Here is a 105274-nt window from a genome sequence, read left to right on the forward strand (position 1 = left end):
GGCGGTGAAAAACAAACTAGCCGTAGGGCTGTCCGGAACAAATACAATCAGCCAATGCGGCTGAGTCGCCCAAGTCTCCCGCAGCTGATGATCATACCAAATGTAGCCGTAAATCGTACCAAGCAGATTCACCATGAAAAGACACCATAATATGTATTTATTCCCGAGCAAGGATTTGCTCCATAAAGTCGACAGCCTCAAGCGTGAATCTCCTCCTCATTTAAGCGGGACTGGCCCGATAGATATGTAAAAACCTGATCGTATTTACGATCAGGTTCATAGTTATTACTATTCTACTGCCTCGGCCTTCTGCTTCGCAAGCCATTCCGCCAAATGATCGATATCATCATCGCTAAGGCCATTTCCTTTCGCAGTATCATACATAGGTTGCATTCTGCCGTTATAGCCTTCTTTAATAATCGTCAGAATTTCTTCTTTATTATGCTTGTCGCCAATACCGCGGAGCGACGGGCCGCCGCCACCCTTCAAGTCAGCCCCGTGACAGCTGATACAAGTAGCCTTCTTAAAGGATTCCATTGCTGGATCATCCTTATCAACGATGGCAATTTCCTTGTCTTGGGTAACGTTCGTTGTTGGCAATCCCTTCTCCCGATTCTCGCGCGCCTGCTCTTCACGCTGAATATGCTCTGGCTGAAGCCCAGTAGCCTTCAGCTCGTTCTGATAATGAGTCCAGGCGAAGTTAGTCAAATAGACCAGCGATGCGATCGATAGAAGCATCAAAGATGAAGCAATCGGGCGCTTATAGAATCTGCGCTCCTTGCCACGGTCGAGAAATGGTGCCAATAGAAGAGAACCAAAGGCAACGCCTGGAATCCCCAGCGTTCCAAGAACGACAAAATCTCCAGAAGCATATGGATATTTCAAGTACTGATACAGGAACAGAAAGTACCAGTCTGGCATCGGAATGACCTGAGCACTAGGGTTAGCCGGAAAACCGAGCGGCGCCGGTTCGGAAATCGTCAACACGAGGAACCCTACGAGTACCACAACGCCAACCATCCATTCCTTAAGCAGAAAGTTCGGAATGAACGCTTCAGATTTCCCGGGATAAGCCGTGTAATCGGGAGGTGTAACGAAGCCGTCGCCTTGACGAACACGTGAATCACCGACATATACGACTTTTTCTTTCGATTTATCTCCGTGAGCCATGTAAATGCCTCCCTTCACTTTATTATTACTCACAATTTTATAGAGGTCCGGAGATCCCTTGTCTGCGGATCATGATAAAATGCCCTACCAATAGTAGCAGCAGTACAGCCGGAAGGAAGAAGACATGGATCGCGAAGAAGCGGGTCAGCGTCTCGGCGCCGACAATGGTTCCGCCCTGCAGCAATTCCTTAATGACCGGCCCCAGCACCGGAACTGAATTGGCGATTTCCAGCGTAACCTTGGTTGCGAAATAAGACTTGTTATCCCATGGCAGCAAATAACCAGTCAAACCGAGGCCGATCATTACGAAGAAGATCAGCATCCCGACAACCCAGTTCATTTCCCGTGGCGCTTTGTAAGAGCCGGTGAAGAATACCCGCAGCGTATGCAGGAACATCATCACGATAACAAGGCTTGCTCCCCAGTGGTGCATCCCGCGAACGATTTGTCCAAAGGCAACCTGGGTCTGCAAATATTCAACGCTGGCATAAGCGTTTTTAATATCTGGTACATAATACATTGTCAGGAACATCCCTGATAAAATCTGGATTACAGTAATAAAAAACGTCAGTCCGCCGAAGCAATACACAAAGGCAGAGAAATGATGCGCCGGGTTAACATGCTCTGGTACCTCGTGGTCAGCAACATCTCTCCAAATCGGCGTGATATCGAGACGTTCGTCAATCCAGTTATATACATTCTTAAACATCCGAATCTACGCCTCCTTACTTCACTCTTGTATTGGCGACAATGTCGCCGAGATAAACCCAATCATCCTTCAACATAACCTTGTACTCATCCAGCGGTTTCGGCGCAACAGCAAGCTGTTTGCCATCCTTCGTATAATGCGCCCCATGACAAGGACAGTGATATTCGTCAGGAAAGCTTTTGTCACTGTTCCATCCGACCGTACATCCCAGATGCTTACAAATCGGTGAAAGCGCATAAATTTTGCCGCTCTCGTCTTTACGAATCCATGCCGTGAGCGAGGCAATGCTGGAATACCAACCATCCTGCTGTGGAAGTTCAAAATTGAACTCCTGCGGCTCATTCGTTATTTTGCTGGCTTCGACCACTTTAATGAAAGCGCCCTCGCCCTTTTTATGCAAAATCGGATCTACGGCAAAACGAACCATCGGAAGCGTCACTCCGCCCACCATAAATGCGGTAGCGCCTCCCAATGTGTATGTAAGAAACTGCCGCCTGGACATTTCCTTACGGATGGGCGGTTTATGTGACGATTCATGCTCGTCATGCTGATTGCTCATAATGTCTTCAACCCCCTTTTTTCGCCAATTGATCTTTAACGATCTTCCCTTTTCAATGACAATAATCACATGAATATGTAAGTCAGTTTAATAATATATTAGCGTTTTGAGAGCGTCAAGAATTTGACACATATTTTCCAAGGATAAACAGTAGGTTTGTCATTAAAGTGTCGATAATTTGTCACAATTAATTCAGTCCTGAATTTTGCCAAATCGCTTGAACAGCTAGTCTGATTTGCTCTGCTCCCTCGGGCGTCTTATAGTCTGGAAAAGCCTGTGACGTCACGATCAGATCCGCATCAGCCAAAGCTTCTGACGTCCACGCCGCATCGGCCGATATCACAATGGCATATTTAAATCCCGATAATTTGGTATTGCGACATACATTGTTGATAAGCTCCGTAATCTGTGCATCCCCATATTGAAAAGCTGGATATGTAACGACCCTGCCTTTGAACGGAATCTCGATGCAATCCATAATATCCCGCAGCCGTTCCAATTTGCCGGTCACTTCGTATGGCTGCTCCGTTCCTGAAAGAGCGGTAACCGGAATTAAGCAGGTATCGAGGTAAGGACGCAATTCCTCCCAGGCTGATAACTCAATTTCACTAAATTTCATGCTCTATTCCTCCCCTAGTATCACTCCTATTATAGTCACAGAGATGTCACATTTAAAAGGTGGATTTTCCTAATCATCAAGATCGGACGAGCATTCCCTCCTCCTTATCCAAGCGGATAGGAGGCTACCCATTAGTTGAGTATTCACATTATTAATTTTCTTTTACGCAATTCCCTGAATATAGGCAATTATTGGTCTTATCGATTCTCTATTTATATAATCCACCTGTTTACCATAGGTATCCTTAATCACCTTTTCAACTTCATTCATTTCTGACTCAGCTTTCTTTTCTACTGCCTTATTTAGCATTTTCATTAAGTTGCGGTGCAGAAAGCCTAGCTTGCCATAGTCAATTGCACCTCGCAAGTGAAATACCTTTTGTGGCTGAATATTTTGATTAGGAAAGGCTCTATGCATAATATCCGTGTAGTCCATCGTTTCTGGATTCGTCAGACCAACAGTAAATACAATTAGGTGCTTACATGCATTCTTAGATACCAAATCAGACCCACTGATACTGCTGGCATATATTCCACCACTGTACATGATGATGTCATAATCTATTAGCATATTAGCTTTAGCGGAATCCCTCTCAATCAAGTCTGCACCTAATTCTTCAGAAATCCACTCAGCATATTTCTTAGTTGCCCCATAAGTAGATTTGTAGATCACAGCTATTTTACTCATACGTTACCTCATTTCTTCAGATTCTTTTGAATCAAATAAAAATTAAATCCTACCACTAACGTATATAACGGAAATATAACCATTTCTACGATAGACACCTCAACACCATTCAGACACATAAATAAAATCATTGCATCAAGTGCTATTAGCAAGGTCAAAATCTTCATAGTCATGATGGGCATAAGAAGATAGCCCCATGGCTGTTTCTTCATAAGCATTACCGCACTGAATACGATTACTGGCAAGACAATTCCTAAATCCATCGCTTGGATCGGCAAAGTCGTATAGTGTTCTAAGTAAATGCTTAGGCTCTTCGGAGTAAGACGAGAGAGCCAATTAAATGCAATTAAACAAGCAAATACTACATTTGAAATACCTAGATACTTAATTGGTAATTTTTCGCTAAATTTATCTTTCAATTTTGGTAGCTCAAAAGAAGTCATACAAGCGATAAAAGCAAAAAATGATAAACCCGTTATAACAACGTACAAGATGAAAAATGGGTTATAAGAACCAGCAAAACTGTAAATCACATAAGTATATAGAAAATATGCCAAAGTTCCTGTTAGATAGAATCTGCCTAGAAAACTATTCTTTCTGCTTAAATACAAAGAATAAACAAGAAACGGCACACCTAGGAAAAGAGTAACCAAATCCTGACCTTTTGCTTGAACTGCCATGGATAGCGAATCGTTGTGATAAATGCCACGTCCATACAGCTTAACAATCTGCCCCCCGACAGTTTCTACTTGCTCACCTATATTTATAGGGTGATTATAAAACAGGCTGATTGCAGAAATTATTGCTGCCAATATTGCTATTGCGATGGATAGATAGTCGACTTTTTTGTTATAGGTTTTCATACTATTCTCACCTTAAATTTCCCATAAAATAATCTATGTGCTTTTCCACCATTTCTTTGGCAGCCGCTTTATTTTCCATACTGTCCGATATTCCCATCATCATGTAAATTGGTGCAAAATACTCCAGTGCAAGAATTTCAGGATCCTTATCACTATTTTTTGTATTTAATACAGATTCACCTATTAAATCTTTGGCATAACCGATAACTCCACCAGTTAGGTATTGATTTAGCAAACTTGCCATTTTAGGATTACGGTACTGCTCTAATGTCAGCATTTTGCGAAAGTTTGAGGCGAACTCATCTTCAGTCCAGTATTTAAACATTTTAATGCTAAATGCTTTGATATCTCCGAATGCCACATTACGATAATCGTATTCTGCATCTTCAAAAGTACCAACTGGAACATCAAATTCTTTTGCTTTCTGGGCATCCATTTTTTCCATACGTTGAATGATACTATCAAAAATATTATGCTTATTTTCATAATGCTTATATAATGCACCTTTTGTAATTCCGAGTTCTTCAGCAATATTTCTTACAGATACACCCTCGTAACCGTCACGAGCAAATAGCTTTAACGAAACTTGTAATATCTTTTCTTTTGTATCCATATATGTGGACGCCTCCAAGTAAACGATAGTTTACTAAATATTATAGTGAACTATCGTTTACTCGTCAAATAGTTTTACAAACAAAGCAACAAACCTACGAACCACCTATTGTTATCGAATTACTTTTTTCTCAAAAAAAGAAATGCCGGTGGCATTTCTTTTAATGTTTCAATGTCTTCAGTTCATCCGTAAGAAGTCGGAAGGCCACCTCATCGCCTTTGGCCAGGGCAGAATCAATTTCGCTATATATTTGCTCCGACCGGCGCTTGCGCAGCGCTTCATCCCAGACCATCTCTGCCGCTAAACTGAGCATCGCTTCATAAGTAACCTTCATTTGATCCATAGGATGCACCTCCAATACATTGTCATGAGATCCTATATTCTTTGCCTTTCACTACATAACTTTCCATCGTCCGTTTCATCCTAAGCAAATCATCTTCTGTTAATTCACGTACGACTCTTGCAGGAGTGCCTAGAGAAAGAGTATAGGGTGGAATTTTGGTATTCTCTGTTACTAAAGATCCTGCTCCTACTAAAGCATATTCACCGATGTCAGCACCGTTTAAGACGATTGCCCCCATCCCGATTAATGTACCTTGGCCTATCGTTGCGCCATGAATAATCGCACCATGGCCTACAGATACCTCGCTCCGAACAATAAGCGGCTGATCGGTATTCACATGCCCGATCACACCATCCTGAATATTACAGCGATCACCGATCATAATTGGCGCCAGATCTCCGCGAAGCACCGCGTTGTACCATATTGTTGAATCCTTGCCTAACGTTACATCACCGACGACCTTCGCTCCCTCGGCCACAAATACCGATGAATCCAGATTTGGCCTTCTTCCCAGGTATTCAATCAGCACTACGAATCACTCTCCCGCCGTTTAGTTGGGAGTGATTGTAGCAATTAGGTACATTATTGTCAACGACTTAAGTATTATCTTGCTAGTCCTTATGCAGCTGCTTAGTTGCCATCTTGCCAAATCCAGTGGTTTGAACATACCGTTCTCCAACTTCGCTCTCTCCAATACGGATCATGCCCAGATGAAGCATCATGCGCAAAATCCGCTCTTCGAATATCGATTCAGGAGTGTCATAGAAGAAAGGAGCGATTAGAGACCCCAGGTTCTGGTACAATGACTTCACACTGACCCAGTCTGCAGAAGATCGTTCGATCCAATAGATCATCGAGAGCAGGTTCGGGATCGGTATTTTGTACAGCCTTAGCCAGAAGGCAACAAACTGCAACATCGCTTCACGATGTTCTTCCTTAAGATAGGCTAGGCCGGTCGAGGTGAGCCTGAGGCTGTCCCCTTCTTCCTTGATCAGACGGACATGATAGGCATAGTCGTAGAGCAGCGAAAAACGGCTCGGATAATCCTTGAATCGACGGCCATAACCAAATCTCCAGCCTTTGCCCACAAGCGGTTCGCTTACATGAAGCATCTCCATGATTTGCATTTGGCTGCGCCGATACATCACACCTTCTGCATTAAGAGCAACACTATGATTCATGACATATTCAAGGAACAACAGCAGGTCAGTTGCCATGAGATCGGGCTCTTCCCGATAGAGGACTGGCTCTTGCTCTGCCAGAATAACCTCTGACTTAATACGCCTCTCAAGCACCTCGCGAAACCTGCAACGCAAGTCGTCGGGCACCTCGAACAGGTAACGTGTTGCCGGAGTCGCTCCCTGGAAGAGCCAGGCGCGCTGTCTAAACCGAGATATAACTTCGCGCGGATTCTCCCGCTCCTGCTCCTGATCACGCTCAGCTTTGACTGCTCGCGACTGCTTGACGCAAGCCAGCAGATCCTCAAGACTGAATTGTTTGCGGCCATCGAACAGAAGAGCGTTCAAGAAGCGTAAATCCTCCATGCTCATTCCGTCCACATGATGCTCGACGAAGTCTCGCCGCCCTACCGTCTGCAGGATGGACTGAATCAGTTCAAGCTTGGAGTTTCCGTTGCAATCACACCGATAATGGTTCGCTATTCTGCTGAGCTGCGTAATATCAGCATAAGTTAGCATATCCGCCAGATTCATATGTTACCGCCTCGCCGTTTTAATACCATTATGGGAAATTTGACGGTAATTATTCCTTCATACCAAAAAAAACCAGCCCATTTGGGCCGGTCTCATAGGTTACAGGTCATTCCAAAACTTACTTATCTTCCAGATGGCGTGTGCAATTATAGAGGCGCATATCCCAATTGTGATCATTCTTCTCCAGTATAGTTAAGGAGAGATTGCCGATGCGCTCCGTACACTTATTCTGATATAGAACTGTAAACAACTGGGCTAGCAATCCACCGTGAGAGACTACAAGCACATTATTATCGCTATACTTCTCACCAATTTCCTTCAAAAATGACAAAGCTCTCTCCTGAATAGCTTCATCGCTCTCCTGACCAAGATCCCGCTGCTTCCAATCTACTCCCCAAAGCGTCTCACGCTCTTCGGCTGTTAGTCCTTCTACTTGACCAAAGGCCTTCTCAACCAATCTCGAATCCGGATCATATAACGGAATATTCAGCGTTTTGGCAATAATCTCCCCCGTCTCCTGAGCCCGAGACAAGCCACTGGTAATGACAAAATCCCATTTATACTTCTGGTCCGCAAGCAGACGCTCCGCTAACTTCTTCGCCTGACCACGTCCTTCTTCATTAAGGGGAATATCGCTCTGTCCCTGAATTCTCCCGATCTTATTCCAATCTGTCAATCCATGACGTATCAAGCCAACTAGCATAATCAACCTCCCCAAAAATTATCTCTAGTATCCTCTAATTCGAAGTACTCCTATATAAAAAAAGATAAACACTTCTTCCGGGGAAGAAGCGCCTATCCAATCTCACGCTATCTCTTGGAGCGGCGGATGCCCTTCCAGGACACGATGGCAAGAACCATGCCCCCCATCGACAAGTACATCCAATATTGCGGATAAGTCGGGCCCATTTGCACTACGAACGGATCGACAATGCCGCGGACTTCGTTCGGCAAGCTGAAGGAGACATTGCTTGTCTTCTCACTGTCGGTTGTAGCCACCGCAGTCGGCAGCACACCGGTCAAAGATTCATATTCCGAGTCCTTTTCGAATTTCCCGCCCATCACGAACAGTAATGTGCTGCATAGGAAGACCACGAGGAAGCATGCTGCCCATAATGAGACACGCCTGCTGATCCGTTTATGAAATCCGGGGTCTCGAACATCCGGAGCAAGCCAGGGAGATTCCGAGTAGATTCTATCCATTACCTTGCGGTTCACGGACTCGGCTTGTTCTTCAGTAATCTCAAACGGCAGATCATGGACCGCTTCCAGACTTTCCTGCCAGAAACGATATTCAACCGCACAGGTTTCACAGCCTATAACATGCCACTCCAACATTTGTCTAAGAGGATCATCCTTCGGAAGATCCGGAAGTAGTGGAAATAACTGCTCCGCCTCTCTACAATTCATCTGCTTTTCATCCCTTCATAATGCTCGTAGCTCGGCTCATAGAAATAGGGTTCAAGCTGACTTTTTACACTGCTGCGTGCTCGGAACAACAAGGATTTCACAGCACTTACGCTTTGACCTAGAATGCAGGCGATTTCCTGATAGTCCAGTTGGTCGTACTCGCGTAATATCAGAGCCGATCGCTGCTTTTCCGGAAGATTGTTAATTGCTTCGCGAACCAGGCCAACACGTTCATTGCGCAAAATCGCCTGTTCAGGCACAAGCTCATGCGGAGCAACAGGTATGTATCCACTCTCCTCTAACGGCACATTGCCGCTTCGCTGCTTACGTAATTCACTCAAAACGGTGTTTCTTGCAATCGTATAAAGCCAGGTAGAGAAGGAAGCATCTACTTCACGGAAAGAGTGCAAACTTCGAAATGCTTTATAAAAAGTCTCAGAACAAATATCCTCTGCCATCAATTCCAATTGAGCGCTCTTCAGCATGTGATATACAAATGCCAAAATTTTGCGTTGATACCTTCGCATCAACTCCGAGTATAACTCGGTATTGCCTTCTTTTATCTCACGAATCATTTGGGAATCCGTCATTTAAGTGCGAACCTCCTCGCCCATCCATGCGCTTATTCCCCGTTCGATTCTTATACATTATTACCGAACAGGATTAAAAAAGTTGCGGTTTGCTTATGTAATTATTAAAAAAACATCCATATGATGGCGTCATTATCAATTCATATTGCAATCCTTCAATATTATACCATAGAAGAGGGGCGGATAAAAATATGTCCGGGCTAAGACAACGCCATGTAGTCGAATAGGATAACACTAACCCTCATCGCGGCATAAATTACTCTTATAGTGCGTTTTCTAATTTCACAAACGGAAGAAGGTAATCCTATGTCTTCTCCCGGCAAAAGCAATAAAGCCAGAAATAGCAGCTCTAAAAATGGAAATTCAAACAATAATTCGAACAGCAAATCTTCCAAATCGAAACAGCAAAAGCCCGGGAGCATTGAAGCCGCTGTTGCCGCCCTGCTGTTAACCGGTAAATTAAAGGTCGACTCCGTCGAATTGTTCAGGGAAGCGTCTGTCGTTATCAGCTTGATTGGCCAATACAAAACACTCAGCTCCGGCAACGGATCGAACATAGATACGCTGGTCTCATTTTTTCAGAGCAATGGTGATCTTACATTAAATGACGTATTTGCCGCGATGAAGAAAATGACAGATTAAATGTGCACGGTTAGACAGTATGACGTAAAGGGGGCCTCAGAGTTGGGAGAGTTTGATGGCGAAAGATTTGCTGAGCTTCTTATTTTAATCATCGTTATTGGCTTGCTGTTCTTCGGATCGACGGAAATCGCCGATTACACTACCGGACCCACTCCGCTATAAAGCTGTTTGTATTACATTTCCTAGAGCTTTATTCCTTCATTGTTCAACACCTTTACTTTTGGAGAAGAGGTATTGCCTGCACGAGTCGTATCCTCAACCACTTGTATTATATTTTTATAGGTTTGCTGGGCACCCAGCACCAGAAGGGCCCGGCCAAGACTCGTGAGCCTGAGTTGTCTTGAACAGAAGCCCCCGATCGTCATCATCAAAGGGACTGTCGGTGAAGTGTTGGACAATATAACCTTCTCCGACAGTTCTTCTTTATCGGCCAACAGTTGAAATGAACTGGTGATCGCTGGAATTACCGCTTTGGAATTGCCTCTCCCCACACTGAAAATGTCATTTCCCTGATCGTCCTTGCCATGATGAATCAATTTGCCATGTTCCTGCGGAAGCAGCTTATCGAACATGTACGTATTCAGAATTTCCTCCTTGGAAGGTTTACGGTCGCGTGGTAACCGATTCAAATGATAAGCCGCAGCTAAGACGGAGGTATGTGTTCCCCCATAACAGTTGTAAATGTAGATCATGCTGATTTCCCCTTTGTGGATATTATTAAAGATCAATGTGTCCCGTTTGTCATCAAGATATACTTTAACATTGGACTGGCTGTTAACAGCCACCGTATTTTCCCATATATATATAAATCATTTTGGGGGACGATAATTCCCGGGGAATAAAATATCTATTCGGAGGAAAAAGCCCATGAAAAAACTATCTGCTGTCCTGCTATCCGCAACTCTTCTCCTTTCCTTCGCATCGGCTGTTAGTGCGGCTCCTGCTCATCATACCAAGGCCCATGAGCATAAGATGCATACCAAATCGATGCATAAGGAAAGAGCGGGCAAACACAAAATGCATACGAAGAGCATTAAGGCTAAGAGCATCAAGACTAAGGCCACTGAAATGCCTCGTTCTGGCTTTGGCGGCGCTAGCGAACAAACAGAATAGAGGAGCTGAGAGAGGGGGATTCCCCTCTTTCTATATTTATCAAGATGAAAATACTGAACATGCTGCAATGGAAGCTCACAATCGTTACATGCCTTATAGCCTTAGCCTGCTCGAGCTGTTCGGCCCCAGAGACGAGGAACACTGCGGAGAAACAAACCGATCTTCCACAGACCTCAGCCCAATCGCAATCCAACAACGAAATTATAGAGCCTAATCCACCAGCAAAAACATCCGAAAATGCTGTACATAATGCTCCGGTTGAGCCATTCCTGCCCCATCATCTGTATATTCCAAGCATTAATGCCTTTGCTCAGATCATGCCGGTGGGGGTTGCGGAGGATGGGCGAATGGATGTGCCAGAGGATACTGAAGTCGTCGGCATTTTGCAGCCAGGCGTTCTTGCCGGAGGCCAAGGGAACGTCATTATGGACGGACATGTAGACAGCTATACCGGTCCGGCGATCTTTTTTAATTTGAAGAAACTGCGTCCAGGCGATACCATTATCGTATCTAATAAGACAGGGCAACGACTTATCTATGCAGTTGAAAGCGTCGAGACCTTCATTACAGCTGAAGCCCCGCTTGAAAGAATTTTTGGCGATACGGATGAATACAGGCTTAATCTGATTACTTGCACGGGGAAATACAGCCGCAAGAAAAAAGAACATGAGATGCGGCTTGTCGTGTTTGCCAAACTACAGAATGAGCCCTGATGGCGCCTCTCTGTAAAAGGGAAAATTTGTAGTTAATCTCCAATGAAAGCGCTAAAAAAATGTGTTGACAGAATGAAAACGGATACATTATAATAAAAGCACAGTATGGTTTCTCTCCACTCCTATCCAATATCTGTTGCTCGTTAGTGAGCATGCGCCACTTCAACACGAAGTGGCGTTTTTTTTATTCATTTTAGATCGTTCGAGCTTATATGTATTATCAAAATGAAAAAAGCAGGGTCCTAAAGACCCCGCTTTCCGTCAAGTTCATATAAGTATAGTAATTAGACGTATACAGCATAACCCATCGATTGCAGATGTTCTTTGGCTCGTTCCATTGCGCTTTCCTGGCGGAAGGACAAATGCAGCAGGCCAGGCACATCCTCGCGGCTCTCGATAATCTGAATATTGCTCAAGTTGATGTTCTGATCCCCAAGCTCGGTCGTAATCTGTCCGATAATCCCCGGATGGTCTGGGACATCGATATACAAATCAAAGAGCGAGGAAATCATGCCTTTGCGTCGTTCAGGAAGCTCGCTGCGGAATCGGTTTGCTTTGACGAAGGAATCGACGATCCCCTCCCCATTCCTGTCCTCCAGCATGGAGATAAAACCACCGATCTCTTCATTCCAATCCTTAAGCAGCGATAACACCACGTCACGATTGCTCAGCAGAATATCACGCCAGATAATCGGATCGCTGGAAGCAATCCGCGTAATGTCGCGGAAACCACCGGCCGCAAGGGTTCGGTACAAGCCGTTGGAGGCATTGTAATCACACACCTGATTGACGAGCGCTACCGCAATAATATGCGGCAGATGACTAATCGCACCAACGATCTCGTCATGCTGTACAGGGTTAACGCGTACGACCTGGGCCCTTGTATATTGCAGAAGTTCCTCCAATTTGGCGTAAGCCTCGTCTGGAACGCCTGTTGCCGGCGTTAGAACATAGTATGCATTCTCGAACAGCAGCGTCGAAGCCGCCTCCACCCCGGACCGCTCAGAGCCGGCCATTGGATGGCCGCCAATAAAATACACGTCCGGCCGCGACAGCTTCTCTGCCGCAGCAGCGATCGAAGCCTTCGTGCTGCCTACATCCGTTATAATACACCCCTGCTTAAGCGGCAGCGCATACAGCTTCTCCAGATACTCTTCCAGATTGCCTACTGGCACACATAGAAATATAAAGTCGGCGTCACGCACCGCTTCTTCCATCGAGAGGGTCGCGGAATCCACCACACCCCGATCCAGCATCACCTCAAGCGAGCGGGAGCGGGGGCTGTGGCCAACCACCTCAATCCCCGGCTTGCCGCGAAAACATAGGGCCAGAGACCCGCCGATCAATCCAACACCAAATATTGCAATTTTTGTAGTCATAAATTTTCACTCAACTTCTACTAAGATTATTTACTTCATCATAAACAGGATACTTGTCAAAGCTCATTGAGGTCATTTATGGCTAGTTATATACACTCGCTAGACTCGTACCTTACGCTGCTGAAGCACCTGCTCCAGAGCAGCGATAAACTTCTGATTCTGGCTCTCTGAGCCAACCGTTACCCGAATGGAATTCGGATATTTAGAGAAGCCGCTGCGGACAATGACTCCCAGCTTAAGCAACTCCTGGAACATCTCCTGGGACGGAGTCTCCACATCAACCATAATAAAATTACCGTGAGCCGGAAAATAAGACAGCTTCAGACGGTCGAACTCATCATTTAAGTATTTAATGCCCTTGGCATTCTTCTCGCGGCATTCCGCTACGAACTGGCGGTCTGCAATCGATGCTCTCGCTGCGGCCTGACCGATTCGCGAGGTGTTGAAGGGCTCACGCACCTGATTAATCAGTTTGATCACCGCAGGCTGGCCTACACCATATCCGATACGCAGGGATGCCAGACCGTAAATTTTGGAGAACGTGCGAAGCACGACCAGGTTCGGATATTTATCCAGCAAACGGATGCCATCTGCATAGGACGGATCAGTAACGTACTCGGCATAGGCTTCGTCCAGCACGACCAGCACTTGGCCAGGAACTCGATCCAGAAAAGCGACCAAATCCGCCTCAGGCACAATAGTCCCGGTCGGGTTGTTAGGATTGCAGATCCATATCACCTTGGTCCGATCATTAACCGCCTGAAGCATCACCTCCAGGTCATGCGTTCCTGCTTGCAGAGGAACCTCGATACTGACTGCGCCCTCGATATCGGCATTGCTCTTATAGACGGAGAAGGTCTGATCCGCCATAATAGTCTCGTCTCCCGGAAGGAAGAACGCTCTGGTAATCAAGGCGATAATCTCATCCGATCCACAGCCGAAAATAATTTGATTGGAATGGACCCCGAGATGACTCGCTAATTCTTCGGTTAATTCTACCGCACTTCCATCAGGATAAATGCTGATATTAGCAAGCTCCGCTTCGATCGCTACACGAACGCGTGGAGAGCAGCCATATGGATTCTCATTGGATGCGAGCTTGATTACTTCTGTAAGGCCAAGCTCCCGCTTGACTGCCTCAATCGGCTTACCAGGTTGATAGACCGGGAGGTTCACGATTTGCGGTTTTGGCAGCATGTATTTCTCCTCCTTCGTTCCAAATGAAATTTACACTCTTAATTTTGCCACAAAGTCACGAATTTGCAACAAGCCCTGCTCCTTCGTCGCTTCGTTCTGTAATAATGGCAATGCTTCCTCGATCTTGCGCACAATGGCACTCCCAACGACGACCCCATCACAGAACCCGGCAAAATGCTGGGCCTGCTCTCGGTTGGAAATACCAAAGCCTACGGCGACAGGAAGATCAGTGCCTTTCTTCACAGTCTTGATGAAATCATCCACCCCCTGGGCAAAGGAAGCTCTTTCCCCCGTAACGCCAAGCGAGGACACGCAATAAATGAACCCACGAGCCCGGGATACGATGCGTTGAATTCTTTCATTTGAGGTAGGAGCCACTAGCGGCACAAGATGAACATTCGCTTCATCCGCCAGATGCAAAATTTCCTCGGATTCTTCATACGGTAAATCAGGGATAATAAGTCCGCTAATACCTGCTGCCTGCACGAGCTGGAAGAAGCGCCCGAACCCAGTCTGCAGAACCGGATTGAAATAAGTAAATAAGACGATCGGCATTTGAATACCGCTCTCTCTGGCTCGGCGGGCTGCCTCGATACAGGTCTCGATCGTCACTTGATGGGCAAGCGCACGTTCTGATGCCCGCTGAATAACAGGGCCATCAGCTAATGGATCGGAATAAGGGACGCCCAGTTCAACGATGTTTGCACCGGCCAGCTGGACCTCTCTTAATATATCCAAAGTTGTCTCCACATCAGGATCACCAACCGTTATGAAAGGAATCAGTGCCGCCTTGCCTTCCTTGCGAAGCTGGGCAAAGGTCTGATCCATCAGATTCATGTCCGTGGATTTCATAGCGCAGCGCCCCCTTCCGTGTAAGCCATAATCGACTCCACATCCTTATCTCCACGCCCTGACAGACAGATTACGATGATCTCTTCACTACTCATCTCCGGCGCCATCTTCATGACTTGAGCTACAGCATGTGCCGATTCCAGCGCCGGAATGATTCCTTCGGTTCTGCTCAGCAGCTGAAGTGCATCTAACGCCTCCTGATCGGTAATCGGGTAGTACCGCGCCCGCTCTATATCCTTCAAATAGGAATGCTCCGGACCGATACCCGGATAGTCGAGACCCGCGGAGATGGAATGCGCCGGCTTAACCTGTCCGTATTCATCCTGCAGCAAATAACTAAGCGAGCCTTGGAATACCCCTTTGCTTCCCTTCGTCATCGTTGCCGCATGAAATTCCGTATCAACGCCTCTTCCCGCTGCCTCGGCACCAACCAATTGTACAGCTGTATCTTCAATAAAAGGATAGAACATGCCGATCGCATTGCTGCCACCACCAACCGCAGCGACGAGCATATCCGGCAGTCTTCCTTCCGCGTCCAATATCTGGCGACGCGTCTCATCGCCGATAATTCGCTGGAAATTGCGGACCATCATCGGATAAGGATGCGGTCCGGTCGCCGAACCAAGAATATAGAAGGTGTCCTCGACATGGCTGACCCAGTAGCGCAGCGCCTCATTACAAGCGTCCTTCAAAGTGCGTGTTCCGGACATCACCGGCACGACCTCTGCGCCAAGCAGCTTCATGCGAAACACATTAAGCTGTTGACGCTTCGTATCTTCTTCTCCCATGAATACCTTGCACTCCAGACCGAGCAGTGCTGCAACCGTAGCTGTAGCCACCCCGTGCTGGCCTGCGCCTGTCTCGGCAATGACTTTTTTCTTGCCCATCCGTTTTGCCAGAATCGCCTGGCCGATCGCGTTATTGATTTTATGGGCTCCAGTATGGTTCAAATCCTCGCGCTTCAAGTAGATCTTCGCACCACCCAGGCTTTCGGTCAGTCGCTCCGCATAATACAGCGGGGTCTCCCTACCTGAATACTGCTTCAGCAAATAGGCGATTTCCGCCTGAAAACCGGTGTCATCCTTATATCGATTATAGGACTCCTCCAGCTCAATTAACGCGTTCATTAATGTCTCCGGGACATAACGGCCGCCAAACGGACCGAACCGCCCGTGCTCATCAGGAACTTGTGCCATCTTCCCCTTCACCCTCTCCACAAATGCTGTTATTTTATCTATATCCTTGCTTCCATTGATCTCCACACCGCTCGATACATCTACACCACCCGGGTGCAGCTTGCTTACTAGTTCATTTACGTTATCGGGATTCAACCCGCCGGCGATCCAGCAAGGAACACCTTGCGCCTTGGCCCAAGCCTGATAAGGGAGAGCTTTCTCCCAGGCAAAGGATATTCCCGAACCACCGCCATAAACCGGGTCATAGGTGTCCAGCAGAACAGCGTCTACGACGCCTGCATAATCTTCAATCACTAATTCCCCACTCAGGGTTCCGTTCTCCTGCACGGAGAAGGCCTTGATCACCTGAACGCCCAGTCGTTCCCGCACCTCCCGGCAGAACTCCGGACTTTCACTTCCATGCAATTGCACCGCATCCAGCCCCGCTGTCTTCACCGTATAGGATAACTCCGCCAGCTCAGGATTTACAAAGACGCCAACGCTCTTTGGGAGTATTGAAGTCTTCCATCCCTTCAGCTGCGACGCCAGCTCGGCCGCCTGGGCTGTACTTACTTGCCGCTTGCTCTTGGCAAAGACAAATCCAATATAATCTACGGGTAAATGTATCATCGATTTTAGCACTTCAACGGATTGAAGTCCACATATTTTTACGGTAGTTTCATTCATTTTCAGGAACGCTCCTTCCGCAAGACAGCCCCAACCCCATCTTGCTCCAGCACACCCATCAATTCATTCACCGCTTGATCGACGCGCGGCTGTCTCATAAACGTCTCGCCGATGAGCAGCCCCTTCGCACCAGTCTGGGCCAAATACTTCACATCTTCAGAAGTACGAATTCCGCTCTCGCTGATCAGCGTCACTCCCGCGGGTACTATAGAGGATAATTCAGCCGTTACCTCAAGGCGCGTCTCAAACGTATGAAGGTTTCGATTATTGATTCCGATAAGCAGGGCATTTTCTAACGATAGAGCTCGCTCCATTTCATTCCGATCATGGACTTCAAGCAGAACGTCCAGATCCAGTGCAGCAGCCGTCTGCATAAACCTGTGAAGCTGTTCGTCATCCAGAATGGCAGCAATCAGCAGAATCGCATCTGCCCCGAGGAGCCTGGCCTCATAGATCTGCATTTCATCGATGATGAAATCCTTGCGCAGCAGCGGGAGCTTGACATGGTCGCGGATTTGCTGCAAATAAGAGCCGCTTCCCTGAAAATAGACCTCATCGGTCAAGACCGAAATACAATCCGCTGCTGCCGACTCATAGCTGCGCGCGATCTCCAATGGATTGAAGTCAGGACGGATCAGCCCTTTGGATGGCGATGCCTTCTTCACCTCGGCGATCAGCCCTAATTGCCGCTTCTTCCTCACGGAGAGCGCCTGATGAAATCCCCGTGTTGACGGAAGCAAAGCGATTTGCCGCTCTGCTTCCGTTCGTGTTAATCGGTCTTTCAGCTTCAGAACTTCCTGTCTCTTCGTCTCGACGATTTTATCAAGATACATAACTTAAGTCCTCCGTTGTATGAATAAGCTGTTGCAGCTTGCTATATGCTTTCCCGGAATCGATCGACTCGGCGGCAATGACGACTCCCTCACGGATACTGTCAGCCAGGCCAGACACATAAATGCATGCGCCGGCATTCGCCAGCACCACATCGCGGTAAGCCCCTTTCTCGCCTTGAAGCACCCTCGAGATAATCTCGGCGTTCGTAGCCGGGTCTCCTCCCATCATTTCACTAAGCGGATAAGCTTTCAAGCCGATATCTTGCGGCTGAATTTCATAGGTGTTCACTTCTCCGTCCTTCAGCTCCGAGATCAGGGTTGGTGAGGAGATGCTGATCTCGTCGAGCCCTTCCCTGCTTGTTACAACAAGAGCTCGTTTGGAGCCTAACTCACGAAGTACGCTAGCAATCGTCTCGGTCTTGTCGGCATCATAGATTCCCAGCACCTGTCGGTCAGCACCGGCCGGATTCGTCAACGGACCAAGCATGTTGAATACCGTCCGCACTCCCAATTCTTTACGCGGCCCTGCCGCATACTTCATTGATGGATGATAAATCTGCGCGAACAGGAAGCAGATTCCGATCTGGTCGAGACAGCGCTTCGCCTGCTCTGCATCCAGATGGATATTCACGCCAAGCGCCTCTAATACATCTGCGCTGCCGGCGCGGCCAGAAGCAGAGCGGTTGCCGTGCTTGGCTACACGAACAGATACCGAGGCGGCAACGATAGCCGAGGTCGTTGAAATATTGAATTTGTGAATGCCAGAGCCGCCAGTGCCGCAAGTATCCAACAACCGGGATGATTCCGTATACATCCGGTTGCCCTGCAGGCGCATCGCCTCGGCAAACCCAGTGATTTCTTCGATCGTCTCACCCTTAATTCTCAAAGCCGTCAGAAGGCCGCCAATTTGTGCCGGAGTTGATTCTCCGCTCATAATGACTTCCATAACTTCCTTCGCTTCTTGCCTTGCCAAATGCTGGCCGGCAATGACCCGCTGCAACCCGCTTTGCACAATTTGTTGTCCGTTCATCCTCTCTACTCCCTTCTTAGCCCCGCAGGCGTGTATTCATATAAATAATCCTGATTAATCACCGCTTCATCCTTCTCTTGCACTGGGAACATCTGCTCAGCCATCCGAATGGCCGTTAACAGCGCCTTCGCCTTATTCACTGACTCTTGATATTCATTCTCCGGCACCGAGTCCCATACGATCCCGCCCCCGGCCTGCACATAAGCCTTGCCGTTCTTGAATACAATCGTCCGGATTGTAATACAAGAGTCCATATTCCCTGAAAACCCCAGATATCCGATCGCTCCGGCATAAGTTCCTCTGGCCTGCTGCTCCAGCTCGGCGATGATCTCCATCGCTCTCAGCTTCGGCGCGCCTGATACGGTTCCCGCCGGCATACAGGACAGAAAGGCATCGAAGAAATCCTTGTCGTTTCGCATTTTGCCGGATACCTTGGAGACCATATGCATAATGTGCGAGTAGCGCTCAATATTCATATAGGACTCGCATTTTACACTGCCGAACTCCGATACTCTGCCAAGATCATTACGTCCTAAATCAACCAGCATCAGATGTTCCGCCCGTTCCTTCTCATCCTGCAGCAGCTCGGCCTCAAGCGCCAGATCCTCCGCAGTCGTCGCACCTCGTGGTCTCGAACCGGCTATTGGCCGGGTCTCGACCCGCTCTCCCTCCACCTTCACTAGCACCTCAGGCGATGTACCGACGATAATCTCGTCGTCCATTTTGAGATAATACATATATGGCGAGGGATTCAGCGTTCTCAGTACTCTATATACATGCAGCGGATCAACCTCTGTCTCGATATGGAACCGCTGCGATAATACCACTTGAAATATATCTCCGGCCCGGATATACTCCCGGCCCTTCTCTACGTTCGCTATAAACTGTTCCTTCGTTAGATTGGACCGAACGTCCCCAAGCTCCACTTGCGCGGGAATCGGCTGCCGGTTGAACTTCTCGGCCGGGTCCTCCTCCTGCAGAAATGCGGCTGCTTCATCAAGCTTAAGCTCCGCCTCCTGGTAAGCCCTGCGTATATCCTCCTCGAGAGCTCCATCCTTGACATGCACATTGGCAATCAGCAGAATGCGCTGCTTCACATGATCAAAGACAATAATCTGGTCGCAGAACATGAACTGCAGGTCATTCATCTGAAGATCATCAATTTGGTGCTCCGGCAGCTTCTCATAATACTGGAGCAGATCATATCCAAAGAAACCAATAGCTCCTCCGGTGAAAGGAGGCAGTTCCGGAAGCATCGGGCTTCGGAAACCCCGCAGGATGGAGCGAAGCTCCTCCACAGGCTTTTGCGATTGCTTCTGCTCCTTGACGCCGCCGCGCTCTACAACTAGCTGGCCTTTCTTAGCGGTAATCATCATAAACGGATCTTTGCCGATGAAGGAATAGCGCGCCCAATTCACACCACCCTCTACACTCTCCAGCAAAAATGCCCGTTCCCGCTCGGCGATACGCCGAAAAATACGGATAGGCGACTCCATATCCGCCAGCAATGTGCGTACGATCGGAATCAAATTATAGTCTTTGGCCAGTGCAATTACCTGCTCAACCTGTGGGGTTGTCATGCTCGATCACTTCCTTCTTCTCATCTTTGTAATACGAGTAGTTCAAGCTGAAAACAAAAAAACCTCTACCGAAGTAGAGGTTGCTTAGATTCACAGTATAAAGTGATGTCTGTCCTGTACGATGCCAACAGGCATAAGGAATGAAAAATCACAGAAATAACGGATTCCAAAATAAACTGGAGTCTCATAATTTCTACGGAACAATAAATACACCCGTCCCGTGGTATAGGTTCCCCTATAGATTCATCCACTGTATGTCCTGACGATTTCAGGCATAATATCTGAACTAGACTACTCTCTCAGCTAAACTCAGCTCTGCTCATCTCAACTCTACTTAGCTCAATAAACATTCTTAACCAAAATCTTAAAGTTAATATACATGATTCTTTACAAGTTGGCAACTTTCTTTTTTTGCCTAAACCAGACATCATTATCCGGGCACTAAGCTTGCGTGCTGATATCGGGGCGAAGGCTTCTCGCCTCATTCATATAGATATGCTTCATTTCCCGCTGCGTTTTATTCGTATTTACATGAATCAACAGTCGGATGCATCTCGGAAGCGCGTTCTTGACCGGAATTTCGGTCGAACACATCAGCGGAACCATATCCCAGCCCTGCAGCACACGAATTGCCTTGGCGGGAAATGCGGCATCAAGATCCGGCGTAACGGTGATCCAGACACTGCAAATATCCTCAGGCAATATCTCGTTGGCAGCGACGACCTTCTTCAATAGCTCTGCTGTAGCGTCCAAAATTTCCTGTTCCTCGTTATGAGCTACCGTCGTTGCTCCGCGGATGCCGCGATTATACATTCTGTCTTTCCCCTTTCAATTCCGCGATAACCCGGCGCACCTCGTCTAGCGTTACATCGGAGACGATCTCTACCTTTCCGAGTTGAACCGGGAGTACGAATACAATTTTGTTCTCTGTAAACTTCTTATCATGCATCATGGCCGAGATCAGCTGCTCTTCCTCCAAATGCTCTGGCATGGCTGTGGGAAGTCCGAATCCTCGCAGAAGCTCTACAGTCCTCTCATATAACGCTGCCTCTCTGCCGCGATGAACGGCAATCAGAGCCGCTGCAGCCATCCCTATGGAGATGGCCTCGCCGTGCAAATACTCGCCATAACCTCCGGTGGCCTCAATCGCATGACCAAGCGTATGGCCGAGATTGAGGATCGCGCGCAGTCCCTGCTCCCGCTCGTCAGCCGCTACAACCTTCGCTTTAATCTCACAGCCCTGGATCAGACCATATTCCAGTGCTTCCGTGTCCAATGACAGCAATTTTCCCGCATTGTCCCCGCACCAGTCGGCGAACTGCTGATCCCAGATCAAGCCATGCTTCACCATCTCGGACAAGCCTGCGCGAACCTCACGATCCGGCAGGGTCTGCAATGAACTGACATCATAGAGAACCATCTCAGGCTGATAGAAGGCACCGATCATGTTTTTAGCCAGACGGTGATTGACCGCTACCTTCCCGCCAACGCTGCTGTCATGAGCCAGAATGGTCGTTGGCATCTGTATAAAGTTTACCCCGCGCATGTAAGAAGCAGCCACGAATCCCGCCAAATCGCCAACCACACCGCCTCCGAGAGCTACAACGGAAGATTTCCGATCCAGACCGCTCTCAATCGCCGTCGTCATGACTTCCTCAAATACGGCTAGTGATTTGGAAGGCTCTCCGGCCTCGACAATGTGATGAATGGTCCGGTAACCGCTCGACTGCAATGAGGCTTCAACCTTCTGCAAATGCAGCGGCGCCACATGCGTATCTGTAACGATCAGCACCGGGCTCTTCTTCGTTAATCCATGACGCTCAAAATAAGCGCCTGCTTGCTCCAGCAAACCTCCGCCAATATAGATCGGGTAAGATCGATCGCCCAAATCTACTTCCAGCGTTCTCATTAGTAGGCCTCCAATTGAGCCAGGTAGCCCTTGTAGTTGCGCTCAATCTCTTCGATGGAGTCGCCGCCGAATTTCTCAAGGAAAGCCTTCGCCACTTCCCAAGCTACAACATGCTCCAGCACTACGCTCGCCGCGGGTACAGCACATGCATCCGAGCGTTCCACCTGAGCGGTAAATGGCTCCTTCGTATCAATATCAATGCTCTGCAGCGGCTTATAAAGCGTCGGGATCGGCTTCATGACCCCACGTACAACAATCGGCATGCCGTTCGTCATCCCGCCTTCGAAGCCGCCAAGGCGATTGCTTGCCCGATAGTATCCGCGCTCCTCGCTGTACAGAATCTCATCATGCACCTGGGAACCAGGTATTGTGCCCGCTTCAAAGCCGATGCCGATCTCCACGCCTTTGAAGGCATTAATCGACATCACCGCTTGAGCGATACGCCCATCAAGCTTGCGGTCATATTGCACATGACTGCCAAGTCCAACTGGCACGCCTTCAACGATACATTCAACGATCCCGCCGATCGAATCGCCTTCGGCCTTAATTTTATCGATGTATTCCTCCATCTTCTTCTCTGTAGCCTTATCCGCTACCCGGACAGAGGATTGTTCAGTGATCTCTATCAGCTCATCCAGAGACAAATGATGGGGCGGAGCTTCGATCTCGCCGATCCTCTTCACCTGACCGCCGATTTTAATGCCAAAGCGGCCCAGGAATTGCTTGGCGATCGCCCCAACAGCAACACGTACTGCGGTCTCACGTGCACTGGAGCGTTCCAGCACATTGCGCAGATCCTTCAGATCATATTTGAGCCCGCCATTCAAGTCAGCGTGACCCGGACGAGGACGATGAACACGACGTTTCTCTTCGTCAGTGCCTTCAACAGGCTTAATATTCATAATGTTTCGCCAATGCGTCCAATCATTATTCTCTACTACGACAGCGACAGGCGCTCCGGTCGTATATCCATGGCGAACGCCACCAACAATAGCCGCGGTATCTTTCTCGATTTGCATCCGTCTGCCACGGCCATAGCCCTTCTGACGACGGGCAAGCTCATTATTAAGCGCCTCAAAATCCAGATGCAGATTGCTGGGCAATCCCTCGATAATAGCAGTCAACTGAGGACCATGTGTCTCCCCAGCCGTTAAATAACGCAAACTCATGCTGCGTTCCCCCTTTAAACTGTTAAACTGTAAAGAACTAAAATCCGATAATTACTCTGCTCATTATAGTATATGATCTTTCCTTTTGACAAGAAAACCGTAAGCCGCGAAGGCTCAACCGGATCAAAGTTAGATTCTATTCTAGCATCTCAATCGAAATGTGACTATATAGGAGATAAATTCTTACAGCTAAAGCAAAAACGCACCCCCTCCTGAATCACAGAAGGATGATGCGCTTTCGTATTATTTCGTTGCCGACTGTCTATGCCCTGCGGTCGCAGAAGAATGCCGATACAGCTCTTCTGTACTGTCTGTAAGCAGATCTTCGAGCTGCCGACGCTCAATCCCGAGCACCTGAGCACATTCCTGTGCGGTAAGAAACCCGCGGCGATATGCGTTAATTACCTTCCTCTTGTCCATAAGCTGACCTCCACGAGATACCTGATCGTTCGTGTTCAAAAGCGGACTTTTTGAACTGCATCTGTTACTTCTCATTATCGGACAAGAGCATCAGGAATATACTGCGTGGGATCAAGCTTTTTTGCGGTAGAAGAAAGTCTCTGAAGTCTCCAGATCATATTGCCCCGGCGAGAAGATCTGCTCGGTGCTGCCAACGAAGAGGACCCCTCCCGGTCGTAACGCCTGGGCAAATTTATGGTACAGATCATGCTTCGCCTCTTCGGTGAAGTAGATCATTACATTGCGGCATACGATCAGATCAAAGCCTTCCTCAAAAGAATCGGCCAGCAGATTTTGCTTCTTGAAGGTGACCTGCTTCTTCAGACCTTCGTCGAACCGATACATCATGCCGTCCTGGGTAAAGTACCGCTTGCTCACCTCGGCCGGAACATCCTTCAGCGAGCGTTCCAGGTATAGGCCTTGCGCCGCTTTGGATAACGCCCCTTCATCAATATCCGTGGCCAATAGATATGTACTTTGCAGCAGCCCTTGATCAGCAAGGATCATTGCCAAGGTATAAGGCTCTTCCCCCGTTGAACAAGCAGCGCTCCATATTCTCATTCGTGATCTCCCGTTGCTGAGCACGGGCAGCACCTTATCGCGGAGCACCTCCCAGCGGTTCGGGTTGCGCCAGAATTCAGATACATTGATCGTCATCTTATCCAGAAACTCATAAAACAGAGTTTTGTTATCCATCATCGCCTTGAAAAAGGAAGTGAAGCTGGAGTATCCGTTTTTGTTGCGCAGCGTTGTCAGACGGCGTTTCATTTGCGCTTCTTTGTACTGGGCCAAATCGATGCCTGTACTATGCTTTACATTCTGAATGAATCCCGCATAATCGGCAGCATCATAATCTGACGATTCTGTCTGCAGCGCGCCAAATCCGATTTTATTTATATCCATGAGTCAATCGTCTTCTGATATCCCGGTAATTCTTCCGACTCGAAGAAGTTAGCGATCTCCCGCTCAGCACTCTCCGGGCTATCCGAGCCATGAATCAAATTAAATGGCGTGTGAGCCGCAAAATCACCGCGAATCGTACCTGGAAGCGCCTCTGTCACCTTGGTCTTACCGATAACGAGCCTTGACAAAGCGATTACATCATCGCCCTCCCAGACCATAGCGAACACAGGACCGGACGTAATAAAGTCAACCAATTCACCAAAGAAGCTCTTGCCTTCATGCTCGGCATAATGACGTTTAGCTTGCTCTTCAGTAACTAGAACCAGCTTACCGGCAACCAATTTGAACCCCTTGTCTTCAAATCTGCTAACGATTCTACCAATGAGTCCGCGCTGTACACCATCCGGTTTTACCATTAAAAAAGTTCGTTCCAAGGCAATCTCCCCCGATTTTTACATTGTCATTCTACATGAAAAAATTTATAGATAGCGGTTTCATTGGTATTTTAACAGAAAAATGGCGTTCCGTTAAGTAGTATTCAATAGGTGCGCCTGTTAATAAATAAAGCGATTTCCTTCAGATGCGCTCTTGGCTTCATTTCCGGCAAGCCCGCCAAAGCATTCATCGCTTTATCAATAAAGCGGTCGGCCAACTGCTCCGCACGGGTAATTCCCTGACTTGAGACGATCATATCGATCGCTTTGGACACGCTGCCGCTTCCATCGCCAGCATGAATTCCGCGGATCTCGGCAAGCAGCGGCTCCCGAAGCTTCTCTTCCTGCAGCGCATAGATGACTGGCAAAGTGATGTTGCCCTGCCTCATATCACTGCCCGGTGGCTTGCCAATGGTCTTCTCTGTTCCGCATAGATCAAGCAGGTCATCGCGAATTTGAAAAGCCATACCGACATTATAGCCATATTGGTACAGCAGCGAGTGGATCTCTTTGGGAGCCTCGGCAGCGAGCGCACCCAGCTGACAGCTGATTGCGATAAGAAGTGCCGTCTTACGGCGAATTCTTAGCAAGTAATTACGCACCGATTGCTCCGTATTAAAAAAATCACGGATCTGCTCCATCTCGCCAATCGACATTTGTACCATCGCTTTGGCAAGGGTCCGGTGAATCTCCGGATTTTTCAGCTCTGTAGCCATCATCAAAGCCCTGGCGTATATGTAATCGCCGGTATACATTGCAATTCTGTTGTCCCATTTCGCCTTGACGGTAGGCTTGCCGCGACGTGTTCCAGCATCGTCGATAACATCGTCATGGACGAGAGAGGCGGAATGGATCAATTCCAGCGGGACAGCCACATGCTGCAGCTTCTCGAGATCATATTGTCCGAACTTTCCGCCAAGCAAGACAAATACAGGGCGAAGCCGCTTACCGCCCGCCTTCAGCAAATGAAGGCTCGTCTCACTCAGCAGTTCATCCCCGCCTTCAATACTTTTGTAGAGCTGCCGTTCAATAAAATCCATATCCTTTTTCAGCGCGCCGAAAATGTCTATTAGCTTCATTCTTTCACCCGTGTCAGCATATTCTCATTCCATACATGGATATGTACCTTGTGCTTCAGCAGCCCCATCTCATAGGCGTAAGAGAAGTACAAGGCTAACCCGTTCTGCATCTGCTCAGTAAAATCATAGCACAAATTGTTAAAATAATGACGCCAGTAATCGCGAGTGCCCCCAATTTCCCTGCATGCCTCTTCAACCAGCGAAGACAGATCGCTTAAGCTTCTGCGCTTGCTTTCATGGAAAGCACGGCTCACCTCGGCAAGCAATTCAGGCCGATTCTCGGCGAATGATTTCTGAACCGCCCATACGGCAAACGTCATTCCATACCCTGTCCATCGTTTCCAGACTTCCCCTAAATCCGTAACGATAAACTCCCGATTGTGCCAGGAGGCTGAAATCGCGTTGTCCCCAATCAGCAGAGCGGCGTCGCTGTTCGCCATCATAAGATCCAGATCAGGCTCGCTATCCCAATAGGTTGGGCTTCCCCCATATGCTTTCTCCATAATGATCTTCAATAAGTTTACCGAGGTCGCCGAAGTGTTCGTTAACGCGATCACTCCGTTCCGAATTTGTTCCGGCGGCTTGCGTGAGAAGAGCAAAATGGAATTTACCGGGCCGTTGGAGCTAACCGACAGCTCCGGCAGCAGAACGAACTGTTCCGCACCGTAACCAAAAGCAAAGGAGGAGACCGGCGAGATGTCCAGCGACCCTTCAAGCATCCTACGATTTAGTAAAGACGGTACTTCCGTAACGAGACTTGCCTTCTGCGAAAGGGCATCAGGCTTAAAGTGATGGAACATCGGCCAGCAGTTCGTATATTTGATTTTGCCGATGAGGATGTCGTCATTTTCCCGCTTGTTCATTGTGATCCCCCCATCTCTTAAACAAGGCATGTTCGATTCTTAGATTATCCAGAACCTTCCCTACCAGAAAAGACACTAAATCATCGATGCTGGTAGGACCGAAATAAAACGCCGGCATAGCAGGGATGATTCTTACTCCCAGCCTGGCCAGCTTCAACATATTCTCCAAATGAATGGCATGCAGCGGAGTCTCCCTTGGAACAAGCACGAGCGGACGAGCCTCTTTCAGCATAACATCGGCCGCCCGCGCCATCAGGTTATCCGAGGTCCCATTAGCGATCGAAGACAAGGTGCCCATCGAGCAAGGCATCACAATCATGCCCTCTACCAGATAAGACCCGCTGGCGATCGACGCCCCGATATCATTAATCGGATGATAGACACAATCTCCCTCATAGCCGCTAAAATGTTCTTCAATGAGACGGTTGCGATCGGATACATCCCAGCCAAGCTCCTCCTTGATCACCCGCCAGCCGGCATTGGAAACAACCAGATGCACATTATAACCAACCCCAAGCAAGGTTTGAATCAGCTTCACCCCATAGATCGACCCGCTTGCTCCCGTGATGCCAACAACCATCGCTTTTCGTCTGTTCTGACTCATCAATGGCTTTGCACCACCAAATCAATTAGCGTAAAGGTGAAGACGACGATACTCAATACTCCATTCATATTAAAAAATGCAGTTTGCAGACGGCTGAGATCCGTAGGAGACACAATATGATGCTCATAGAATAGAATCAGATAAGCGATAACCATACCTGCAATATACCACCAGCCGAGATTGGCCAGGAATAAGAGCAATACGAAACCAAGCGCAGTAGCAATATGGAATGCCTTAGCAATTTTGAGCGCGCCTGCAACGCCGAATCTCACCGGAATCGAGTGCAGACCTTCCTTCGCATCAAATTCAACATCCTGGCAAGCGTAAATAATATCAAATCCGGCGATCCAGAAGGATATTGTCAGATAGAGGACCATAGCGGAGGCATCGACCTTGCCAGTTACGGCCGCCCAACCGCCCAGAGGAGCTAAGGCAACGGTAAGCCCAAGCACAACATGGCAGAGCCAAGTGAAGCGCTTCGTATAAGAATACAGTACCAGCATCACGACTGCGATCGGCAGCAGCTTCATAGATAGCGGCTCCAGCTCCGCTGCGGCCCAGAACAATAATACAAAAGAGAAAATGATAAAGGCAATAACCTCGCCGATCTTCAACAGCCCTGCCGGTATGGCGCGCCCCTTGGTGCGCGGGTTCCTGGCATCGCTGACCCGGTCGATCAGACGATTCAACCCCATCGCTGCGCTGCGCGCTCCGAACATGGCCATAAGTACCCAACCGATCTGTGCCCAGGTTGGCAGCACATGGTTGATAGCCACCGAGCCGAGTAACGCCCCCATAAAAGCGAAGGGCAAGGCGAAAATCGTATGTTCAAACTTGATCATCTGCAGAAATGTGATCGTCTTTTTTAGCATTATGGCGACTCCTTGATTCCAATGTGTAAAGCAGCTATGCCGCCGGTAAGAGGATAAGCCTCAACTCGTTCCAATCCCGTCTCGCGGAACGCTTCCTTAAGCTCCTCACGACCTGGGAACGAGGCCAGCGAGTCAGGCAGCCACTTGTATTGTTCATATCTCTTCGCCACCATCTTGCCTAGTAGCGGAAGCATCTTCTGAAAATAGAAATAATAAATGCCTTTGAACGGCTGCCAGGTCGGCTTGGACAGTTCCAGACATACGACCATGCCGCCTGGTTTCACGACGCGGCGCATTTCGCGCAGCACCTGATACAGATCCGGTACATTTCTAAGCCCAAATCCGATCGTTGCATAATCAAAGCTATTATCCTCGAACGGCAGCGCCATCGCATTCCCCTGTACGAGAGAAATCTTGTCACTGAGATTGCGATCGCTCACTTTCCTCCGTCCGAATTCCAGCATGTTCTCGCTGAAGTCGAGCCCGGTAATCTGCCCCCCGCTCGCCTCAGCCATACTGATCGTCCAGTCGCAAGTGCCGCAGCAGAGGTCGATCGCTGTATTTCCCGGCTGCATATTCATTTTCTTCATCGTAAATTTACGCCATGCCTTATGGCGGCGGAAGCTTAGAAGATCGTTCATCATATCGTATTTGGGAGCGATGCTCTCGAATACAGAGTGAACGAATTGTTCCTTCGGTTTGGAAGTAACGTTGTTCATGTTCTGGGGATCACCTCAGCCTTCCTGCGCCGCTCGGCGCTGTATCGATAGTACGTTCTGGAACGGCTCCAGCACAGAGAGGATCTCGGCGCGAAGCTTGTCTCCCCTACACTCCTGAAGCAGCATCTGCGCGCGTTCTAAAGACTGCTGCAGCAGTCCGCTCAGCTGCTCCTTCATATTGTATTTAATGAGCATAGAGCCCCATTCCCGTTCTCCGACACTATGACGACGCAGCATTTCTTTATCTTCCGACGTCCCGGTCTCCAGAATATGTAAGTAAGCGTAACCGCGTCGCTTTTCCGGTATACTGGAGCTGTGCTTCAATTCATCCATCACAACTTCGCAGCGGCTTAACTCAGTAAGCATCAATCTCCAGACATTCTGCTTGGATTTATCCAGCAGCCCGGAGAAAGCGAGGAACAGGCACATCTTCACCTGAGTGCTCTCTTTTAGATAATCCTCGGCCGTCAGCAGCATCTGCTTCAGCTTCGTATAGAGCTTGACCTTGAGCGAGTTCGCCTCGCATATCGCCGAGCTCATCGCCGATACCATATCGATCTCTCCAGCTCCTGCTAACAGGGCATAAAATACACTGCTGAAGTAGTCTCCGGCCAGCACCTTGAGCTGCCTGGAGCGCATCTTGCTCTCCTGCTGCTCACCGTCGCCAAGATCGATCAGATCGTGCGTATCCATTCCTGTCTGTACTAGAAAAGCCGCTAACGCGCAGTTCTCTGCCGATTTCTGCGTCACGTCCTCCCTGTCCGTCAGAAACGTATAAAGCAAACGAACACGGGGTACCGGGAAGTCCGGAAGCTCCGTGTGAGTTGAAATCATGTCATATTCAACATATTTTCTTGCCAGTTCCGTTATGCGATCAAGTCTCATCCTCTGCCTCCGAGCACCTATTACTGGCATCCAAATCGTTAAAAATAGCGATGCCACAATCCTGTATATTATATCACATGTTAATTCCCAGCGCACGAAAGACCTGTCTCAATTTACGGACTGCCGCCATAAATTCGTCCTCGTAATATGGAACCATTGCAGCAAATCATCAGACAACTCCTGATCTCCGTGATTTCGCAGCATTTCCAGCGCACCCTGGGGCAACTCATTCTTATGAACATCCGCGGCCAGCAGCAAATATTTTGTGCCCAGCCAGCGATCCTCGGCAACCAGGCGCAGCAGCAGCTGATCAACGTTCGTCGTCCGCTCGAACGCAAATGAGCTCAACTCCGCCATCCCGGCATATAACCGACCCTTGTCGAATTGATCAGCCGTGACCTTCAAATCCACAGACAAAATCCCGCCATTCAGATCCACCTTGGATATGGGCACAGGAAGCTGCAGCGCAATCAATCCATCTACCAGATTGTCATCGTTCAGCTCTCCTGGCTGGCCAGCAGCAAAGACCGTATGGACCGCTGCATTCTCCAGCAGCCGCCCGTCCAGTTTGGATAGAACCGCCAGAAGGACCACGCTCAAGATCGATACGATAAGCAGTTGAAGCAGCCATTTCCGTCTCATGGGCCTTCCTCCTTCTTCTGTAATCAAGGAAATACAGTCTCATAAGGTTGTTTAAGAAGTCCCCTGTTGATTAACAAACCAATCGGAGCCCCCTTTTAAACGCGTATTTATTCTGTCCCTATCTCCATTGTACAAAAGAAAAAAGCAGGCTATGCCTGCAATCCCAAAATCATTCTTCCGTATCGATGATCCCATGTTTCGTATATACGACCGCTTTGCCTCTCACCTTCACGGCGGAGGTATGATCAGTAAACTGCGCAATGAGCACTTCACCCTTATCCAGCTTCTCCGTATGATGAAACCGCGTGTCTTTGCCGCGCGTTAAGCCGATGACCGTTACGCCTTGGTCCTTGGCCTTGACGACGAAGTAATCCCCGCCATTTGAGGTTTCATTCTCATCTTGATGACGCTGCTCCATGATCAACCGCTCCTTTTCTATTTCAGAACATCTCCTAAAAGAAAAGGCCGTGAACTAACGCCCACGGTCCTTCGCAAAAGAAGATATGTAGAAATCTTATTTAATTCCGTCTTTGAGCGCTTTACCCGGTTTGAAAGCGGGGATCTTGCTCGCAGGGATTTCGATTTCCTCTCCGGTTTGCGGATTACGTCCTTTACGTGCGGAACGCTCACGAACTTCAAAGTTACCAAAGCCAACCAGTTGAACTTTGTCTCCGCTTTGAAGTGCTTCGGAAATAGCTTCGAATACAGCATCAACCGCTTTGGTTGCATCCTTCTTGGACAATTCTGTGCTCTCAGCTACTTTGGATACCAAATCAGATTTATTCATTACAATTCACCTCCCTACTCTATAAAATACTTCACTCTGATATTCTGTGTTTCCGTTTTGCCGCAGAATATACGTTAAACCGCGTGATTCCCCTGTTTATACCTGATAAAAGTTGAATTTTACACTCTTTTCAGTGACGCGGAACAAATTTATAGTAATACAGGAAATCAATATTTTCAAGCTCTTTAACTTCAAGTAGCGATGAATAGGTAAAAAGTAACCGCATGCAGCCCATCGGCAGCACACGGTTACTTAGAGGAGGAAACCGGATATTTCATTCATTTGGACCTGCGTTCACCTTGAATCAGGAAGCAATTCAGGAAGTTATCCCGACATCGAATCTTGAACCCACCCGGGCCTTCCGGTGCTGGCAGCTAAGCCTTTGAATGTATTTACAAGATGATTGCGATCAGGCCGCCGGAGCCTTCGTTGATAATGCGGCCGAGCGTCTCTTGAAGCTTGTAGCGGGCATTATCCGGCATCATGGCAATTTTGCCCTGAATTCCTTCTCTGACGATCGAATGCAAGGAGCGACCAAAAATATCGGATTCCCAAATCTTAATCGGATCGTTCTCGAAGTCCTGCATCAGATAGCGAACGAGCTCTTCACTTTGCTTCTCTGTCCCGATAATCGGAGCAAATTCCGATTCGACATCGACCCGGATCATATGAATCGATGGAGCTGTCGCTTTCAAGCGTACACCGAATCTCGAACCTTGACGAATTAGTTCCGGCTCGTCGAGAGCCATCTCAGCCAGCGAAGGAGCGGCAATGCCGTAGCCCGTTGTCTTGACCATCTCCAGCGCCTCGGCGAAGCGGTCATACTCCCTCTTGGCGTGTGAAAATTCCTGCATCAGCTGAAGCAGATGATCCTTGCCGCGAATCTCAACCCCAACGACCTCCATCAAGATGCGGTCATACAGGTCATCCGGCGCATAGAGATCAATCTCCGCTACACCTTGCCCCATGTTGAGACCGCTGAGGCCAGCCTTGTCGATGAAGTCGTATTCCATAAAATTACTGACGACACGATCCACATCCCGCAGACGGCGGATATCCTTGACCGTATCCCGTACAGAATTCTCGTAATTGCTGCGCAGCCAGTGGTTTTCATTCAGCACCATAACCCAGCTCGGCAGATTGACGTTAACTTCATGAACCGGAAATTCATACAGTACCTCTCGCAGAACGCCTGTTACGTCTTCCTCAGTCATCGTAGCTGCACTGAGCGTGATGACTGGAATATCATATTTAGCGGCGAGCTCTCCGCGAAGCTGCTGTGCTTCCTCGCTACTCGGCTTTGTCGAGTTGATAACCAATACGAACGGCTTACCGACTTCTTTCAATTCCGCTATTACCCGTTCCTCCGAGTCCACATAGGAATAACGCGGAATATCAGCAATCGTCCCGTCCGTCGTAACGACAACGCCTAGCGTGGAATGCTCCTGAATGACCTTGCGCGTGCCAATCTCTGCTGCTTCCTGGAACGGAATCGGTTCTTCGAACCAAGGCGTTGAGATCATGCGTGGACCATTCTCATCCTCGTAGCCCTTAGCGCCTTCTACCGCATAACCGACACAGTCTACTAACCTTACATTTACCTCAAGACCTTCAGAGACCTTGATCTGTACCGCATTGTTAGGCACAAATTTAGGCTCTGTCGTCATAATCGTCTTCCCGGCTGCACTCTGCGGAAGCTCATCCACTGCGCGGACCCGATCCGCTTCGTTGGTGATGTTCGGAAGTACGACGGTCTCCATAAAACGCTTGATAAATGTTGATTTCCCTGTGCGGACAGCTCCGACAACTCCGAGATAAATGTCGCCTCCAGTTCGTTCGGCAATGTCCTTATAAATGTCTACTTTCTCCAATACCAATGATATCCCCTCCTCAAATTTTGCCGAAGGAAAAATGCTTTGAGAGCATCCGCTTCGTCATTCTCATTCCTTAACGCCTACTGCTATAATAGGAGCGGCAGCTCCTCTTGCCCGTGCCCGCCGCCGCGAACCGCTGTGGAGTGAGACTGAACGAAAGCGGCGTTAACTCGTACATGCATTTGGACTAGTATCATCATATGTACCAGACGCGGATTTATGACGGAATTTCAAGAGAAACCGTTTTTTTAATTGAAGCGTCGCAAAGACGCCCTACGGGCATGATTCCGCCACATAGAATCCATATGATTATATGAGGTTAGTTATGACGGATAAAAAAAGAAGACTGCCAAAAAATATCCGGCAATCTTCTTTAATTCCTATATTACTTGCCCTATTTATACTACTAATCGTTACGCTATTTCCCGGTTGCCATAGCTGCAGGCGCTCCTTCCGACCAGCTGTAAGGCAGCGACTTGACAGGGACGTAATAGGAATGATCCGTTAAATATTCTCTAAGATCCTTCTCCTGATCTTCCTTTGCATCCAGCTGGGATTTATCAATCACCTGCATGATGTCAAAGGCATAATCAAGATAGACGATACCCTCATCATCTACAAGAAACGGCTGCTCCTGACCGGAGAAAACACTGCTCACCTTATAGTCTTGTGCATCGGCCAGCTTCAAATCAACCAGTTTCAGACCCGGGTAAGCCTCCGGCCCATCCTGGACAGGCGAAGCCCCGCCATGCTTGCTGCGGTAGCTATCGACCATTCGCTGTACATCATTTACTTTCTGAACGGTTAATAGATCCATGACCTTGACTGTAGGGTCCACTTCCTCATTTAAGACCAGGAAATAAACGCTGCCTCCTTGCTCAAATGCGGCGCTTGGCATCTCCTCCAAATAACCCTTATCATGCAGCTGAATCATATCAATCCGGTATTTCTCATATCTCGGCGTTTCCGGGCCGGCGGTAATGATCGGCAGTATGCCCGTGTCGGTCTGGAATTGATCAAGCGCCCGTTGAACACGCTCGACGCTCTCCCTGTAAGATCTTGTAGGGGTCTGTTCTTGCCCGCCTGGATACATACATCCCGATAATAGAATTAGCAGACAGGCAAGCATAACCAGACCCGGAAAAATCCTGGATTGCCGGCTCACGATATGACGGTTCAAGCGTTTCAACAAGCATCCCCCTTTGTTTATATCTCATCCAGCCTTTGCTGTTCCAATTGCTTTCTAATCGCCGCCTTCAGAGGGTCCTCGGGCAGCTCAACCTCAGCACTGCCGCAGATGATTGCCTGGCATGCCAGACGGTATCCTTCGTCAAGCAGCGAGCCAAGCTTGCGCCTCTCGGCATCATTAGGAGGCCGCAGCGCAGCGGCATGTTCGGGATTCACCTTGACCTTGCACATCAGGCAGGCCGCTTTCCCCCCACAACGTGTGGCGATATGCACCCTGGCTTCCCGGGCAGCACGGAGAACGCTTGTCCCTGGGCGTACTTTTACTACCTTTTGCGGAGGATTAAATCTTATCTGTGTCTGTCCCATCAGCGCTTATCCTCCAATCCTTTATGTGCTAGGCTTAATAGTCGGATTCTTGCCAGGGCCATGATAGCAGCGGCTGATCCAACAGCTCGGCCATCCTTGCGATCTGGTCCCGATTCCATTGATTCCGCTTCAGAAGGACGGCCAGCAGCGGCATATGCTTCTGCGGTTCCCTGCGCATCACAGCGGCAATATTCACATAACGGTCAGGACGGCCCCTCAGTACGTTAAAGACGAACTCATGAGCCAGAGGCATCAAGCTAAGCGACTGTCCCTGCACCCTCGTCTGCACTGCGGATGAGGCCAGCACCTCGGCGATCTCCGTCCTATAGACTCCGCCTTCCGACCTTACTTCGAATCCCCCGACCAATTCTATCGAAATCGAGCCTAAAGAGTAATGACTTAATACAGAGACATAACGCTCGGTTCGATCGAAATGCGGCTCATCTACCGCAATAGACTGCAATAATTCGTGAATCCGGTTCGCCTCATTTAAATCCGCATATACATCGATATCCCGCGGTGCAGCGGGGATCGCCACCCCTTGCAGCAGCAAGCTGCTGCTTCCCCCCAGCATCCAAAGGCCTTCCGCTTCCTGCAATCTTGCAGCCAGCTCTGTTAATGCAGGGATCATCCCGGGATACTTATTAATGTCAGACTTGATCCCATCTGTCATGTCATTCCCTCTTTTCTTAGTCTGCCTGAAATCCATCTATGTAATCGATATAAGTCCCGTCAGGAAGCCCGCCAACATAATTACGAAAGCAACCAGTGAAAGTATCCCCTTAAGCAGCCCTTTCGTCTTGGTTCTTGCAAACGTAATCAGAAATACGGACAAGCCCATGACGAGAATTGCGGCAATAGACAGCCACATTTTGGTCATTGCATCCAGAACCATAATTGTACACTCCTATAATCGGTTATTCAAAAAGTCCACCATCGGTAAGAAAATCTGATCAAGGCCCATTCAAGGAAAAGCGACCTTTTTGAACACGCGCTATAAATTTCCATTGATTGATATGATGAATATTATAGCATTTCGACCGAAAACAGGCTACGCGATTGCATAAAATAAAAATAACAAAAAAGCCCCACAGGAATTTATATCTCCTGCAGGACCATTCCCGACATAGCAGCACCATGATTAATGGAGATCAATGCCCACTTACTTCTTGATCATCATTTTCATCAGAGCTTGCATATTGCTCGCGTTCATGCCGCTCTTCTTCACTGCGCTGACGATTTCATTTATAGTACTCTCCGTAACCGGCACCTTGGCAGCCGCTGATACCTGTTTGATCAGCTTGCGCAGCTCGGCTTCATTTTGCATAGTAGACGGCTTCACATTGCTGGCCAGCTTCTTGACTGTGCCTTCTGTTATATTTTTACCACTTTTTTTGTTGATGGCATTAAGAGCATCCTTGGAAAAATTGTTCATTCGTTCGCCTCCTCCGTTGTCCTCTTTCCCATAGTATGAGAACGGAACGAAAAAGGTGAGTGGGCTTCCTGCTCAGAAAATAAGTAGGCCATCCCCTGCCATCAGCCTGCTTCCTGGTTGACGGAAAACGGTATGCTCTTATCTACTTATGCCAGGTTTCCCAGGTCTCGATGGACATCAGTTCCATCTCCGTCTTCTTATCGCGCCCCATTAGAGCTTCCACCGCTGTCCTGGGATCGAGACCCTCGAACAGAACCTGATAGAGCTGCTGGGTAATCGGCATCTGTACCTTGTACATATCAGAAAGCGTATGGGCCGCTTTCGTGGTGCGAATTCCTTCCACAACCATGCCCATAGAACTTAACACCGTCTCCAGCTTCTTGCCTTCGCCAAGCATATAACCAGCACGCCAGTTACGGCTATGACGGCTTGTCGCAGTAACGACAAGGTCGCCAACTCCCGCCAGCCCGGCAAAAGTAAGCGGATTGGCCCCCATCTCCGCACCGATTCGAGTAATCTCGGCGAGTCCGCGTGTCAGCAAAGCTGCTTTGGCATTATCCCCAAAGCCCAGACCGTCGGACATCCCCGCGCCAAGCGCGATAATGTTCTTCAGCGCTCCCGCCAGTTCGACCCCGACCATGTCGCGATTCGTATAAACGCGGAAATAAGGATTCATGAACAGATCCTGAGCACGAATAGCCATTGAGTCGTCCAGAGCCGCTACGACCACTGTCGTCGGGCAGCGCTTCACAACTTCCTCGGCATGGCTCGGTCCGGAGAGAACGACGATCTGCCCTTCCTCGCATTCGAGTTCCTCCGCAATTACCGTAGAGATACGCTTGAGTGATTCGGTTTCAAAGCCCTTGGTAGCATGCACCACCAACATCTCTTCCGTCCAATATGGACGCATCTGCCGGGCAACTTCACGAATCGCAGCTGAAGGGGCGACGATAACTACGGCCTCAGCCTCGTCCATCGCCTCATGCATGTCCGTCGTAGCGGTCAAATTCGGAGGTAAAGTAACCCCAGGCAGGAACCGCCCATTGGTATGGAGACGGTTGATTTCGTCCTTTTGCGACTCATTGCGAGTCCAGATGACAACATTCATCTCCTTATCCGCCAGCACGCTTGCGAGCGCTGTTCCCCAACTTCCCGCTACCAGTACAGCAACCTTCCTAGCCAACGTTGCTCCCTCCCTTAGAACCTAGCTTATTCTCTCTGCCCTGCAGAATCTTGACGATATTTGTCCGATGTCTCCAGATCGCAAAGAGACAAATGAGCAAACTAACCCAAAAATATGGACCAACGCCTTCAAATATAACGAGAAAAACAGGCGTTAACAACACGAATAATAATGAACCTAGAGACACGTATCTCGTAAATACGATCGAAAGAATCGCGATTATTCCAGCATATAATGCCGGAAAGAAGAACAGGGATGCCATAACTCCAATTGTGGAAGCAATCCCCTTGCCTCCACGGAAACGGAAGTAGACCGGCCAATTATGACCAATAATAACCGCAATCCCGCATAGCGCAGGCAACCATACAGAACCATCGCCTAGCCAGCGCCCTATCCAGACTGCGGCGATCCCTTTCAGCACATCAAGCGTTAACACGAGAATCGCCGGCCCTTTTCCAAGTACCCGAAGCGTATTAGTAGCACCGGCGTTGCCGCTGCCATGCTGACGAATATCGATTCCCTTGATCGCCTTAGCAATCACCACACTAAAGCTGACCGAACCAAGCAAATAAGAAGCAAGAACTGCAATGACGGATAAAATCAACTTGTCGTCCTCTCCTAACCCTCATCAGACTTACGCCGCGTGAACAGACGGATCGGCGTACCTTCAAAATCAAAAGCGGCGCGGATCTTATTCTCCAGATAACGTTCATAGGAGAAGTGCATCAGCTCCGGATCATTAACAAACACAACGATCGTCGGAGGTTTAACCGCTACCTGAGTCACATAATTAATCCGCAGTCTTCTGCCTTTATCCGTTGGCGGCGGGTTGATAGCCACCGCATCCGAGACGACATCATTCAGCAGATGAGTCTGAATCCGCTTCGTATGTTGATCAGCAACATGCTGCACAACCGGAAGCAGCTTGTGGAGTCTTTGCTTCGTCTTTGCTGACAGAAATACGACGGGAGCATAGGTCATGAACAAGAAATGATCGCGTATCTTCTGCTCAAACTGGTGCATCGTCTTGTCATCCTTCTCAACGACATCCCATTTGTTCACAACAAATGCAGAAGCCTTGCCTGCTTCATAAGCGTAGCCGGCAATATGCTTGTCCTGTTCAATAATTCCTTCTTCCCCATTGATGAGCACTAGCACGACATCAGCGCGCTCGATTGCCTTCATCGCACGCATTACGCTATATTTCTCAGTCGTCTCGTACACCTTGCCCCGCTTGCGCATACCAGCCGTATCAATCAATACATACTTCTGGCCGTCCCTCTCAAACGGAGTATCGACAGCATCGCGGGTTGTTCCGGCGATGTCGCTGACAATTACGCGCTCCTCGCCCAATATCGCATTAACAAGCGAGGATTTACCCACGTTCGGACGTCCGATCAAGGCTACCCGGATCACATCTTCATCGTACTCATCATCCGTCAGCTCTGGCAGATTCTCAACGATCGCATCCAGCAGATCGCCGATTCCGGTGCCGTGGCTGCCGGATACGCCAATAGGCTCGCCGAAGCCGAGATTGTAAAATTCATAAATAAAATCCTGACGCCCGATGTTATCTACCTTGTTAACAGCGACAATGACAGGCTTACCGCTGCGATAGAGCATGGTGGCTACTTCTTCATCCGCACCGGTCACTCCTGTCTTAGCATCACACATGAACACGATTACGTCAGCTTCCTCAATCGCCAGTTCAGCTTGCATCCGAATCAACTTCAGAATCGGTTCTTCATCGCTAAGCTCAATACCCCCCGTGTCGATAACGCTGAACGGTACCCCATTCCATTCCGCCGTGCCGTAGATCCGATCCCGTGTAATTCCCGGCTTGTCTTCAACAATTGCCAGACGATCGCCAATCAAACGGTTAAAGATTGTAGATTTGCCTACATTCGGCCTACCGACAATGGCCACTACGGGTCTTGCCATAAGCATTCCTCCTAAAATCGTTCAAAATCTATATTCACTTCCTGTTGATTATCCCGTAAAAAATACGCCTAAATAATCATAGCAAAAAAATACTGAATTGGCTAACTATAGTGTTGCCAAAAAAAACAGCGAACCCACATAAGAGGGTCCGCCGATCTCAAAAGCTAATATCCGCTTATTTCAATTTGCTCAGCTTGTCTCCAAAACGTTCGCCCAGAGTAATGCTAAGTCCTTGGTTGCTAAGGGAAACATTAGGATTATCGCCCAGATCTTCTTTTCTTACGCTGCTGCCTTTCGAAGGCTTCTCGCTCTTAGGCGCCGGAGCTGGTGCTTCTTCCGTTTCCTTAATGCTCAGGCTCGCACGTTTTTCAGATGCGTTGAGGTCCAAAATTTTAACTTGAACCGTTTGGCCTTCCTTCAACACTTCAAACGGCGTGCCGATATGTTTATGAGAAATTTGCGAAATATGAACAAGTCCTTCAACGCCTGGAGCGATTTCAACAAACGCTCCGAAATTAACAAGACGTTTTACTTCACCGCTCACGATATCGCCAATATGGAATTGCTCACTAGCCGAATCCCAAGGTCCTGGCAAAGCAGCTTTGATGCTCAGGCTGATCTTACCTTTCTCAGGGTCAACCTTGAGGACTTTAACCTTGACTTTATCTCCTTCAAAGAGGACGTCAGCCGGTTTGTCAACATGGCTCCACGAGATTTCAGATACGTGTACAAGTCCGTCCACGCCGCCCACATCAACAAATGCGCCGAATTGGGTCAAACGCTGTACTGTACCTTCGATTACTTGACCTTCAGCAAGGCCAGCCATTACCTTTTGCTTGTTAGCTTCGAATTCTTCATCGAGAACATCCTTTTGGGACAGGATTACTTTGTTGTTCTCTTTGTCGATTTCTTTCACTTTTACGCGAAGCGTACGGCCTTTGTAATCGCTGAAATCTTCAACAAAATGGCGTTCAACCATGGAAGCCGGAATGAAGCCGCGCAGACCTACGTCAACAACGAGGCCGCCCTTAACAACGTCGGCAACAGTAACTTCGAAGGTTTCTTGGCTGTCCAAGCGAGCTTGCAATTCATCCCAAGCGTTCTCGCTGTCGATTGCACGTTTGGAGAGAACCAGACGCTCCTTCTCGTCGTCGATGCTGACAACCTTAGTCTCAACCTCTTGACCAACCTGTACGGCGTCCGCAATGTTGTCCAGGTGGACGGAGGACAATTCACGAATAGGAATAACGCCGTCATATTTATATCCAATGCTGACATAAGCTTGGTTATCCTCGATTTTGACGATCGTTCCTGTTACGGTGTCCCCTTTTTTCAAGGATACGATTTGCTCCATTTCTTCTTGGCTTGCCTCAACGGCTTCCAAGCCATTCTTTGTTTCTTCCGACATGTCAATAACCTCCTCAATTCAAAAAAAACCATTTATTTAAACTCGCTAGTAGCGTAGTTCAAAACAATTCACGGATATAGCTTACCAATTATCCCCTATCTTCATGCATTTGCAATAAAATAGGTTTTCCAGTTATATCGATTGTTTCAGTTCTGCAATTCGGGACATAATGGCATCTGTGGCCAGATCAACCGCTTCGGTCTTTGGCGCTTCCTTGAACTGGGCCATATCGATCGGCTCGCCGTATACTACAATCGTTTTACGAAAAAGCTTATAATTGCCGATAATCGCTGCAGGAACGACGGCTGCATCACTACGAAGCGCAAAGGTTGCGGCCCCTTTCTTGCCTACTCCCATATCTTCCCCTTTGGCACGGTGGCCTTCAGGAAAAATGCCCATTACATGTCCATCACGAAGCAAAGTCAGGGAAGTCTTGATCGATTCCTTGCTTACGCTGCCGCGTTTGACAGGGAAAGCTCCTAGCTCTTTAATTAGCCAGCCCAGGCCGACGATATCGAATAATTCCTTCTTGGCCATAAAATGAACCTTGCGATCCAATAAAATGCCGATCGTTGGAGGATCGAGCAGACTGATATGATTAGCACATAGCAGCACTCCCCCTTCTTGAGGAATATTCTCCATTCCCTTCGCTTCCAAACGGAACAGTGCCTTATAGATTATTCGAAGCACTGCGCGACAAAAGCTATAAATCATCTATACTTCTCCCTCTCTCCCTTGTATGCTCTGCGCCCGGGATACGATAAATTGAGCAACCTCATCAATCGACATATTTGTCGTATCCAGTAGAATCGCATCCTCAGCCTGACGAAGCGGAGATATCGTCCGTTCCCGGTCAAGGCGATCACGCTCTGCGATATCAAGTTCAAGCTGCTCCAAAGTGATGTCGCTTTGTTCCTTCATTTCCTTGTATCTGCGAAGAGCTCTCTCCTCAATGCTTGCGGTCATAAATATTTTGACTTCCGCATCCGGGAGCACCGTAGTTCCGATATCACGGCCATCCATGACGACCCCTTTACGCAAAGCCATTTGCTGCTGCAGTGAGACAAGCCTGCTCCGCAGCCCCTCGATTTGCGCATATCGGGACACTATGGCGTTAACGGCAATCGAACGAATCTCTTCTGTGACATCTCTGCCATCAACCAGCACCTGCTGTCCGTTCTCTCCGGGAATCAGCTCGATTTCCAGACGGTTTACCGCTTGCAACACTTGATCCACATCTTCCGAAGATATGCCTTGCTGGAGCATAGACCAGGTGGCAGCCCGGTACATCGCACCGGTATCTACATAAACATAGGACAACTTGCCTGCTACCTTACGGGCAATAGTACTCTTACCTGCCCCGGCTGGCCCGTCAATCGCGATGTTGATTCTGCCGTTAGCTTTAGACGCTGCACTTGCCAATGGGGCATTCCTCCTCAAAAACGGGTCTCAAGAAAAAAGCAGGCTTTGCCTGCGACGTGAAAATTATACCACACATAACTAAGGGATGCAAAAGAGAATAGCGCGAAAAGAGTAATATTAGCGCCTATTTTCCCGTTGAATCGGAACCCCCTCAAACTTATCTGCGGATGAAAGCCAATGTCTGATTTCAGGGATCCGAAGTGCCGCTTGCAGCAGACATAAACTGATCACCAGCAATAGGATAATTCTTCTCAGCCACCGCTCAATCGGCCTGCAAACCCGCAAGAACAGCTCCGTATATTCGCGTGCGTCCCGGTCATTCACCCTGATCGCCCCCTGTCCTTATTAGAGTAGTTCAGAAAGTCTGCTATTGAAAGGTGCAGCGACTTTTTGGAACACTCTCTTTAGGTATTTCCTAATTTGAGGCAGGGGAATCATTCCATGATCAACGATTCTTGAAGTCAAATTGCCGTTCAAAGCAGTAGCGAATAATCTTCTGACGCTCCATATCGGAGATACTGACCAGCTTCAGCATGGCGATCAATCGATCGGTCTCCAGCTTCTTAATGCGTACAATCTCGGCTTCAAAAGGGACATGATCAATGGAACCGTTCTTGTATGGAATCAGCAGCCAGCAATATAACTGATCCCCTTGGGAAAGCTTGTATTTACTGTCGCATTTAAAAGAGACACCGCCTCCGCCAACATCCTCGGTATAGGTGACAAACCGGGCGTTGTCCTTCATTCTTACCGCGATCTCCAGATCTGCCACCACCCGGAGGAAATCCCTCCGTTGAATCTTGGTAATCGTCTCTGGCTCCGGTTTGCGAATCCGTATCATCTGTACCTTATCATCTGCAAAGCCGGTTACGTATGTATTAAAAAAATTCTTGATCCCGCCCTCAGACAGAAAATATACAGAAAGCTCGTCCCCAATAACAAGCCGCTTGAGTCTCCCTGTTCCGCTCTCGATCGGTACTTCAATCAAAAATGAATCTTCATCATCGTCGGCAATGCGCGATTTATACTCCTTCTCTTGCACCTTCTTGTCAACAGAAGCGACATGGATGTAGACAAGATCATTTACTTTCGGGTACAAGCTTTCACCTCCTAGGTCAACATTACACATTAAATTATATCACGCTATCCCCAGACAGGAGATACAGAATTTCAAAACATTTCATTAAAGCAAGAAGAGCCGGATCAGCTCCTTTTTAAAAGGCGCTCGATCCAGCTCTTGTTTGGGTTTTGCAGTTGTTAAGCCTGCTTCTTATTCTTTTGCTTTTGTGGGGTATTGGAGTTCTCCGTCTGATTCGTTGGTTTATTGCTTCTTACCTCTTCGATATTCTCTTCGGTCCCGTTCTCTGCATTAATATAAATACGATATTCCGTACCGTTGATTGAACCGCCAAATTCATAGGTCAGCACTTTGTCAGACAGTTCATTCTTAATGAGCGAAAGCCGGTTGTATTTCTCCTTAAAGTCAGAATTCAAATACTTCCTCGCCTGTTCAACCGTCAGTTTCGGCTTTGGAATCTTCTGGTTGACCTCACGCTCATAGACATAATCACTGGCCTGAAGCCCGGTAACCTGTCCGTTGTCCAGACCTACACGCACCGTAACTTTCTCCGGATAGATCAAGACATCTCCTTGTTTACTAACAAAGGTTAAGCTGCCGATATTGTCATATTGATCATAGGATACCGGAGTCATATCAGGGTACCCTTTCTCCTTTAGAAACTTCTCCGATTCAGCTCTTGCTTCTTTATAGCCTAGTGATCTCTGTCCAATTGTCCGTTCGCAGGAATAGGATATCAGATGTCCGCCGTTACGGGTATAATCCAGCGTATAAGTCTCATCCTTCTTGCCATTGGACTTGGCAGTGTAGGAAGCCCACTCCGTACCGCGTCCATTCTCGACAACTTTGATGTCACCGTTTTGTTGCCCGATAAATTGAGCTGCTTTTTGCTTGATATTCGCCGCTGTAATCGGAGTCCCGCCCAGCTTCTTCACCGACCGTTTGGTGTACATGCTGGATACGGACGGGCCCCAGTCAAGCTCAGGGTATTCCCCTACTTTTTTATCCACCGTTTTGAAGCCATCGATAATCGTATTATCCTTCGCTTCTTTATTCGTCGCCAAGGCGGTCTCTACGTCCATCCAACGCAGACGATTGGAGATAACCTTGTCCTGAACGTCTTGAAGATCCTTGGAGATTTGTGCCGAGCTATTGTAGAGCTCTTTCAAATTTTTAACCTCATTATCCGTTAACGGCTGCTTGGTCAAATCGCGAACCGCTGTCTGATAAGAGAAGTTAGAGATCCGTGACAGGAACTCCTCGGTCTTGCTGAAAGGGAGCATCGTAAGCGGAAGCTGGTTGATCTCATTTTGCGCTTCGCTTGTAATTCTCCAGACATTAACCAGACCCTTGCGCTGGGAGCCGGTCGATGCCGAATGAACCGCCAGCGTGTTGCCAAGCTGACTATGAAGCCGATCGACGTGATACGACAAGTCATGGAAAGCGCGCTGATATTGGTTCTCGGCTTTGATCAAGATCGAGTTCTTCTCCTGATTCTCCTGATAACCCCATACCAATGCGCCGATTAATAAAAGAGTGGCAATAGGAAATAAAATCGCACTCAAACGTTTATACATTGGCTAAAGCTCCTTTCTTCATCTAAGCTGTGCTTATTTTGAGTTGAAAAAAGAAGCTTTATTCATACAGTCTGGAAAATTAGGATATCCACACCGAACTATAGTGCTTCCTCGATCAAAAAATCATCGCGATTGTCGCATAGACACTGCTTAAAGCCTGTTTCGATCTGATCTTTATCCTTATCTTTCCTCCCCCGCAAAATAAAACGTTCACCACATGCTTTGCAGGTTATAGTAATTTTGATGCGCATAGCAAAAAGGCACCCCTTCCAGTTAACGAATCATTTACCCGCAATATCTGGATTTAGGATGCCCAATTTGTAGTCATATTAATCTTGACCTCCCGCCTCAGTAAGACGGAAGGGAGAACGTTTTGTCGCCCGATAGATTTTGCCCAAGCCTCCATACCAGAAAAAAGCCATCAGCGGAACGATATACCATATCCAATATTGCGATAAGTTATCTAATATCCAATCATAGACCCCGTGCCAGAATAAAGGCAGCAGAAGCGAGAAGATTAAATACTTCCGGTTGCTCCACCCGGTCGAGAATTTCGCACGACCCAAGTAATATCCCATCATAACGCCAAACATGGCATGTCCCGATACCGGCAGCAAAGCTCGGACCATCATCGTTCCCATGGTAGCGTGGCTGGCAAAGGCATAGATTACATTCTCGACGGTTGCGAAGCCAAGCGATATGGCCGTTGCATAAAGAATACCGTCATAAGGCTCATCAAACTCGGTATGGTGATATATAAGATAAAATAGAACAAACCATTTTAACGCCTCTTCAACGCCGGCGGAGACAACAAAAGCTTGCACCATCGGGCCGTCTCCCAGCCAAATCGTCAGACCGCGCTGAAATATCATGACCGGCAAAATGACCAGAAATCCGATCAGAAACACCTTAAGAACCATCTGCAACGGTTCAGCATCGTACTTGTCCCTGAGATAGAAATAAGTAAGCAGGGCGATACCTGGAGCGACCGCTGCAGTTAAGATTGAGAAAATTAGCAAACGGGATACCTCCTTGTATCGTCCCTTATCTCAAAAATAGCTGACCTAAAAAGTCTGCTTAATTTTGTAATTTAAAATGGCTGCATATCACTTCCACAGCATTCTCTGCGATGACTATGCTCCCGTATTCCTCCAGCACAGCTGAGGTTACCGGTGTAGCATCGCCGAATTCCGCCATAACTGCGATAATGGCCTGTATCTTGGTCTCTTCAAGAGGCTCAGGATCTACTTGCAGAATCCATTTGTTATTATATTTATACAGTCTGCCGACATTTTCAAGCATATGATTAAGAACGTGAGCCGCTTCGATCAATGTTTCGAAATCATCGAAAGAATACAGAATGGTGTCACTGCTCTCTAAGGTTACTTCCATTTCATATACTTCATCCGGCAATTCATCCTCATAAGACGACCCAAATCCAGGATGATGATGGTCATATTTCCCGCGTGTAACAATTACGACCATCCCTTGTGCAGGCAAAGCGATCACTTCAACAGCTAAAGGACCGGTAGCATCGAATCCAACTTCCTTGTATGCCTGATCCATCATTTCAGTAAACAAGTCGTGAACCTTGGGAATCTCTTGCCACATATCCTCTTTCTGAATACCACGCTCGCTCAGATCATCAAAAGTAAGGAAAATCCGTATCTTATCCTGGCCAAGTCTTTCTATCCTCATACAGGATCCTCCTCTCATGCCGTTGTTATAACAAATTATGAAACGTGCTTTAATATGTGATGGAAATGGTTCTTTGTATGTATGTTATCATTTATTTTGCGTAAATGCACGTAATAATGTTAGGCAAAAAAAGAATCATTTCTCGCCGAATTATCGTATTCTGCGAAAAATGATTCCATAAAGCAAGTTTCAACTACTGGTTGGCTCTATTCAGATATTACAATCCTGGAATCTGTGTGTTGCTTTCCTTAAGAATGGACTCAACTTCATGCAACACTTCCGGATTCCCCTTAATAAAATCTTTGATCTGGCTTACAGTGTATTCCTTCGAATGATCCGCTGTGGACGATGAGCTCTGACTGGGAAACACCTGGGCACTCAGCGTGCTCCCACGGCTACTCGTCGATCTAGCCTGCCCGTTATGGCATTCCTTCCCCGTCTTCATACCCGCCAGGCTCAAAGCTGAACCTGCCTCGCTCATCATTGACATCCAGTTGAATTTACGTTTGGATGCCATGACTCCAGCAGCGGCACCGAGGATAACTCCGCATAAGAATGTGGAAGATCTCACCTGAACAACCTCCTTAGTTATGATAAAATCACACTTATTGTTCGCCCTTTAAAACAAACTCATGCGACATAAATACAGGAAAGCATTGTATAACAGGCTGATTCCCTTAATTCTGCGGTAGCAGTTCAGTGCGCCCGCCCAAATATTTGCGCAGGGCAGGCGGAACAGAAATCGAACCATCCTTCCGCTGATGGTTCTCCAGCAGCGGGATTAATATTCTCGGCGAAGCGACCGCTGTGTTGTTCAACGTATAGCAATATTGCAGCTTCCCTTGCTCATCCCGGCAGCGAATATTCGACCTTCTCGCCTGGAAGCTATGCAGATCCGATGCCGAGTGCGTCTCGCCATAATTGTTTCGGCTTGGCATCCAGGTCTCAAGGTCGTACTGCTTGTAGGTTTTCTGCGACATATCGCCAGCGCATACTGCCATCACCCGATAGGGAAGCTCCAAGGCCTGCAGAAGCTGCTCCGAATGCGCGGTAATCTCTTGCAGCAATTGTTCCGACAAGGCAGGATCAGGCTTACAGATAACAACCATCTCCACTTTGGCAAATTGATGAACCCGGTATAATCCGCGGACATCCCTTCCCGCTGACCCGACCTCACTGCGAAAACAATTCGAAATACCGGCTAGCTTAATTGGCTTCTCCACATCCACGATTTCTCCCCCATAATAGGAGACAAGCGGCACCTCGGACGTACCCACCATCCATAGCGATTCGTCCCGTACAGCATAAGCCTGATCTTGGCCGGTTGGAAAAAAGCCGGTGTTCATCATATTTTCTTCGCGAACCATCATTGGAACGTCAAACGGAATAAAGTCATGTTCCAGAAGCAAATCCAGTGCGAGCTGCTGAACGGCGCGATGGAGAAGCAGTCCCATCCCCTTCAAATAATAGCTGCGGCTCCCACCAACCTTAACCCCGCGCGGGATGTCAATCATATCGTGACGGATGCCCAAATCGACGTGATCAAGCGGATCGAACGACCATGATGGCTGCGCTCCCCATCTTCGAACCTCGACATTGTCCGCATCCGAACTTCCTTCCGGCGTATCGGGAGAAGGGACATTCGGAATAAGCATCATAAGGCGTTCAAGCTCACTATTCACTTGATCCAGCTTCTGCGACAGGCTCGCAATCCGCTCGTTAAGCTGCTTGAGCTCGCCTTTGCTTCGCTCGGCTTCATCAGCCTTTCCTGCTTGCAATAGCTCAGCCACCTGAGCGGAACCTTCATTTCTCTTCTTTCGCATCCCTTCAACTTCCCGCAGCAGCTCCTTTCTCCGATCGTTCTTCCGCAAGCATTCTTCTACAGATACCTCGATCCCTTTCTTGTTCGCAGCCGCCTGCACTTCGGCGGCGTGGTCTCGAATCCAGTGAATATCCAGCATTTCTAACCGCTCCTTTTGGCTTTGATAAAAATACAAAGAGCGCCCTCATCCCTTGGGACGAGGAGCGCTCTGCTCGCGGTGCCACCCAATTTACTGAAGCGCAACAATGCTGCTTCAATCACTTGGTTCCGCGATAACGGGCGGTCCGTTAAACTTAGGATAGACATCTCTATCTTGGCGAGAACGCCTCTGAGTTGGAATCTCTTCATCGGCATTTTTCCGGTTATGTTCTTGTGGTCTACATCATATATGCAGCTTGCTCAAAAAGTCAAGCCAATACGCCTTGTAAAAAAAGGTTCATCAAGTAAATTGGCCTTTGGATCACGGCCGCTCATGCTTGCATGACTTTAATTGGCATCCTTATCGATAGCGGGCTTTTTGAGCTTCATCTACAGACCGTATTTTTGACCCCAGGGGGATTTGCTGATGCCCCACCATAACAAAAAGACGAGCAATCCTATAAAGATATATAATAGCGAGTTGAGGAACCACTTCTGCAGCTTCAGCCGTTGTGACGGAAACATTTGCTTGCGTGTCGGCAGGTCCTTCATATTGGTTCCATCAGCTTCGTCTTGTTCCTGGAATGCTTCATCCGGAGCTTCGTTCACAAACGGAATCTCCTCCCGGGATAAGTCCTCATGCTCTTCCTTCTGGTAGTCCGCCAAGAAATCCGGTCCTGTTCTACTGGCTCTCGCTTCTGACGAGCGACGCTGTCTGCTCTTGGTGTGTTTGGTCTCACGGCTGCGTTGATACCGTTCAACCCTGCTCAAACGCTCACTCATGTTTCCCTCCGATATTTAATGACTAGCCCGGATACAAGGTCGATAATGAAATGGCATAAAATAGGCGCCCACAGCGTCCCTGTCAGAACATAAATATAACCCAGTCCATAGCTGCTCAAAAATACCCACCCGGTCGGAATCCAATGCTTCAAATAACGGACATGAATCACTGCAAACAGAATACTCGTCCAATAGATGCCAAGTCCATGCTGGACAGCTCCCCGGAACAGCAACTCCTCGCAGATCGCTACTACCAGGCAGATCAGTACAATATGCCAGATAGGACGGCTTCGAAAGAGCATATTGTTAATTCCCCCATCGTCCATGCTATCCTCTCCGACAAATCTGGAAATAAGCATATCTGCACAAAACATAATACCGGCCAATCCGATACTATAGTATGCAAATTCAGGATGTTCAGGAAATGTTAACACATTTAGGGGGTTTCGCTTCTGAAATAACAAAATGATTAGACCGATAAATAAAGTAAGTCCTTGAGTAAGATACAAATTGATCAGCAAGATTCGCTCATTCAGTTGACCGGGATCGACCTTTTGTATCTTGATTTTGTCAAATTTGAACTTTTTCATATAATTTGTCAAACCCTGTCCTTTATAATGATATTGAGATGAATACATATTTGTTCGCTCATGGACTGAAAAATATGAATTAAGGAGCGGTACTCATGAATCGCAAATCGAATTCCTCCCGTGGTGAGATGCTGTTTACAATGGGCTTTCTCTTCACCTTGATCGCCGCCTTCGGGACGTTCTTTCTGGGCTTGCAGATCGGCGTCAGCAAGACGGAGGCGAAATACGCCAGCATCGCTAATTATGACTATGTGCTTGAATCCGATGGTTCCTATCAGCAGCAGGATTTGGTCACCTTTTATTTTACCGTCTTTCAGCCGTACCAGAATTTCAAGAACAACTACGTCTCAACCATGGACAGGTACCATCGAGGCGCTCATGGCGACGGGGATGCGATCTCCAGTCAAACGCTGAAGCAGCTGCGTAAATCTGCCCAGGATCAGTACAAGGAAGTTGCCTCGTATCAGGTGTCCAGCAACTCTCCGCTTTTGCTTGAAGCACAGGCCGACATTCTGAAGAGTCTGCGGCTCTTTGATGAGAATATCGATCGATCAGTCAAACAGACGAGCGTTATTACATTAGCCAAGCTGTCCGATCGCCCGGAGGCGAACGATGAATTTCTGGAGAGCGCAGTAAATTTCGGGCTTCAGGCTCAAAATAAATTCTATGCATCCATCTTGAAATGGAGTTCCAAATACGACAAATCCATTCCAGACTCATTCAACTTCAATACAAACGCTACGATCAAGGAATGGAAGACATACTCCTTCGCCATAAAAAATAAAGCTGTCGCTGATATTATGCTTAAGGACAAAATGTATGTGAACTATCTGCCTCAAGATATGACGGCTAAGATTGATCAAATGATTACTAGCGGAAAAGCATCATCGCTCAATCTTAATTCTGTGCAGTCCGTTGTGAAAATTCTCACAGAAACAGAAGCTATTCAAGAAAATGAATTTCTAAAATGGAAACCTGCTTTTTATAAATCCGAGTCGCTTCCTGAACTGCCTTTTTTCTTCGAGGACTGAAGGTTTCAGACAGAAAAACAGAGTTTTTTCGACATTAACAAAATCATAACTAAAAAAACGGGCAGATTCAAGAGCGCCCCGGCCCCGGGCTATTGTACCATTCACAGTATTGACACCTTTCTTAGACCATGGTACATTATGAAAAATCATACTCGTGAAAAACAATGAAGGAACATGGCTGCTATGAAACTCCCAGAGAGCCGGTGGTGCTGCGAACCGGTAGTGTACATAACAGCTTAAGCGATCCTGAGTCACTGCGTTGAAGCTCAAGTAGGCGCAGTCGGAGAACTCCGTTATCAGTTTTGTCTTAACGACAAATGAGGCTGCTTCTGCGAAGAGGCAGTGAATTAGGGTGGTACCACGAACAACTCTCGTCCCTTACTACGGTAGTAGTATGCGGATTGAGAGTTTTTTTGTTGCCTGGATACACGCTAAGCTGCTTCATAACACGTTGTGTCTTTGTCGCAGTATAACGGGAAATCGCTGAAGTGATAGAGCAATGACAATCCGGCAAGGCGATTGAACGAGCACATTTATAGAGGTTGAACTACCAGTTCAGCTTATATATACAAAAAAAGACCATATTTAGGAGGCAAAGAAATCATGTTTAAAGTTCTTGTATCGGATCCGATCAGTGATCTGGGGATTCAACAGCTCGTGGAAGCCAGTGACGTCGTAATAGACAAAAAGACAGGACTTAGCGAAGATGAACTGGTTCAAATCATTCCTGAATACGACGCATTGCTTGTCCGCAGCCAGACCAAGGTGACTGACAAAATTATGGAAGCCGGTAAAAATCTCAAGGTGATCGGCCGCGCCGGCGTGGGCGTTGATAACATCAACCTCGAAGCGGCAACGCAACGCGGAATTATCGTTATCAATGCGCCGGATGGCAACACGATTACAACCTGCGAGCATGCCTTCGCAATGATGATGGCCCTTGCCCGCCATATTCCGCAGGCTTATGCCAAGACCATCTCCGGAACCTGGGATCGTAAATTCCTTGGCGTAGAGCTTCGCAATAAGAAGCTTGGCGTGCTCGGTATGGGCCGAATTGGTTCGGAAGTTGCCAAGCGGGCCAAAGCATTCGGCATGGATATTCTCGGTTATGATCCGTTCCTGACCGAAGACCGTGCAGAGAAGCTCGGAATCAAGCTGTCCAGCGTCGAGGATATCGTCCGTAATGCGGACTTTATTACGGTCCATACTCCTTTGACTCCGGAGACCAAGCATATGATCTCGCGCCCTCAATTCGAGATCATGAAGAAGGGCATGCGCATCATCAACTGTGCCCGCGGCGGAGTTATTGATGAAATGGCCCTCGTGGAAGCAATCGATCAAGGTATTGTAGCTGGAGCTGCCTTTGACGTATTTGAGAAGGAACCGCCGGAAGCGGATCATCCTTTCCTGAACAACCCTAAGATTATCGTTACTCCGCATCTGGGTGCTTCCACCGTCGAAGCCCAGGAGAATGTAGCCATCGACGTATCGGAGCAAGTGCTGCATATCCTTCGCAACGAGCCGTTCAAGAATGCCGTGAACATGCCGCCGGTTGCACCAAGTGTAATGAATAAGCTTACGCCTTATTTCGAGCTTGGCGAGAAGATTGGCAAGCTTGCCGCTCAACTGAATCAACAGGCGGTGCAAGAAATTCACGTGGATTATGCCGGAGATCTGGCCGAGGTGGATACTCAGCCATTAACCCGCTATATTATCAAAGGCGTGCTGTCCCGCCACTTCGGGGACGATGTCAACATCGTTAACTCGATCCATCTGGCCAAGGTGCGCGATGTGAAAGTGGCAGTCACCCAAGCCTCGGCAACGAAAGGCTTCACGAATTTGATCAGCGTAACGCTGAAAGCGCCGGATGGCACAGAACATTCCATCGCTGGAACACTGCTGAACGGCTATGGCGCAAGAATCGTCCAAATCGACAAGTATCCGGTGGATATCGCTCCAGAAGGCCATCTGATCTTCGTATCCCACAATGATATTCCAGGCATGGTCGGTCATGTAGGAACTCTGCTTGGCAGCAATGAAGTCAATATCGCTTCGATGCAGGTTGGACGCAAGATCGTAGGCGGTGCCGCGATCATGGTTCTTACCGTGGACAAGGCCGCTCCTGCTGGGGTCATTAGCAAGCTGACTCAATTGCCGGAGATCAATAAGGCGCAGCAAATCGCATTTATCTAAATTATTCAAATAAGAGCTGTCTCCCCGTCGTTATTCACGGTTTAGGGGGACAGCTTTCTTTTATTCGGAATTCAAAGAACATGTTCCACGTTGAACAAGATTTCTCTTGTTCGTTCAACAAAAAAACCATCCTTTCTGCAAACAGGATGGTCCTACATTCAAATTATTGATGCCTTTCGACAGGCAATATCATATGGAATATCGTCCCTTTGCCCAGCTCGCTCTCCGCCTGAATCGTACCTTGATGCGAATCCACGATGTTCTTCACAATAGACAATCCCAGTCCGGTTCCTACCGTTTCTCCCCGAACACGGGCCTTATCCGCCTTGTAGAACCTCTCGAAGATGAAAGCAAGGTCATCGGAAGGAATCCCTGCTCCGCTGTCCTTAATCGAGGCATGCAGCTCCTTGCCGAGCTTGCTCTCGCGGATATGGGCGCTGATTCCGATCTCTCCCCCATCCGGCGTATGCCTAAAGGCATTATCAAGCAAGTTCGTGAGTACCTGTTCCAGCCGGTCCTCATTGGCCTCTTCCAGATACATCGGCGAATCATCAACTTCCAGCTGAAGCGTGATATCATGCTCCTTGGCCCGCACCAGGAATTTGCGGTGCATCCGCTCCGCCAGCTCACGAAAGTCCATTTGTGCCATCGGCATATCAATATAACCTGCCTCCATCCGGGCCAAATCAAGCAAATCGCGGACGAGGCGGGTCATGCGAAGGGATTCATCATGAATGACTTGCACAAGCTCGGCTTGTTCCTCAGGCGTTGCCGCCATGCCGTCAAGCAGGGCTTCGCTATATCCTTGCATCATCGAGAGCGGTGTGCGAATCTCATGGGAGACGTTGGCGACGAAGTCGCTGCGCATTTTCTCCAGCTTGACCTGCTCCGTTACATCCCGCACGACAGCTACCGCACCACGAATCTCCCCATCTGAGGCGAGCGGGGTCATATGTACCGACCATACGCCTTTCTTCACATGAATATTCATGCTCTGGTCGCCTTCCTGATCAAGTACACGATGGAACATAGGAATGAGCGGCTTCGGAATTCCGCTCCAATAATCATCCTCTGTCATTTCCTCCATCTCGGAGACCGAGTCCGGAAGATCGCCCCAGAGCTCAAGCACTTTCTCCCCCGGAGGATTCGTCAATATTATTGCGCCACTGCGGTCCAGTGTAATAACTGCATCATACATACTTCTAAGAACGCTGGACAAATGCTCCTTCTCATGCTTCAAGCTTCGGATAGTATTCTCCAGCTCTTCAGCCATATGATTGAAGGTAATCGATAAAGTTCCGATCTCATCGCTTGTGCGAAGCGACAGCCGAGTATCATACTTCCCCTTGCGAATCGAGTCTGCCGCGCGAATCAGCTGCTGCATCGGCTGCGTAATCTTGGTGAACAAGAACAACGCAAAGAAGGTGGTAAGTGAGAACCCAATCACACACACAATCACAAACATCTTCTTAATTGCCGCTGAATTCGTAAAGTTCGTATCGATATACGGCAGCAGGAATAATCCCAATATCAGCAGTACGCAAGCAACCAGGCCAATAATCGTCATCCACAGCTTGCCGACCAGCGATCTCCAGAAGCTCACTTACTTAGCAACCTCCAGTTTGTAACCAACACCCCATACTGTAGTGATCATGGCCGCTGATTCCGGAGATACTTTATTCAATTTTTCGCGCAGGCGTTTTACATGCGTATCTACTGTTCGAAGATCGCCGAAAAATTCATAATTCCAAACATCCTTCAGCAATTCCTCTCGTGAGAATACTTTATCCGGCGATACCGCCAAATAGTGCAGCAATTCATATTCCTTAGGAGTCAGGCTGACTTCCTGCCCATTGGCTGTAACACGGTGAGCGTCATGTTCAATAATAAGATGAGGGAACACGATGTTGTTGCTGGTTCCGCTTTCCTTGGTCAAGTAAGCAGTCGCAGAAGCGCGGCGCATAATCGCCTTGACACGATAAATGACTTCACGCGGGCTAAAAGGCTTAACGACATAATCGTCTGCACCGACCTCAAAGCCTTGAACCCGGTTCATCTCCTCACCCTTAGCCGTCAGCATCAGCACCGGCGTCGCTTTTACTTGTCTCAATCGATTGCACACTTCAATGCCATCGATTCCCGGCAGCATCACATCAAGCAGAATTAAGCCATAATCGTTGGACGTCGCTTTTTTCAGGGCGATTTCTCCATCCTCAGCTTCATCGATTTCGTATCCTTCTTTTTCCAAATACATTTTTAGCAATCGACGAATACGCTCCTCATCATCAACCACCAAAATGCGATTCTCTTGATCTGACATCAACAACAACCCCTTCATCATCTTACCCATTCACCAGAGCGAATTATAGGATTAATAATATTGTTAGTCTGTGCCCGCGTAAGAATGCAAACCTGCAATAATGAGATTAACACCCACGAGCGTAAACATTACCACAAGGAAACCAATCACGGCGATCCAAGATGCCTTGCGTCCGTGGAAGCCGCGAGACAAGCGCAGATGCAAATAAGCGCTGTAGTAGAGCCATGTAATGAGCGCCCATACTTCTTTGGGATCCCAACCCCAAAAACGGCCCCATGCTTGCTGGGCCCAAATCATAGCAAATACCAGTGCCCCAAGTGTAAAGATGGGAAATCCGATAGCGATCGACCGATAGCTGATCTCATCCGCATCATTCGGATCAATCCCTTTGACGGCAGGCGCTAGTACCTTGCTTAACGGACGGCGCAGAATAAGCCTTAGTAATAAATATAGCACAATCCCGGCAATTAGAGCCCATATCACCGTATTCAATTTACGGGCCGAGCTGGCTTCGCTCATCCATGACGGCGCTTCAAACCAAGCCCGATCCATTCCAAGGAACGATGGTACAGACTCGGCCTTACTCTGATAAGGCGCCACAATTGGCGGCATATGGTAAACTCCCTGTTGTTCTATTGTACTATCTTGTTGTACTTGGCTGTCAATCACTGTCTGATTTTGCGTAAATACAGCCTCATATCCAGCGGCCCGGAAGGCAAAAACCGACACAATAAAGCCCACTACTATAATAATAGAAAATAGCGTAAATTCAATCCATCTTTTTTGGCGGCGTGCTGATTTCTCGTTGCTATCGAATTCGATCGTGCGAAGCAGGTATAGCAGCGCGGCCACAAAACCAACCGCGAAGAAGGCCTCGCTGGTCGCTGCCAGCGTCACATGAATATACAGCCAGATTGAGCGTAACGAAGGGATGAGCGGTTGTACATCCTGCGGGAACACGGCGGCATACGCCATAATAATGATTGCGATCGGCAATGCGAACATGCCCAGCAATATTTTGCGATAGATCAGGAAGATCACGGTAAATGCTATCATCACCATCATAGACAGGAATGTCATGAACTCATACATATTGCTGACCGGAATATGCCCGCTGTAGGCCCAGCGAAATGCACAGTAAACCAGGTGCGACAGCAAGCCCAAGGAAGAGGTTACAAAGGAGATTCTCCCCCACTTCCGTTCATGACGCTGCGGGTCTCTATTCTTCCACGTCTTCCCCGTAACAGCAACTACATAAAAAATAAAAGAAGCACAGTACAGAAAAAAAGCAATCATAAATCCATATCGGCTGATTTCCAAAAAATTCATAGCTATTCCCCCCCATTTTCCAATGACTTCTCATCTGCTTCTATGCCCATCGTGCTTAGAAACGAAGATACTTCACGGCGCATGCCGAACCAGTTCTTCGTGGTGTGCGCTCCAAGCGTCAATATTCCTTCATCAATGCGGAGCCAGACTCGCCGATGCTGCCAATAGAAGCTCATGATCAAACCAAGCATAACGATTCCAAGTCCAAGCCAGACAAACGGCATGGCCCGGTCAATCCGAATATTCAAATAGCTGGACGAAGCGATGATGTCAATGTCCTCCATCGACTGTACGTCTAATTCCAGCTTGTTCTGCAGTCCGCCAAGCTTCTCATTAATCGCATCCTGCTGGAATCGCTCTTTATCGATCTGCTTCGGAAAATAGATGAACTGACTGCCTTCCTCAGGCAAATCCGGACCCTTCACTATGAAGAGAAATGCCGGAGCATTCGGGTCCCTGGATTTTGAAATAGGCTGCCCTTGTTCATTTAAGGAGAAATCCAAAAACTTATTTTTCAATTCCAAGGTGTAAGGACCAAGCTTGAACTCCTGTTGCGGGTTGTTCATCTCAAGCTTGAACTTTCCGTATTGCTCGCCGGTCACTTTATCCACCAGTACAGGCTGAACCGAACGGAGCTTAGGAGTTAAGTCAAAATCAAATTGATATACGCGCAGCCCTTTATAAGTCAAAGGGTCATTCACTTGAATCGCATGACGCTTCACTTCTTTGAGCAGAGGTTCCTTGGATGGATCATCGCAATTCGCAGTACATTCATATAGAACCGCCTGCGTCTCGAACAGCTTCGGAACCACTTTACCGGTCTTGCGGAATTCTTCGGACATTTCGTCCTCGGAATAATACTCCACGGTGAACTTCTCGTTCTTTAAATAAAGATCCGTTCCGGGAATTTTCGTCTCTTCCCCTTCAGGGAACCAATAATGCTGATCATAATGCAAGCCTGGCAAGCCCCTGAACAGTACGGCCAATAAGAATATGATTAGCCCGATATGTATAATATAGGGGCCCCAGCGGCTGAAGCGCTGCTTCTCAGCAAGAAGCGCAGCCTTCTCTGTATGCACGCGATAGCCTTTCTTCCTGAGGGGCTTGACAGCCCGCTCTACCCATTCGCTGCCTTTCTCTGCTACAAGCCCTTGATACACGACCTTCTGGCGCGTAAGGAACTGCATATGCTTAGGAATACGCTGCTTTGAAAGCGCTTTGTAAAGTGGCAACACGCGGTCCAGGCTGCAGATGACGAGGGACGCGCCGATCATCACCAGCAGCAGGACGAACCACCAGGATTCATAAGTGTGGGAGAGACCCAGCTTATAATAAATTTCACCGATCTGCCCGTACTTGTTCTTATAGAAGGTGGTCGGGTCAAAATTAATGAAATTGCTCTCCTGCTCAAAAATAGTGCCTAGCATGGCGCCTACCAGTGTAAAGATAATTAAATAAACCGCAACTTTCACCGATGAGAAAAAGTTCCAGATCCGATCGATAAAATTAGGGTTTACGCGTTGGGAACGCCGGGCCACACCATCATAACGCATTTCCAACAGTCCCTTGGAATCGCCGATGTCCTCCAGCGGCTTCCCACAGGATTCGCACAGGACCGTGCCGACCCGATTTTGATGACCGCATTCGCATTTTGTATTCTCTATCCATGCCATAACCTCTACCCCTCAGTCTGTACAAGCCGCTTAATCTGCTCATTCAATGTTTTCAGATTCAGCTCACCTTGTTGGATAGAAGCGATTTTCCCTTTTTTATCTACAAAAAAGGTTGTTGGCATCGGTACGACTCCATAATCGCGAACAGCTTCGTTATCTGTGTCAAATAGAATCGGAAAATCAGTACCAAGCTGCTGTGTAAAATTAGTTACCGTCATCTGATCTTCCCCTGTGTTGATGCCAAGCACAACAACTCCAGAGTCGCGCCACTTCTCCCACTGCTGCTGCAGAGCAGGCATTTCATTTACGCAGTAGGTACACCAGGTAGCCCAGAAATTGATGACGATCGCTTTGCCTTTATATTCGTCCAGGGTATGTACTTTGCCATCAAGTCCAAGCAGCTTTACCGCTGGAGGTTTGCCGCCAACCACAGGCTTGTCGTTCCCCCGGCCGAACACCGCCGAACTGATGGCATATGCTCCTAACACTACAATGCAGAGCAATACTATAATTTGAACAGGACGTCTCGCCTTCCCCATATCAATTCTCCTCACTATGACAATTTTCATAAATCAATGAACAAATCGTGAACATCCTATGAACATTATAACGAAAATTGCCATATTTTTCGCGAGGGGAATTATGAATATTATGTGTCTGAATGGGCTATTCTTTTTTTCGCGGTTTGAAATTTCCTTTGTTCTTGTTGGGCTTGACGGGTTTAGCGGGTTTAGCGGGCTTGTCCGAGCTTTCTCTTTTCAAAGGTTTGCTTGTTTTACCTGCTGCTTCAGCTAGCTTATACAGACCTTCTACTTCTTCCTTCGTTAAGTGGCGATAGAGCCCTCTCTTCAAATTACCGAGAAATAAATCACCAAAGGAGATCCGCTTCAACTTGAGGACCGGATGTGATATCGCATCGAACATACGGCGCACCTGACGATTTCTTCCTTCATGGATCGTAATCGATATCGTCGATTGCTTCCCTTCCGGGTCGATATCATGATATTCGGCCTCTGCCGGGGCCGTCATTCCATCTTCAAGCATAATCCCTTGCTTAAGCTTGTCTAATTCGGTGCCATGAGGCACGCCCTTCACCGTGGCCAAATAGGTCTTGGATACATGATGCTTAGGATGAGTCAGCAGATGGGCAAAATCCCCGTCATTCGTTAAAATAAGCAGGCCTTCAGTATCGTAATCGAGACGTCCAACCGGATATAGTCTCTCTTTAATACCTTTCAGATAGTCGGTGACTATTTTTCTTCCCTGCGGGTCTGATGCACTTGTGATGACGCCCTTTGGCTTATTGAATACGAGATATACTTTCTTCTCTGCACCAATGGTTTTACCGTTTACGGTAATGACGTCTACATTCGGGTCAGCTTTTGTGCCAAGCGTGGTCACGACTTCATCGTTGACCATCACTTTGCCGCTCAATATTAATTCCTCACACTTTCGGCGCGAAGCTACGCCAGCATTGGCTAGTATTTTCTGTAATCTTTCCATTTTTTCATTAGTCACCTCAATACACATGATACCTATAGGAGATGAAATTCACAATAGGCCGCAAGAAAGCTGTTCATTTTACAAAAATATAACCGCCCAAGCAGGAACACCCCCAAGGCGGTTAGATTATATGTAAACTCTCTATTAAAAAGTATTAGCCGAATAAGAGCAAACAAATGAACACAGCAGCGAAAAATCCGACAATATCGGAGAACAAACCAACCTTGAGCGCATAACGCCCGTTGCGGATCCCGACAGCCCCAAAGTAAACGGTTAGTACGTACAAGGTGGTATCGGTACTCCCTTGAATGGTTGAGGCAATTCGTCCGATCAGGGAGTCCGGTCCATAGGTTTTAATCAGATCTGTTGTGAAAGCTAGAGAGCCGGTGCCTGTTAAAGGACGCAGCAGGCCTAACGGCAGCACCTCGGCAGGAATACGTAAATATTCAAACAAAGGCGATACCAGACCGACAAAAAACTCCAGCGCCCCTGAAGCCCGAAAGACGCTAATCGCCACCATCATGCCAACCAAATTGGGGATAATTCCAATCGCCGTATTAAAGCCATCTTTCGCTCCGTCCACGAAGGACTCGTATACAGGTACTTTTTTGAAATAAGCGTATAAAGGAATGAATGCGATCATAACCGGGACAGCCCAGGCGGACAGAAGATTAATCCACTCCAGCAATGAAGCTCACCCCTTTCTACCTCTTCAAGGTCATCGTATTCGGGGGGCTTAGCGGCGGTATTTTCTTGGAGTAGCGCCTGCGGTAGAATCGGTCGGCTACAATCGCCGCCATCGTTGCGATCGCGGTAGCGATAAGCGTAGAGCCTACGATCTCCGCCGGATTTGCCGAGTTGAAATTAAGCCTGATCGCGATTAAGGTCGTAGGAATCAAGGTAATACTCGCCGTATTGAGGGCAAGCAGTGTACACATCGCCGGAGAAGCCGTATCCTTGTCCGGATTCAACTCCTGAAGCTGCTGCATCGCCTTGATTCCCATCGGTGTAGCGGCATTTCCTAGGCCGAGCAGATTTGCGCTCATATTGGTGAGAATAAAGCCCATCGCCGGATGGTTTTTTGGAACATCGGGGAACAAATAAGATACTACAGGCCCCAGCAATTTGGAGATCGTCTTGATTAGCCCCGCATCCTCCGCCATCCGCATCATCCCTAGCCAGAAGACAAGTACGCTGATCAGACCGAAGCAAACCGTAACTCCCGTTGCAGCGCCGTCAAAGGCCGCTTGGGTTACCGTATTGATATCACCCTTGACCGCGGCGAACAAGAAGCCGATGACGATGAGTCCCAGCCATATTTTATTTACCATATCCCCTCGTCCCCCTAACTTTCAGCCAATCCATTTTTTCCCTTAATCCCCCGAAAATAACAAAGATCTTAATGCATGCTGAAATGAGGTAAACCAATCCGGCCGCATGCTGCCAGAGCTATAAACCTGCTGATACCGTTTCGGAACCGGCGGAAGGCTGCCGCGTTTGTAGACAGGAATCTTGCCGATTAGCTGCTGGTCCAACATAATGTGCAGCTCTCCCCGCCTGCCGAAGCTAAGCTCGTTCTCCTCCTGCAAGACCAGCTTCTTCCCGATCTGTCCCGATTCTTCTGAGGTTAGAGCATACTTAAAGCTTGTACCGGCAACAACACCGCTGTGCAAGCTTTGTCCTCTCTTGATGATCTCTACAAGCGGAAAATGCCCAAAGCCATAATCAAGCAGTCTGCGATGATCATTCCAGTCATCCCCATCATTAATCGTTACCACTACAAGCTGCTGGCCATTTCGGGTTGCTGAACTGACCAGACAACGTCTGGCTATTTTCGTATAACCTGTTTTTACACCGTCTGCTCCCTCGTAGAAGCGCAGCATTTTATTTTTGTTAATCCATTTATAATCCCAAGGATCATTTGGATTCGGTGCCTGTTTAACCTGCGTCTTAACGATCTCTTTAAAATCAGGATTATGCATTGCGTAGGCCGTTAGCTTGGCCAGATCTACTGCAGAAGAGTAATGATTTTTGGCGTCTAATCCATGTGGATTTTGAAATTGTGAGTGGTTAAGCCCTAGCAGCGCCGCCTTCTCGTTCATCAGACGAACGAACCCTTCCTCCGAACCGCCGACATGCTCGGCAATCGCTGTAGCCGCATCATTCCCTGAGCGCAGCATTAGTCCAAACAGCATATTTTCCAAGGTCATCTCTTCGCCCAAATGAAGATAAATCGACGAACCCTCTTTACCGAACGCAGCCCGACCCACCTTGACCTTATCGGATAATCGCCCATGTTCAATCGCCACAATCGCCGTCATGATTTTCGTCAGACTGGCAATCGGAAGCTCTTCATTTCCATGATGCTCATAGAGCACCCTGCCAGAGGCAACATCTAGCAGAGCTGCTGCTTGGGCATGATCCCCCGGGCTCTGCGGTCTATTTGGCTTCTCTTGCTCTTCAGCTTGTACCGCTAATGGATATAGCAGCAGCAGGCAACTCGTCAACAAGGATATAAAGCGTATCTTGGATGTCATTCTCATCGTCGTATTCCTTTCGGCTGAATGCTTGGCGAACTTGTATCATTATATGCATTTCACCAAGATAGTATGTCCCAACTTAGGGTAGTCAAAAAGACCACTTTTGATAAGAAAACCAGATCGAAGTCATTCAGGGAGGAGCAACCGCGATTCAAAGGATGGTTTTTTTCAAAAAAAGAACCCTCCCGGAGCTTCCGGAAAGGATCGTTTATTGCCCCTTGGGTGAAGCCAGGCTTGCACTTATCAAAAGTGGACTTTTTAGATTTCCTTTTTATAATTCTGTATGAACTTCGATTTTAGGCTCATCTTCTTTGCGACTTGGAATCATCGATTGAATTCTGTCAATTACATTCGGCAGCGCATCGATCATCTTCTCAGCCAAATGAGTCTGATTATCGAGTGGAACAATGTGTACTCCCTGAGTACCTACAACAAGAAAAGCAATCGGATTGATGGAGACACCGCCCCCACTACCACCGCCGAAAGGTCTTTTAGCATGGTCATCAGAACCGCTGGAGCTGCTCTTTTCATAATTATGATCATTCTCAACACAGAAATCACTGCCTCCGGCAGCAAAGCCAAAACCAACACGGCTGATTGGAAGAATCACACTACCGTCAGGTGTTTGAACAGGTTCACCGACAATGGTATTCACATCAACCATTTCTTTAATGTTCTCCATCGCCGTTTGCATTAGCCCTTGAATTGGATGTTCAGCCATTGTAACTTCCTCCTTAAGAATTGGGTTGAATAAGGACTTCCTACGCTTTTCGTAGTCTGCTCATACCGCGCATGTTGTATGTATGGGATTTAAGTCCTCAAGGTCCTTGAAGTCTCATTCGCGCTCTGATGATTTTGCTGATTTGGCTTTGGACAATATCTTAAGCCATTTGCGCAGCCCTTTATTCTCACGCAATACCCGAAAGATCAATACAAACGATGCATATAAGGCATAACCTAGGCGAATACGCGCTTTGCATTTTAATTGGCTGACAAATAAAGGAGGAGATCCAAATTTAGGTACCACGAATAGCTTGGGACGTTGTTGCAGTGAAATGCGATAAGATAAAAATCCGATAAGGGTCGATTTGAGCGCCCAAGCGAAACCGGTTAACGTTGCAGTATGCGCCGCATTGGATAGGGCAATATTAGTGGACCAATCCAATTGGGTAACCTTAATATGCTTCAATGAGGCTTTCATCCAGCCGCGAAGTCCAAGGGTAGCTTCCAGCATTGTTCTAAAATCATCCGCCCATTGCTCAATCTTATGTTTATTAATTGCCTGCTCGTGATTTGCCGTCTGTCCCTCGTTCAAATTATTGCTGTTTTCTCCCCGGAAAATTAATCCTTCCTGCAAATTCTTCAGTTCAATCTCCGGTATTTTATAGTGAAGCGAGATCAGGCCAAAGAGCAATGTAACATCGATCGTAACCATGTCATTCTTATTGCTCCTCTTGGCAAAGAACTGAAGCTTGATATGCGATAATAGGAGTAACACAATGATGAGACACAGCAGGAACAGGCTGCTTCCGAGCCAAATCCACACGAGAACGCCCTCCATGCTATTCAGATAATAAGCTCTTAATAGTATGGCTGTTCACTATAAGAAACATTCGCAACGTAAAAAAACCTCTACCTATTACGGTAAAGGTCAATTACTGCAAAAAACAAAAAAAGGCTATTCGAACGGCTATTCGTCGTTATTCGTTAATTCCACTTTGTCACGCGCCACATCATCAAAGGTCAGCTGCTGCTCTTCCAGCTTCCTGAACAAGAGCTGTGTCTCCTCCTCAAGCTGATCTGAGGGCTGGATATCCTCCATAGCCGGCAGGTCCTTCAGATTGGCAAGCCCAAAATAGTCGAGAAATGCCTTGGTTGTCCCATAAAGAATCGGTCGGCCAATCGCTTCAGCCCGTCCTACTTCTTCAATCAGATCTTTGTTCACCAAAGTATGAATAGCCCGCTCCGATTTGACACCACGAATCTCTTCTACTTCAATCCGCGTTATCGGCTGACGGTAAGCGATAATCGATAATGTCTCAAGCGCCGCTTGGGATAAGGAGGACCGGGAAGGTGAATATGCCAGTCTCTCAAAATAAGGCGCATGCTGAGGCAAAGTCGCTAATTGATAATTGCCGGCAATTTGGACGACCTGCAGCCCCCGTTCCGCCCGTTCGAAAGAGCTCTTTAAATCCAAGAGAGCATCATTAATGATCTCCTTACGCTGCTCGGTTACTTCCGCCAGCTGTGCAACGCTGATTCCTTCCTCCCCGGCAAGAAATAGCAAACCTTCAATAATCGATTTCAATTCCTGAAAATTCATCGGCCGAACCTTCACCTCTCCACTCAATAACTATATCATCAAACAGTTTGTTCTGATAACAAACCACTTGCTTCATCTTCATCAATTCCAAGATAGCCAGAAACGTAACGACAATCTCATGACGATACATCTCCTCATGCAGCAGCTTGGAGAATAGCAACCGGCCTCCTCTACCGCTTCCTTCGAGCACGGAGACCACTTCTTGGATCCTGTCCTTCACAGAGATCTCATCGCGATGGATTCGCGCTACCGAGTTGCGTTTAACCGCTTTACGGATCGCCCTCTGAAAGGCTTCTATTAAATCCTGGGTATGCAGCCCCTTCACCGGATTCTCTTGAATTTCAGGCAAAAATGGAGTTAAGTCTTCAGGTTCCTTCGTAAAAATAAGGCTTCGCTCCCACTCCATTTCATGCAGCTGTTCGGCGATTCCTTTATACTTCCGGTACTCAATCAGTTGGCGAATCAGTTCTTCTTGCGGGTCCTCTTCCTCTTCATAATAGCCGTAATCTTCATCCAGCTCGATAACAGGCGGCTTGGGAAGCAACTGTTTGCTCTTAATCGATAGTAGTGTGGCCGCCATGACGAGAAATTCACTGGTAACCTCCAGCTCCAGCTCCTGCATGTTATGTAAATATTCAAGATACTGGTCGGTTATCTCGCTAATCGAGACCTGATTAATATCGATCTCCGCTTTATCAATCAAATGCAAGAGGAGATCAAGTGGCCCCTCGAACGCTTCCAGTTTATATAATACCGTCGTCAATGAACTTCCTCCACCCATAAAAATGCCTACGTAACATAAACATCTCGAATAAAATGAAAATGCAGTACCCTAAAAAGGGTACTACATTAAATAAGCACTATTTTAGCTGTTTCGTCAAGTTCGCCATTTCAATCGCCGCCATCGCCGAATCCCAGCCTTTGTTGCCTGCCTTCGTTCCAGCACGTTCAATCGCTTGCTCAATATTCTCGGTTGTTACCACTCCGAAGATGGTTGGTACCCCTGTCTTCAGGCCGATGGCTGCCACGCCTTTAGCGACTTCGTTGCAGACATAATCATAATGTGTTGTTGAACCGCGAATGACGGTTCCCAGCGTAATGACTGCATCGTATTTGCCGCTTTCCGCTAATTTCTGTGCCGCGAAAGGAATTTCGAACGCCCCGGGAACCCAGGCTACATATATTTCCTCTTCCTTGACACCATGCCGCTTCAATGCGTCTAACGCTCCACTCAGCAGCTTGCTCGTGATAAACTCATTAAACCGTCCAACAACGATCGCGTACTTTAAACCCTCAGATACTAAATGTCCTTCGAATACATGTGCCATATTTATCCATTCCCCTCAAATTGTTTGTTGTATTAGTTTCTAGACAGTAAAGTTAATATTATAAGGACTCATCCTGCTCGATATCATCAAATTGCAGCAGATGCCCCATTCTTAACTGCTTGGTATGCAAGTACCTGGTGTTGTCTTCATTGGCTTCCATTTGAATCGGCACCCGCTCAACCACTTTCAGGCCATAACCCTCAAGGCCCGTGATTTTACGCGGATTATTGGTCATGAGACGAATCTCGCGAATTCCCAAATCCTTCAAAATTTGCGCGCCAATCCCGTAATCGCGCAGATCTGGCGGGAACCCCAGCTTCAGATTGGCATCCACCGTATCGAAGCCTTGCTCTTGCAGCTTATAGGCTTTTAATTTATTGATCAGCCCAATACCGCGTCCTTCTTGACGCATATAGAGCAGTACACCTCTGCCTTCCTTCTCGATCTGACTCAGTGCTGCCGCAAATTGCGGGCCACAGTCGCAACGATGCGAATGGAAGACATCGCCGGTGAGACATTCGGAATGCACGCGCACCAGTGTGGGTGCATCACCACCGATATCGCCTTTTACAAGCGCCACATGCTCCTTGGAGTCAACATCATTGGTGTAGGCAACGACCCTGAAATCACCGAAATCAGTTGGCATATTCACTTCTACCTCGCGATTGACCAACTTTTCTTTCTCATTGCGATAATGGATCAGATCCTTGACACTGATCAGCTTCAGGTCGAAGGTTCTGGCCATTTCAGCCAGGTCCGGCAATCTCGCCATCGTCCCATCTTCCTTAACCACTTCGCAGATCACTCCTGCCGGGTATGCCCCGCACATCCGAGCCAGATCCACAGCGGCCTCCGTATGCCCGGCGCGGCGCAATACACCGCCCTTCTTGGCAATCAGTGGGAACATATGTCCCGGGCGGCGGAAATCGCTTGGCTTGGCCGCCGGGTCCATGAGCTTCTGAACGGTCAATGAACGCTCATGAGCGGATATTCCAGTTGAAGTAGCCTGGTGATCAATCGATACCGTAAAGGCTGTCCCGTGATTATCCGTATTTTGCGCCACCATCGGCTGCAGTTCCAGCTCCTCTGCTCGCTCTTGCGTAATCGGCAGGCAGACGAGTCCGCGACCCTCCGTAATCATAAAATTGATCACTTCCGGAGTGGCTTTCTCAGCTAGCGCTACAAAGTCTCCCTCATTCTCCCGATCCTCATCATCAACCACGATAATGACTTTGCCGCGCATTAAGTCATAAATCGCATCTTCAATTCGATCCAATTGAATATCTTTCATATGAATCCCCTCCTGCTATTGCTGCAAATTTCAAATGAATCTAAGGAACCGTAACTTCAAACTTTGCGTTCATTCATTTCCCTATAAGACCTGATGATGTCAGGCGAATCCATTCTCAACTAGAAATGATAAATTTACATTTGAAGGATTGCCGCTTTGCGATTGGCTTGATGGGTCATGGTTAAATTTCAGCAGATGCTCCACATACTTGCCTAGCACATCCGTCTCCAGATTGACCGTGTCCCCCGCACGTTTTAACGCTAGCACTGTCTCGCTCCAGGTATGTGGAATGATGGATACCCTGAACCTTCCTCCTTCAACGCTGGCGACCGTCAGGCTGATGCCATCAATCGTAATCGAGCCTTGCGGGATAATGTATTTAAAAAGAGCTGGCTCCGAGGGTTCAATTTCAACGAGGACCGCATTTTGATCTTGACGCATGCTTGCAATCGTGCCGGTTCCGTCCACATGGCCTTGTACGATATGTCCGCCGAATCGTCCGCCAGCAGTCATAGCTCGTTCCAGATTCACCTTGCTGCCAGGCTTCAAACGGCTCAGATTCGTATGTCGATAAGTTTGTGGCATGACATCTACCGTAAAGCCGGAAGCTTCCAGGGAAGTGGCGGTCAGGCATACACCATTTACTGAGATGCTATCCCCCAGCTTCACATCGTCCATAATGCGGCTGGCCAGAATACCGAGAACCATCGCTTCCCCTTTATGGCTGATCGATTTCATCGTACCGATCTCTTCAACAATTCCAGTGAACATGATCTTGCCTCCTTGTTGCCCTGTATCAGGTTATACGGAATACATCGGCTGTCCTTTGACACAAATATTATCACCAATGAGCTCCACTTCCATATCCTTTAACACTATGCTATCTTGCATTCGTTCATAGCCGTCAAAGATAAAGCTCCCTGGAGACTCAAGGCCGCCAATGAGTTTGGGAGCCATAAATATCATCAATTCATCAACCAAATGATGCTGCAGCATCGACCCGTTGATCCTTCCTCCACCCTCGACCAGAATCGAGGCCATCTCACGTTCGCCAAGCAGGCGCATGGCAAGTTCCAGATCAACCTCTGGCCCGTCTCCACATATGATGATTTCAATGCCTTGCTCGCGCAGTGCATCTATTCTGTCTTGAGCCGCACGGCTTGTTGTCAATAGAATGGTCGGTGCCTTGCCATCCGTTAGGACTTGGCTATTCCCGGGAACCCTTAAGGCTGAATCCACGATAATTCGAACAGGAGATAACCCCGGAACCGACAACCTTGTTGTAAGCAGTGGATCATCGGCGATGACCGTTCCGACCCCCACCAGAATCGCCTGATGCTGATGACGCAAGGTGTGCACGATTTCGCGGGCAGCCTCATTGGAGATCCATTTGCTGTCTCCGCTCTTCGAGGCGATCTTGCCGTCCAGAGTACTCGCTGTCTTAAGAGTGATATAGGGCAACTTCGTGGTAATATACTTGTTGAATTTTCTATTGAGCTTAATCGCCCGCTCACGCAGCACTCCGACTTCCACCTCAATGCCACTCTCGCGCAACATCTCGATCCCTCTGCCTGCTACACTTGGATTTGGATCTTCACAAGCTACAACGACACGCTTTACCTTCTCCCGAATGAGTCGCTGCGAGCATGGAGGCGTCATTCCGTAATGACTGCAAGGTTCCAAGGAGACATAGACCGTACTATCCTCGGCCTCAGCACCCGCCATGTTTAGAGCGTGAACCTCCGCATGGGCGGTTCCTCTTTTCAAATGTGTACCCATACCTATGACAGCCCCGTTCTTGACGACAACCGCGCCGACCACAGGATTAATTCCAGTCTGGCCCAAAGCACGCTCAGCCATATCCAGAGCAAGACCCATATAAAACTCATCGTTCAGCAGCTGCACTTTTCCCACCTCCCTCACTATCTAATCTGTTGTAGAACCCAAAAATAAAACCCCGACGGATTCTAATCCATCAGGGTTATTATGAGAGTGAGTACGCAAAAAAATCACATCGCTGAACAGACAAAGCCATCATGGCTATGCTGTAACAGAAGCTATGTACATTATGCACATTAACTTTGTGAAAATGAGAACTTAACGGCTGCAAATATGCGACATATTTAAGTATGTCCCAGCGCATAATGTTAGCCAAAAGCTCTGCTGCGTCTTCCTTCTCCCATCCAGACTATACTGTCGGTCCCGGAATCTCACCGGCTCAGCCATATATCTCATGATTAGAAATCAAGTGATATACAGGTCACGGACTCGTGCATGCATCTCATCAGGCTTAAGAAGCCCCATCAAATAACGCATGCCATCACCGTCGGTTGGGAATTGCACCCGACCCCGAAGGAAAAATTATTCGATTGTGCAAAACTTTGTTGCATAACGAATGTTATCACTATCCCCCTAAAAAATCAAGGATCGAACAGACTCTCCGCAGATAAGGCAAGCATTCTGTGAATAAAATCTCTTGCTGAGCAGATGATAATCACTGACGTCCAGCGTCGATTTTACAATCAAGACTTAAAGGAGGCAATTCCATGGCTAAGCCCGACGATCGTTCGGACAACGCGCAAAAATTAAGCAAACATATAAGTAATACCATCCAAAATTTTCGTGAAGGTCAGGACTACCTGAGCGAGCATGCCGATGAAATCTCCGGTACGGAAAAGCAGCAAATCGAGGACAAGAACAAGAAACGTCTAAGAAGCATTGAAGGATTCCGCGAAGAAATCAAGGATGAAAAGTCCGATCAGCAATAGTTCTAGAAAATAGCACTACAAGAAAGAGCCTGCGAGTTCGCAGGCTCTTATTGCATACATTTGTACTATTCGTCCCAAACTGTTACTTCTTGCATCTTGTCGCCAGGACGTACTTGATCCACAAGATCCATACCGGAGGTTACTTTGCCAAATACGGTATGTACCCCGTTAAGATGTGGTTGTTGTTCGTATACGATAAAGAATTGGCTGCCGCCAGTATCTTTACCCGCATGGGCCATGGACAAAACACCGCGTTCATGCTTTGTTACGTTCGTTGCTGTCTCGCATTTGATGGTGTAGCCAGGGCCACCTGTACCATTTCCGGTCGGGCATCCCCCTTGGGCTACAAAGCCCGGAATTACGCGATGGAACGTAAGTCCGTTGTAGAAACCGGAATTAGCCAGCTTCTCAAAGTTTGCTACCGTACCTGGTGCTTCTTCAGGCAGAAATTGAATTTCAACCACTCCGCCATTTTCCAATACGATCTTCCCTTTTTTCATATCGGTCACTTCCTCTTATTTAATCGTTAGTCAAAAACCTATTCCAGTGTACTATGAAATCTCCGGTAGAGCAAAGAGGAAGCCAATTATACAAAATGAAAAACCGTGAAGAATGCGCCATTCATGCGTTCTCCTCACGGTTCTAATCATTATTGACACAAAAGCCCGCTCTTAATCCTCAGACTCTCATTTGTAGGAGGGCTGCTTTGAAATCCGCTCAGGAATCGTATCATAAGCAACGATGTCATCGAGCGTCTCGCGCCTTACTACGATATCGCTGTGTCCATCCTTAACAAATACAACAGCTGGACGCGGAATCCGGTTGTAGTTGCTTGCCATCGCATAATTGTAAGCTCCCGTACAAGCCACTGCTAATAGATCTCCGGTGTTTACCGTTGGCAGCTCAATATCCCAGATCAGCATATCGCCTGTTTCACAGCATTTACCGGCAATCGATACCGTCTCTTCATTGGAATCGAAAGCACGGTTCGCCAGCAATGCCTCATATTTGGACTCATAAAGAGCCGGACGCGGATTGTCGGTCATGCCCCCATCGACAGCTACATATTTGCGTACGCCGGGAATGTCTTTATTCGTTCCAACCGTATAGAGCGTAGTACCGGCATCGCCTACAATACTGCGACCAGGCTCCACCCAAATTTCCGGAAGCTCAGGATAGCTAAGGCTAAAGTGCTGCTTAACAGCGTCCGTAATTGCTTTGACATAATCAGCAACCTTCAGCGGCTTATCCTCTTCCGTATATCTTATCCCAAAGCCCCCGCCAAGATTAACTACTTTAAACAGAACACCAAGCTGTTCCTTGACATGAGCCGCAAAATCAGCAACTCGCTCAACCGCTAACTGGAACCCCTCAACCTCAAAAATCTGCGAACCGATATGTGAATGCACCCCGAGCAGATTCAGATGATTGCACAAGCCCGCCGCCTTAACTGCTTCGAAGGCAGCTCCGTTTCCGATATCAAAACCAAATTTGGAATCGATCTGTCCGGTTGAAATATACTCATGCGTATGCGCTTCGACTCCAGGAGTCACGCGAAGCAAAATATTTACCACAGCGTTCTTCTCAGACGCAATGGCCTGCAGCATATGCAGCTCCACCAAATTATCGACTACAAAGCAGCCGATGCCCGCGTCAATAGCCATCCCCAGCTCAAATGGCGTCTTGTTGTTGCCGTGGAAGTGAATTCTCTGCGCAGGAAAGCCTGCTTGCAGTGCAGTATACAATTCGCCTTCTGATACTACGTCCAGGGACAGGCCTTCCTCTTCAACCAGCCGGCACATAGCCATAACACAAAAGGCTTTACTTGCATATGCAACCTGGAAGGACAAACCGGATGCCCGGAAGGCATCCATATATTCACGGCTCCGTTGCCGTATAAGGTCTTCATCTACAATATAGAGCGGTGTGCCGTAGGTCTCTTTGAGCTCTACTGTATCACAGCCGCCGATTTCCAGATGGCCTTTCGTATTAATTTTGCTCGTACCGTGTAAATACATCTATGCAATCCTCCACTGTTTTCAATTTTACACCAGTATAGCAAACAAACGGTGAACTGAAAAATGGATTATTGTGAACATGATTTGTGTTATTTGGTAGACACGCCCACCATCTATTCGTTCTGCGGCATCCGCGTGCGGTCACGCGGCTTGTTGAAAGACGGTCTTTGCTTGGATGTCATAACCGGAACCCGGAACAATATCGCAGCCATTGCTTTGGCATTAAACGGGATAAATGGCCACAAATAAGGCGAGTTATAGGAACGTTGAAAAGTTAGGAACAGAATATACAACGTTGTTCCGACAACAAGGCCAGGCCCGCCAAATATAGCCACCGCGACGAGCAGGAACAACCGGACCATCCGATTGGCCAGCCCCAATTCATAACTTGGCGTTGCGAACATCCCGATCGCTGCGATCGCCATATACAAAATGACCTCGTTGATGAACAAGCCCGTTTTAACGGCAATATCACCGATCATAATCGCCGCGATCAAGCCCATTGCGGAGGCCAGCGGCGTTGGAGTATGCACTGCGGCCATGCGCATCAAATCCACGCCAAACTCTACAAGCAGGAATTGGGCGATTAGAGGAATTTTCGCTTTATCATGCGGACCGACAAAGTCTAGTATAGCCGGCTTGAATTCCGGATGCATCACAATCAACAGCCATAATGGCAGTAGAAATAGCGACGCAAAAATACCAAAAAAGCGGACCCATCTTAGATAAGTGCCCATGAAAGCAGTTTGCCTGTTCTCTTCGGCGTGTTGGCATAAATCAAAGAAGGTCGTAGGCAAAATAATGACACTGGGCGAAGTATCAACGAATAATACAATCCTTCCTTCGAGTAAATGGGAAGCGACGACATCCGGGCGCTCGGAATATCGGACATGAGGGTACGGGCTCCAGCCTCTGTGCAAAATAGCTTCTTCCAGCTGTTTGTCGGCCAGCGGAATTCCGTCTATGTCTAAGCTGGTTAGTTTCTTCCGGACTGCTCCAATCTCCAGCTTATCGGCGATATCATCAATATAGGCCAGACTTACATCTGTCTTTGTCCGCCTGCCCACCTGAAAGGCCTCGAACTTCAACCCAGGGTCACGAAGCCGCCGCCGCACCAGAGACACATTTGTCAGCATCGTCTCCGTAAAGCCATCCCTGGCTCCGCGAACGACCCGTTCAAGCGACGGTTCTTCCGGACTACGCACCGGATATTGACGCGTATCCATAATAATCGCCGTTTGTTCGCCCTCTATGAAGAAAGCGCTCATCCCGATCAGGATGTTATCAATCACAACGCTTAATTCCTCAGCCTTCTCCACCTGAATATGCGGGATATACATTTCGAAAAAGGATCGCATTGCCCCCCCGGACAAATTGTCCGGCGTTAAATAAGTGAGCCGTTTAATAATCTCCAGCATTATCTCGCTGTCTGCGAAGCCATTAATGAAGAGCATGCCCGTCTTCTTGCCAGCGAAGCTCATTTCGCGGAAGACGACATCAAAGCTCTTGCCAAGACCGATCACTTCTTCAAGCGTTCGTTTCGTTGTGGCTAGACTTCTGCTGATTCTATCGCTCTGCTGCCAATATATGATGGAATCCTCGAGGGAGTCAGACTTTTCTGCGTCCCTTTTTTGCTGAACCTCTTTTTTGGTCCAAATGCCTATATGAGGCTCCTCTGCAGGAGTCTTCTTATCGGTATCCTGCTCCGCCTGTTTTTCCTGATCCGATTCTTGAATAAAGCCAGGCATATTCTCGCCATCAGCATGTTCCCGGATATGATCATTTTCTTGGTCCATCGTATAATAGCTCCCTTCGAAAATATGGCTGCGATATTCTTGAAATTCATTAATGGGCAACAGGGCTAAAGCGGCCTTCGGTTACAATTCCTCACCTTAATTCAATAAGATTCAAAAATCCGGTTTTCAACACCGAGAAGGTTGGATGAAGCTTAGGGGTCGAGGAGCGGAACGTACGGTTTGGGTACGTGAGCACCGGAGGGCCCGGCTGAATTCAAGATTCGATGCCGAATCCGCTCCCCTGATCTACCTCGTGGTCAAAAGCGGATTTTTAAATTTCCTCATTTCAGTAAAGATTCAAAAATCCGGTTTTCAATACCGAGAAGGTTGGATGAAGCTTAGGGGCCGAGGAGCGGAACGTACGGTTTGGGTACGTGAGCACCGGAGGGCCTGGCTGAATTCAAGATTCGATGCCGAATCCGCTCCCCTGATCTACCTCGTGGTCAAAAGCGGATTTTTGAATTTCCTTACGGATTGTAAATGAACCATTCGAATAGCGAGCCAGCTACCTTCCCAAACACCATCGCCAGCAGCAAGCCAAATAAGTACCGCTGCATATGAAGCCGTTTGGCAATGATCGGCAGAACGTTCAGCACCTCGGTTAATGCGGCCGCCAGCATGCCGATAAAAATACCATTAAACAGGCCGACAACACCGCTGAACGCCCAAGGTCCGGCTATTTTCCAATTCCAGAAATCAGCGATCGTACCGAGAAAGGAGCCGCTGACCATCGCGCCTTCATACCAGTGAACTTTATCGAAGGTTCGTGTAATCTGAGCGAGACGTGGAATCATATCCAGCACGATAAATAAAGCGATAACCCCGGCACCGACGGCGACTCCTCCAGCAAATCCGAGAAACATAAGACCACCGTATATCACCGCAACGCTCAAAGGGGCTTCTCCCCCTTCTGCTTAGCCTCTTGTTCGCTCATCCGTTTATATTCCTCAGCAACCACATATTGATTCAGATTTTCCTGGTACAGGAACATCTCGACCTCAAGCGGGGTAGGCTCCTCATTCCATTTCTTCTTGAATAGATGATTGAAGAAGATGATCATCCCAAAGCCGATGCCAAGGGAGTACGCGCCTTGAAAAAGATAAGGGTGCTCGTCCCGGTGACCCGTAATCATCTCCACGATTCGCACCTGAACCTCCGGCATGCTTACATCAGCATGGAAGTTCATGATCGTCAATGCGGCTCCAAAGAACAGCAGGAGCCAGACAGCCGCAAATAGCAGAAGTGAAGGCTTCTTCTCCTTCACGATCATTTCGATCAGCACATGCGACTCGCCGATTACTTCCACCTGAGCCGTCGGAAAGCGCTGCTTGATCACAGAAATCACTTGCAGGGTATCAATCACGATCAGATTGCCATCGCTCTTCTCCGGACGTTCCAGCTCCAAATTTAGCAGGACTTCTTCTTGATGAGGCTCGGCGAGTACGCGAGCGATGTCGCGGAGATGAATGGGTGAGCCAACCGGAAGCCTGACCTGCTTGCGCAGCCGAACATAAATGCAGGGATGAGGTATTGGATTCAATGATAGCCACCCCTTTTTTTCGTAATGTCCATAGTATGCCAAGGGAGACTTACATTTACTCGAAAGTTATGACATTCGCGGTTTAAGGCGCTAATAAGACGGTCAAAAATGTCCGTTAGAACAAGAACAACACAATCTTGTACCCTAACGGACACTTTTGACCTTTAGAAGCACAAATCAGCAGTTTCCCGCGCTCCTTTCCTCTATAATGGACAAAATTGACCGTTACAAGCAGGACGAACTAAAAATTGGACGCTAACGGTCCAAAATGTCCGGCTACTACTCCGGACTGCACCAAAGCACATGAGGATCAGCAGCATCTATGGGCATGCAAAAGGGGTTGTCTAAGGGTCAAAAATTCAACCCTTGAGACAACCCCTGTCTTTCAATCGCATCGAGCTTATCACAGACCTAAATCTTAGAGCAGCGATCCAACGTCATCCACTGGAACAGCTATTGAGCAATCTGATCGCGAATGCTCTGTAGAATTTTCTTCTCCAGCCTGGACACCTGAACCTGGGAAATGCCAAGCCTGGCCGCAACCTCGGATTGCGTCTGATCGCGATAATAGCGCAAATACACAATCAGCCGCTCCCGCTCTGACAAGCCGTCGATCGCCTCATGCAGAGCCAGCTTGTCGAACCAGCGTTCCTGGGACTCATCGGCGATCTGATCCATTAGTGTAATCGGGTCGCCATCATTCTCGAACACCGTCTCATGGATAGAGGCTGGCGGTTTATTGGCCTCCTGGGCGAATACGACATCCTCCGGCGTTACCCCGAGCTCCTCCGCCACTTCCTTCACCGTCGGCAGCCGGTTCAGCACCTTGGACAGCTCGTCCTTCTTCTTGCGTACCTTATTCGCCATTTCCTTCAACGAACGGCTAACCTTCAGCGTTCCATCATCACGCAGGAAGCGCTGAATTTCCCCGATAATCATCGGAACCGCATAGGTTGAGAATTTGACGTCATAGCTTAGATCGAATTTATCCACCGACTTTAACAGTCCGATGCAGCCGATTTGGAACAAATCCTCCGGCTCGTAGCCGCGATTCATAAACCGCTGCACGACCGACCAGACCAGCCTTGTGTTGCAGCTTACGAGCCTGTCCCTGGCCACATTATCTCCGGCCTGGCTCAAGGCGATCAGCCTTTTCACTTCCGCATCGTCCAAATACTCTCTCGAGGCTTGCTTCACTTCGGCATCCATATCTCCAACCCCTAATTGTATAAAGCTTTCTTTGATACGATCCTCTTCTTCATCCGAATCGAAGTGCCGCCGCCAACCTCGCTCGCGACGTCGAACTCATCCATAAAATTCTCCATGATGGTAAAACCCATCCCGGACCGTTCCAGCTCCGGCTTGGAAGTGTATAGCGGCTGCTTGGCCAGCTCCAGGTCTTCGATCCCGCGGCCTTTGTCTTCGATGAGCAGGGTAATCGTATCCTCCTCAATCCAGGCGGAAATCGTGACGACCCCTTCCGAATTTTCCTCATAACCATGGATTATAGAGTTTGTGACCGCTTCAGACACTACGGTCTTCAAATCTGTAATCTCATCCATCGTCGGATCCAGCTGAGAGACAAAAGCGGCTACCGTTACTCTGGCGAAGGACTCATTCTCCGATTTTGCCGCGAATTGCAAGGTCATAAAGTTACGGTTGTTCTCCATCATAAAGCGACCTCCAACTCCGAGAGCGCATTGCTCTCATTTTCATAAATAGACATAATCTTGAACAAGCCTGACATCTCCAGTAAGCGGTATACCGGAGGATTCACATCGCTGACAACCATCTTTCCGCCCTTTTGCTTAATCAGCTTATAACGTCCGAGTATAACTCCAAGCCCTGAGCTGTCCATGAATTGCAGCGATTTGAGACTGAGCAGGAGATTACGGCAGCCTTCTCGGCCAATCTCCTCATCCATACGCATACGCACCAAATCCGCTGTATGGTGATCCAGTTCACCGGATAAACGTACAATCAGCGTCTCACGATGCCTAACAGTTTCCATTTGCAAATTCACGTCTGTTCACTCTCCTCCCTGACATGAACACAACAATTCTACATGACTTCGAACGAATCCTGCTCTATGACAAAACTAGAAGAAAAAACCTATTAATCTACAAAAAACATATGTGCGGCCGTTCGTTTAAATAAGGTCCAAAAGCCCGCCTTGTTAATCGCGGTAGCCGCATTCAGATCGAACTCAGCCAGCGTCCGTCCATCCTGGACAATCAGCAGTTGGCCAATCAATTGCCCTTCCTTGACAGGGGCGGCAATCTTCTCGGGAACAACCAGCTTTTGCGTAATATTTTCCAGCTTGGAGCCCTTCTTGACCAGAACGCTCATCGTCTTGGTAGCGGTCAGTTCAAGCTGCGCGGCCTCCCCCTTCTGAACCTTCACTTTGCCGATCACCTCGCCGGATTTATAGATCGGTTGCAGCGCATATTGCGAAAATGCATAGTCAAACATCGCGGATACTTCACTGTTACGCGTCTTTGTATTCGGCTCTCCAAGCACGACCGCAATCAAACGCATTCCATCGCGCTTCGCTGTCGCTGCCAGACAGAACTTGGCTTCTGAGGTATAGCCCGTCTTAAGGCCATCTGCCCCGCTGTAGAAGCGGACCAGCTTGTTCGTATTCACGAGCCAGAATGGCTTAGGGGAATCCTTGCGCAAGTAATCCTGATAGGAACCTGTGTACTTCGTAATCCCCTCATATTTCAGCAATTCGCGACTCATCATGGCGATATCATGAGCAGAGCTGTAGTGATCGGCTACCGGTAATCCATTGCAGTTGGCAAAATGGGTGTCCTTGAGCCCAAGCTCTTGAGCCCGCTCATTCATCAGCTTGACAAAGCCCTGTTCCGAGCCTGCGATCTTCTCTGCCAACGCCACGGAAGCGTCATTGCCGGAGGCCATTGCTATTCCCTTCAATAGATCGTCGACCGTCATTTCTTCCCCGACCTCGAGGAAAATTTGCGAGCCGCCCATCGATGAAGCATGCTCACTCGTCGTCACCTTATCTGTCAGCTTCAAGCGACCCTCATCGATCGCTTCCATCGTCAGCAGCATCGTCATAATTTTCGTTATACTGGCAGGCGGCAGCTTCTCATGACTATGTTTCTCATAAATAACCGTCCCGGTGTCCGCATCTATCAGGATAGCGGAACGAGCATTCTCCGCCAGCGTCAGTACTTCTGCGTTATCGCGCGCCCCTCCGTCCTCTGCCAAAGCCGCGATAGGCCCTGCAGATACTGTCAATATAAGAGCCATTAGCCCACTGATTAGCAGTTTCTTCAAGCGGTTGTTCCCCCTTTATACTAAAAGTCTGGATTCTGCTAACCTAGTATGCTCCATTTCATGGCATTATATTCCTGCATGACGTGTCATCAATAAAAAAAGCGACGTTCCCCTGAGGCTTATGCCTTGTACAGGAACGTCGCTTTGGTTAAAGTTTTATTATACTTGATCTCCTAATCAGAGCTGCGGTATGATCGTCTGTACCAGACGAAGGAACTGCTCGCGTACACGATCCGTCGTCTCCATGACTTCGGCATGGGATAAAGGCTGATCCAAAATCCCCGCCGCCATGTTGCTGATACAGGAGATACCAAGCACCTCAAGCCCCGCATGGCTCGCTACAATGACTTCTGAGACAGTGGACATGCCGACAGCGTCCGCGCCCAGTGTACGCAGCATGCGAATCTCTGCCGGGGTCTCATAGGACGGCCCAAGCAATCCAGCATACACGCCTTCCTGGAGCGAGAACCCCAGCTTGTCCGCAGCAGACCGGGCCAGCTCGCGCAATCTGCGACTGTAAGCCTGCGACATATCCGGGAAACGCGGTCCAAGCTCATCGTCATTGGCACCGATCAGCGGGTTCTTCCCTGTCATATTGAGATGATCGGAAATAAGCATCAGATCGCCTGGAGTGAAGGAGGTATTAACACCACCGGCCGCATTGGTAACGAGCAGCGTCTTTACGCCCAGTTCTTTCATGACCCGCACAGGGAATGCCGTCAATTCAGGACCGTAACCCTCATACATATGGAAGCGGCCCTTCATCATAGCGATCGGCTTGCCCTGCACTTGACCGATTAACAACTCACCAGCATGTCCTTCTACCGTGGACTGCGGGAAGTGAGGAATATCCGCATAGGAAATGCTGACCGCCTGTTCCATGTGGTCGGCAAGAATTCCAAGACCAGAGCCGAGAATCAGCCCGACCTCCGGCTTCATCTGGGCCACGGACGAAATATAATCGGCCGCCTCTACAATCATTTCTTTAGTAAGTGTCATTATCATTTCTCCTTAAGTTATATTAAAGGGCCTTACGCATCTTTTACTCCTTGGTACGGTCGGATCGATCTTCTATTTGCCGCTTTGCCCGGGGATGAAAGGAATCGTACACCGCTTTTAGATTTCCTCCCGATTTATTCAAATAGAGCTGTAGAGTCGAAGCGCTCTGATTGCCTAACATCTCTTGCACAGCACGCACGTCCGCCCCACCCTGAAGTAAATGCACAGCGAAGGAATGTCGTAAAGTGTGTGGAGTAATCGGCTTGTTGATCCCGGCCTCCGCCCCGTATTTCTTCACGATTTTCCAAAACCCTTGACGGCTCAGCATTCCTCCCTGACGATTTGTGAACAAGGGGCCTTGGCCCGCTTCCTTCACCCATCTCGGACGGCAATCCTTCAAATAACGGCCCAGCCATTCTATCGTTATGGGCCCAACAGGAATAATTCGCTCTTTACCATTCTCCCCTGCACAGCGCAGAAATTGCAGCTGCAAATGAATGTCGCTTACCTCCAGAGAGATCAGCTCGCTTACTCGAATTCCTGTAGCATACAATAATTCAAGCATCGCCTTGTCCCTTAATCCCAAGGGGGTATCCGGATCAGGCATGTCCAGCAAAGCTTCCGTCTCTTCAATGGTTAACGTCTCAGGTGGAGTCCTGTCCATTCTCGGAGACACAATCATCAGGAACGGATCATGATCCATCATCCGCTCCTGCAGCAAGTAATGTATAAAAGACCGTAGAGTCACAGTGACCCTGGCGATGGTCGCTGGCGACTTGCCCTTCTCCTTCAGAGCGGAGAAATAGAGCAAAATCCCGGCCCGGGTGACCTCATTAAAATCATCGATTCCACGGCTCTGCAAATAAGCTGCAAACTGCTGTAAATCGCGGGTGTATGCTTCCTGCGTTCGCTCACTCAGACCTTTACGATCCGCCAATTGCGATATAAAAGAGGCAATAACCTGTTGCAATTCATCGCCCTCTCTCATCCTAATCTATCATTATTCACCATACCAAAAAAATAACTTCAACCTTTGCAGCGGGGTCTCCGGATCTACCGCCTCCATACTTCCTGCATGAAAGGCCTTCACCGCTGAGCCCTCCGGAATGCGATATTTATCCATCGGGAGCAAAGCTACATCCAGGTAGCTAAACGCTTTGTATAAAGCATAAGCAAGCATAATAAATACAACTACATACTTCAATAGACGTAGACTCTTGCGCAAAGAAATGACCATCGCTCTCCCCTACCTTTGCCACGGATTGCCGACCTGTTCCGCCATGGAACGAGAACCGCATTTGTACAAGTATATATCTAATCCGCCAGGTTTATGAGAGCTTCTACCCCTTTTATTGTACATGCAAAAGCAAGCAAATAACAGATTCGACTATCGTACAACCGAAGACAAAAATAAGACAGAGCGGTTAATCAGCTCTGCCTTATTGTCATTTACTTAATTATAATGGCCATCTTCCGGCTATTACTCTTCCGTCTTGTCCGTTTTATCTGCCTTATCCTTACAACGATGACAGATCCCCTGGAAGTCAAGACGATGATCAAGAACCGTAAAATTATATTCTTTCTCCAGACGTTCTTCTAATGGCCCAAGCCAATCCTCACGTATCTCATCCATTGCCCCACATTGAACGCAGATCAAATGGTGGTGGTGATGCTTGTTCGTATCGGTTCGCAAATCATATCTGGCTACACCGTCGCCGAAGTTGATCTTCTCAACGACATGAAGTTCACTAAGTAACTCCAGGGTCCGGTATACGGTAGCCAAACCTATCTCAGGAGCTTTATCTTTAACGAGCATGAATACATCTTCAGCACTAAGATGATCTTCTTCATTCTCGAGCAATACGCGAACCGTGGCTTCCCGCTGGGGCGTCAATTTATAGCCATGGGATTGTAACTCTTGTTTGATTTTCTCGACTTTCACTTCCACGTTCTCCCTCCCCAAGCATCGCCGACATTAAGCTGCTTTAATAATTCGCTTCTTTCATTATAGGGGGAGTTAATCAACAAAGTCAAACATTTTGCTAGAGTGAGAACCTATATCAATAGCGGGGTCACCCAGCTCATGAGCTCGGGAGATATCCAGGTCTCAAAGGTGGAAATAGCCAGCAGGATCGCCGCCATAGCCAGCGTTAGCGAAGTATACGAAAAGAAGGGCCTGGCCGCACTTCCGCTGCGATGCAAAAGCACCCGATTGCGAATAATGCTTAATGAAAATCCCACCGCGGCTACGCTCGCGATCAGCAGTGCCGGGATAACGATCAAATTATGCGGGGCGACGGACACAATGGCGAACAGCAGACCTTTCCATGTGAACTGTCCGACCAGACATCCTACCGTAAAGCCGATCAGAACTCCCTTAAGAAAATCAAGAATAAGAATTCCCGGCAATCCGATAACCGAAAGACCCAGTAGCCAGATCAAGCCCAGCCACTTCAAATGCAGGCTTGCTACTGCCCAGAAGGATAAGGTCTGGAATGAAGTTCCTCCATCGTTCACCGATACGAAAAAGTCCCCCAAATAGCGAGACAAATCCTGTTGCTGCTCTAATGTTAAGGCATTGACCATCAGTGCGCCGAACACAACCCCCATCAAAAATAATACACTGACAAATACATATAACGGTGTCTGATCCCGTAAGGAGTGACGAATTGGTTGCAGCATTGGGAGCCCCCTTCTAATCCAGCTTCAATATCTCTGAGGATTCAAGATGTAACCTTGATTATCCTGATAATACAAGCTATGAAGAAGTCCGCTCCCTTATGCTTAAGTTCCAGCATGTCCTGCTATTCTTGCACAACCTTGCCGTATATCCCGCCGCCTCCAGCCTGAAGATGCAATGTACCGGCGCGGGCAGCGCATATTTTGTCTGCCAATTCTTCACCAACGACCTCCGACAACTGCTCCTTGGAGACATGATGCAAAATATTCATTTCCGTACCAAACACCGCCAATAGCTGATTAAGCTTCGACGGCCCCAGGCCCGGGATAAATTCCAGCGGGACCTGATAATGATACGGCGGCCTGAACTCCGGTATACTCGATTCTCTACGGTCGGCGATCGATTGAATTCGGTCCAGAACCCCCCGTACAAGCTTGGTACTTCCGCAATATGGACAACGATCCACCGATACTTCCGCTTCATCAATGATGTAGTTGCAGCTGCCGCAGTATGTGCGATGATACTTCCCAAGCCGCGGGTTGAGACCGTAATTGCCGGCAACCTTTCTTCCGTCCTTGCCGCGGAGGGCAAATTCAAACTCCCGATAAGTCGGGGCCTGCAACATCATTTTATTGTACTCCCTGCCAATCTTGCCCAAGGAATGTGCGTCCGAGTTTGTTAGTATCGTGTATTGATCCAGCTCGCTGATCAACCCGGCCATCTCTGAATCTGCGCTCAGGCCCAGCTCAACCGCACTGATCAATCCGGGATCGAGCACATCTGAAATTCGCGGAGCACAGCTTCCGTATATACTCCGATGCGGTGTGAAAATATGCGCAGGGATGACCAATCCGCCCCGCCGATACACTTCTTCCTGCAGTTCGCGCGCAGGCACATATACCCGCTGCGAGCTAAGCTGGACATTCTTCATCCTTGGCTTCAACCATTCTGTGAAGGAACGCATCGTCTCGAAATACGGAAAAAATACGAGCAGATGGGCCGGCCCCATGCCTGGCTCCCTGATTTCCAATTCACTGCCGAGCAGCAGAGTCGTCCCTTCGTATGCGATGCCACCATCTGCAAGCTCCTGCATTTGCCCCTGCTCCAGGCTGGTTATGATATCCGCTTGAACACCAGGTGAATGACAATCGATGATGCCGACCAGTTGAATTCCTTTGCGCTCGGCAGCTTCTTTAGCAATATTGGCAAACGTGAGGTTACGGCTGCCGCTGATTTTCACCGGATCCCCCGCTTCGGTTCTGCCAATATGAATATGCAAATCAGCAAAATATGAGGAGAGGTTTGCGTGGTTCATTTCATTTGAGCTATTCATTGCCATCTACTTCCCTGCCTGCTGAGTCAGCCTGCGCTGCTGCCAGATATAAAAGGCTACCATCGTCTTGGCATCAGCAATTCGCCCCTCAGCGAGATATTGCTGAGCTTCTTCAAAGCTAACCTCGTAGACCTCAAGGAATTCATCCTCATCGGGCGACATCTCCCCGCTCGTTAACTCCTCGGCTAAATACAGATGAATTATCTCATCTGAGAAGCCTGGAGCCGTATAGAAGGAATGCAGATGCGTCATACGCTCGCAGCGATAGCCGGTTTCCTCTTGAAGCTCACGGGCAGCAGCCTCCATCGGTTCTTCACCTTTCTCCAGCTTACCTGCTGGAATTTCCAGCTCACAGCGGCCCATCGCTTGGCGGAATTGATCAACCATCAGCAGCCTTTCATTGTGAAAAGCGAGCACGGCCACTGCTCCGGGATGCTTCACAATCTCCCTCGTAGCTGTGCTTCCGTCCGGTAGTTCTACTGTATCCACCTGTAATGAAATTACCTTCCCCTTAAAAACCGGCTCAGTCGAAATGGTCTTCTCCATCAGTTTATCTGTCATATGATCTATGATCCTCCTCATGAAATATTCGATCCTTCATTAAGTCACTCATAACTTGTCCGCTTCGGACATATGGTTTATTATACCAAACCTCCATGTAAAGGAGCAGCGCTCATGAAAAGCTATTTTTCAAAAAAATCAGTTCGTGTTCAAGGCAAAGCCTGGCAAGTTCGTATTATGCTCAACCAATGGCAAAAAGAAGCAGGAAAATCCGCCAAAGTTAGAGATTTTATTCGAACGCGGGCCAACAAATAGTAGAATATAAAAGAGGTGAATGAATAATGGCACACAGACCGCCGCAATTAGATAGCACGTCTGATATTCCGGATTTGGAGCGCACAGAAGAACTAAATTCAATGCTTACCCGCTTGGAAAGCACTAGCGATTCTGCAGAGGTGCCTGAATATAATTATTTTGACCGCTCCGAGCTTATTCAGTACTCCGTGTCATCCGGCATGTTGAATGCAGCCGCTAAGCTGACCGGTAACAGCGACCCGGTGTTACAATGCGTCCTGATTTCCAGCCTCTATGAGGCAGGTTATAGAGAACTGGCGGAGCAGCACCTCCTCGAAATAGAGCATAAGCTGCTTCCCCCTAAGGCTCCTTATCAGGAGGCCGCCAGGATATACGGAGAAATTCTGTATGATCAAACCCGTTATGAAGAAGCCGCTGCGATCTTTACCGCCTTGGCTGAAACCTGCCCTTCCATGGCTTCATTGCGTTATGGCGCAGCCGCCTGCCGTCTCCAGGAGAAGGTTCTGCGACTGAGAAGGCGGATGGAATTGTACCACCCGGATCAGGATGAACGGCTTAAAATCGAGAAGTATATTCACGGATTTTTGGACACGCTGGCTTTAGTCGAGCAAACGCATTGGCATTCGACAGGGACTGACAAACAAAGAAGTAATCTGCCGGAGCATTTAAACGCCAACATCAAACAAAACCGCTCATAAGCCCTTAACGGCTGTTGAACGGTTTTCTTTGTCGTTGATTACTATTTTTATTTTACGGTCTGTGCAATGATCTCCAAAGCCAACTCAGCAGTCTTCACAATATCCTCAGCCTTGATCCGTTCACGTGTCGTATGAATGTCCTCATAGCCAACAGCCAGATTTACAGTTGGAATGCCCAGTCCATTGAAGATATTGGCGTCGCTGCCGCCACCCGACATAAATGTTGTGCCTGACAGTCCCAGCTTCCCTGCTGCTTGCTGCGCCAGAACAACCACTGGCTCCTGCTCGGAGAGGTGAAAGGAAGGATATACGATCGTACTGTTAAAGACTCCCTTGGTATGATAATCCCGACAGGTCGATTCCACCGCTTCCTTCATTCCGGCAATTTGTCGCTCCAGCTTCGCCTGCGAGGTGCTGCGCGCCTCGGCATATAGCTTCACATGATCAGGGACGATATTCGTCTCTCCCCCGCCTTCGAACTTGCCGATATTCGCTGTAGTCTCCTCATCAATCCGTCCAAGCGTCATACGCGCAATCGTCTTGCCTGCCACTTGGATCGCACTGATGCCATCCTCCGGATTCACCCCGGCATGAGCCGATTTCCCATAGATATCGATCGTAATGAGGGCACGGGAAGGAGAAGCTACACAGATCGTGCCTACATCCCCGTTGGAATCAAAGGCAAAGCCAAATTTGGCATCAAGCAAGCCAGTATCCAGCGCCCGAGAGCCTGTCATGCCCATTTCCTCACCTACGGTGATAACGAACTGGATTTGCCCATGCGGTAAATTGCGCTCGCGCAGCACTTGAATGACCTCCAGCAATGAGGCTACACCAGCCTTATCATCAGAGCCAAGAATCGTCGTACCGTCACTGCGGATCCAGCCATCCTCCCCAACGATAGGATTAATTCCTGCTCCGGGAGCGACCGTATCCATATGACTCGTGAACAAAAATGGCTCGGCATTGGTCTGAACGCTCGGCTTCAAAGTCGCGATCAGATTTCCGGCACCATGTCCCGTTTTGGCCATAGAATCGTCCTCAACAACTTCAAGTCCCAGTTCCGTAAATTTATGAATCAGAACATCGGCAATTTCCCGCTCATGCTTCGTCTCGCTGTCAATGCGGACCAATTCCAGGAAGAGTTGAATCAATCTTTCCTTATTGATCATTGGACTTTCCTCTCTTTCGCGTTTACGATATTATAGAAGGTAAACCAACTTTAACAAATCTATATTTAAAAGGAGTTAAGGTATGTCTAAAAAATGGTTAAAAATCGTAGTCTATCTGATGTTGTTTGCCATGGTAGGTTCTACACTGTTTGCACTGCTTGAACCTCTGCTCATGCGTTAGCATCTTCCCATATCGCCTCATAACCGAAGACTTCATTAAAATAAGGAATGATGTCATGGGCCACTTGTTCAACCGTAAAGGTCTGGCCCGTGACATCTTCCAGCGAAGTGACCCCGAATTCCTGAATTCCGCACGGAATTATCCCCTGGAAGCCCTCGTTCTGAATGCCGGATTTGATATTAAAAGCAAAGCCGTGACTCGTAACAAAGCCGCGACGATGACGGCATTTATTGAACTTGACGCCAATCGCTGTAATCTTGACATTTCCGGCCCAGACACCGGTATATTCCGGCTTTCTAGACCCTTCGATTCCAAACTGGGCCAAATAATTAATAATCACCTGTTCGAGATTACGCAAATAACCGTGGAGATCAAGGCCATTCTCACCATCGAGCAGCAATAGCGGATACCCCACTAATTGGCCCGGTCCATGATAGGTAATGTCCCCGCCACGGTCGATTTGGACCAGTGAGATCCCCTGCTCCTGCAACTGCTCTGGACTGAGCAGCAAGTGCTCAGGATGCTGCTGAGAGCCAATCGTATAAGTCGGCGGATGCTGAAGAAGCAGCAGGTGCTCCTGCTGCTGTCCATCGCTGATCGCTTTTACTAATTCTTTTTGCTTATCCCAAGCTTCCCTGTATTCAATCATCGGAGTATAGCTTGCTAATAATGGTTTGTTCATGATGGTGTCCCCCAGAAGAATCAATAAACTTGCGTATCCAGCGTAAAGCCTTCGATATTGTCCTTCACGCGCTGCATGAACCGGCCGCAGATGACGCCATCCAAAATACGATGATCCAGTGACAGACACAGATTCGCCATTGAACGAACCGCAATCATATCATTGATCACCACCGGACGCTTCACAATGGATTCGAAGGTCAGGATGGCGGCTTGCGGATAATTGATAATCGGCTGTGTCAGGATTGAACCGAAGGAACCGGTATTGTTCACGGTAAAAGTCCCGCCCTGCATATCGTCCAGTTTCAATTTGCCTGCGCGAACCTTGGAAGCCAACTCATCGATCTCCCGGGCAAGACCGGCGATGCTCTTCTGATCGGCATTTTTGATGACTGGAGTTAACACAGAGTCTTCAGTACCAACGGCCAGAGACAGATTGATGTCCCGCTTGACGATAATCTTGTCGACCGCCCAGACGGAATTCATAATCGGATAGTCTTTAATCGCACCAACAACGGCTTTAAGAACAAAGGCCAAATAAGTCAGGTTGATGCCTTCCTTTTGCTTAAATTCGTTCTTCAGCTTATTGCGAAGCTGTACAAGGCTGGTTACATCGACCTCGATCATCATCCAACCATGCGGAATCTCCGATACGCTCTGACGCATCCGGGTCGCAATCGTATTGCGAATCGGCGTAACATCAATGAAGTATTCGGAGCGTCCGCCCTCTACTTCGATCGTCGGAATGCGCGGGGTCTCGGTTAGGTGCAGGCCTGAATGACGTACAGGCTCTGAAGCGGGAGCCGCAGGAATAATACCTGGCGTTACTACAGCTTGTACAGGTGCAGTCTGAGGCTGCGTTGCAGGTACCGATTGCGAGGCCGCCGGAGCCGCGGTGGCCGCATTAGCAGAGCCCTGGTTCTCGATGTAATGCAATACATCCTTGCGCGTCACTCTGCCGCCCAGCCCTGTGCCTGGAACCGCTTGAAGATTTATACCATGTTCAGCCGCTAAGGTCTGAACTGCAGGCGAGTATCTGGCTCGCTGTGAATCGCCGTTATCTACGGAAGCGCCTGCGGTAGCTTGTACAGATTCAGCCGCTTGCGACTCCTGCTCCGCAGCAGACACGGCTTGCTCTGTCTCAATCCGGCAGATGATCGTTCCTACAGCAATCTCCTCGCCTTCCTGTACGAGAAGCTCACCCATAATCCCGTCCAGAGTCGACGGAATCTCAGCATTTACTTTATCGGTAATGACTTCGCAGATTGGTTCATATTGCTCTACAGGATCGCCCGGCTTCTTAAGCCATTTGCCGACCGTAGCCGATACGAGCGATTCTGCCAATTGCGGCATCACAATATCATTCATTACTTTCTTGAACATGCTCTCACTCCCATTTAGAGGTTGTTCAAAAAGTCCGATTTGTTAAGAAAAAGTATCGAAGTAACTCTAGAATGAGCTGACCGCGACTTTAAGTTTGTTTTCTTTGCGATATAGAATTCTTGTCAGCTTCCGCTGAAAGCCTATAAATCTATATCTAACACGAAGAAAATCGGGAGGCTATTCGGCATCGGATCTTTAAGTTCAGCCTAGGCTAAGCCAGTGCAAGTCGAAGTTATATGTCTCCTTCGGAAATATCACAGAGGCTCACATCATCCTGCAAGCCTATCCTTACGAAGTCATTTCTCCGAAACTGCAGCTCGGCCCATTCGTTTAGCTTCATCCAACCTTCTGGTGCAGAAAAATCGGCCTTTTTGAACAGCATATTTTAATATAGCGCTAATTGAAGCATTGCTTCCTTTAACTTGTCTTTGTTCAGCATGAAGAACTTCTCCATCGGCGGATTAATCGGCATCGCTGGCACGTCCGGCCCGCACAACCGCTGGATCGGAGCATCGAGATCATATAAACATTCCTCAGCAATAATCGCCGATACTTCAGCCCCAATGCCGCCTGTCTTGTTGTCTTCGTGAACGATCAGCACTTTCCCGGTCTTCTTGACCGCAGCGATAATCGCTTCTAGGTCCAATGGCTGAAGGGTACGCAAATCCAGGATATGCGAAGTGATGCCTTGCTCAGCCTCCAGCTCCTCCGCAGCCTGCATGGCGAAATGAAGCGGCAGGCTGTAGCTGATCACTGTAATGTCCTCGCCTTCGCGAAGCAGGTTGGCTTTGCCCAGTGGAACCGTATAATCCTCTTCCGGAACATCGCCCTTGATCAGCTTGTAGCATTTCTTATTCTCGAAGAACAGCACCGGATCAGGGTCGCGAATTGCAGCCTTCAGCAGCCCTTTCGCATCATACGCTGAATAAGGAGCTACAATTTTCAGTCCCGGTGTACCGAAGAAGATCGATTCCGGACATTGGGAGTGATACAATCCGCCGAAAATACCGCCGCCGATCGGTGCGCGAACCACGAGCGGACAATCCCAGTCATTGTTCGAGCGATACCGAATTTTAGCAGCCTCACTAATAATCTGGTTCGTAGCAGGCAGCATGAAGTCGGAATATTGCATCTCGGCGATCGGTCTCATACCGTACATCGCCGCTCCAATCGCTACACCAGCAATCGCGGATTCAGCCAGCGGCGTATCGATAACCCGCTCTTCGCCGAACTGCTGCTGCAGCCCTTTCGTCGTAGTGAACACGCCGCCTTTGACGCCAACATCTTCCCCCAGTACAAAGACTCGTTCATCGCGCTCCATCTCTTCCTGCATAGCCAGGCGAAGCGCATCCACATATTCCATTACCGGCATCTCATTGTCCCTCCCCATCGTTCGCGTATACATGCAGCAGCGTATCCTCGGGGTTCGGGAACGAAGCGCGCTCAGCTTCATCAATGGCTAATTTAAGCTCTTGCTTGATTTCCTCCGCTAGCGCTGCTTCCTGCTCCTCGCTCCATAAGCCGCATTCCATTAAATAAGTTTTCATTCTTGGGAGGCCGTCTTTCTTCCAATTCTCATCGACTTCCTCTTTGGTACGATAAGCCAGATCGTTATCCGAGGTCGAGTGCGGAGAGAGTCTGTACATCATCGCTTCAATCAAGGTTGGCCCCTCGCCGCGGACTGCACGCTCACGCGCTTCCTTCACAACCCGGTATACTTCAAGGGGATCATTGCCATCCACACGAATTCCCGGGAATCCGTAGCCAAGCGCACGATCGCTTACCTTGCCACCAAGCTGTTTCTTGATCGGTACAGAGATCGCATACTGGTTGTTCTCACACAGAAAAATAACCGGCAGCTTCTGCACACCAGCGAAGTTAAGCCCTTCGTGGAAATCCCCCTGGTTGCTGGAGCCTTCGCCAAAGGTTACGAAGGAGACGATATCCTTCTTCTGCATTTTCGCCGATAATGCTACACCAACCGCATGCGGAACCTGTGTCGTTACAGGACTGGAGCCAGTTACGATACGCAGGCGTTTGCTGCCAAAATGGCCCGGCATTTGCCGACCGCCGCTGTTCGGGTCATCCGCCTTGGCAAAGGCTGACAGCATTAATTCCTTTAAGGTCATGCCAACGGAAAGTACAAATCCGTAGTCCCGATAATACGGAAGAAAATAGTCGCGTTCACGATCTAGCGCAAACGCTGCAGCAATCTGTGTGCTCTCCTGGCCAATGCCGGAAACATGAAAATTAATCTTGCCTGCTCGCTGGAGCAATAAGCAGCGCTCATCGAATTTACGAGCGAGCACCATATATTTATACATGTCTACTACTGCGGTTTCTGATAATCCGAGCTGCTCATGTCTTGGCTTCGTTTGAACTGAGTTTTTTGCGTTCATGGAGTTACCTCCTTCATATGGTTCCCGTATCTTATAACGTCTTATGTTGCCTTATCTTAAAACCTGGTACTAAGACTTGGGTTAACCTTATTATAAACCTTTTCCCGGCAAAAAGAAAACATTTAAAAGCACTTGTTCGAAAAGCCGGTTTCCACCCTTCTGATACTCAGAACAATACCATGCAATTAGATTAGATGAACCTAAAGCCTGTTAGTGCGCGATATGGAATCAGGGTGCCAAGTGGGGCAGATTTTAACGAAACTACAGATCGTTATTACCTCAAAAACAGCGGCAAATAAAATCTAACGAAACACCATATCGTTATTAGCGAGAATTTCAGGCATTAAGCTCCAAATAGCCAAAATAACGATACCGCGTTTCGTTAAAATGTTTTGCAGCTTATTTGGAGCCAAATAGCGATACCATGTTTCGTTAGGGGAAATTAAAAGTTGATATTTCGGCCGTCTACAACCAGCGCCGCTTCCCCGATAATTTCGGACAGCGAAGGATGAGCAAAGGCCACTTGCCCCAGTTCCCAAGGTGTAGCATCCAGGATGGCCGCCATTGCAGTCTGGTTAATCAGCTCTGTAACATGATTCCCGATCATTTGAACACCAAGAATATCCTGGCTGTTCGCATCGGTCACGATTTTTACAAAGCCCTCTTTATCACCGTGTACCAGCGCTTTGCCGATCACCGAGAATGGAGCTTTGCCAATCTTAACCTCATGGCCCTTAGCTTTAGCTTCCTTCTCGCTTAGACCCACAGATGCCACTTCCGGTCGACTGTACACACAGCGTGGGACTTGGTTCTCATCATAATGTAACTCTTCTTCGGCCATGTGATGCACGGCAACCAAACCTTCATGGCTGGCTGCATGAGCCAACTGCAAACCGCCGATGCAGTCGCCGATCGCATAAATATGCGGCTCCGTTGTTTGCATATGCTCATTGACGCGGATAAACCCGTTGCTCAACGCAATATCCGTATTTTCCAGGCCGATATTCTCGGCATTAGCTTGTCTTCCAACCGAAATGAGCAGCTTGTCCGCTTGTAATTCAATCGTCTGTTCCCCTTGCTGGGCCGAGATATGTACCTGGCCGTCCATCACAGCATAGGTATCCGGCGATACCTTGACACCTGTCAGCACTTTAATTCCCCGCTTAAGCAAATGTTTCTGCAGCTCGCGGGCCACCTCTTCGTCTTCGGCAGGCAGCAGTTGTCCCGCCGCTTCAACTACAGTAACATGGACACCGAAATCCTGAAGCAAAGAAGCCCATTCAACGCCAATGACGCCGCCGCCTACGATGATCATGGATTCAGGCAAATCCTCCAGCAGGAGCGCCTCATCGCTGCTCAGAATATGCTCTCCATCAGGAACAAGCCCTGGCAGGCTGCGCGGACGCGATCCGGTCGCGATAATCAAATTGGTCGGAACAACTGTCTCCATTTCTCCATCATTCAACTCGACCGCAACAGCGCCGCTCTTTGGCGAGAAAATAGAAGGACCGATCACCCGGCCTTTCCCTTGGATAACGGTGATCTTATTTTTTTTCATCAAATACTGAACACCTTTATATAATTGATCTACAATCGCCTGCTTCCGCTCCTGCACCTTCGGGAATACCAGCGACAAGCCGCTCGTCTCGATGCCGTAGCTGGCGCTATCCTTCATTTGCGAATATAGTTCCGCGCTGCGGAGGAGCGCCTTGCTAGGAATACAACCGCGATGAAGGCAGGTTCCCCCCAGCTTGTCCTGCTCTATAATTACGACCTCTTTACCCAGTTGCGCGGCACGAATTGCGGCAATATATCCGCCCGTCCCTCCACCAAGCACAGCTACGTCACATGTTATCGCCATAAATATATCTCCACCATTCTATTTCGAATAATTACATTTGCTATATTCTACATTTTACCTCGTTTTTGAATGATTACAAATCAGGCTTGTAAATAGACAGAATCCTAAGAAGAAGGTATGATTAGAATAATTCCAATTCATTACTGTTCGCGAAAGGAAAGGGATACATATACGATGAAGCTGATGATCTCCCGTTTTATTGCGATTGTTATTCTGGTCATTCCCGGCATCGCAGCTATGATCGGCTTTTTGAAAATCAAGGATGCTGTTTTCCTTTATTATTCCCAGCATGGCAATGACGCCTTGGCCGCCCCTACCTTCGACTGGTTGAATTTTATTGTGGGGTTATTGCTATTTGCAGCTGGCATCAGCTTCTTGGCGGGCTGGATTTATTTTCGCGACCGCAAACGCGGCTATGGCAAGCGCCACAAGAAAGGTACCGTCACGGAGTAACCGATCACTCTGCTCCCATTGCGACCCGGACTTAAACAAAAAACTCTCTCCCTGCTGTAATTTATGTACGCATTGGGAAAGAGTTTTTTTATAGTCTAATAACAGCTTGCATAAAAATCGATCACTCATACAAAGCATCCTTCAACTTGGTAGACATCCTTGGATTATGCTTGGCCGAGAGACGAAGAATCGTCTTCTTCAATCGCTTATTTTCCTCTTCCAACTGCTGCAGCTGATCGATTAATTCTCCGATCCACTGCTTGTTATGAACTTTTTCATCCAACTGTTCCAATCTATCTCTATATTGTTCAAGCCTCGCTTGAATCTCCTTTGTCTCTTCCAACGTCCTTCGTCCTCCCATTTACACTAATATAGCTATTCATATGATGCTGACGAGATTTCACTTATTTATTGTAGCATAAGAGATAAAAGAGCGCTGAAAGATCAGTTACATTTCCACCTGGTCCAGTGTATTACTCCGGCTTCCCCTCAGACTTCTGAATAGCGGCGTGGATCCGCTGCAGCCATGTAATAATCTCAGCGATGCCAATGAATAAAAAGCCGGCAGCCCCACCATAAATCCAATAAACAAGCGCATTCCATAAGCTGAGACCCTTGCTTAGACGACTGTCCATAATACCTATAATCATTCCGATCACTAGCGACAAAATAATCAACACAATTCCAAACGCGAATAAAATCATCGAAACCAAATTGCGTGGTTCATACTTTTTAATATTCCTACGCATCTCATCCATTACGATAACGTCCAATTGCCCTTCTTCTCGCAACCGTTCAGCCTCTGATTCAGCCGACGACCTGACAATATACCGGATCTCCTTCTCGCTATCGGTTTCCTGATCCCTATACTTCACATAAAAAGCCACCGACATCTCCCCTGTTTAATATTTCCATTTATCATAACATGCAAATCTTAAGCAAGTCACCCGACCTCATAAAAATAAAAAAACGCCAAGCTCCACTACCGGCCTCTTGACGTTATGTATTTCGGACACAGATACCGATTCACCCGGTTAGCCATAGCTAGCCGTAGCTACCCCCAAGTCCTCTGTTCGTTAATCTTCATTTTCTTCTTAAAAGCTTGATCCAGATCGATTCCCAGCTTGTTGGCCAAATCGAATATATTCCAGACGACATCATACATCTCAAAGCCAAGGTTCTCTTTCTTCTCTGCTGCAGGATCGAAGGACACCTCAAGAACTTCTTTCGACAGCTCCCCTACTTCGGTCATCAAATAAAGCATCCGCTGTTCAATACTGCTCGACTCAAAGCCCTTCTCCTTGCTGTACTCTCTAACATACTGCTGAAACTGCGCTGTATTCATATCCCAATCCCTACCTTTGTATAAAAAACGACGTTATAAAGTATATGAGTCAGTATAGAACGGCAGGGTGGGATTGGCAAGTCAACTCCATGTTCGCCTATTCTTAGATCGAATTCGTCATAAAAATACCGCTCTTTATCGGTTTCCGAAGGAGCCGATAAAGAGCGGTATTTCCTATTCTTTACCCTTTCAAGACACCTTATGCTCAATCCGCAGCTTATCTGCTACCATCGCGATGAATTCGCTGTTAGTTGGTTTCGATTTGCTGATGTTAACGGTGTAGCCAAACAGGTGGCTGATGGAGTCAAGGTTGCCGCGCGTCCAAGCAACTTCGATGGCATGACGGATGGCGCGTTCCACACGGGAAGGTGTCGTCTTGAATTTCTCAGCGATCGCTGGATACAGAGTTTTCGTAATGGCTCCCAGGATTTCAATGTTATTGTAAACCATTGTAATGGCCTCGCGCAGATACTGATATCCCTTAATATGCGCAGGCACCCCGATCTCATGTATGATAGTTGTTATGTTCGCGTCCAAGTTTTTGCCTTTGCCAATTGGAACAACATTCGATTTGCTGAAGGATGAGGATGGCGTTGTCCCCATTGTTACCGCCGATACGCCCACCAATTGACGAATACGATTGACGAGAACCTCCATATCGAAAGGCTTAAGGATGTAGTATGATGCTCCAAGCTGTACAGCACGTTGCGTAATGTTCTCCTGACCAAAAGCGGTCAACATAATAATTTTGGGCTGCGGAGTCAAATTCATTTCGCGTAACCGTTCCAATACGCCCAGACCGTCCAGATGCGGCATGATAATATCCAGAATCAACACGTCCGGAATTTTAGAAGCGTTGTCGATCATCTCCAGCACTTCTTCGCCATTATAAGCAATTCCCGAGACGATCATATCGTCCTGCTCCGAGATGTACTCCCCGAGCAAATTCGTAAATTCCCGATTATCATCCGCCAACAACACTTCAATTTTCTGCACTGACGACGTCCTCCTTAAGTACTTGAATAAATTATTAACTTACTTTCTCTTCCAGATTAAGGATTCGACATGCGAAAGTAAATTCCTTCTGTCGAAAAATTTTTTTCTTTAATTTTTTATTCGTTTAAGATATAATATATTATTTATTTACAGATTGCGATAACTTTTTATTAATTTCGACAAAGCTTTGCATAAAACACCTCTCGCCAGCGACAAAATATTTATCGCCCCGGAGCTGTATTATCCCTGTCCAACAACACAATTTTCCTCTAAAGAAAAGATCCTAAGGCTAACTAGCCTTAAGATCCTGGTAAGTTGGTTTATGCTTAAGAACTCCTGCATCCTGCAGCATCCATTCGATGAAGCAACCATAACCCGAACGCGGATCGTTCACAAAGACATGGGTTACTGCACCGATTAGCTTGCCATTCTGGATTATAGGGCTGCCGCTCATTCCTTGTACAATTCCTCCGGTCTTCTCGATCAGGCGCGAATCTGTAATACGCAGCACCAATCCTTTGGTCTCCGGAGCATTTTGCCGGGATACATGAATGATTTCGACTTTAAACCTCTCCACCTTCTGCCCTTCAACAACGGTTAAAATTTCTGCCGGTCCTTCCTTTACTTCTTCAGAAAAAGCAACAGGGATCCCGTCTTTATAGACACTATGTTCAGGATTTTCGCCCATTTTACCGAAGATGCCAAATGGAGTATTCCGTTCAATGGTTCCAAGAGTTTTTCCTTCTTTAATAAAATGAGCTCGCTTCTCTCCAGGCTCTCCACTCTCGCTCTTGGAAATCGACGTTACGCTGGATTGCAAAATCTGCCCACTGCCTACGACAATCGGGGTCTGGGTATTCATATCGGTAATGACATGTCCCAGAGCTCCATATACCCCATGCTTGGGCGCGTAGAAAGTTAATGTTCCAACACCTGCAGCTGAGTCGCGGATATACAACCCAATCCTCCAGGAACGATCCTGATTGTCAAAAGCGGGAGTAAGCAATGTCGTATAAGTTCTTCCGCCGCGCTTGTAAGTAACTTTAATCGGCTGGTTTTTCTTGCCCGCTTGGTCTGCAATAATCGCAACATCTTTGACATCCTTTAATTCGACGCCATTCAAATGGGTAATTAAATCACCTGTCTTCAGTCCGGCCACTTCACCAGGGGATAACTTGTCATGGTTCGTTGCTACCTGATGATGACCTACGACAAGGATGCCTGCGGATTTCACTTTCACTCCGATCGTCTGCCCTCCGGGGATGACCTTCAAGTCAGGGATTACATTAACCTTCACGGTCTTGAGAGGAATTTGTCCGAATAATTTCATGCGGATATTTGCTTCACCGCTGCCGACACTATCCAGCTTGAGCGGTTCGCCTAGGGAGACTGTCATCGTTGGAACTGCCTGCCCATTTAGCGTAAGCACATCGGGTCGATCAACGCTAACAGATGCCTGTACGGGCAAAGCTAAATTTAGCTGTGTACCCTGCCCCTGGAACAAGCGCAGCTCATCCGGCAAATTGAAGGATTGTCCATTTACCGCGGTTGAACCGAGAAAACATAAGAAAAAGGCAAATAAAAGACCGAGTAATCTCTTGGTTAGGTTCGGGTTCAATGGCTGTCACACTCCCTTTAGCTTCTTCGCTTGACGAAAAGGTGGTCGCCAATTGCGTACCTATAAGATACCCTGGGGCAGGTCTTTTATTACTGTCAATCATTGTTCCGGCCTCAAATTGAATCCTTTTGAGCCGCAGCCAGCTTAAGCATTTCCTGGGCATGATGCTGCGTCTTCTCAGTAATCTCGACGCCCCCAAGCATGCGGGCCAATTCATTTACGCGCCCTTCCTCGCTAAGCTCCTCGATCTGAGTCATGGTCCGCCCATCCGCTACGATCTTCTCGATTAAATATTGCTGATCCGCCATACACGCTACCTGGGGCAAGTGCGTAATGGAGAAGACCTGGCATGTTCTCGATAAGCGGAACAGCTTCTCGGCGATCGACTGGGCGGCACGCCCGCTCACCCCTGTATCCACTTCATCAAATATAAGTACAGGAACATTATCATGACGAGCGAAGATGCTCTTCATCGCCAGCATAATCCGCGACAATTCCCCGCCGGAAGCAATCTTGCTCAAAGGACGCAAGGGTTCCCCCGGATTGGGCGATATTAGAAACTCGGCAACATCGATACCATGACGGCCAGGACGGATCTTTCTGCCCAGCCAATCTACGCCCTGAGTGTCTTCATTCCAATCCAGCTTCACCTTAAATGAAGTCCGCTCCATCTGCAGTTCCTTAAGCTCTATTTCGATCTGAGCAGCAAGCTCCTCCGCCATCCGGCGCCGCACAGTGCTCAGCTGCTCGCCCTCATCAAGCAGCTGCTTCAGCAGCTCTTCACGTTTGGCTTCAAGCTTATCCAGCAATTCATCCTTATTCTCCAGCGTCTCCGTCTCTTGGAGAATCTTATTATAATAAGCCAAAATATCCTCGGCATTGTCACCATACTTGCGCTTCAGGGAAGACAGCAGATCAAGCCGATCCTCCACTTCCTCCAGGCGCTCGGGATTAAATTCAATATTATCCCTGTAATTACGCAGACTATAGGAGGCATCCTCAAGCTGATAATAAGCGCTTTGCAGTTGCTCCAGCATCGGGCCGATACCGCGTTGATCGAAGCCTGCAACGTCATTCAGTTTGGCTAATGCCTTCGCAACAGCTTCCAATCCTTGGGACCCATAAAGCAGATCATAAGCCAGAGATATCGAGTCCATCATTTTCTCACTATGGGATAGCTTGTTCTTTTCCTCCAGTAATAATTCATCTTCACCAGCTTTTAATCCAGCCGCTGCGATCTCTTCAATTTGAAAGCGATACAAATCGAGCATCTGCAGCGCTTGCTGACTGGTATTGCGAAGATCATTATATTCCTTATCGACTTTAGCATAGGCAGAGTATGTATCCTGGTATTTCGCCTTAACAGGACGGATTGCCTCAGCCCCATAAGCATCCAGCAGTCCCAGATGCAGCTCCGGTCGAAGCAGGGTTCCATGCTCATGTTGTCCATGTAAATTGATTAATTGCTCCCCGACCTCGCGCAGCATGGACAAATTGACAAGCTGACCATTGATTCGTGCAGTACTCTTGCCCTGGGCACTGATCTCACGACGAATGATCAATAGCTCCTCTGAACTTGCACTAATGCCGAAATCCGCAAGTGTGGTCCATACCGAATGAGCTGGCGGCAGGTCAAAGGAAGCCTCCATCTCCGCTCGCTCGCAGCCATAGCGAATCAAATCCGCAGAGCCGCGGCCTCCAGCTAAAAGACCCAGAGCATCGATAATGATCGATTTACCTGCACCTGTCTCACCGGTAAGAACATGAAATCCATTATGAAATTTGACGTCTACTGCCTCCACAACCGCCAAATTCCGGATCGATAAATGGACTAACAACGCACGACAACCCCTTTCCCAATTAAGGCAATATCACAAATCAGGAAATAAAACCCATAATTTGGTCGATTACAAAATGGCTGTACGCTTCGTCCCGACAGATCATTAAAATTGTATCGTCTCCGCAGATCGTTCCAAGAAGATCCGGCCATTCCATATTATCGAGCAGAACCGCAACCGAATTGGCCGTCCCCGGCAAGCATTTGATGACCACCAGATTGCCGGTATGATCGATGCTTACGAAGCTATCGACCAGCGCGCGCTGCAGCTTCTGGATCGGATTATAACGCTGTGCCGTCGGCAACGAATATTTATAACGACCGTCATCTGTAGGAACCTTAATCAACATCAATTCTTTGATGTCGCGGGATACTGTAGCCTGGGTAACCTGAAAGCCGGATTCCCTAAGCGCTTCGACCAATTCATCCTGTGTTTCAACTTCCCGATTTGAAATAATTTCTCTTATTTTAATATGTCGTTGACCTTTCATAACATCCTCCATGTTCATTCATTGGCTATTTCATCCTCTTCGGATTCTCCTGCTGTCAAGACGATCTCCCGGATGGTCTCTTGCTCCAAATCAATATACAAGACCCCGGCGCAATCCGGATACAGCAGCAGGAAGCTCAGAAAATCCTTACGCATGCCGCTGCCTGTCCACTCGATGGGCAATCGTTCTCGGGAGGTTCTAACAATATAGAATTCCCTATTCTTGACGACAATATAGTCGATAAACAGACGGCTGTGAAAAACTTGTTCATCCACCTTAAAGGTTAATGGAACCTTCAGCTTGTCGCTGAGGACCTCATAACCTGCCTGTTCCAGCATATTTACCGCCGGATGATCCAGAATCTCCTCGTTCATCTCAAATCCGATGCCGGATCTGAGTGTAAAAGGCTTGCGTACCCAGGAACGAAAAGTCCGGTAAATCAAGAACAGAATAATTCCCGTAATCAGCAGCATCAATAAACCGTCAGAGTAATCTCCCATCCGAAATCACCTCAGAGATTAATTCGACGAAATGAAGGCCAGCTCCTGTCATGAAGGCAACATTTTATTTACCTCCTATTATAGGGAACATCTGTTCTGTTTTCAATATAATCCTCCGCTAATCCACAAAAAAATGAAAACCCGTCATTTCGACGGGTTCACACTGAACACTGCTCCAGCTTCCTCAACCACCTGACGGGCAAGCTTCAAGATTGCTTCGGAATCAGCCTCCTGGACTGAATTTTCAGTCAGGCGCAGATGCGCCAAAAATTCAACATTCCCCTCCCCGCCAGTAATCGGCGAGTAAGTCAGTCCCTGCAGCGCATATCCAAGGCCGAGCGCCTCTTCAAGGACCTGCTCCAGCACTTCGATGTGGACCTTCGGGTCCCGAACGACACCGGACTTGCCCACCTTCTCACGCCCGGCTTCGAATTGCGGCTTAATCAGTGCGACGACATCAGCGGGACGCTGCAGCAGTTCGAGAAGCGGCGGAAGAATGATCTTGAGCGATATAAAAGAAACGTCAATGCTGGCAAAATTCGGGATTGGACCGTCCAGATCCTCAGGGGTCATATACCTGAAGTTGGTCCGCTCCTTCACATTCACCCTCTCGTCATTACGCAGCGACCAATCGAGCTGATTGTAGCCAACATCAATAGCATAGACATAGCTGGCTCCATGCTGCAAGGCGCAGTCCGTGAACCCGCCTGTCGAAGAACCGATATCAAGCATGACACGGCCGGTCATCTCGATCTGGAACCATTTCAGCGCCTTCTCCAGCTTCAAGCCGCCTCGACCAACATAAGGATGGACAGCTCCTTTAACCGATAACGCCGTATCTCGCGGAATCTTCGTTCCAGCCTTTTCTAGCTGTTGTGTCCCGCTATAGACTAACCCGGCCATAATGGCCGCTTTTGCTTTTTCCCTACTGTCAAAATACCCCTGCTCAACAAGCAGGACATCTAATCTTTCCTTGGATACTGACATGTAATTCTCCTGACTGATACAAAAATCATCTCTCGCGAGGTTTATTAACCGGATAGAGCTTAGTCAGTTATTGATTCGCTTTTTGGGTAAAAGCAAACTTCTGTCCGGCCCGATAGCTGCGGACCTTCTCAACCAGCTTATCCGCCGTCAGACCAACCTCCTGAAGCTGATCCTTCACACTGCCGTGCTCGATGAAGCGATCAGGGATGCCCATGAGGCTAATATCCAGGCCTGCGATCCCCTGCTTAGCGTAGAACTCCAGTACAGCGCTGCCCAGACTTCCTGCATCGCAGGCTTCCTCCATCACAATCATCTGTCTGTTATACTTCGCCAATTGCAGCAGCATGGTCTCATCGAGCGGCTTAATGAAGCGCGCGTTGACGATATTCAAATAAATCCCATCGCGCTTCAATGTGTTTGCCGCTTCCTCAGCGATTTGAATCATCGGACCTACAGCAATTATGATCGGTCCATCTCCTTCTCGCACGGTCTCCCAGGTTCCGATTGGAATCGGAGTCAATACCTCATCAAGCTGTACTCCCGGAACCCCGCTTCGCGGATAACGGTAAGCAATGGGCCCGTCATTATATTCAAGCGCCGTCTTCATCATATGACGCAGTTCATTCTCATCTTTTGGCATCATCAGTACGATATTTGGCACATGGCGCAAAAATGCGATGTCAAATACACCTTGATGCGTCTCACCATCTGCCCCGACAAAGCCTGCGCGGTCAATCGCAAACATCACGTTAGCGTTATGGCGGCAAATGTCATGTACAATCTGGTCGTAAGCTCGCTGCATAAACGTCGAATAGACAGCATATACAGGCTTCATGCCTTCCATGGCCAAGGCCGCACACATCGTGGCCGCATGCTGCTCAGCTATGCCGACATCTATCATACGGTCCGGGAACCGTTCGGCAAACTTAACTAGTCCCGAGCCGCCTGGCATTGCTGGAGTGACGGCTACAATCCGTTCATCCTGTTCGCCAAGTTCAATCAGGGTCTGACCAAAGACATCGGTATAAGTCGGATTGCCAACCGCTTTCAGAAGTTGACCGGACTCGATTTTGTATGGGCTAATTCCATGCCATTTAAAGGAGTCCTTCTCCGCCGGAGAATAACCCTTGCCCTTAGTCGTCAAGACATGGACAAGCACAGGGCCTTTTACATTATTAGCCTGGGTAAAGGCCTCAATCAAACCTTCGACATCATGACCATCCACCGGCCCCAAATATTTAAATCCAAGCTCTTCGAACAAAATGCCCGATAACATCATATATTTCAGGCTGTCTTTAAATTTCTCCACCGTCTTGGCTAATTTGCCACCGATGGCGGGAATTTTCTTAAGCAGCTGTTCAACTTCATCCTTGGCCCGCAAGTAATTACGGTCCGAGCGGATTTTCGTTAAATAATTATGAACCGCACCGACATTCGGAGCGATCGACATCTCGTTATCGTTTAAAATAACCATCATGTCTTTCTTCTCATGACCGATATGGTTCAATGCTTCAAAAGCCATTCCCCCGGTCAGAGCACCGTCACCGATAATGGCTACGACTTTATTGTCCGCGCCTTTGAGATCTCTGGCCAGCGCCATCCCCATGGCAGCGGATAACGAAGTGCTGCTATGTCCTGCTTCCCATACGTCATGCTCACTTTCGTTGCGCTTGACAAAGCCGCATAAGCCATTGTGCTGGCGCAGACTGTCGAAGCGATCCATCCGGCCGGTCAATATTTTATGCACATACGCCTGATGGCCAACGTCAAATATAAATTTATCTTTTGGACTGTTATAGCAATAATGAAGAGCAATCGTCAACTCAACTACACCCAAATTGGATGCCAAATGTCCGCCGGTCACCGACAATTTCTCGATCAGAAATTGCCGCACCTCTTCAGCAAGAGTCGGCAGTTGATCGACAGATAATTTCTTCAGATCGCACGGATCATTTATTTGCGAAAGCAGCATTATTTTTCCCCGCTTCCTAAACTGGATTTCTCATTGTTGATAATAGTCTACATTATACCATAGGAATCTCAAATTCATGAAATTATCCTGCAATTTAATGGTCTCTGCGCAGCAGATAATCAGCAATCTGCAGCAATCTGTCCGGTTCGCCGATCAAGCCCGTCGACACAATCCGTCTGGCTTCGGCCGTAAGTCGCTCCATTTCAGCTCTAGAGGCATCCAGTCCAATAAAATAAGGATAGGTTACCTTCTGCTGCTTCACATCGCTCTGAGTTTTCTTGCCCAGCTTGCTCTCATCGCCAACCAGATCAAGAATATCATCCTGGATTTGAAAAGCGAGCCCTATATTTCGTCCATAGGTTTCAAGCGCTTCCAGTTGTGCTGCCGAAGCTCCGGCAATCCGCCCCCCAGCCTTGAGACAGAATACGATCAAATCTCCAGTTTTATGCTTATGAATATATTGAAGCTGTTCCAGGCCGGTTATCCCTTGTTCACCTTCCATATCCGCAGCTTGTCCCCCGACCATACCGGCCGGACCTGAGAATTGCGACAGTTCCTCTACGATGGAGAGCACAGCTTCCGCCGGAACTCCGTGTTTGCGATGCGCTTCAACAACGCTATAGAAGGCGTGGGTCAACAGCCCATCACCGCCGAGTATTGCCATGGCTTCGCCGAATACTTTATGATTGGTCGGTTTGCCGCGCCGAAAATCATCATCATCCATCGCCGGCAAGTCGTCATGGATCAGCGAATAGGTATGTACCATTTCCACGGCGCAGGCCACAGGCAAAGCAGCCTCGCGACTGCCGCCCAGCGATTCCGCGGCGGCAATTACCAGCAGCGGACGAAGGCGTTTGCCTCCCGCCATTAAGGAATACTGCATGGATTCATGCAGATTGGTGGGAATCTCCCAATCTGCAGGGAAGATGGTGCGCAGATGAGAAGTGACCAAGCCGGAAATTTCTTCGATATAATGTGCTATCAATGTATCACCCAAGCGTCTCGCTCTCCTCTGTCTGCGGAATGAACGGCTGCTTTCGGATCTCGCCGTCCTCCTCCACAATCATCTCGATCTTGCGCTCCACCTGTGCCAGCTTCTGACCACACAGCTGCGACAGCTGCATGCCTTGCTGGAACAGATCGATCGCTTTCTCCAGCGGAACATCTCCATGCTCCAGTTGATTTACGATCGTCTCCAATTGATTCATCGCTTCCTCGAAGCTCATTTCCTGTTTATCTGTCATGATTGTTCTCATCTCCTTCCCGGCTCATGCCCCATACCTGACAATCCAACTCGCCATCCGTAACTTTGATCTTGACCATATCCCCTGGTTCAACATCATTTAATGATTTGATTAACGATTTATGCTGTTCATCATAGACAAGGCTGTACCCTCGGGCCATGACCTTAAGCGGACTCAGGGCATCCAACTGACGTATGCTGGAATGCAGCCGCTGAGAATTCTCCTTGAGCATTCCTGTCACCGCCTGCTTCAGCTGCCGCTCCATCTCGCCCTGCCTGCGCTTCGCATAAAGCAGGGTCTCCTGCGGGTGATGCCGCAGGAGACGGGCGCTCAGGCGGCCATGCGAGCTGACCGCCAGCTCCCTGCGG

General features: G+C 48.2%; 120 protein-coding genes, 1 pseudogene, 1 riboswitch and 1 other annotated feature (1 of these 123 running past the window's edge). Of the genes and pseudogenes, 10 read left to right on the top strand and 111 right to left on the bottom strand.

The genetic code is table 11. The features are described from left to right. The 14 genes from BN1360_RS20480 to BN1360_RS20545 form a co-directional block, all read right to left on the bottom strand. Positions 1 to 201, bottom strand: the beginning of a protein-coding gene (locus BN1360_RS20480; RefSeq protein ID WP_068781720.1) for a DUF1405 domain-containing protein. The gene continues 426 nt to the left of window position 1, outside the view; 201 of the gene's 627 nt are visible here — the first part of the coding sequence; the start codon lies at positions 199 to 201; its stop codon lies beyond the left edge, outside the window. An 87-nt stretch (positions 202 to 288) separates the two neighbouring features. Beyond that, on the bottom strand, positions 289 to 1170 hold the full coding sequence (locus tag BN1360_RS20485) for a menaquinol-cytochrome c reductase cytochrome b/c subunit (RefSeq protein WP_068781721.1): 882 nt from the start codon (positions 1168 to 1170) through the stop codon (positions 289 to 291). A gap of 37 nt (positions 1171 to 1207) precedes the next feature. Further along, the gene (gene qcrB / locus BN1360_RS20490) at positions 1208 to 1879 is read right to left on the bottom strand and encodes a menaquinol-cytochrome c reductase cytochrome b subunit (RefSeq protein WP_068781722.1); all 672 of its coding nucleotides are present in this window, start codon (positions 1877 to 1879) and stop codon (positions 1208 to 1210) included. A 16-nt stretch (positions 1880 to 1895) separates the two neighbouring features. After that, entirely contained in the window at positions 1896 to 2438 is a 543-nt protein-coding gene (locus BN1360_RS20495; protein WP_179014107.1) for a Rieske (2Fe-2S) protein, read from the bottom strand. Between the two features lie 187 nt (positions 2439 to 2625). After that, positions 2626 to 3057: a DUF2487 family protein gene (locus BN1360_RS20500; RefSeq protein ID WP_068781723.1), complete on the bottom strand. Its 432-nt coding sequence runs from the start codon at positions 3055 to 3057 to the stop codon at positions 2626 to 2628. A gap of 162 nt (positions 3058 to 3219) precedes the next feature. Beyond that, entirely contained in the window at positions 3220 to 3744 is a 525-nt protein-coding gene (locus BN1360_RS20505; protein ID WP_068781724.1) for a flavodoxin domain-containing protein, read from the bottom strand. An 8-nt stretch (positions 3745 to 3752) separates the two neighbouring features. Further along, positions 3753 to 4607 carry a hypothetical protein gene (locus BN1360_RS20510; protein WP_082790149.1) on the bottom strand — a complete coding sequence of 285 codons (855 nt, stop codon included), beginning with the start codon at positions 4605 to 4607 and terminating at the stop codon, positions 3753 to 3755. Between the two features lie 7 nt (positions 4608 to 4614). After that, positions 4615 to 5220, bottom strand: coding sequence for a TetR/AcrR family transcriptional regulator (locus BN1360_RS20515; protein WP_068781725.1), 606 nt, complete (start codon positions 5218 to 5220; stop codon positions 4615 to 4617). 160 nt (positions 5221 to 5380) lie between these two features. Next, positions 5381 to 5563, bottom strand: coding sequence for an IDEAL domain-containing protein (locus tag BN1360_RS20520; RefSeq protein ID WP_068781726.1), 183 nt, complete (start codon positions 5561 to 5563; stop codon positions 5381 to 5383). Between the two features lie 22 nt (positions 5564 to 5585). Further along, on the bottom strand, positions 5586 to 6092 hold the full coding sequence (locus BN1360_RS20525; protein ID WP_068781727.1) for a gamma carbonic anhydrase family protein: 507 nt from the start codon (positions 6090 to 6092) through the stop codon (positions 5586 to 5588). Positions 6093 to 6174: 82 nt separating this feature from the next. Beyond that, positions 6175 to 7275 carry a hypothetical protein gene (locus BN1360_RS20530; protein ID WP_068781728.1) on the bottom strand — a complete coding sequence of 367 codons (1101 nt, stop codon included), beginning with the start codon at positions 7273 to 7275 and terminating at the stop codon, positions 6175 to 6177. A gap of 118 nt (positions 7276 to 7393) precedes the next feature. Then, positions 7394 to 7978 (bottom strand): histidine phosphatase family protein, encoded by a 585-nt coding sequence (locus tag BN1360_RS20535; RefSeq protein ID WP_068781729.1) that lies wholly within the window; start codon positions 7976 to 7978, stop codon positions 7394 to 7396. 107 nt (positions 7979 to 8085) lie between these two features. Next, positions 8086 to 8685, bottom strand: coding sequence for an anti-sigma factor (locus BN1360_RS20540; RefSeq protein WP_068781730.1), 600 nt, complete (start codon positions 8683 to 8685; stop codon positions 8086 to 8088). Then, the gene (locus BN1360_RS20545) at positions 8682 to 9275 is read right to left on the bottom strand and encodes an RNA polymerase sigma factor (RefSeq protein WP_068781731.1); all 594 of its coding nucleotides are present in this window, start codon (positions 9273 to 9275) and stop codon (positions 8682 to 8684) included. Before BN1360_RS20545 ends, BN1360_RS20540 begins: the two co-directional genes overlap by 4 nt. Before the next feature lie 306 nt (positions 9276 to 9581). On the opposite strand from BN1360_RS20545, the gene BN1360_RS20550 reads away from it, so the two are divergent. Continuing rightward, entirely contained in the window at positions 9582 to 9917 is a 336-nt protein-coding gene (locus BN1360_RS20550) for a hypothetical protein (protein ID WP_069188393.1), read from the top strand. 182 nt (positions 9918 to 10099) lie between these two features. Here BN1360_RS20550 and BN1360_RS20555 read toward each other — a convergent pair whose 3' ends face one another. After that, entirely contained in the window at positions 10100 to 10702 is a 603-nt protein-coding gene (locus BN1360_RS20555) for a DUF3189 family protein (protein WP_324254281.1), read from the bottom strand. A gap of 82 nt (positions 10703 to 10784) precedes the next feature. Between BN1360_RS20555 and BN1360_RS20560 the strand changes: the two genes are divergently transcribed. Together BN1360_RS20560 and BN1360_RS20565 are read left to right on the top strand one after the other, a co-directional pair. Next, positions 10785 to 11030, top strand: a complete 246-nt coding sequence (locus BN1360_RS20560) for a hypothetical protein (protein ID WP_068781732.1) — start codon at positions 10785 to 10787, stop codon at positions 11028 to 11030. A 59-nt stretch (positions 11031 to 11089) separates the two neighbouring features. Then, complete coding sequence (locus BN1360_RS20565) at positions 11090 to 11743, top strand: class F sortase (protein ID WP_069188396.1); 654 nt, start codon at positions 11090 to 11092, stop codon at positions 11741 to 11743. Positions 11744 to 12027: 284 nt separating this feature from the next. Here the strand turns inward: BN1360_RS20565 and BN1360_RS20570 are convergent, their stop codons facing one another. The 44 genes and pseudogenes from BN1360_RS20570 to BN1360_RS20780 form a co-directional block, all read right to left on the bottom strand. After that, entirely contained in the window at positions 12028 to 13122 is a 1095-nt protein-coding gene (locus tag BN1360_RS20570; protein WP_068781733.1) for a prephenate dehydrogenase, read from the bottom strand. A gap of 99 nt (positions 13123 to 13221) precedes the next feature. After that, positions 13222 to 14319, bottom strand: coding sequence for a histidinol-phosphate transaminase (hisC, locus tag BN1360_RS20575; protein WP_068781734.1), 1098 nt, complete (start codon positions 14317 to 14319; stop codon positions 13222 to 13224). Positions 14320 to 14349: 30 nt separating this feature from the next. Then, the gene (gene trpA / locus BN1360_RS20580; RefSeq protein WP_068781825.1) at positions 14350 to 15156 is read right to left on the bottom strand and encodes a tryptophan synthase subunit alpha; all 807 of its coding nucleotides are present in this window, start codon (positions 15154 to 15156) and stop codon (positions 14350 to 14352) included. 11 nt (positions 15157 to 15167) lie between these two features. Further along, a complete protein-coding gene (trpB, locus tag BN1360_RS26055; RefSeq protein ID WP_068781826.1) occupies positions 15168 to 16367 on the bottom strand; it encodes a tryptophan synthase subunit beta in 1200 nt (399 codons plus the stop codon). A gap of 27 nt (positions 16368 to 16394) precedes the next feature. Next, a pseudogene (locus tag BN1360_RS26060) lies at positions 16395 to 17033 on the bottom strand (phosphoribosylanthranilate isomerase); the annotation flags it as partial. A 2-nt stretch (positions 17034 to 17035) separates the two neighbouring features. After that, positions 17036 to 17866 carry an indole-3-glycerol phosphate synthase TrpC gene (gene trpC / locus BN1360_RS20590; RefSeq protein ID WP_068781735.1) on the bottom strand — a complete coding sequence of 277 codons (831 nt, stop codon included), beginning with the start codon at positions 17864 to 17866 and terminating at the stop codon, positions 17036 to 17038. After that, a complete protein-coding gene (gene trpD, locus BN1360_RS20595; RefSeq protein WP_068781736.1) occupies positions 17856 to 18896 on the bottom strand; it encodes an anthranilate phosphoribosyltransferase in 1041 nt (346 codons plus the stop codon). Before trpD ends, trpC begins: the two co-directional genes overlap by 11 nt. A gap of 5 nt (positions 18897 to 18901) precedes the next feature. Next, positions 18902 to 20476: an anthranilate synthase component I gene (trpE, locus tag BN1360_RS20600; protein WP_068781737.1), complete on the bottom strand. Its 1575-nt coding sequence runs from the start codon at positions 20474 to 20476 to the stop codon at positions 18902 to 18904. Between the two features lie 441 nt (positions 20477 to 20917). Beyond that, a complete protein-coding gene (aroH, locus tag BN1360_RS20605) occupies positions 20918 to 21289 on the bottom strand; it encodes a chorismate mutase (RefSeq protein ID WP_068781738.1) in 372 nt (123 codons plus the stop codon). Beyond that, positions 21282 to 22385 carry a 3-dehydroquinate synthase gene (gene aroB / locus BN1360_RS20610; RefSeq protein ID WP_068781739.1) on the bottom strand — a complete coding sequence of 368 codons (1104 nt, stop codon included), beginning with the start codon at positions 22383 to 22385 and terminating at the stop codon, positions 21282 to 21284. Before aroB ends, aroH begins: the two co-directional genes overlap by 8 nt. Then, entirely contained in the window at positions 22385 to 23554 is a 1170-nt protein-coding gene (aroC, locus tag BN1360_RS20615) for a chorismate synthase (protein ID WP_068781740.1), read from the bottom strand. The genes aroB and aroC overlap by 1 nt, the downstream gene beginning before the upstream one ends. A gap of 243 nt (positions 23555 to 23797) precedes the next feature. Continuing rightward, complete coding sequence (locus tag BN1360_RS20620) at positions 23798 to 23974, bottom strand: hypothetical protein (protein ID WP_179014124.1); 177 nt, start codon at positions 23972 to 23974, stop codon at positions 23798 to 23800. 111 nt (positions 23975 to 24085) lie between these two features. Then, positions 24086 to 24916: a CheR family methyltransferase gene (locus BN1360_RS20625; RefSeq protein WP_082790152.1), complete on the bottom strand. Its 831-nt coding sequence runs from the start codon at positions 24914 to 24916 to the stop codon at positions 24086 to 24088. Beyond that, a complete protein-coding gene (gene ndk, locus BN1360_RS20630) occupies positions 24907 to 25350 on the bottom strand; it encodes a nucleoside-diphosphate kinase (protein ID WP_068781741.1) in 444 nt (147 codons plus the stop codon). Before ndk ends, BN1360_RS20625 begins: the two co-directional genes overlap by 10 nt. A gap of 104 nt (positions 25351 to 25454) precedes the next feature. After that, positions 25455 to 26429: a polyprenyl synthetase family protein gene (locus BN1360_RS20635; protein WP_068781742.1), complete on the bottom strand. Its 975-nt coding sequence runs from the start codon at positions 26427 to 26429 to the stop codon at positions 25455 to 25457. Beyond that, positions 26426 to 27292, bottom strand: a complete 867-nt coding sequence (locus tag BN1360_RS20640; RefSeq protein ID WP_068781743.1) for a menaquinone biosynthesis protein — start codon at positions 27290 to 27292, stop codon at positions 26426 to 26428. Before BN1360_RS20640 ends, BN1360_RS20635 begins: the two co-directional genes overlap by 4 nt. Continuing rightward, entirely contained in the window at positions 27273 to 27896 is a 624-nt protein-coding gene (locus tag BN1360_RS20645; protein ID WP_068781744.1) for a UbiX family flavin prenyltransferase, read from the bottom strand. The genes BN1360_RS20640 and BN1360_RS20645 overlap by 20 nt, the downstream gene beginning before the upstream one ends. After that, positions 27896 to 28768: a UbiA-like polyprenyltransferase gene (locus BN1360_RS20650; protein WP_068781745.1), complete on the bottom strand. Its 873-nt coding sequence runs from the start codon at positions 28766 to 28768 to the stop codon at positions 27896 to 27898. The genes BN1360_RS20645 and BN1360_RS20650 overlap by 1 nt, the downstream gene beginning before the upstream one ends. Beyond that, the gene (locus tag BN1360_RS20655; RefSeq protein ID WP_068781746.1) at positions 28768 to 29487 is read right to left on the bottom strand and encodes a demethylmenaquinone methyltransferase; all 720 of its coding nucleotides are present in this window, start codon (positions 29485 to 29487) and stop codon (positions 28768 to 28770) included. The genes BN1360_RS20650 and BN1360_RS20655 overlap by 1 nt, the downstream gene beginning before the upstream one ends. Before the next feature lie 15 nt (positions 29488 to 29502). Then, positions 29503 to 30372, bottom strand: a complete 870-nt coding sequence (locus BN1360_RS20660; protein ID WP_068781747.1) for a heptaprenyl diphosphate synthase component 1 — start codon at positions 30370 to 30372, stop codon at positions 29503 to 29505. A gap of 108 nt (positions 30373 to 30480) precedes the next feature. Next, a complete protein-coding gene (locus tag BN1360_RS20665; RefSeq protein WP_068781748.1) occupies positions 30481 to 31014 on the bottom strand; it encodes a hypothetical protein in 534 nt (177 codons plus the stop codon). Positions 31015 to 31183: 169 nt separating this feature from the next. Further along, positions 31184 to 31432, bottom strand: coding sequence for a trp RNA-binding attenuation protein MtrB (mtrB, locus tag BN1360_RS20670; protein WP_068781749.1), 249 nt, complete (start codon positions 31430 to 31432; stop codon positions 31184 to 31186). A 96-nt stretch (positions 31433 to 31528) separates the two neighbouring features. Then, positions 31529 to 31801: an HU family DNA-binding protein gene (locus tag BN1360_RS20675; protein ID WP_068781750.1), complete on the bottom strand. Its 273-nt coding sequence runs from the start codon at positions 31799 to 31801 to the stop codon at positions 31529 to 31531. 392 nt (positions 31802 to 32193) lie between these two features. Further along, the gene (gene spoIVA / locus BN1360_RS20680) at positions 32194 to 33672 is read right to left on the bottom strand and encodes a stage IV sporulation protein A (protein ID WP_068781828.1); all 1479 of its coding nucleotides are present in this window, start codon (positions 33670 to 33672) and stop codon (positions 32194 to 32196) included. 421 nt (positions 33673 to 34093) lie between these two features. Next, on the bottom strand, positions 34094 to 34864 hold the full coding sequence (locus BN1360_RS20685) for a DUF3939 domain-containing protein (RefSeq protein ID WP_229521067.1): 771 nt from the start codon (positions 34862 to 34864) through the stop codon (positions 34094 to 34096). Between the two features lie 17 nt (positions 34865 to 34881). After that, positions 34882 to 35229 carry a 2Fe-2S iron-sulfur cluster-binding protein gene (locus BN1360_RS20690; protein WP_068781751.1) on the bottom strand — a complete coding sequence of 116 codons (348 nt, stop codon included), beginning with the start codon at positions 35227 to 35229 and terminating at the stop codon, positions 34882 to 34884. 34 nt (positions 35230 to 35263) lie between these two features. After that, positions 35264 to 35902, bottom strand: coding sequence for a nucleotidyltransferase family protein (locus BN1360_RS20695; RefSeq protein WP_069188394.1), 639 nt, complete (start codon positions 35900 to 35902; stop codon positions 35264 to 35266). Between the two features lie 36 nt (positions 35903 to 35938). After that, on the bottom strand, positions 35939 to 36118 hold the full coding sequence (locus BN1360_RS20700) for a DUF2768 family protein (protein ID WP_068781831.1): 180 nt from the start codon (positions 36116 to 36118) through the stop codon (positions 35939 to 35941). Between the two features lie 273 nt (positions 36119 to 36391). Continuing rightward, on the bottom strand, positions 36392 to 36664 hold the full coding sequence (locus BN1360_RS20705) for a stage VI sporulation protein F (protein WP_068781752.1): 273 nt from the start codon (positions 36662 to 36664) through the stop codon (positions 36392 to 36394). Between the two features lie 142 nt (positions 36665 to 36806). Beyond that, positions 36807 to 37847 (bottom strand): NAD(P)H-dependent glycerol-3-phosphate dehydrogenase, encoded by a 1041-nt coding sequence (locus BN1360_RS20710; RefSeq protein ID WP_068781753.1) that lies wholly within the window; start codon positions 37845 to 37847, stop codon positions 36807 to 36809. Further along, complete coding sequence (gene plsY / locus BN1360_RS20715) at positions 37840 to 38451, bottom strand: glycerol-3-phosphate 1-O-acyltransferase PlsY (RefSeq protein ID WP_068781754.1); 612 nt, start codon at positions 38449 to 38451, stop codon at positions 37840 to 37842. Before plsY ends, BN1360_RS20710 begins: the two co-directional genes overlap by 8 nt. A gap of 14 nt (positions 38452 to 38465) precedes the next feature. Beyond that, positions 38466 to 39788: a ribosome biogenesis GTPase Der gene (der, locus tag BN1360_RS20720; RefSeq protein WP_068781755.1), complete on the bottom strand. Its 1323-nt coding sequence runs from the start codon at positions 39786 to 39788 to the stop codon at positions 38466 to 38468. A 175-nt stretch (positions 39789 to 39963) separates the two neighbouring features. Beyond that, the gene (gene rpsA / locus BN1360_RS20725) at positions 39964 to 41196 is read right to left on the bottom strand and encodes a 30S ribosomal protein S1 (protein ID WP_068781756.1); all 1233 of its coding nucleotides are present in this window, start codon (positions 41194 to 41196) and stop codon (positions 39964 to 39966) included. A gap of 132 nt (positions 41197 to 41328) precedes the next feature. Continuing rightward, positions 41329 to 41910 carry a lysophospholipid acyltransferase family protein gene (locus BN1360_RS20730; protein WP_068781757.1) on the bottom strand — a complete coding sequence of 194 codons (582 nt, stop codon included), beginning with the start codon at positions 41908 to 41910 and terminating at the stop codon, positions 41329 to 41331. Next, positions 41911 to 42618: a (d)CMP kinase gene (gene cmk / locus BN1360_RS20735; protein ID WP_068781758.1), complete on the bottom strand. Its 708-nt coding sequence runs from the start codon at positions 42616 to 42618 to the stop codon at positions 41911 to 41913. A gap of 117 nt (positions 42619 to 42735) precedes the next feature. Continuing rightward, positions 42736 to 42942, bottom strand: a complete 207-nt coding sequence (locus BN1360_RS20740) for a hypothetical protein (RefSeq protein ID WP_218652900.1) — start codon at positions 42940 to 42942, stop codon at positions 42736 to 42738. A 121-nt stretch (positions 42943 to 43063) separates the two neighbouring features. Then, positions 43064 to 43717 (bottom strand): flagellar brake protein, encoded by a 654-nt coding sequence (locus tag BN1360_RS20745; protein WP_179014135.1) that lies wholly within the window; start codon positions 43715 to 43717, stop codon positions 43064 to 43066. 158 nt (positions 43718 to 43875) lie between these two features. Then, a complete protein-coding gene (gene ypeB / locus BN1360_RS20750; RefSeq protein ID WP_068781761.1) occupies positions 43876 to 45273 on the bottom strand; it encodes a germination protein YpeB in 1398 nt (465 codons plus the stop codon). Between the two features lie 329 nt (positions 45274 to 45602). Further along, complete coding sequence (gene prsW, locus BN1360_RS20755) at positions 45603 to 46292, bottom strand: glutamic-type intramembrane protease PrsW (protein ID WP_068781762.1); 690 nt, start codon at positions 46290 to 46292, stop codon at positions 45603 to 45605. A gap of 58 nt (positions 46293 to 46350) precedes the next feature. Next, positions 46351 to 46971 carry a genetic competence negative regulator gene (locus tag BN1360_RS20760; RefSeq protein WP_068781763.1) on the bottom strand — a complete coding sequence of 207 codons (621 nt, stop codon included), beginning with the start codon at positions 46969 to 46971 and terminating at the stop codon, positions 46351 to 46353. A 217-nt stretch (positions 46972 to 47188) separates the two neighbouring features. Continuing rightward, positions 47189 to 47542: a hypothetical protein gene (locus BN1360_RS20765; RefSeq protein ID WP_068781764.1), complete on the bottom strand. Its 354-nt coding sequence runs from the start codon at positions 47540 to 47542 to the stop codon at positions 47189 to 47191. 106 nt (positions 47543 to 47648) lie between these two features. Further along, the gene (gene serS / locus BN1360_RS20770; protein WP_068781765.1) at positions 47649 to 48932 is read right to left on the bottom strand and encodes a serine--tRNA ligase; all 1284 of its coding nucleotides are present in this window, start codon (positions 48930 to 48932) and stop codon (positions 47649 to 47651) included. A 389-nt stretch (positions 48933 to 49321) separates the two neighbouring features. Further along, on the bottom strand, positions 49322 to 49714 hold the full coding sequence (locus BN1360_RS20775) for a hypothetical protein (protein WP_068781767.1): 393 nt from the start codon (positions 49712 to 49714) through the stop codon (positions 49322 to 49324). Continuing rightward, complete coding sequence (locus BN1360_RS20780; RefSeq protein WP_068781832.1) at positions 49711 to 50304, bottom strand: CPBP family intramembrane glutamic endopeptidase; 594 nt, start codon at positions 50302 to 50304, stop codon at positions 49711 to 49713. Before BN1360_RS20780 ends, BN1360_RS20775 begins: the two co-directional genes overlap by 4 nt. Positions 50305 to 50399: 95 nt before the next feature. Here BN1360_RS20780 and BN1360_RS20785 point away from each other — a divergent pair, with 95 nt between their 5' ends. Together BN1360_RS20785 and serA are read left to right on the top strand one after the other, a co-directional pair. Next, positions 50400 to 51335 carry a hypothetical protein gene (locus BN1360_RS20785; RefSeq protein WP_068781768.1) on the top strand — a complete coding sequence of 312 codons (936 nt, stop codon included), beginning with the start codon at positions 50400 to 50402 and terminating at the stop codon, positions 51333 to 51335. Positions 51336 to 51490: 155 nt separating this feature from the next. Then, positions 51491 to 51717 (top strand) — a binding site (T-box leader). A gap of 221 nt (positions 51718 to 51938) precedes the next feature. Further along, a complete protein-coding gene (serA, locus tag BN1360_RS20790; protein WP_068781769.1) occupies positions 51939 to 53528 on the top strand; it encodes a phosphoglycerate dehydrogenase in 1590 nt (529 codons plus the stop codon). 163 nt (positions 53529 to 53691) lie between these two features. Here the strand turns inward: serA and BN1360_RS20795 are convergent, their stop codons facing one another. The 17 genes from BN1360_RS20795 to ribD all read right to left on the bottom strand — a co-directional run bounded on the left by BN1360_RS20795 (position 53692) and on the right by ribD (position 69740). Further along, on the bottom strand, positions 53692 to 55131 hold the full coding sequence (locus BN1360_RS20795) for a HAMP domain-containing sensor histidine kinase (RefSeq protein ID WP_068781770.1): 1440 nt from the start codon (positions 55129 to 55131) through the stop codon (positions 53692 to 53694). Next, the gene (locus tag BN1360_RS20800) at positions 55132 to 55848 is read right to left on the bottom strand and encodes a response regulator transcription factor (protein ID WP_068781771.1); all 717 of its coding nucleotides are present in this window, start codon (positions 55846 to 55848) and stop codon (positions 55132 to 55134) included. It abuts the gene before it with no gap. Between the two features lie 63 nt (positions 55849 to 55911). Then, positions 55912 to 57177 (bottom strand): c-type cytochrome biogenesis protein CcsB, encoded by a 1266-nt coding sequence (ccsB, locus tag BN1360_RS20805; RefSeq protein WP_068781772.1) that lies wholly within the window; start codon positions 57175 to 57177, stop codon positions 55912 to 55914. 2 nt (positions 57178 to 57179) lie between these two features. After that, positions 57180 to 58850 (bottom strand): cytochrome c biogenesis protein ResB, encoded by a 1671-nt coding sequence (gene resB, locus BN1360_RS20810; protein ID WP_068781773.1) that lies wholly within the window; start codon positions 58848 to 58850, stop codon positions 57180 to 57182. A 5-nt stretch (positions 58851 to 58855) separates the two neighbouring features. Continuing rightward, entirely contained in the window at positions 58856 to 59389 is a 534-nt protein-coding gene (locus tag BN1360_RS20815) for a redoxin domain-containing protein (RefSeq protein WP_068781774.1), read from the bottom strand. A gap of 127 nt (positions 59390 to 59516) precedes the next feature. Beyond that, positions 59517 to 60353 carry a pseudouridine synthase gene (locus BN1360_RS20820; protein ID WP_082790153.1) on the bottom strand — a complete coding sequence of 279 codons (837 nt, stop codon included), beginning with the start codon at positions 60351 to 60353 and terminating at the stop codon, positions 59517 to 59519. A gap of 154 nt (positions 60354 to 60507) precedes the next feature. Further along, complete coding sequence (locus BN1360_RS20825; protein ID WP_068781775.1) at positions 60508 to 61041, bottom strand: spore maturation protein; 534 nt, start codon at positions 61039 to 61041, stop codon at positions 60508 to 60510. Between the two features lie 16 nt (positions 61042 to 61057). Then, the gene (locus tag BN1360_RS20830) at positions 61058 to 61684 is read right to left on the bottom strand and encodes a nucleoside recognition domain-containing protein (RefSeq protein ID WP_068781776.1); all 627 of its coding nucleotides are present in this window, start codon (positions 61682 to 61684) and stop codon (positions 61058 to 61060) included. A gap of 42 nt (positions 61685 to 61726) precedes the next feature. Further along, complete coding sequence (locus tag BN1360_RS20835; protein WP_068781833.1) at positions 61727 to 62890, bottom strand: D-alanyl-D-alanine carboxypeptidase family protein; 1164 nt, start codon at positions 62888 to 62890, stop codon at positions 61727 to 61729. Positions 62891 to 63164: 274 nt separating this feature from the next. Next, positions 63165 to 63614, bottom strand: coding sequence for a GerW family sporulation protein (gene ytfJ, locus BN1360_RS20840; RefSeq protein WP_068781777.1), 450 nt, complete (start codon positions 63612 to 63614; stop codon positions 63165 to 63167). Positions 63615 to 63728: 114 nt separating this feature from the next. Further along, positions 63729 to 64439: a DUF2953 domain-containing protein gene (locus tag BN1360_RS20845; RefSeq protein WP_068781778.1), complete on the bottom strand. Its 711-nt coding sequence runs from the start codon at positions 64437 to 64439 to the stop codon at positions 63729 to 63731. 144 nt (positions 64440 to 64583) lie between these two features. Beyond that, positions 64584 to 65216 carry an SMC-Scp complex subunit ScpB gene (gene scpB, locus BN1360_RS20850; RefSeq protein ID WP_068781779.1) on the bottom strand — a complete coding sequence of 211 codons (633 nt, stop codon included), beginning with the start codon at positions 65214 to 65216 and terminating at the stop codon, positions 64584 to 64586. After that, a complete protein-coding gene (locus tag BN1360_RS20855) occupies positions 65185 to 65997 on the bottom strand; it encodes a segregation and condensation protein A (protein WP_068781780.1) in 813 nt (270 codons plus the stop codon). The genes scpB and BN1360_RS20855 overlap by 32 nt, the downstream gene beginning before the upstream one ends. A 79-nt stretch (positions 65998 to 66076) precedes the next feature. Continuing rightward, positions 66077 to 66544 carry a 6,7-dimethyl-8-ribityllumazine synthase gene (ribH, locus tag BN1360_RS20860; protein ID WP_068781781.1) on the bottom strand — a complete coding sequence of 156 codons (468 nt, stop codon included), beginning with the start codon at positions 66542 to 66544 and terminating at the stop codon, positions 66077 to 66079. A gap of 58 nt (positions 66545 to 66602) precedes the next feature. After that, positions 66603 to 67835 (bottom strand): bifunctional 3,4-dihydroxy-2-butanone-4-phosphate synthase/GTP cyclohydrolase II, encoded by a 1233-nt coding sequence (locus BN1360_RS20865; RefSeq protein WP_068781782.1) that lies wholly within the window; start codon positions 67833 to 67835, stop codon positions 66603 to 66605. Between the two features lie 99 nt (positions 67836 to 67934). Next, positions 67935 to 68606 carry a riboflavin synthase gene (gene ribE, locus BN1360_RS20870; RefSeq protein ID WP_068781783.1) on the bottom strand — a complete coding sequence of 224 codons (672 nt, stop codon included), beginning with the start codon at positions 68604 to 68606 and terminating at the stop codon, positions 67935 to 67937. A gap of 30 nt (positions 68607 to 68636) precedes the next feature. Beyond that, positions 68637 to 69740 (bottom strand): bifunctional diaminohydroxyphosphoribosylaminopyrimidine deaminase/5-amino-6-(5-phosphoribosylamino)uracil reductase RibD, encoded by a 1104-nt coding sequence (gene ribD, locus BN1360_RS20875; protein WP_068781784.1) that lies wholly within the window; start codon positions 69738 to 69740, stop codon positions 68637 to 68639. A gap of 262 nt (positions 69741 to 70002) precedes the next feature. Further along, a riboswitch (FMN riboswitch) is annotated at positions 70003 to 70196 on the bottom strand. A gap of 185 nt (positions 70197 to 70381) precedes the next feature. On the opposite strand from ribD, the gene tlp reads away from it, so the two are divergent. Further along, positions 70382 to 70603 carry a small acid-soluble spore protein Tlp gene (gene tlp, locus BN1360_RS20880; protein WP_068781785.1) on the top strand — a complete coding sequence of 74 codons (222 nt, stop codon included), beginning with the start codon at positions 70382 to 70384 and terminating at the stop codon, positions 70601 to 70603. A gap of 65 nt (positions 70604 to 70668) precedes the next feature. Here tlp and BN1360_RS20885 read toward each other — a convergent pair whose 3' ends face one another. The 16 genes from BN1360_RS20885 to BN1360_RS20960 all read right to left on the bottom strand — a co-directional run bounded on the left by BN1360_RS20885 (position 70669) and on the right by BN1360_RS20960 (position 84833). Beyond that, positions 70669 to 71103 (bottom strand): peptidylprolyl isomerase, encoded by a 435-nt coding sequence (locus tag BN1360_RS20885; RefSeq protein WP_068781786.1) that lies wholly within the window; start codon positions 71101 to 71103, stop codon positions 70669 to 70671. Between the two features lie 186 nt (positions 71104 to 71289). After that, complete coding sequence (lysA, locus tag BN1360_RS20890; RefSeq protein WP_068781787.1) at positions 71290 to 72621, bottom strand: diaminopimelate decarboxylase; 1332 nt, start codon at positions 72619 to 72621, stop codon at positions 71290 to 71292. A 113-nt stretch (positions 72622 to 72734) separates the two neighbouring features. Further along, positions 72735 to 74369, bottom strand: a complete 1635-nt coding sequence (locus tag BN1360_RS20895) for a spore germination protein (protein ID WP_082790158.1) — start codon at positions 74367 to 74369, stop codon at positions 72735 to 72737. A gap of 515 nt (positions 74370 to 74884) precedes the next feature. Next, positions 74885 to 75280: a stage V sporulation protein AB gene (locus BN1360_RS20900; RefSeq protein ID WP_068781835.1), complete on the bottom strand. Its 396-nt coding sequence runs from the start codon at positions 75278 to 75280 to the stop codon at positions 74885 to 74887. A gap of 26 nt (positions 75281 to 75306) precedes the next feature. Next, positions 75307 to 75957, bottom strand: a complete 651-nt coding sequence (locus tag BN1360_RS20905; protein ID WP_068781789.1) for a stage V sporulation protein AA — start codon at positions 75955 to 75957, stop codon at positions 75307 to 75309. A gap of 453 nt (positions 75958 to 76410) precedes the next feature. Continuing rightward, positions 76411 to 77166 (bottom strand): RNA polymerase sporulation sigma factor SigF, encoded by a 756-nt coding sequence (gene sigF, locus BN1360_RS20910; RefSeq protein ID WP_068781790.1) that lies wholly within the window; start codon positions 77164 to 77166, stop codon positions 76411 to 76413. 11 nt (positions 77167 to 77177) lie between these two features. Beyond that, the gene (gene spoIIAB / locus BN1360_RS20915) at positions 77178 to 77630 is read right to left on the bottom strand and encodes an anti-sigma F factor (RefSeq protein ID WP_068781791.1); all 453 of its coding nucleotides are present in this window, start codon (positions 77628 to 77630) and stop codon (positions 77178 to 77180) included. Beyond that, positions 77627 to 77980 carry an anti-sigma F factor antagonist gene (gene spoIIAA / locus BN1360_RS20920; RefSeq protein WP_068781792.1) on the bottom strand — a complete coding sequence of 118 codons (354 nt, stop codon included), beginning with the start codon at positions 77978 to 77980 and terminating at the stop codon, positions 77627 to 77629. Before spoIIAA ends, spoIIAB begins: the two co-directional genes overlap by 4 nt. 92 nt (positions 77981 to 78072) lie before the next feature. Beyond that, positions 78073 to 79260 carry a D-alanyl-D-alanine carboxypeptidase family protein gene (locus tag BN1360_RS20925; protein WP_068781793.1) on the bottom strand — a complete coding sequence of 396 codons (1188 nt, stop codon included), beginning with the start codon at positions 79258 to 79260 and terminating at the stop codon, positions 78073 to 78075. A 177-nt stretch (positions 79261 to 79437) separates the two neighbouring features. Continuing rightward, positions 79438 to 80265 carry a purine-nucleoside phosphorylase gene (locus BN1360_RS20930; protein ID WP_068781794.1) on the bottom strand — a complete coding sequence of 276 codons (828 nt, stop codon included), beginning with the start codon at positions 80263 to 80265 and terminating at the stop codon, positions 79438 to 79440. A gap of 37 nt (positions 80266 to 80302) precedes the next feature. Continuing rightward, positions 80303 to 81229, bottom strand: a complete 927-nt coding sequence (gene xerD, locus BN1360_RS20935) for a site-specific tyrosine recombinase XerD (protein WP_068781795.1) — start codon at positions 81227 to 81229, stop codon at positions 80303 to 80305. Positions 81230 to 81259: 30 nt separating this feature from the next. Beyond that, positions 81260 to 81496: a DUF4227 family protein gene (locus BN1360_RS20940; protein WP_068781796.1), complete on the bottom strand. Its 237-nt coding sequence runs from the start codon at positions 81494 to 81496 to the stop codon at positions 81260 to 81262. Positions 81497 to 81739: 243 nt separating this feature from the next. Beyond that, positions 81740 to 82207: a ferric iron uptake transcriptional regulator gene (gene fur, locus BN1360_RS20945; protein WP_068781797.1), complete on the bottom strand. Its 468-nt coding sequence runs from the start codon at positions 82205 to 82207 to the stop codon at positions 81740 to 81742. Positions 82208 to 82314: 107 nt separating this feature from the next. Then, complete coding sequence (spoIIM, locus tag BN1360_RS20950) at positions 82315 to 82941, bottom strand: stage II sporulation protein M (protein WP_179014156.1); 627 nt, start codon at positions 82939 to 82941, stop codon at positions 82315 to 82317. Between the two features lie 122 nt (positions 82942 to 83063). Further along, positions 83064 to 84272, bottom strand: coding sequence for an endonuclease Q family protein (locus BN1360_RS20955; RefSeq protein WP_068781837.1), 1209 nt, complete (start codon positions 84270 to 84272; stop codon positions 83064 to 83066). A gap of 6 nt (positions 84273 to 84278) precedes the next feature. Continuing rightward, positions 84279 to 84833 carry an NUDIX domain-containing protein gene (locus tag BN1360_RS20960; RefSeq protein WP_195714290.1) on the bottom strand — a complete coding sequence of 185 codons (555 nt, stop codon included), beginning with the start codon at positions 84831 to 84833 and terminating at the stop codon, positions 84279 to 84281. Positions 84834 to 84947: 114 nt separating this feature from the next. On the opposite strand from BN1360_RS20960, the gene mciZ reads away from it, so the two are divergent. Both mciZ and BN1360_RS20970 read left to right on the top strand, forming a co-directional pair. Further along, positions 84948 to 85088 carry a Z-ring formation inhibitor MciZ gene (gene mciZ / locus BN1360_RS20965; RefSeq protein WP_082790155.1) on the top strand — a complete coding sequence of 47 codons (141 nt, stop codon included), beginning with the start codon at positions 84948 to 84950 and terminating at the stop codon, positions 85086 to 85088. A 26-nt stretch (positions 85089 to 85114) separates the two neighbouring features. After that, a complete protein-coding gene (locus BN1360_RS20970) occupies positions 85115 to 85786 on the top strand; it encodes a tetratricopeptide repeat protein (protein ID WP_068781799.1) in 672 nt (223 codons plus the stop codon). A gap of 47 nt (positions 85787 to 85833) precedes the next feature. Here the strand turns inward: BN1360_RS20970 and BN1360_RS20975 are convergent, their stop codons facing one another. Beyond that, positions 85834 to 86958: a M20/M25/M40 family metallo-hydrolase gene (locus tag BN1360_RS20975; RefSeq protein WP_068781800.1), complete on the bottom strand. Its 1125-nt coding sequence runs from the start codon at positions 86956 to 86958 to the stop codon at positions 85834 to 85836. A gap of 82 nt (positions 86959 to 87040) precedes the next feature. Between BN1360_RS20975 and prli42 the strand changes: the two genes are divergently transcribed. Then, positions 87041 to 87139, top strand: a complete 99-nt coding sequence (gene prli42, locus BN1360_RS20980; protein WP_082790156.1) for a stressosome-associated protein Prli42 — start codon at positions 87041 to 87043, stop codon at positions 87137 to 87139. Here prli42 and lipB read toward each other — a convergent pair. From lipB to lpdA, 5 genes are all read right to left on the bottom strand, one after another. Next, positions 87129 to 87821, bottom strand: a complete 693-nt coding sequence (lipB, locus tag BN1360_RS20985; protein WP_068781801.1) for a lipoyl(octanoyl) transferase LipB — start codon at positions 87819 to 87821, stop codon at positions 87129 to 87131. The two genes, prli42 and lipB, sit on opposite strands and share 11 nt — an antisense overlap. Positions 87822 to 87841: 20 nt before the next feature. Next, positions 87842 to 89203 carry a dihydrolipoamide acetyltransferase family protein gene (locus tag BN1360_RS20990; RefSeq protein WP_068781802.1) on the bottom strand — a complete coding sequence of 454 codons (1362 nt, stop codon included), beginning with the start codon at positions 89201 to 89203 and terminating at the stop codon, positions 87842 to 87844. A gap of 385 nt (positions 89204 to 89588) precedes the next feature. Then, the gene (locus BN1360_RS20995; RefSeq protein WP_068781803.1) at positions 89589 to 90575 is read right to left on the bottom strand and encodes an alpha-ketoacid dehydrogenase subunit beta; all 987 of its coding nucleotides are present in this window, start codon (positions 90573 to 90575) and stop codon (positions 89589 to 89591) included. 1 nt (position 90576) lies between these two features. Further along, a complete protein-coding gene (locus BN1360_RS21000) occupies positions 90577 to 91602 on the bottom strand; it encodes a thiamine pyrophosphate-dependent dehydrogenase E1 component subunit alpha (protein WP_068781804.1) in 1026 nt (341 codons plus the stop codon). Positions 91603 to 92044: 442 nt separating this feature from the next. After that, positions 92045 to 93463, bottom strand: a complete 1419-nt coding sequence (gene lpdA, locus BN1360_RS21005; RefSeq protein ID WP_068781805.1) for a dihydrolipoyl dehydrogenase — start codon at positions 93461 to 93463, stop codon at positions 92045 to 92047. A 174-nt stretch (positions 93464 to 93637) separates the two neighbouring features. Between lpdA and BN1360_RS21010 the strand changes: the two genes are divergently transcribed. After that, positions 93638 to 93916 carry a DUF2627 domain-containing protein gene (locus tag BN1360_RS21010; protein ID WP_068781806.1) on the top strand — a complete coding sequence of 93 codons (279 nt, stop codon included), beginning with the start codon at positions 93638 to 93640 and terminating at the stop codon, positions 93914 to 93916. Positions 93917 to 94037: 121 nt separating this feature from the next. On the opposite strand, the gene BN1360_RS21015 is transcribed toward BN1360_RS21010, so the two are convergent. The 13 genes from BN1360_RS21015 to BN1360_RS26065 form a co-directional block, all read right to left on the bottom strand. After that, positions 94038 to 94259: a hypothetical protein gene (locus tag BN1360_RS21015; protein ID WP_229521068.1), complete on the bottom strand. Its 222-nt coding sequence runs from the start codon at positions 94257 to 94259 to the stop codon at positions 94038 to 94040. A 130-nt stretch (positions 94260 to 94389) separates the two neighbouring features. Then, complete coding sequence (locus tag BN1360_RS21020; RefSeq protein WP_068781808.1) at positions 94390 to 94803, bottom strand: hypothetical protein; 414 nt, start codon at positions 94801 to 94803, stop codon at positions 94390 to 94392. 167 nt (positions 94804 to 94970) lie between these two features. After that, positions 94971 to 95261 (bottom strand): MazG nucleotide pyrophosphohydrolase domain-containing protein, encoded by a 291-nt coding sequence (locus BN1360_RS21025; protein WP_068781809.1) that lies wholly within the window; start codon positions 95259 to 95261, stop codon positions 94971 to 94973. A 189-nt stretch (positions 95262 to 95450) separates the two neighbouring features. Continuing rightward, entirely contained in the window at positions 95451 to 96257 is an 807-nt protein-coding gene (spo0A, locus tag BN1360_RS21030; RefSeq protein ID WP_068781810.1) for a sporulation transcription factor Spo0A, read from the bottom strand. Between the two features lie 289 nt (positions 96258 to 96546). Next, on the bottom strand, positions 96547 to 97875 hold the full coding sequence (spoIVB, locus tag BN1360_RS21035) for a SpoIVB peptidase (RefSeq protein WP_068781811.1): 1329 nt from the start codon (positions 97873 to 97875) through the stop codon (positions 96547 to 96549). Between the two features lie 113 nt (positions 97876 to 97988). Then, on the bottom strand, positions 97989 to 99713 hold the full coding sequence (gene recN / locus BN1360_RS21040; protein ID WP_068781812.1) for a DNA repair protein RecN: 1725 nt from the start codon (positions 99711 to 99713) through the stop codon (positions 97989 to 97991). Between the two features lie 40 nt (positions 99714 to 99753). After that, positions 99754 to 100203 carry a transcriptional regulator AhrC/ArgR gene (gene ahrC / locus BN1360_RS21045; protein ID WP_068781838.1) on the bottom strand — a complete coding sequence of 150 codons (450 nt, stop codon included), beginning with the start codon at positions 100201 to 100203 and terminating at the stop codon, positions 99754 to 99756. 14 nt (positions 100204 to 100217) lie between these two features. Then, a complete protein-coding gene (locus BN1360_RS21050; RefSeq protein ID WP_068781813.1) occupies positions 100218 to 100703 on the bottom strand; it encodes a hypothetical protein in 486 nt (161 codons plus the stop codon). A 144-nt stretch (positions 100704 to 100847) separates the two neighbouring features. Next, a complete protein-coding gene (locus tag BN1360_RS21055) occupies positions 100848 to 101690 on the bottom strand; it encodes a TlyA family RNA methyltransferase (RefSeq protein ID WP_068781814.1) in 843 nt (280 codons plus the stop codon). A gap of 67 nt (positions 101691 to 101757) precedes the next feature. Next, a complete protein-coding gene (dxs, locus tag BN1360_RS21060) occupies positions 101758 to 103662 on the bottom strand; it encodes a 1-deoxy-D-xylulose-5-phosphate synthase (protein ID WP_068781815.1) in 1905 nt (634 codons plus the stop codon). A 94-nt stretch (positions 103663 to 103756) separates the two neighbouring features. Continuing rightward, positions 103757 to 104659: a polyprenyl synthetase family protein gene (locus BN1360_RS21065; protein ID WP_068781816.1), complete on the bottom strand. Its 903-nt coding sequence runs from the start codon at positions 104657 to 104659 to the stop codon at positions 103757 to 103759. After that, the gene (gene xseB, locus BN1360_RS21070; protein WP_068781817.1) at positions 104652 to 104906 is read right to left on the bottom strand and encodes an exodeoxyribonuclease VII small subunit; all 255 of its coding nucleotides are present in this window, start codon (positions 104904 to 104906) and stop codon (positions 104652 to 104654) included. The genes BN1360_RS21065 and xseB overlap by 8 nt, the downstream gene beginning before the upstream one ends. Continuing rightward, positions 104896 to 105274: exodeoxyribonuclease VII large subunit (locus BN1360_RS26065; RefSeq protein WP_324254283.1), on the bottom strand; the 379-nt coding region annotated here is incomplete at its 5' end. The genes xseB and BN1360_RS26065, both read right to left, overlap by 11 nt.

The sequence above is a fragment of the Paenibacillus sp. GM2 genome, from assembly GCF_900069005.2.
GTDB lineage: Bacteria > Bacillota > Bacilli > Paenibacillales > Paenibacillaceae > Fontibacillus.

Bases quoted from the DNA above. Each gene is read 5' to 3' on its own strand.
- BN1360_RS20485 (WP_068781721.1), bottom strand. From the start codon at position 1,170: ATGGCTCACGGAGATAAATCGAAAGAAAAAGTCGTATATGTCGGTGAT.
- qcrB (WP_068781722.1), bottom strand. From the start codon at position 1,879: ATGTTTAAGAATGTATATAACTGGATTGACGAACGTCTCGATATCACG.
- BN1360_RS20495 (WP_179014107.1), bottom strand. From the start codon at position 2,438: ATGAGCAATCAGCATGACGAGCATGAATCGTCACATAAACCGCCCATC.
- BN1360_RS20500 (WP_068781723.1), bottom strand. From the start codon at position 3,057: ATGAAATTTAGTGAAATTGAGTTATCAGCCTGGGAGGAATTGCGTCCT.
- BN1360_RS20505 (WP_068781724.1), bottom strand. From the start codon at position 3,744: ATGAGTAAAATAGCTGTGATCTACAAATCTACTTATGGGGCAACTAAG.
- BN1360_RS20510 (WP_082790149.1), bottom strand. From the start codon at position 4,607: ATGAAAACCTATAACAAAAAAGTCGACTATCTATCCATCGCAATAGCA.
- BN1360_RS20515 (WP_068781725.1), bottom strand. From the start codon at position 5,220: ATGGATACAAAAGAAAAGATATTACAAGTTTCGTTAAAGCTATTTGCT.
- BN1360_RS20520 (WP_068781726.1), bottom strand. From the start codon at position 5,563: ATGGATCAAATGAAGGTTACTTATGAAGCGATGCTCAGTTTAGCGGCA.
- BN1360_RS20530 (WP_068781728.1), bottom strand. From the start codon at position 7,275: ATGAATCTGGCGGATATGCTAACTTATGCTGATATTACGCAGCTCAGC.
- BN1360_RS20535 (WP_068781729.1), bottom strand. From the start codon at position 7,978: ATGCTAGTTGGCTTGATACGTCATGGATTGACAGATTGGAATAAGATC.
- BN1360_RS20540 (WP_068781730.1), bottom strand. From the start codon at position 8,685: ATGAATTGTAGAGAGGCGGAGCAGTTATTTCCACTACTTCCGGATCTT.
- BN1360_RS20545 (WP_068781731.1), bottom strand. From the start codon at position 9,275: ATGACGGATTCCCAAATGATTCGTGAGATAAAAGAAGGCAATACCGAG.
- BN1360_RS20550 (WP_069188393.1), top strand. From the start codon at position 9,582: ATGTCTTCTCCCGGCAAAAGCAATAAAGCCAGAAATAGCAGCTCTAAA.
- BN1360_RS20560 (WP_068781732.1), top strand. From the start codon at position 10,785: ATGAAAAAACTATCTGCTGTCCTGCTATCCGCAACTCTTCTCCTTTCC.
- BN1360_RS20565 (WP_069188396.1), top strand. From the start codon at position 11,090: ATGCTGCAATGGAAGCTCACAATCGTTACATGCCTTATAGCCTTAGCC.
- BN1360_RS20570 (WP_068781733.1), bottom strand. From the start codon at position 13,122: ATGACTACAAAAATTGCAATATTTGGTGTTGGATTGATCGGCGGGTCT.
- hisC (WP_068781734.1), bottom strand. From the start codon at position 14,319: ATGCTGCCAAAACCGCAAATCGTGAACCTCCCGGTCTATCAACCTGGT.
- trpA (WP_068781825.1), bottom strand. From the start codon at position 15,156: ATGAATCTGATGGATCAGACCTTTGCCCAGCTTCGCAAGGAAGGCAAG.
- trpB (WP_068781826.1), bottom strand. From the start codon at position 16,367: ATGGCACAAGTTCCTGATGAGCACGGGCGGTTCGGTCCGTTTGGCGGC.
- trpC (WP_068781735.1), bottom strand. From the start codon at position 17,866: ATGTATCTTGATAAAATCGTCGAGACGAAGAGACAGGAAGTTCTGAAG.
- trpD (WP_068781736.1), bottom strand. From the start codon at position 18,896: ATGAACGGACAACAAATTGTGCAAAGCGGGTTGCAGCGGGTCATTGCC.
- trpE (WP_068781737.1), bottom strand. From the start codon at position 20,476: ATGACAACCCCACAGGTTGAGCAGGTAATTGCACTGGCCAAAGACTAT.
- aroH (WP_068781738.1), bottom strand. From the start codon at position 21,289: ATGTATAATCGCGGCATCCGCGGAGCAACGACGGTAGCTCATAACGAG.
- aroB (WP_068781739.1), bottom strand. From the start codon at position 22,385: ATGAGAACGCTGGAAGTAGATTTGGGCGATCGATCTTACCCGATCTAT.
- aroC (WP_068781740.1), bottom strand. From the start codon at position 23,554: ATGAGTTTGCGTTATTTAACGGCTGGGGAGACACATGGTCCTCAGTTG.
- BN1360_RS20620 (WP_179014124.1), bottom strand. From the start codon at position 23,974: ATGGACAAGAGGAAGGTAATTAACGCATATCGCCGCGGGTTTCTTACC.
- BN1360_RS20625 (WP_082790152.1), bottom strand. From the start codon at position 24,916: ATGGATATAAATAAAATCGGATTTGGCGCGCTGCAGACAGAATCGTCA.
- BN1360_RS20635 (WP_068781742.1), bottom strand. From the start codon at position 26,429: ATGAAGCTAATAGACATTTTCGGCGCGCTGAAAAAGGATATGGATTTT.
- BN1360_RS20640 (WP_068781743.1), bottom strand. From the start codon at position 27,292: ATGAACAAGCGGGAAAATGACGACATCCTCATCGGCAAAATCAAATAT.
- BN1360_RS20645 (WP_068781744.1), bottom strand. From the start codon at position 27,896: ATGAGTCAGAACAGACGAAAAGCGATGGTTGTTGGCATCACGGGAGCA.
- BN1360_RS20650 (WP_068781745.1), bottom strand. From the start codon at position 28,768: ATGCTAAAAAAGACGATCACATTTCTGCAGATGATCAAGTTTGAACAT.
- BN1360_RS20655 (WP_068781746.1), bottom strand. From the start codon at position 29,487: ATGAACAACGTTACTTCCAAACCGAAGGAACAATTCGTTCACTCTGTA.
- BN1360_RS20660 (WP_068781747.1), bottom strand. From the start codon at position 30,372: ATGAGACTTGATCGCATAACGGAACTGGCAAGAAAATATGTTGAATAT.
- BN1360_RS20665 (WP_068781748.1), bottom strand. From the start codon at position 31,014: ATGAGACGGAAATGGCTGCTTCAACTGCTTATCGTATCGATCTTGAGC.
- mtrB (WP_068781749.1), bottom strand. From the start codon at position 31,432: ATGGAGCAGCGTCATCAAGATGAGAATGAAACCTCAAATGGCGGGGAT.
- BN1360_RS20675 (WP_068781750.1), bottom strand. From the start codon at position 31,801: ATGAATAAATCTGATTTGGTATCCAAAGTAGCTGAGAGCACAGAATTG.
- BN1360_RS20690 (WP_068781751.1), bottom strand. From the start codon at position 35,229: ATGGGACAGACACAGATAAGATTTAATCCTCCGCAAAAGGTAGTAAAA.
- BN1360_RS20695 (WP_069188394.1), bottom strand. From the start codon at position 35,902: ATGACAGATGGGATCAAGTCTGACATTAATAAGTATCCCGGGATGATC.
- BN1360_RS20705 (WP_068781752.1), bottom strand. From the start codon at position 36,664: ATGAACAATTTTTCCAAGGATGCTCTTAATGCCATCAACAAAAAAAGT.
- der (WP_068781755.1), bottom strand. From the start codon at position 39,788: ATGGCAAGACCCGTAGTGGCCATTGTCGGTAGGCCGAATGTAGGCAAA.
- rpsA (WP_068781756.1), bottom strand. From the start codon at position 41,196: ATGTCGGAAGAAACAAAGAATGGCTTGGAAGCCGTTGAGGCAAGCCAA.
- BN1360_RS20730 (WP_068781757.1), bottom strand. From the start codon at position 41,910: ATGATTTATAGCTTTTGTCGCGCAGTGCTTCGAATAATCTATAAGGCA.
- ypeB (WP_068781761.1), bottom strand. From the start codon at position 45,273: ATGTATAAACGTTTGAGTGCGATTTTATTTCCTATTGCCACTCTTTTA.
- BN1360_RS20760 (WP_068781763.1), bottom strand. From the start codon at position 46,971: ATGAGGATAGAAAGACTTGGCCAGGATAAGATACGGATTTTCCTTACT.
- serS (WP_068781765.1), bottom strand. From the start codon at position 48,932: ATGCTGGATATTCACTGGATTCGAGACCACGCCGCCGAAGTGCAGGCG.
- BN1360_RS20775 (WP_068781767.1), bottom strand. From the start codon at position 49,714: ATGAGTGAGCGTTTGAGCAGGGTTGAACGGTATCAACGCAGCCGTGAG.
- BN1360_RS20780 (WP_068781832.1), bottom strand. From the start codon at position 50,304: ATGAAAAAGTTCAAATTTGACAAAATCAAGATACAAAAGGTCGATCCC.
- BN1360_RS20785 (WP_068781768.1), top strand. From the start codon at position 50,400: ATGAATCGCAAATCGAATTCCTCCCGTGGTGAGATGCTGTTTACAATG.
- serA (WP_068781769.1), top strand. From the start codon at position 51,939: ATGTTTAAAGTTCTTGTATCGGATCCGATCAGTGATCTGGGGATTCAA.
- BN1360_RS20800 (WP_068781771.1), bottom strand. From the start codon at position 55,848: ATGTCAGATCAAGAGAATCGCATTTTGGTGGTTGATGATGAGGAGCGT.
- ccsB (WP_068781772.1), bottom strand. From the start codon at position 57,177: ATGAATTTTTTGGAAATCAGCCGATATGGATTTATGATTGCTTTTTTT.
- resB (WP_068781773.1), bottom strand. From the start codon at position 58,850: ATGGCATGGATAGAGAATACAAAATGCGAATGCGGTCATCAAAATCGG.
- BN1360_RS20815 (WP_068781774.1), bottom strand. From the start codon at position 59,389: ATGGGGAAGGCGAGACGTCCTGTTCAAATTATAGTATTGCTCTGCATT.
- BN1360_RS20820 (WP_082790153.1), bottom strand. From the start codon at position 60,353: ATGGAAAGATTACAGAAAATACTAGCCAATGCTGGCGTAGCTTCGCGC.
- BN1360_RS20830 (WP_068781776.1), bottom strand. From the start codon at position 61,684: ATGGTAAATAAAATATGGCTGGGACTCATCGTCATCGGCTTCTTGTTC.
- BN1360_RS20835 (WP_068781833.1), bottom strand. From the start codon at position 62,890: ATGACATCCAAGATACGCTTTATATCCTTGTTGACGAGTTGCCTGCTG.
- ytfJ (WP_068781777.1), bottom strand. From the start codon at position 63,614: ATGGCTGAACATCCAATTCAAGGGCTAATGCAAACGGCGATGGAGAAC.
- scpB (WP_068781779.1), bottom strand. From the start codon at position 65,216: ATGAATTTTCAGGAATTGAAATCGATTATTGAAGGTTTGCTATTTCTT.
- BN1360_RS20855 (WP_068781780.1), bottom strand. From the start codon at position 65,997: ATGGGTGGAGGAAGTTCATTGACGACGGTATTATATAAACTGGAAGCG.
- ribH (WP_068781781.1), bottom strand. From the start codon at position 66,544: ATGGCACATGTATTCGAAGGACATTTAGTATCTGAGGGTTTAAAGTAC.
- BN1360_RS20865 (WP_068781782.1), bottom strand. From the start codon at position 67,835: ATGAAAGATATTCAATTGGATCGAATTGAAGATGCGATTTATGACTTA.
- ribE (WP_068781783.1), bottom strand. From the start codon at position 68,606: ATGTTCACTGGAATTGTTGAAGAGATCGGTACGATGAAATCGATCAGC.
- tlp (WP_068781785.1), top strand. From the start codon at position 70,382: ATGGCTAAGCCCGACGATCGTTCGGACAACGCGCAAAAATTAAGCAAA.
- BN1360_RS20885 (WP_068781786.1), bottom strand. From the start codon at position 71,103: ATGAAAAAAGGGAAGATCGTATTGGAAAATGGCGGAGTGGTTGAAATT.
- lysA (WP_068781787.1), bottom strand. From the start codon at position 72,621: ATGTATTTACACGGTACGAGCAAAATTAATACGAAAGGCCATCTGGAA.
- BN1360_RS20895 (WP_082790158.1), bottom strand. From the start codon at position 74,369: ATGCCTGGCTTTATTCAAGAATCGGATCAGGAAAAACAGGCGGAGCAG.
- BN1360_RS20900 (WP_068781835.1), bottom strand. From the start codon at position 75,280: ATGTTTCTCGGATTTGCTGGAGGAGTCGCCGTCGGTGCCGGGGTTATC.
- sigF (WP_068781790.1), bottom strand. From the start codon at position 77,166: ATGGATGCCGAAGTGAAGCAAGCCTCGAGAGAGTATTTGGACGATGCG.
- spoIIAB (WP_068781791.1), bottom strand. From the start codon at position 77,630: ATGATGGAGAACAACCGTAACTTTATGACCTTGCAATTCGCGGCAAAA.
- BN1360_RS20930 (WP_068781794.1), bottom strand. From the start codon at position 80,265: ATGATAATGACACTTACTAAAGAAATGATTGTAGAGGCGGCCGATTAT.
- BN1360_RS20940 (WP_068781796.1), bottom strand. From the start codon at position 81,496: ATGGTCATTTCTTTGCGCAAGAGTCTACGTCTATTGAAGTATGTAGTT.
- spoIIM (WP_179014156.1), bottom strand. From the start codon at position 82,941: ATGCTGCAACCAATTCGTCACTCCTTACGGGATCAGACACCGTTATAT.
- BN1360_RS20955 (WP_068781837.1), bottom strand. From the start codon at position 84,272: ATGAATAGCTCAAATGAAATGAACCACGCAAACCTCTCCTCATATTTT.
- BN1360_RS20960 (WP_195714290.1), bottom strand. From the start codon at position 84,833: ATGACAGATAAACTGATGGAGAAGACCATTTCGACTGAGCCGGTTTTT.
- mciZ (WP_082790155.1), top strand. From the start codon at position 84,948: ATGAAAAGCTATTTTTCAAAAAAATCAGTTCGTGTTCAAGGCAAAGCC.
- BN1360_RS20970 (WP_068781799.1), top strand. From the start codon at position 85,115: ATGGCACACAGACCGCCGCAATTAGATAGCACGTCTGATATTCCGGAT.
- BN1360_RS20975 (WP_068781800.1), bottom strand. From the start codon at position 86,958: ATGATCAATAAGGAAAGATTGATTCAACTCTTCCTGGAATTGGTCCGC.
- prli42 (WP_082790156.1), top strand. From the start codon at position 87,041: ATGTCTAAAAAATGGTTAAAAATCGTAGTCTATCTGATGTTGTTTGCC.
- lipB (WP_068781801.1), bottom strand. From the start codon at position 87,821: ATGAACAAACCATTATTAGCAAGCTATACTCCGATGATTGAATACAGG.
- BN1360_RS20990 (WP_068781802.1), bottom strand. From the start codon at position 89,203: ATGTTCAAGAAAGTAATGAATGATATTGTGATGCCGCAATTGGCAGAA.
- BN1360_RS20995 (WP_068781803.1), bottom strand. From the start codon at position 90,575: ATGCCGGTAATGGAATATGTGGATGCGCTTCGCCTGGCTATGCAGGAA.
- BN1360_RS21000 (WP_068781804.1), bottom strand. From the start codon at position 91,602: ATGAACGCAAAAAACTCAGTTCAAACGAAGCCAAGACATGAGCAGCTC.
- lpdA (WP_068781805.1), bottom strand. From the start codon at position 93,463: ATGGCGATAACATGTGACGTAGCTGTGCTTGGTGGAGGGACGGGCGGA.
- BN1360_RS21010 (WP_068781806.1), top strand. From the start codon at position 93,638: ATGAAGCTGATGATCTCCCGTTTTATTGCGATTGTTATTCTGGTCATT.
- BN1360_RS21025 (WP_068781809.1), bottom strand. From the start codon at position 95,261: ATGAATACAGCGCAGTTTCAGCAGTATGTTAGAGAGTACAGCAAGGAG.
- ahrC (WP_068781838.1), bottom strand. From the start codon at position 100,203: ATGAAAGGTCAACGACATATTAAAATAAGAGAAATTATTTCAAATCGG.
- BN1360_RS21050 (WP_068781813.1), bottom strand. From the start codon at position 100,703: ATGGGAGATTACTCTGACGGTTTATTGATGCTGCTGATTACGGGAATT.
- BN1360_RS21055 (WP_068781814.1), bottom strand. From the start codon at position 101,690: ATGTCAGTATCCAAGGAAAGATTAGATGTCCTGCTTGTTGAGCAGGGG.
- dxs (WP_068781815.1), bottom strand. From the start codon at position 103,662: ATGCTGCTTTCGCAAATAAATGATCCGTGCGATCTGAAGAAATTATCT.
- xseB (WP_068781817.1), bottom strand. From the start codon at position 104,906: ATGACAGATAAACAGGAAATGAGCTTCGAGGAAGCGATGAATCAATTG.